General features: G+C 67.7%; 119 protein-coding genes (2 of these 119 only partly in view). 63 read left to right on the forward strand and 56 right to left on the reverse strand.

Annotated features, from left to right (window positions below; genetic code table 11):
• Both ACFWUU_RS23445 and glpX read right to left on the reverse strand, forming a co-directional pair.
• On the reverse strand, positions 1–133 hold the 5' portion of the coding sequence (locus tag ACFWUU_RS23445; protein ID WP_380178133.1) for a carbohydrate kinase. It extends 818 nt beyond the left edge of the window; only the first 133 of its 951 coding nucleotides appear in the window; it begins with the start codon at positions 131–133; its stop codon lies beyond the left edge, outside the window.
• The gene (gene glpX / locus ACFWUU_RS23450; RefSeq protein WP_380178135.1) at positions 130–1,164 is read right to left on the reverse strand and encodes a class II fructose-bisphosphatase; all 1,035 of its coding nucleotides are present in this window, start codon (positions 1,162–1,164) and stop codon (positions 130–132) included. The genes ACFWUU_RS23445 and glpX overlap by 4 nt, the downstream gene beginning before the upstream one ends.
• 69 nt (positions 1,165–1,233) lie before the next feature.
• Here glpX and ACFWUU_RS23455 point away from each other — a divergent pair, with 69 nt between their 5' ends.
• Both ACFWUU_RS23455 and ACFWUU_RS23460 read left to right on the forward strand, forming a co-directional pair.
• Positions 1,234–1,848, forward strand: coding sequence for a DUF4245 domain-containing protein (locus ACFWUU_RS23455; RefSeq protein WP_380178137.1), 615 nt, complete (start codon positions 1,234–1,236; stop codon positions 1,846–1,848).
• Positions 1,849–2,013: 165 nt separating this feature from the next.
• Complete coding sequence (locus ACFWUU_RS23460; protein ID WP_380178139.1) at positions 2,014–2,670, forward strand: NTP transferase domain-containing protein; 657 nt, start codon at positions 2,014–2,016, stop codon at positions 2,668–2,670.
• Position 2,671: 1 nt separating this feature from the next.
• Here ACFWUU_RS23460 and ACFWUU_RS23465 read toward each other — a convergent pair whose 3' ends face one another.
• Both ACFWUU_RS23465 and ACFWUU_RS23470 read right to left on the reverse strand, forming a co-directional pair.
• Positions 2,672–2,992: a DMT family transporter gene (locus tag ACFWUU_RS23465; protein ID WP_380178141.1), complete on the reverse strand. Its 321-nt coding sequence runs from the start codon at positions 2,990–2,992 to the stop codon at positions 2,672–2,674.
• Positions 2,992–3,597 carry a flavodoxin family protein gene (locus ACFWUU_RS23470; RefSeq protein ID WP_380178143.1) on the reverse strand — a complete coding sequence of 202 codons (606 nt, stop codon included), beginning with the start codon at positions 3,595–3,597 and terminating at the stop codon, positions 2,992–2,994. Before ACFWUU_RS23470 ends, ACFWUU_RS23465 begins: the two co-directional genes overlap by 1 nt.
• 40 nt (positions 3,598–3,637) lie before the next feature.
• On the opposite strand from ACFWUU_RS23470, the gene ACFWUU_RS23475 reads away from it, so the two are divergent.
• Positions 3,638–4,291: a TetR/AcrR family transcriptional regulator gene (locus ACFWUU_RS23475; RefSeq protein WP_380178145.1), complete on the forward strand. Its 654-nt coding sequence runs from the start codon at positions 3,638–3,640 to the stop codon at positions 4,289–4,291.
• A gap of 6 nt (positions 4,292–4,297) precedes the next feature.
• Here the strand turns inward: ACFWUU_RS23475 and ACFWUU_RS23480 are convergent, their stop codons facing one another.
• Both ACFWUU_RS23480 and xseA read right to left on the reverse strand, forming a co-directional pair.
• Positions 4,298–4,513 carry an exodeoxyribonuclease VII small subunit gene (locus ACFWUU_RS23480; RefSeq protein ID WP_137258383.1) on the reverse strand — a complete coding sequence of 72 codons (216 nt, stop codon included), beginning with the start codon at positions 4,511–4,513 and terminating at the stop codon, positions 4,298–4,300.
• The gene (gene xseA, locus ACFWUU_RS23485) at positions 4,510–5,724 is read right to left on the reverse strand and encodes an exodeoxyribonuclease VII large subunit (RefSeq protein ID WP_380178147.1); all 1,215 of its coding nucleotides are present in this window, start codon (positions 5,722–5,724) and stop codon (positions 4,510–4,512) included. Before xseA ends, ACFWUU_RS23480 begins: the two co-directional genes overlap by 4 nt.
• A gap of 46 nt (positions 5,725–5,770) precedes the next feature.
• On the opposite strand from xseA, the gene ACFWUU_RS23490 reads away from it, so the two are divergent.
• From ACFWUU_RS23490 to ACFWUU_RS23500, 3 genes are all read left to right on the forward strand, one after another.
• Positions 5,771–5,971 (forward strand): hypothetical protein, encoded by a 201-nt coding sequence (locus tag ACFWUU_RS23490; RefSeq protein WP_380178149.1) that lies wholly within the window; start codon positions 5,771–5,773, stop codon positions 5,969–5,971.
• Positions 5,964–6,122: a hypothetical protein gene (locus ACFWUU_RS23495; RefSeq protein WP_380178151.1), complete on the forward strand. Its 159-nt coding sequence runs from the start codon at positions 5,964–5,966 to the stop codon at positions 6,120–6,122. Before ACFWUU_RS23490 ends, ACFWUU_RS23495 begins: the two co-directional genes overlap by 8 nt.
• A gap of 117 nt (positions 6,123–6,239) precedes the next feature.
• Positions 6,240–7,280 carry a 4-hydroxy-3-methylbut-2-enyl diphosphate reductase gene (locus ACFWUU_RS23500; RefSeq protein ID WP_380178153.1) on the forward strand — a complete coding sequence of 347 codons (1,041 nt, stop codon included), beginning with the start codon at positions 6,240–6,242 and terminating at the stop codon, positions 7,278–7,280.
• On the opposite strand, the gene ACFWUU_RS23505 is transcribed toward ACFWUU_RS23500, so the two are convergent.
• The 3 genes from ACFWUU_RS23505 to ACFWUU_RS23515 form a co-directional block, all read right to left on the reverse strand.
• Positions 7,273–7,911, reverse strand: a complete 639-nt coding sequence (locus ACFWUU_RS23505; protein WP_380178155.1) for a hypothetical protein — start codon at positions 7,909–7,911, stop codon at positions 7,273–7,275. The genes ACFWUU_RS23500 and ACFWUU_RS23505 overlap by 8 nt on opposite strands.
• A gap of 3 nt (positions 7,912–7,914) precedes the next feature.
• Positions 7,915–8,433: a SigE family RNA polymerase sigma factor gene (locus tag ACFWUU_RS23510; protein ID WP_380178157.1), complete on the reverse strand. Its 519-nt coding sequence runs from the start codon at positions 8,431–8,433 to the stop codon at positions 7,915–7,917.
• A 93-nt stretch (positions 8,434–8,526) separates the two neighbouring features.
• Complete coding sequence (locus ACFWUU_RS23515; RefSeq protein WP_137258377.1) at positions 8,527–8,925, reverse strand: helix-turn-helix domain-containing protein; 399 nt, start codon at positions 8,923–8,925, stop codon at positions 8,527–8,529.
• Between the two features lie 75 nt (positions 8,926–9,000).
• On the opposite strand from ACFWUU_RS23515, the gene ACFWUU_RS23520 reads away from it, so the two are divergent.
• Positions 9,001–9,609, forward strand: coding sequence for an NAD(P)-dependent oxidoreductase (locus ACFWUU_RS23520; RefSeq protein WP_380178159.1), 609 nt, complete (start codon positions 9,001–9,003; stop codon positions 9,607–9,609).
• Here ACFWUU_RS23520 and ACFWUU_RS23525 read toward each other — a convergent pair.
• From ACFWUU_RS23525 to ACFWUU_RS23565, 9 genes are all read right to left on the reverse strand, one after another.
• A complete protein-coding gene (locus ACFWUU_RS23525; protein ID WP_380178161.1) occupies positions 9,593–10,708 on the reverse strand; it encodes an SRPBCC family protein in 1,116 nt (371 codons plus the stop codon). The two genes, ACFWUU_RS23520 and ACFWUU_RS23525, sit on opposite strands and share 17 nt — an antisense overlap.
• A 7-nt stretch (positions 10,709–10,715) precedes the next feature.
• Positions 10,716–11,165, reverse strand: coding sequence for an SRPBCC domain-containing protein (locus ACFWUU_RS23530; protein WP_380178162.1), 450 nt, complete (start codon positions 11,163–11,165; stop codon positions 10,716–10,718).
• Entirely contained in the window at positions 11,162–11,500 is a 339-nt protein-coding gene (locus ACFWUU_RS23535) for an ArsR/SmtB family transcription factor (RefSeq protein ID WP_380178164.1), read from the reverse strand. The genes ACFWUU_RS23530 and ACFWUU_RS23535 overlap by 4 nt, the downstream gene beginning before the upstream one ends.
• A gap of 40 nt (positions 11,501–11,540) precedes the next feature.
• The gene (locus ACFWUU_RS23540; protein WP_380178166.1) at positions 11,541–12,713 is read right to left on the reverse strand and encodes a glycoside hydrolase family 64 protein; all 1,173 of its coding nucleotides are present in this window, start codon (positions 12,711–12,713) and stop codon (positions 11,541–11,543) included.
• A 123-nt stretch (positions 12,714–12,836) separates the two neighbouring features.
• Positions 12,837–13,376 carry a DinB family protein gene (locus ACFWUU_RS23545; RefSeq protein WP_380178168.1) on the reverse strand — a complete coding sequence of 180 codons (540 nt, stop codon included), beginning with the start codon at positions 13,374–13,376 and terminating at the stop codon, positions 12,837–12,839.
• A 45-nt stretch (positions 13,377–13,421) separates the two neighbouring features.
• Complete coding sequence (locus ACFWUU_RS23550) at positions 13,422–14,591, reverse strand: DNA recombination protein RmuC (protein ID WP_380178170.1); 1,170 nt, start codon at positions 14,589–14,591, stop codon at positions 13,422–13,424.
• A 40-nt stretch (positions 14,592–14,631) separates the two neighbouring features.
• Entirely contained in the window at positions 14,632–15,630 is a 999-nt protein-coding gene (locus tag ACFWUU_RS23555; RefSeq protein WP_380178172.1) for a methyltransferase, read from the reverse strand.
• A gap of 23 nt (positions 15,631–15,653) precedes the next feature.
• On the reverse strand, positions 15,654–16,427 hold the full coding sequence (locus ACFWUU_RS23560) for a polysaccharide deacetylase family protein (protein WP_380178174.1): 774 nt from the start codon (positions 16,425–16,427) through the stop codon (positions 15,654–15,656).
• A gap of 80 nt (positions 16,428–16,507) precedes the next feature.
• Positions 16,508–17,374: a DUF817 domain-containing protein gene (locus ACFWUU_RS23565; protein WP_380178176.1), complete on the reverse strand. Its 867-nt coding sequence runs from the start codon at positions 17,372–17,374 to the stop codon at positions 16,508–16,510.
• Positions 17,375–17,440: 66 nt separating this feature from the next.
• Between ACFWUU_RS23565 and ACFWUU_RS23570 the strand changes: the two genes are divergently transcribed.
• Genes ACFWUU_RS23570 through ACFWUU_RS23590 form a run of 5 tightly spaced genes read left to right on the forward strand, consistent with a single transcriptional unit; the run spans position 17,441 to position 20,389 of the window.
• The gene (locus ACFWUU_RS23570; RefSeq protein WP_380178179.1) at positions 17,441–17,971 is read left to right on the forward strand and encodes a GNAT family N-acetyltransferase; all 531 of its coding nucleotides are present in this window, start codon (positions 17,441–17,443) and stop codon (positions 17,969–17,971) included.
• Between the two features lie 43 nt (positions 17,972–18,014).
• Positions 18,015–19,091 carry a redox-regulated ATPase YchF gene (gene ychF / locus ACFWUU_RS23575; protein WP_380178182.1) on the forward strand — a complete coding sequence of 359 codons (1,077 nt, stop codon included), beginning with the start codon at positions 18,015–18,017 and terminating at the stop codon, positions 19,089–19,091.
• 11 nt (positions 19,092–19,102) lie between these two features.
• Positions 19,103–19,372: a hypothetical protein gene (locus tag ACFWUU_RS23580; protein WP_380178184.1), complete on the forward strand. Its 270-nt coding sequence runs from the start codon at positions 19,103–19,105 to the stop codon at positions 19,370–19,372.
• A 26-nt stretch (positions 19,373–19,398) separates the two neighbouring features.
• Positions 19,399–19,695 carry a putative quinol monooxygenase gene (locus tag ACFWUU_RS23585; protein WP_202877975.1) on the forward strand — a complete coding sequence of 99 codons (297 nt, stop codon included), beginning with the start codon at positions 19,399–19,401 and terminating at the stop codon, positions 19,693–19,695.
• A 4-nt stretch (positions 19,696–19,699) separates the two neighbouring features.
• Positions 19,700–20,389: a DNA-3-methyladenine glycosylase family protein gene (locus ACFWUU_RS23590; protein ID WP_380178186.1), complete on the forward strand. Its 690-nt coding sequence runs from the start codon at positions 19,700–19,702 to the stop codon at positions 20,387–20,389.
• A gap of 2 nt (positions 20,390–20,391) precedes the next feature.
• On the opposite strand, the gene ACFWUU_RS23595 is transcribed toward ACFWUU_RS23590, so the two are convergent.
• Positions 20,392–21,318: a helix-turn-helix transcriptional regulator gene (locus ACFWUU_RS23595; RefSeq protein ID WP_380178202.1), complete on the reverse strand. Its 927-nt coding sequence runs from the start codon at positions 21,316–21,318 to the stop codon at positions 20,392–20,394.
• Between the two features lie 62 nt (positions 21,319–21,380).
• Between ACFWUU_RS23595 and ACFWUU_RS23600 the strand changes: the two genes are divergently transcribed.
• From ACFWUU_RS23600 to ACFWUU_RS23615, 4 genes are read left to right on the forward strand one after another with little or no spacing between them, the layout of a single operon-like run.
• Entirely contained in the window at positions 21,381–22,349 is a 969-nt protein-coding gene (locus tag ACFWUU_RS23600) for an ATP-binding cassette domain-containing protein (protein WP_380178204.1), read from the forward strand.
• On the forward strand, positions 22,346–23,095 hold the full coding sequence (locus tag ACFWUU_RS23605; RefSeq protein WP_380178208.1) for an ABC-2 family transporter protein: 750 nt from the start codon (positions 22,346–22,348) through the stop codon (positions 23,093–23,095). The genes ACFWUU_RS23600 and ACFWUU_RS23605 overlap by 4 nt, the downstream gene beginning before the upstream one ends.
• Complete coding sequence (locus ACFWUU_RS23610) at positions 23,092–23,871, forward strand: ABC transporter permease (RefSeq protein WP_380178211.1); 780 nt, start codon at positions 23,092–23,094, stop codon at positions 23,869–23,871. The genes ACFWUU_RS23605 and ACFWUU_RS23610 overlap by 4 nt, the downstream gene beginning before the upstream one ends.
• 43 nt (positions 23,872–23,914) lie before the next feature.
• Positions 23,915–24,640 carry a class I SAM-dependent methyltransferase gene (locus tag ACFWUU_RS23615; protein ID WP_380178213.1) on the forward strand — a complete coding sequence of 242 codons (726 nt, stop codon included), beginning with the start codon at positions 23,915–23,917 and terminating at the stop codon, positions 24,638–24,640.
• On the opposite strand, the gene ACFWUU_RS23620 is transcribed toward ACFWUU_RS23615, so the two are convergent.
• The 3 genes from ACFWUU_RS23620 to ACFWUU_RS23630 are packed head-to-tail and all read right to left on the reverse strand — an operon-like array spanning position 24,627 to position 26,901.
• Positions 24,627–25,505, reverse strand: a complete 879-nt coding sequence (locus tag ACFWUU_RS23620) for an aminoglycoside phosphotransferase family protein (RefSeq protein ID WP_380179055.1) — start codon at positions 25,503–25,505, stop codon at positions 24,627–24,629. The genes ACFWUU_RS23615 and ACFWUU_RS23620 overlap by 14 nt on opposite strands.
• Positions 25,506–25,538: 33 nt before the next feature.
• Complete coding sequence (locus ACFWUU_RS23625; protein WP_380178216.1) at positions 25,539–26,216, reverse strand: hypothetical protein; 678 nt, start codon at positions 26,214–26,216, stop codon at positions 25,539–25,541.
• A gap of 34 nt (positions 26,217–26,250) precedes the next feature.
• On the reverse strand, positions 26,251–26,901 hold the full coding sequence (locus tag ACFWUU_RS23630) for a LysE family translocator (protein WP_380178219.1): 651 nt from the start codon (positions 26,899–26,901) through the stop codon (positions 26,251–26,253).
• A gap of 159 nt (positions 26,902–27,060) precedes the next feature.
• Between ACFWUU_RS23630 and ACFWUU_RS23635 the strand changes: the two genes are divergently transcribed.
• The 8 genes from ACFWUU_RS23635 to ACFWUU_RS23670 all read left to right on the forward strand — a co-directional run bounded on the left by ACFWUU_RS23635 (position 27,061) and on the right by ACFWUU_RS23670 (position 33,551).
• Positions 27,061–27,237 (forward strand): DUF5302 domain-containing protein, encoded by a 177-nt coding sequence (locus ACFWUU_RS23635; RefSeq protein ID WP_165546335.1) that lies wholly within the window; start codon positions 27,061–27,063, stop codon positions 27,235–27,237.
• A 104-nt stretch (positions 27,238–27,341) separates the two neighbouring features.
• Positions 27,342–28,043 (forward strand): GntR family transcriptional regulator, encoded by a 702-nt coding sequence (locus ACFWUU_RS23640; protein ID WP_380178230.1) that lies wholly within the window; start codon positions 27,342–27,344, stop codon positions 28,041–28,043.
• Between the two features lie 96 nt (positions 28,044–28,139).
• Entirely contained in the window at positions 28,140–29,225 is a 1,086-nt protein-coding gene (locus tag ACFWUU_RS23645; RefSeq protein WP_380178235.1) for a TIGR03364 family FAD-dependent oxidoreductase, read from the forward strand.
• Entirely contained in the window at positions 29,222–29,899 is a 678-nt protein-coding gene (locus tag ACFWUU_RS23650) for a phosphonatase-like hydrolase (RefSeq protein ID WP_380178238.1), read from the forward strand. Before ACFWUU_RS23645 ends, ACFWUU_RS23650 begins: the two co-directional genes overlap by 4 nt.
• On the forward strand, positions 29,896–30,921 hold the full coding sequence (locus tag ACFWUU_RS23655) for a 2-aminoethylphosphonate ABC transporter substrate-binding protein (RefSeq protein ID WP_380178245.1): 1,026 nt from the start codon (positions 29,896–29,898) through the stop codon (positions 30,919–30,921). The genes ACFWUU_RS23650 and ACFWUU_RS23655 overlap by 4 nt, the downstream gene beginning before the upstream one ends.
• Positions 30,918–31,961, forward strand: coding sequence for an ABC transporter ATP-binding protein (locus ACFWUU_RS23660; protein ID WP_380178253.1), 1,044 nt, complete (start codon positions 30,918–30,920; stop codon positions 31,959–31,961). The genes ACFWUU_RS23655 and ACFWUU_RS23660 overlap by 4 nt, the downstream gene beginning before the upstream one ends.
• Positions 31,961–32,776: a 2-aminoethylphosphonate ABC transporter permease subunit gene (locus ACFWUU_RS23665; protein ID WP_380178255.1), complete on the forward strand. Its 816-nt coding sequence runs from the start codon at positions 31,961–31,963 to the stop codon at positions 32,774–32,776. Before ACFWUU_RS23660 ends, ACFWUU_RS23665 begins: the two co-directional genes overlap by 1 nt.
• Positions 32,760–33,551 carry an ABC transporter permease gene (locus ACFWUU_RS23670; RefSeq protein WP_380178261.1) on the forward strand — a complete coding sequence of 264 codons (792 nt, stop codon included), beginning with the start codon at positions 32,760–32,762 and terminating at the stop codon, positions 33,549–33,551. The genes ACFWUU_RS23665 and ACFWUU_RS23670 overlap by 17 nt, the downstream gene beginning before the upstream one ends.
• Here ACFWUU_RS23670 and ACFWUU_RS23675 read toward each other — a convergent pair.
• From ACFWUU_RS23675 to ACFWUU_RS23685, 3 genes are read right to left on the reverse strand one after another with little or no spacing between them, the layout of a single operon-like run.
• Positions 33,511–33,960, reverse strand: coding sequence for an SRPBCC domain-containing protein (locus tag ACFWUU_RS23675; RefSeq protein ID WP_380178264.1), 450 nt, complete (start codon positions 33,958–33,960; stop codon positions 33,511–33,513). The two genes, ACFWUU_RS23670 and ACFWUU_RS23675, sit on opposite strands and share 41 nt — an antisense overlap.
• The gene (locus ACFWUU_RS23680) at positions 33,950–34,267 is read right to left on the reverse strand and encodes a helix-turn-helix transcriptional regulator (protein WP_137258349.1); all 318 of its coding nucleotides are present in this window, start codon (positions 34,265–34,267) and stop codon (positions 33,950–33,952) included. The genes ACFWUU_RS23675 and ACFWUU_RS23680 overlap by 11 nt, the downstream gene beginning before the upstream one ends.
• Positions 34,268–34,300: 33 nt before the next feature.
• Complete coding sequence (locus ACFWUU_RS23685) at positions 34,301–35,365, reverse strand: class I SAM-dependent methyltransferase (RefSeq protein ID WP_380178284.1); 1,065 nt, start codon at positions 35,363–35,365, stop codon at positions 34,301–34,303.
• 94 nt (positions 35,366–35,459) lie between these two features.
• Here ACFWUU_RS23685 and ACFWUU_RS23690 point away from each other — a divergent pair, with 94 nt between their 5' ends.
• From ACFWUU_RS23690 to ACFWUU_RS23705, 4 genes are all read left to right on the forward strand, one after another.
• Complete coding sequence (locus ACFWUU_RS23690; RefSeq protein ID WP_380178286.1) at positions 35,460–38,144, forward strand: helix-turn-helix transcriptional regulator; 2,685 nt, start codon at positions 35,460–35,462, stop codon at positions 38,142–38,144.
• Between the two features lie 10 nt (positions 38,145–38,154).
• Positions 38,155–39,333, forward strand: coding sequence for a cytochrome P450 (locus tag ACFWUU_RS23695; RefSeq protein WP_137258346.1), 1,179 nt, complete (start codon positions 38,155–38,157; stop codon positions 39,331–39,333).
• An 89-nt stretch (positions 39,334–39,422) separates the two neighbouring features.
• Positions 39,423–40,052: a DedA family protein gene (locus ACFWUU_RS23700; RefSeq protein ID WP_380178288.1), complete on the forward strand. Its 630-nt coding sequence runs from the start codon at positions 39,423–39,425 to the stop codon at positions 40,050–40,052.
• Between the two features lie 90 nt (positions 40,053–40,142).
• Positions 40,143–41,318, forward strand: a complete 1,176-nt coding sequence (locus ACFWUU_RS23705) for a hypothetical protein (protein ID WP_380178290.1) — start codon at positions 40,143–40,145, stop codon at positions 41,316–41,318.
• Here ACFWUU_RS23705 and ACFWUU_RS23710 read toward each other — a convergent pair.
• Positions 41,313–42,137 (reverse strand): acyltransferase domain-containing protein, encoded by an 825-nt coding sequence (locus tag ACFWUU_RS23710; protein ID WP_380178292.1) that lies wholly within the window; start codon positions 42,135–42,137, stop codon positions 41,313–41,315. The two genes, ACFWUU_RS23705 and ACFWUU_RS23710, sit on opposite strands and share 6 nt — an antisense overlap.
• A 49-nt stretch (positions 42,138–42,186) precedes the next feature.
• Here ACFWUU_RS23710 and ACFWUU_RS23715 point away from each other — a divergent pair, with 49 nt between their 5' ends.
• Both ACFWUU_RS23715 and ACFWUU_RS23720 read left to right on the forward strand, forming a co-directional pair.
• Complete coding sequence (locus ACFWUU_RS23715) at positions 42,187–43,005, forward strand: AraC family transcriptional regulator (protein ID WP_380178294.1); 819 nt, start codon at positions 42,187–42,189, stop codon at positions 43,003–43,005.
• A gap of 25 nt (positions 43,006–43,030) precedes the next feature.
• A complete protein-coding gene (locus ACFWUU_RS23720) occupies positions 43,031–43,396 on the forward strand; it encodes a VOC family protein (RefSeq protein WP_380178296.1) in 366 nt (121 codons plus the stop codon).
• Here ACFWUU_RS23720 and ACFWUU_RS23725 read toward each other — a convergent pair.
• From ACFWUU_RS23725 to ACFWUU_RS23770, 10 genes are all read right to left on the reverse strand, one after another.
• The gene (locus ACFWUU_RS23725) at positions 43,369–44,418 is read right to left on the reverse strand and encodes a WD40/YVTN/BNR-like repeat-containing protein (protein ID WP_380178298.1); all 1,050 of its coding nucleotides are present in this window, start codon (positions 44,416–44,418) and stop codon (positions 43,369–43,371) included. The two genes, ACFWUU_RS23720 and ACFWUU_RS23725, sit on opposite strands and share 28 nt — an antisense overlap.
• Positions 44,419–44,494: 76 nt before the next feature.
• Positions 44,495–44,782, reverse strand: a complete 288-nt coding sequence (locus ACFWUU_RS23730; protein ID WP_130440185.1) for a 4a-hydroxytetrahydrobiopterin dehydratase — start codon at positions 44,780–44,782, stop codon at positions 44,495–44,497.
• 36 nt (positions 44,783–44,818) lie between these two features.
• Complete coding sequence (locus tag ACFWUU_RS23735) at positions 44,819–46,159, reverse strand: hypothetical protein (RefSeq protein WP_380178300.1); 1,341 nt, start codon at positions 46,157–46,159, stop codon at positions 44,819–44,821.
• A 30-nt stretch (positions 46,160–46,189) separates the two neighbouring features.
• On the reverse strand, positions 46,190–47,575 hold the full coding sequence (locus ACFWUU_RS23740) for an MFS transporter (RefSeq protein WP_380178302.1): 1,386 nt from the start codon (positions 47,573–47,575) through the stop codon (positions 46,190–46,192).
• Between the two features lie 29 nt (positions 47,576–47,604).
• Positions 47,605–49,578, reverse strand: a complete 1,974-nt coding sequence (locus ACFWUU_RS23745; protein ID WP_380178304.1) for an ABC1 kinase family protein — start codon at positions 49,576–49,578, stop codon at positions 47,605–47,607.
• Positions 49,579–49,684: 106 nt separating this feature from the next.
• Positions 49,685–50,437, reverse strand: coding sequence for a succinate dehydrogenase/fumarate reductase iron-sulfur subunit (locus ACFWUU_RS23750; RefSeq protein ID WP_137258336.1), 753 nt, complete (start codon positions 50,435–50,437; stop codon positions 49,685–49,687).
• Positions 50,427–52,307: a fumarate reductase/succinate dehydrogenase flavoprotein subunit gene (locus tag ACFWUU_RS23755; protein WP_380178306.1), complete on the reverse strand. Its 1,881-nt coding sequence runs from the start codon at positions 52,305–52,307 to the stop codon at positions 50,427–50,429. The genes ACFWUU_RS23750 and ACFWUU_RS23755 overlap by 11 nt, the downstream gene beginning before the upstream one ends.
• Before the next feature lie 22 nt (positions 52,308–52,329).
• Positions 52,330–53,130 carry a hypothetical protein gene (locus tag ACFWUU_RS23760; RefSeq protein WP_380178308.1) on the reverse strand — a complete coding sequence of 267 codons (801 nt, stop codon included), beginning with the start codon at positions 53,128–53,130 and terminating at the stop codon, positions 52,330–52,332.
• Positions 53,130–53,423, reverse strand: coding sequence for a hypothetical protein (locus ACFWUU_RS23765; protein WP_137258333.1), 294 nt, complete (start codon positions 53,421–53,423; stop codon positions 53,130–53,132). Before ACFWUU_RS23765 ends, ACFWUU_RS23760 begins: the two co-directional genes overlap by 1 nt.
• 102 nt (positions 53,424–53,525) lie before the next feature.
• Entirely contained in the window at positions 53,526–54,152 is a 627-nt protein-coding gene (locus ACFWUU_RS23770; RefSeq protein ID WP_380178311.1) for a hypothetical protein, read from the reverse strand.
• Positions 54,153–54,201: 49 nt separating this feature from the next.
• Here ACFWUU_RS23770 and ACFWUU_RS23775 point away from each other — a divergent pair, with 49 nt between their 5' ends.
• The 5 genes from ACFWUU_RS23775 to ACFWUU_RS23795 all read left to right on the forward strand — a co-directional run bounded on the left by ACFWUU_RS23775 (position 54,202) and on the right by ACFWUU_RS23795 (position 58,447).
• Positions 54,202–54,564: a (deoxy)nucleoside triphosphate pyrophosphohydrolase gene (locus ACFWUU_RS23775; RefSeq protein WP_380178313.1), complete on the forward strand. Its 363-nt coding sequence runs from the start codon at positions 54,202–54,204 to the stop codon at positions 54,562–54,564.
• Positions 54,565–54,704: 140 nt separating this feature from the next.
• On the forward strand, positions 54,705–55,001 hold the full coding sequence (locus ACFWUU_RS23780; RefSeq protein WP_137258330.1) for a LuxR C-terminal-related transcriptional regulator: 297 nt from the start codon (positions 54,705–54,707) through the stop codon (positions 54,999–55,001).
• Between the two features lie 46 nt (positions 55,002–55,047).
• Entirely contained in the window at positions 55,048–55,959 is a 912-nt protein-coding gene (mshB, locus tag ACFWUU_RS23785) for an N-acetyl-1-D-myo-inositol-2-amino-2-deoxy-alpha-D-glucopyranoside deacetylase (RefSeq protein ID WP_380178315.1), read from the forward strand.
• Positions 55,960–56,044: 85 nt separating this feature from the next.
• Positions 56,045–56,563: a flavin reductase family protein gene (locus tag ACFWUU_RS23790; protein ID WP_233715102.1), complete on the forward strand. Its 519-nt coding sequence runs from the start codon at positions 56,045–56,047 to the stop codon at positions 56,561–56,563.
• Between the two features lie 111 nt (positions 56,564–56,674).
• Positions 56,675–58,447, forward strand: coding sequence for a VanW family protein (locus tag ACFWUU_RS23795; RefSeq protein WP_380178317.1), 1,773 nt, complete (start codon positions 56,675–56,677; stop codon positions 58,445–58,447).
• On the opposite strand, the gene ACFWUU_RS23800 is transcribed toward ACFWUU_RS23795, so the two are convergent.
• Entirely contained in the window at positions 58,444–58,881 is a 438-nt protein-coding gene (locus ACFWUU_RS23800; protein ID WP_380178319.1) for a type II toxin-antitoxin system PemK/MazF family toxin, read from the reverse strand. The genes ACFWUU_RS23795 and ACFWUU_RS23800 overlap by 4 nt on opposite strands.
• 55 nt (positions 58,882–58,936) lie before the next feature.
• Here ACFWUU_RS23800 and ACFWUU_RS23805 point away from each other — a divergent pair, with 55 nt between their 5' ends.
• Entirely contained in the window at positions 58,937–60,307 is a 1,371-nt protein-coding gene (locus tag ACFWUU_RS23805; protein ID WP_380178321.1) for an MFS transporter, read from the forward strand.
• Here ACFWUU_RS23805 and ACFWUU_RS23810 read toward each other — a convergent pair.
• A complete protein-coding gene (locus tag ACFWUU_RS23810) occupies positions 60,289–61,215 on the reverse strand; it encodes a GNAT family N-acetyltransferase (RefSeq protein WP_380178323.1) in 927 nt (308 codons plus the stop codon). The two genes, ACFWUU_RS23805 and ACFWUU_RS23810, sit on opposite strands and share 19 nt — an antisense overlap.
• A 117-nt stretch (positions 61,216–61,332) precedes the next feature.
• On the opposite strand from ACFWUU_RS23810, the gene fdxA reads away from it, so the two are divergent.
• Positions 61,333–61,659 carry a ferredoxin gene (gene fdxA, locus ACFWUU_RS23815; RefSeq protein ID WP_012923087.1) on the forward strand — a complete coding sequence of 109 codons (327 nt, stop codon included), beginning with the start codon at positions 61,333–61,335 and terminating at the stop codon, positions 61,657–61,659.
• Between the two features lie 45 nt (positions 61,660–61,704).
• Here the strand turns inward: fdxA and ACFWUU_RS23820 are convergent, their stop codons facing one another.
• Both ACFWUU_RS23820 and dapD read right to left on the reverse strand, forming a co-directional pair.
• Positions 61,705–62,682: a hypothetical protein gene (locus ACFWUU_RS23820; RefSeq protein WP_137258324.1), complete on the reverse strand. Its 978-nt coding sequence runs from the start codon at positions 62,680–62,682 to the stop codon at positions 61,705–61,707.
• Between the two features lie 107 nt (positions 62,683–62,789).
• The gene (gene dapD / locus ACFWUU_RS23825; protein WP_380178325.1) at positions 62,790–63,728 is read right to left on the reverse strand and encodes a 2,3,4,5-tetrahydropyridine-2,6-dicarboxylate N-succinyltransferase; all 939 of its coding nucleotides are present in this window, start codon (positions 63,726–63,728) and stop codon (positions 62,790–62,792) included.
• A 77-nt stretch (positions 63,729–63,805) separates the two neighbouring features.
• Here dapD and ACFWUU_RS23830 point away from each other — a divergent pair, with 77 nt between their 5' ends.
• From ACFWUU_RS23830 to ACFWUU_RS23840, 3 genes are read left to right on the forward strand one after another with little or no spacing between them, the layout of a single operon-like run.
• Positions 63,806–64,630 (forward strand): phosphotransferase family protein, encoded by an 825-nt coding sequence (locus tag ACFWUU_RS23830; RefSeq protein ID WP_380178327.1) that lies wholly within the window; start codon positions 63,806–63,808, stop codon positions 64,628–64,630.
• Positions 64,627–65,286, forward strand: coding sequence for an NAD-dependent dehydratase (locus ACFWUU_RS23835; protein ID WP_380178329.1), 660 nt, complete (start codon positions 64,627–64,629; stop codon positions 65,284–65,286). The genes ACFWUU_RS23830 and ACFWUU_RS23835 overlap by 4 nt, the downstream gene beginning before the upstream one ends.
• Positions 65,283–65,519: a hypothetical protein gene (locus ACFWUU_RS23840; RefSeq protein WP_380178331.1), complete on the forward strand. Its 237-nt coding sequence runs from the start codon at positions 65,283–65,285 to the stop codon at positions 65,517–65,519. The genes ACFWUU_RS23835 and ACFWUU_RS23840 overlap by 4 nt, the downstream gene beginning before the upstream one ends.
• A 252-nt stretch (positions 65,520–65,771) precedes the next feature.
• Here ACFWUU_RS23840 and ACFWUU_RS23845 read toward each other — a convergent pair whose 3' ends face one another.
• Positions 65,772–66,050, reverse strand: a complete 279-nt coding sequence (locus ACFWUU_RS23845; protein ID WP_380178333.1) for a hypothetical protein — start codon at positions 66,048–66,050, stop codon at positions 65,772–65,774.
• Between the two features lie 56 nt (positions 66,051–66,106).
• On the opposite strand from ACFWUU_RS23845, the gene ACFWUU_RS23850 reads away from it, so the two are divergent.
• Both ACFWUU_RS23850 and ACFWUU_RS23855 read left to right on the forward strand, forming a co-directional pair.
• Positions 66,107–66,346: a hypothetical protein gene (locus tag ACFWUU_RS23850; RefSeq protein WP_380178335.1), complete on the forward strand. Its 240-nt coding sequence runs from the start codon at positions 66,107–66,109 to the stop codon at positions 66,344–66,346.
• Positions 66,347–66,518: 172 nt separating this feature from the next.
• The gene (locus ACFWUU_RS23855; RefSeq protein WP_380178337.1) at positions 66,519–69,593 is read left to right on the forward strand and encodes a GH92 family glycosyl hydrolase; all 3,075 of its coding nucleotides are present in this window, start codon (positions 66,519–66,521) and stop codon (positions 69,591–69,593) included.
• Positions 69,594–70,161: 568 nt separating this feature from the next.
• Here ACFWUU_RS23855 and ACFWUU_RS23860 read toward each other — a convergent pair.
• Positions 70,162–70,452, reverse strand: coding sequence for a hypothetical protein (locus tag ACFWUU_RS23860; protein WP_380178339.1), 291 nt, complete (start codon positions 70,450–70,452; stop codon positions 70,162–70,164).
• A gap of 140 nt (positions 70,453–70,592) precedes the next feature.
• Between ACFWUU_RS23860 and ACFWUU_RS23865 the strand changes: the two genes are divergently transcribed.
• Complete coding sequence (locus tag ACFWUU_RS23865) at positions 70,593–70,919, forward strand: hypothetical protein (protein WP_380178341.1); 327 nt, start codon at positions 70,593–70,595, stop codon at positions 70,917–70,919.
• 25 nt (positions 70,920–70,944) lie between these two features.
• Here ACFWUU_RS23865 and ACFWUU_RS23870 read toward each other — a convergent pair whose 3' ends face one another.
• On the reverse strand, positions 70,945–71,175 hold the full coding sequence (locus ACFWUU_RS23870) for a hypothetical protein (protein ID WP_380178343.1): 231 nt from the start codon (positions 71,173–71,175) through the stop codon (positions 70,945–70,947).
• A gap of 76 nt (positions 71,176–71,251) precedes the next feature.
• On the opposite strand from ACFWUU_RS23870, the gene ACFWUU_RS23875 reads away from it, so the two are divergent.
• The 5 genes from ACFWUU_RS23875 to ACFWUU_RS23895 all read left to right on the forward strand — a co-directional run bounded on the left by ACFWUU_RS23875 (position 71,252) and on the right by ACFWUU_RS23895 (position 82,968).
• A complete protein-coding gene (locus tag ACFWUU_RS23875) occupies positions 71,252–71,593 on the forward strand; it encodes a hypothetical protein (protein WP_380178345.1) in 342 nt (113 codons plus the stop codon).
• A gap of 45 nt (positions 71,594–71,638) precedes the next feature.
• Positions 71,639–72,040 carry an SMI1/KNR4 family protein gene (locus ACFWUU_RS23880; RefSeq protein ID WP_380179057.1) on the forward strand — a complete coding sequence of 134 codons (402 nt, stop codon included), beginning with the start codon at positions 71,639–71,641 and terminating at the stop codon, positions 72,038–72,040.
• A 365-nt stretch (positions 72,041–72,405) separates the two neighbouring features.
• Entirely contained in the window at positions 72,406–82,143 is a 9,738-nt protein-coding gene (locus ACFWUU_RS23885) for a polymorphic toxin-type HINT domain-containing protein (RefSeq protein ID WP_380178347.1), read from the forward strand.
• Positions 82,140–82,355 carry a DUF2283 domain-containing protein gene (locus ACFWUU_RS23890; RefSeq protein ID WP_380178349.1) on the forward strand — a complete coding sequence of 72 codons (216 nt, stop codon included), beginning with the start codon at positions 82,140–82,142 and terminating at the stop codon, positions 82,353–82,355. Before ACFWUU_RS23885 ends, ACFWUU_RS23890 begins: the two co-directional genes overlap by 4 nt.
• A gap of 451 nt (positions 82,356–82,806) precedes the next feature.
• The gene (locus tag ACFWUU_RS23895) at positions 82,807–82,968 is read left to right on the forward strand and encodes a hypothetical protein (protein WP_380178351.1); all 162 of its coding nucleotides are present in this window, start codon (positions 82,807–82,809) and stop codon (positions 82,966–82,968) included.
• Between the two features lie 398 nt (positions 82,969–83,366).
• Here the strand turns inward: ACFWUU_RS23895 and ACFWUU_RS23900 are convergent, their stop codons facing one another.
• The 3 genes from ACFWUU_RS23900 to ACFWUU_RS23910 all read right to left on the reverse strand — a co-directional run bounded on the left by ACFWUU_RS23900 (position 83,367) and on the right by ACFWUU_RS23910 (position 86,023).
• Entirely contained in the window at positions 83,367–84,365 is a 999-nt protein-coding gene (locus tag ACFWUU_RS23900) for a LacI family DNA-binding transcriptional regulator (protein ID WP_371404498.1), read from the reverse strand.
• A 69-nt stretch (positions 84,366–84,434) separates the two neighbouring features.
• Complete coding sequence (locus ACFWUU_RS23905) at positions 84,435–85,364, reverse strand: ribokinase (protein WP_380178354.1); 930 nt, start codon at positions 85,362–85,364, stop codon at positions 84,435–84,437.
• A complete protein-coding gene (locus ACFWUU_RS23910) occupies positions 85,361–86,023 on the reverse strand; it encodes an SIS domain-containing protein (protein ID WP_380178356.1) in 663 nt (220 codons plus the stop codon). Before ACFWUU_RS23910 ends, ACFWUU_RS23905 begins: the two co-directional genes overlap by 4 nt.
• A gap of 249 nt (positions 86,024–86,272) precedes the next feature.
• On the opposite strand from ACFWUU_RS23910, the gene ACFWUU_RS23915 reads away from it, so the two are divergent.
• From ACFWUU_RS23915 to ACFWUU_RS23930, 4 genes are all read left to right on the forward strand, one after another.
• Positions 86,273–87,634, forward strand: coding sequence for an ABC transporter substrate-binding protein (locus tag ACFWUU_RS23915; protein ID WP_380178358.1), 1,362 nt, complete (start codon positions 86,273–86,275; stop codon positions 87,632–87,634).
• Positions 87,635–87,699: 65 nt separating this feature from the next.
• A complete protein-coding gene (locus ACFWUU_RS23920) occupies positions 87,700–88,587 on the forward strand; it encodes a carbohydrate ABC transporter permease (RefSeq protein ID WP_380178360.1) in 888 nt (295 codons plus the stop codon).
• The gene (locus tag ACFWUU_RS23925; protein ID WP_137258312.1) at positions 88,577–89,374 is read left to right on the forward strand and encodes a carbohydrate ABC transporter permease; all 798 of its coding nucleotides are present in this window, start codon (positions 88,577–88,579) and stop codon (positions 89,372–89,374) included. Before ACFWUU_RS23920 ends, ACFWUU_RS23925 begins: the two co-directional genes overlap by 11 nt.
• Positions 89,375–89,384: 10 nt before the next feature.
• Positions 89,385–91,415: a DUF4185 domain-containing protein gene (locus ACFWUU_RS23930; protein WP_380178362.1), complete on the forward strand. Its 2,031-nt coding sequence runs from the start codon at positions 89,385–89,387 to the stop codon at positions 91,413–91,415.
• A 1-nt stretch (position 91,416) separates the two neighbouring features.
• Here the strand turns inward: ACFWUU_RS23930 and ACFWUU_RS23935 are convergent, their stop codons facing one another.
• Both ACFWUU_RS23935 and ACFWUU_RS23940 read right to left on the reverse strand, forming a co-directional pair.
• On the reverse strand, positions 91,417–92,082 hold the full coding sequence (locus ACFWUU_RS23935; RefSeq protein WP_380178364.1) for a maleylpyruvate isomerase family mycothiol-dependent enzyme: 666 nt from the start codon (positions 92,080–92,082) through the stop codon (positions 91,417–91,419).
• Positions 92,073–92,723 carry a pyridoxal 5'-phosphate synthase gene (locus tag ACFWUU_RS23940; protein WP_380178366.1) on the reverse strand — a complete coding sequence of 217 codons (651 nt, stop codon included), beginning with the start codon at positions 92,721–92,723 and terminating at the stop codon, positions 92,073–92,075. The genes ACFWUU_RS23935 and ACFWUU_RS23940 overlap by 10 nt, the downstream gene beginning before the upstream one ends.
• Before the next feature lie 63 nt (positions 92,724–92,786).
• On the opposite strand from ACFWUU_RS23940, the gene ACFWUU_RS23945 reads away from it, so the two are divergent.
• Genes ACFWUU_RS23945 through ACFWUU_RS23975 form a run of 7 tightly spaced genes read left to right on the forward strand, consistent with a single transcriptional unit; the run spans position 92,787 to position 98,281 of the window.
• The gene (locus tag ACFWUU_RS23945) at positions 92,787–93,362 is read left to right on the forward strand and encodes a CGNR zinc finger domain-containing protein (RefSeq protein ID WP_380178368.1); all 576 of its coding nucleotides are present in this window, start codon (positions 92,787–92,789) and stop codon (positions 93,360–93,362) included.
• 10 nt (positions 93,363–93,372) lie between these two features.
• Positions 93,373–94,059, forward strand: coding sequence for a VOC family protein (locus ACFWUU_RS23950; RefSeq protein ID WP_380178370.1), 687 nt, complete (start codon positions 93,373–93,375; stop codon positions 94,057–94,059).
• Complete coding sequence (dapE, locus tag ACFWUU_RS23955) at positions 94,056–95,123, forward strand: succinyl-diaminopimelate desuccinylase (RefSeq protein ID WP_380178372.1); 1,068 nt, start codon at positions 94,056–94,058, stop codon at positions 95,121–95,123. The genes ACFWUU_RS23950 and dapE overlap by 4 nt, the downstream gene beginning before the upstream one ends.
• A 37-nt stretch (positions 95,124–95,160) precedes the next feature.
• Complete coding sequence (locus ACFWUU_RS23960; protein ID WP_380178374.1) at positions 95,161–96,009, forward strand: TIGR00730 family Rossman fold protein; 849 nt, start codon at positions 95,161–95,163, stop codon at positions 96,007–96,009.
• A gap of 54 nt (positions 96,010–96,063) precedes the next feature.
• Complete coding sequence (locus ACFWUU_RS23965; protein WP_380179059.1) at positions 96,064–97,284, forward strand: DivIVA domain-containing protein; 1,221 nt, start codon at positions 96,064–96,066, stop codon at positions 97,282–97,284.
• Positions 97,284–97,724: an SRPBCC family protein gene (locus ACFWUU_RS23970; protein WP_380178376.1), complete on the forward strand. Its 441-nt coding sequence runs from the start codon at positions 97,284–97,286 to the stop codon at positions 97,722–97,724. Before ACFWUU_RS23965 ends, ACFWUU_RS23970 begins: the two co-directional genes overlap by 1 nt.
• The gene (locus ACFWUU_RS23975) at positions 97,721–98,281 is read left to right on the forward strand and encodes a DNA-3-methyladenine glycosylase I (protein WP_380178378.1); all 561 of its coding nucleotides are present in this window, start codon (positions 97,721–97,723) and stop codon (positions 98,279–98,281) included. Before ACFWUU_RS23970 ends, ACFWUU_RS23975 begins: the two co-directional genes overlap by 4 nt.
• Before the next feature lie 191 nt (positions 98,282–98,472).
• Here ACFWUU_RS23975 and ACFWUU_RS23980 read toward each other — a convergent pair whose 3' ends face one another.
• Genes ACFWUU_RS23980 through ACFWUU_RS23990 form a run of 3 tightly spaced genes read right to left on the reverse strand, consistent with a single transcriptional unit; the run spans position 98,473 to position 102,268 of the window.
• Positions 98,473–100,581 carry an alpha/beta hydrolase-fold protein gene (locus tag ACFWUU_RS23980; protein WP_380178380.1) on the reverse strand — a complete coding sequence of 703 codons (2,109 nt, stop codon included), beginning with the start codon at positions 100,579–100,581 and terminating at the stop codon, positions 98,473–98,475.
• A 44-nt stretch (positions 100,582–100,625) separates the two neighbouring features.
• Positions 100,626–101,417 (reverse strand): enoyl-CoA hydratase/isomerase family protein, encoded by a 792-nt coding sequence (locus tag ACFWUU_RS23985; RefSeq protein WP_380178382.1) that lies wholly within the window; start codon positions 101,415–101,417, stop codon positions 100,626–100,628.
• A gap of 32 nt (positions 101,418–101,449) precedes the next feature.
• Positions 101,450–102,268, reverse strand: a complete 819-nt coding sequence (locus ACFWUU_RS23990) for a PaaX family transcriptional regulator C-terminal domain-containing protein (protein WP_137258298.1) — start codon at positions 102,266–102,268, stop codon at positions 101,450–101,452.
• A gap of 166 nt (positions 102,269–102,434) precedes the next feature.
• On the opposite strand from ACFWUU_RS23990, the gene ACFWUU_RS23995 reads away from it, so the two are divergent.
• Together ACFWUU_RS23995 and ACFWUU_RS24000 are read left to right on the forward strand one after the other, a co-directional pair.
• Positions 102,435–102,602 carry a DUF3117 domain-containing protein gene (locus tag ACFWUU_RS23995; RefSeq protein ID WP_012923066.1) on the forward strand — a complete coding sequence of 56 codons (168 nt, stop codon included), beginning with the start codon at positions 102,435–102,437 and terminating at the stop codon, positions 102,600–102,602.
• Between the two features lie 140 nt (positions 102,603–102,742).
• Positions 102,743–104,266, forward strand: coding sequence for a leucyl aminopeptidase family protein (locus tag ACFWUU_RS24000; protein ID WP_380178384.1), 1,524 nt, complete (start codon positions 102,743–102,745; stop codon positions 104,264–104,266).
• 1 nt (position 104,267) lies between these two features.
• Here the strand turns inward: ACFWUU_RS24000 and ACFWUU_RS24005 are convergent, their stop codons facing one another.
• Positions 104,268–105,125 (reverse strand): oxidoreductase, encoded by an 858-nt coding sequence (locus ACFWUU_RS24005; protein ID WP_380178386.1) that lies wholly within the window; start codon positions 105,123–105,125, stop codon positions 104,268–104,270.
• A gap of 103 nt (positions 105,126–105,228) precedes the next feature.
• Between ACFWUU_RS24005 and ACFWUU_RS24010 the strand changes: the two genes are divergently transcribed.
• Positions 105,229–106,074, forward strand: a complete 846-nt coding sequence (locus ACFWUU_RS24010; protein ID WP_380178388.1) for a helix-turn-helix transcriptional regulator — start codon at positions 105,229–105,231, stop codon at positions 106,072–106,074.
• Here the strand turns inward: ACFWUU_RS24010 and ACFWUU_RS24015 are convergent.
• Positions 106,071–106,553: a CGNR zinc finger domain-containing protein gene (locus ACFWUU_RS24015; RefSeq protein ID WP_233715096.1), complete on the reverse strand. Its 483-nt coding sequence runs from the start codon at positions 106,551–106,553 to the stop codon at positions 106,071–106,073. The two genes, ACFWUU_RS24010 and ACFWUU_RS24015, sit on opposite strands and share 4 nt — an antisense overlap.
• A gap of 64 nt (positions 106,554–106,617) precedes the next feature.
• On the opposite strand from ACFWUU_RS24015, the gene ACFWUU_RS24020 reads away from it, so the two are divergent.
• Positions 106,618–107,298 carry a hypothetical protein gene (locus tag ACFWUU_RS24020; RefSeq protein WP_380178390.1) on the forward strand — a complete coding sequence of 227 codons (681 nt, stop codon included), beginning with the start codon at positions 106,618–106,620 and terminating at the stop codon, positions 107,296–107,298.
• Here ACFWUU_RS24020 and ACFWUU_RS24025 read toward each other — a convergent pair.
• From ACFWUU_RS24025 to ACFWUU_RS24035, 3 genes are all read right to left on the reverse strand, one after another.
• Positions 107,282–108,517, reverse strand: a complete 1,236-nt coding sequence (locus tag ACFWUU_RS24025) for a hypothetical protein (protein WP_380178392.1) — start codon at positions 108,515–108,517, stop codon at positions 107,282–107,284. The two genes, ACFWUU_RS24020 and ACFWUU_RS24025, sit on opposite strands and share 17 nt — an antisense overlap.
• Before the next feature lie 69 nt (positions 108,518–108,586).
• A complete protein-coding gene (gene glgA, locus ACFWUU_RS24030) occupies positions 108,587–109,744 on the reverse strand; it encodes a glycogen synthase (RefSeq protein ID WP_380178394.1) in 1,158 nt (385 codons plus the stop codon).
• A gap of 18 nt (positions 109,745–109,762) precedes the next feature.
• Positions 109,763–109,864 carry the 3' end of a GNAT family N-acetyltransferase gene (locus ACFWUU_RS24035; protein ID WP_380178396.1) on the reverse strand. The gene runs 444 nt beyond the window's last position, so 102 of the gene's 546 nt are visible here — the last part of the coding sequence; the start codon falls outside the window, past its right edge; its stop codon occupies positions 109,763–109,765.

The following is a 109,864-nucleotide window of genomic DNA, read 5'->3' on the forward strand; positions in this document are numbered from 1 at the left end:
CGACGGCAACGTTCGCCGCGAACCCACCCGGGATCGCCTTGCCCTTCCCGTTCCCGTTGCGGGTGGTGGCTTTGGCCGCGGTACCGACGATGTCGACAAGAGCCTCGCCGATGACGAGGACGGGTGCGCTCATCGGGCGTGCTCGAAGTCGATGGCGGAGTACGCGCGCAGCTTGGACAACTGATGCTCGCTCTCGATGCTGCGGATCGTCCCGCTGCGCGATCGCATCACCAGGGAGTGGGTTCGCGCGGTCGACCGCCCGTACCGGACGCCGCGGAGCAGCTCGCCGTCGGTGATCCCGGTCGCGACGAAGAAGCAGTCGTCACCGCTGACCAGGTCGTCCGTGTTGAGCACGCGCTCCAGGTCATGGCCCGCGTCGAGCGCCTTCTGCCGCTCCTCGTCGTCGCGCGGCCAGAGCTTGCCCTGGATCTTCCCGCCGAGGCATTTCATCGCGCAGGCGGCGATGATGCCCTCCGGCGTACCGCCGATGCCGAGCAACATGTCCAGACCGGTGTCCGGCCGCGCTGCCTCGACCGCGCCGGCCACATCACCGTCGGAGATGAACTTGATCCGCGCACCGGTCGCCCGGATCTGCGTGGCCAGCTCGTCGTGCCGCGGCCGGTCGAGCAATACGACGGTGACGTCGTCGACCGTCGAGCCCTTCGCCTTCGCGACCCGGCGGATGTTCTCGGCGACCGGGAGCCGGATGTCGACCACCTCGGCCGCCTCCGGGCCGACGACGAGCTTCTCCATGTAGAAGACCGCGGACGGGTCGTACATCGAGTTCCGCGCCGAGACCGCCATCACCGCGATGCCGTTGTTCATGCCCTTCGCGACCAGCGTCGTACCGTCGACCGGGTCGACCGCGACGTCGCACTCGGGCCCGTCACCGCCGCCGACGTGCTCGCCGTTGAAGAGCATCGGGGCGTTGTCCTTCTCGCCCTCGCCGATTACCACCACGCCGTTCATCCCGACCGTGCCGATCAGCGTGCGCATCGCGTTCACCGCCGCGCCATCGGCGCCGTTCTTGTCACCGCGGCCGACCCAGCGCCCCGCCGCCATCGCCGCGGCCTCGGTGACCCGGACCAGTTCGAGGGCGAGGTTCCGGTCAGGCGCATGCGCGTCGACCTCCAGGTGGGCCGGTGGCGTGGTCGGGTCGCTCATGCCAACGGATCGTAGCCAACGAGCCTGGCCGCTGTTCGGGCGGATTGCGCCTCGCGAGACACTGTGCGTATGAGTTCGACAGGTCAGGGTGCGTCCAACGAGGCTGCGGCGCGGGAGCGGGCGCAGGTCCAGGCGGAGGCGAACGAGTACCGCCAGGCGTACCGACGGGACAAAGCGAAGTCGCAGACCGTCGGGAACATGGTGGCCGCGCTGGTCATCTGCCTGGTGGTGGTCGCGTTCCTGATCCTGGTCACCTGGCGGTCGAAGCCGGCCGAAACGCCCAAGGCGGTCGAGTACACGGCACAGCTGGAGGACGCCCGGGTGGCCGCGCCCTGGGTCCGCGGCCCGGAGCCGATGCCGGCCGGCTGGACCGCGACCAGCGAGGAATTCCGCAAGCCCGAGCAGGAGCCGATGACCTGGCACCTCGGCGTCGTCACCACCGAGAAGAAATACGTCGGGCTCGAGCAGTCCAATGTCACCGGCGGCAAATTCCAGGCCGAGAAACTCGGCCGGACCTCCGACGACGGTACGACGACGCTGGCCGGCGTCACCTGGCAGCGCAAGGTTCTGCTCGACCGCAAGGGCGAGAACGCGTTGGTGCTGGTCGGTAGCGGAGTCACCACGATCGTTACCGGAAATGCGGGTTATCCCGCACTTGAAGCGTTTGCTTCCGTCTTACGCTGACCAATTTCCGGGCATTTCCGACCACTTTCCGGACGGTCGTTGACACCTGCCCACGGCAGAGGGTTCGATCGAAGCTCGGCTTCTGACGCTCGGGGACTAGCGAGAGGGCCCGAGCAGCCATGCCCACCATGCTCACGCCGTCCCGGGCGGGGAGTTGATCCGGCGATGTTCGTGACCGGCCTCTTGCTGGGCGCAAACAGCTCACCGCATCTCGGCGCTCCCTGGCAATTGTTGGCGTACCAGGGCGGCACTCTGTTCGGTTCGTCGCTGGAGTCCGCACGGGAGTGCGGGTTCGACCAGTTGGTCGTGACGCTCGGCAGTGCGTCCGAGCAGATCCACGACCGGGTCGACCTGGACGGCGTCCGCGTGGTCGAGTCGCCGCACTCCGACACCGACAGTTCGTCGATCGTGCCGGCGCTCGACGCGGTCGATCGGCGCGCGGACGGCATCGTCGTACTGCTCGGCGATCAGCCGGGGATCACCTCGGCGGCCGTGTGGTCACTGGTCGCCGAGGCGGCGACACCGATCGGCGTCACCCGGTACGACGACGGCGAGAGCTACCCGTGCTGGTTCGGGCGGGAGCTGTTCGGCGAGCTCCGGGCCCTGCGCAGCGACTCCGACCTGTGGAACCCGATCCACAACGGCGCCCACCCGGTCACCAAGGTCGATGCCATCGGCAACATTCCGCCCCGGGCGACGACGTGGGCGTCGTACCACGGGATGCTGTCCGGCGGGACCACCGCCGCCGAGGAACTGCCGCTCGACACGCATCCGATCCCGGTGGCCACCCACCCGCGCCGCCGACGCCACGCCTCCAGCTGATCTACTCCGCTCCGGCGAGGCGGAGGCCGACGATGCCGGCGACGATCAGCGCGATGCAACCGATGCGCGCCGGGGTGGCGGGCTCGTTGAACAGGATGATCCCGAGCGTCACCACCCCGACCGATCCGAGCCCGGTCCAGATCGCGTACGCCGTACCGACCGGGAGCCGATCGAGCGTCTTCGCGAGCAGCACCACCGAGATCATGCCGAACACGAGGACGCCGACCGTCGGCCACAACCGGCTGAAGCCCTCGCTCGGCTTCAAGCTCAGCGCGAACGCGATCTCGAACGCAGCCGCGGCGAGCAACACAAGCCACGCCATCAGGCAGCCACTGCTCCTCTCAGGTGCCGGTGGGTCACCGTTGCGACACGGGTGCCGAGCGCGGCCGCCGTACGAAGGTCCGTGGCCGGCGGGGCCTTCTCGGCTGAGAGGTCCGCGTCGGACTGCGCCATCGCGCCCATCCAGCTGCCGAGGCGGTTGAGATCCTCGATGCTGGCCGTGCTCTCCGCCCAGCCCGGGTAGATGTCCAGTCCGACCCAGATCATCCCGTGTTGTGCCGCGAACACAGCCAGGTCGACCAGGCTGTTCAGCTTGTCGCCGGACATCGCCTTGGAGTTGGTGAACCCGGCGGCGATCTTGTCCCGCCAGCCGAGGTCGGCCGCCCAGATCCGGACACTCTCCTCGGCGAACTTCTTGAACACCCAACTCGGACTGCCCATGTACGTCGGTGCGCCGAAGATGATCGCGTCCGCGGCGGTCAGCCGCTCCCACACCTCCTCGCTCAGTTCGTCGAGCGGGACGAGCTCCGCGATGGTGCCCGGCACCGACGCGGCCCCCGCCGCTACCGCCTCGGCCTGCTTGGCGGTGTGTCCATATCCCGAGTGGTACGCAACGGCGACGGTCGCGGTGACGGGTGTCGTGCTCATGTACTTCCTCCTGAGGGCTTAGCGGACTACAGTCCGTCTCATGAATGACAGTACCGGACCGCAGTCCGCTTCACAACGGGGTCTGCCGGTGGTGGGTGAACCGCGCCCGGAACGCGCGGACGCCCGGCGCAATCGGCTGCGCGTGCTGGAGGCGGCCGACCGGCTGTTCACCGAGCACGGGGTGAAGAACGTCTCCCTCGACGCGATCGCCGCGGAGGCAGGCGTGGGAAAGGGCACGGTGTTCCGCCGCTTCGGCGACCGCGCCGGCCTGGCGGTAGCGCTCCTGGACGAACGCGAGCAAGAACTCCAGGCAAAGATCCTCACCGGCCCGCCCCCACTGGGCCCTGGCGCACCGCCGCTCACGCGCGTGCTGGCGTTCCTGGACGCCTATCTGGATCTCCTGGACCGCCACGTAGAACTCTTCATGGACAGCGAAAACGCCTCAGACGGCGCCCGCTACCGGATCGGCTCGTACCACCTCTGGCACCGCCACCTGTCCCACCTGATAGAAACCGCCCACCCCACCCTCGACGCCGACTACACCGCCCACGTCCTCCTGGCCCCCCTGGCCGCCGACCTCCACAACGCCCTCCGCACCCAAGGCTTCACCCTCGACCGCATGAAGTCCGGCCTGCGCGAGGTGGCAACCAGCGTGTTGAGAGTCGGCGAAGCCGTTGGTGACGGCAACGAGTAACGCGGGTTACTTGGGTTTTTCTTCGTGGGTGGTTTGGGCTTTGGTCAGGCGTTCGCGGGCGCCGTCGAGCCAGTGTTGGCAGGTGGTGGCCAGTTCTTCGCCGCGTTCCCAGAGGGCGAGGGATTCTTCGAGGGAGGTGCCGCCGGCTTCTAGTTTGCGGACTACCTCGACGAGTTCTTCGCGGGCCTGTTCGTAGGTCAGCTCGGGTCGGTCGGCGCTCACTTGTTCTCCTCGGACTTGACTTCGACCGCGAAGCGGCCGTCGGTGACGCGTGCCTGGAGCACGTCACCGGGCGCCACCTGCGCCACTTCCCGTACGGCGGTGCCATCCGCCAGCTGCAGCACGGAGTACCCGCGCTCCAGCGTCGCCTTCGGGGACAACGCCCGGACGCTGGCCAACCGGTGCGCGATGTCGTCGCTCGCGCGATCCAGCCGATGCGTCAGCGTACGGCGACTCCGCTCGATCAGCGCGGCGACCTCGTCGGAGCGTCGCTGCAGATCCGTCACAGGGGCTGCCAGCGACGGCCGCGAACGGATCGCCGCCAGTGCGTGCGTCTCGCGATCCAGCCACGACGTGATCGCCCGTAGCCCGCGCTCGCGCAGCAGGCGAACGCCGTCGAGCTCCTCGCGTACGTCGGGCACGATCCGCTTCGCCGCGTCGGTCGGCGTCGACGCGCGCAGATCCGCGACCAGGTCGAGCAGCGGCGAGTCCGGCTCGTGCCCGATCGCGCTCACCACCGGCGTACTCGTCTTCGAAACGGCCCGGATCAGGCCCTCGTCCGAGAACGGCAGCAGATCCTCGAGCGAGCCGCCGCCGCGTGCGATCACGATCACCTCGATCGAGTCGTCCGCGTCCAGCTTCCGCAGCGCGGTCATCACCTCGCCGGCCGCCGACGGCCCCTGCACCGACGCGTACTCGATCCGGAACGCGACCGCCGGCCAACGCCGCTTCGCGTTCTCGAGTACGTCGCGCTCGGCCGCCGAGTCGCGCCCGCAGATCAGGCCGATCGTGTGGGGGAGGAACGGCAGCTTCTTCTTCCGGTACGGCTCGAACAGCCCCTCGGCCCCGAGCAGCTGCTTCAGCCGCTCGATCCGGGCCAGCAGCTCGCCGATGCCGACATGGCGGATCTCGCTGACGGCGAGCGCCAGCGTGCCGCGGCGGGCGAAGAAGTTCGGCTTGGCGTGCACGAGCACCCGTGAGCCGTCGTGTACCTCGACTGTCTCGAAAACCCGTCGATTGCAGGTGAACCGGAGCGAGATATCCGCGTCCGTGTCCCGCAGCGTCCCGAAAACCGTCGTCGTACCGCGCCCGATCGAGACGTCCGTCAGCTGCCCCTCGACCCACACGGCGCCGAGCTGGTTGATCCAGCCGGCAATCCCGTTCGCAATCGTGCGAACGGCCGCGGGTGCTTCCGGCGACGTCTCCAAAGCCACGCCCCAGACCCTACGGCCCACCACCGACAAACCCTAACGTTGAGTAATGCGTCCCTTCTTGCTGTTGGATTTCGACGGCCCGCTCAACCCACACCAGGCCGACGGAATCCCACCCGGCTACCAACAGCACGAGATCGTCGAAGGCAAGAAGACGTGGCGCGTACTCCTCAATCCGCACCACGGAGCCGAGCTCAACAACCTGGCGAGCGCCTTCGGTGGGCGACCGTCCGTTTGTCTGGGTGGATGACGAGGCGAAAGAGACGGAGTTCACAGGTGAGCATCAGTTGGTGTATCCCGTGGATGCGCGCATCGGTCTGACCACAACGGATTTCGCCGCGATCCGGTCCTGGGCGGCCGGAAAATCCTTTGCGGACAAGGCGTTTCCCACGCATCCTTGACGTGCTGGTAACACCTCCCACGGGGGAGCCGTCCGGACAGGGCGGACGGCTCCTCGACTTCCGACGGTGCTGGCGGTCCGTTGTGCGGATCCGGCGGTGTTAACCCCGGCCCGTACCATGGGGATCGTGACTGCCCAGCCTGAGAAGATCGGTACGACGACCGCTGTGGAGACCAAGCGGGTGCTGCTTGCGGCGCCGCGGGGGTACTGCGCGGGCGTGGATCGGGCCGTGGTGGCGGTCGAGAAGGCGCTCGATCTGTACGGGCCGCCGGTGTACGTCCGCAAGGAGATCGTGCACAACAAGTACGTCGTCCAGACGCTTCAGAAGCGTGGCGCGATCTTCGTCGACGAGACCGTCGAGGTGCCGGAGGGGGAGACGGTCATCTTTTCCGCGCACGGCGTCGCCCCGATCGTGCACGAGGAGGCGGCCGCGCGGCAGTTGAAGACGATCGACGCGACCTGCCCGCTGGTGACCAAGGTCCACCACGAGGCGAAGCGGTTCGCCGCGACCGACTACGACATCCTGCTGATCGGCCACGAGGGCCACGAAGAGGTCATCGGCACGTCCGGCGAGGCCCCGGAGCACGTGCACCTCGTCGACGGGCCTGACGACGTACCCAACGTCACCGTCCGTGACCCCGAGAAGGTCGTCTGGCTGTCGCAGACCACGCTCTCCGTCGACGAGACGATGGAGACGGTACGCCGCCTGCGCGAGCGGTTCCCGAGCTTGCAGGACCCGCCGAGCGACGACATCTGCTACGCCACGCAGAACCGCCAGGCCGCGGTGAAGAAGCTTGCCCCGGAGGCCGACCTGATGATCGTCGTCGGCTCCCGCAACTCGTCGAACTCGGTCCGCCTGGTCGAGGTCGCCGTCGAGCACGGCGCCAAGGCCGGCTACCTGGTCGACTACGCCGACGAGATCGACGAGGCCTGGCTGGACGGCGTCGACTCTGTCGGCGTCAGCAGCGGGGCGAGCGTTCCCGAGGTGTTGGTCCGCGACGTACTGCGCTGGCTCGCCGAGCGCGGCTACGCCGACGTGCAGGAGATCACCACCGCGGAGGAGAGCCTCACCTTCGCCCTCCCCCGCGACCTCCGCACCGACCTGAAGGCCGCCGGCCTCCCCACCACCGGCACCTCAGACCACGCCTGGACTATCTGACCACCAGCTGCGTGGTCGCAGTGGTCGGGAACCAGCCCTTCGTGCCGCAATAGCGGATCGTGTAGGTGAACTTGTAGGTCCCCGGTTTCGTGTACACGTGCGTCTCCGGGATCACGTACGTCTCGGACCCGACCGTCAGTTTCTTCCGGGTGCAATCGATCGCGCCGCCGTCGGAGCCGCCCGGCATGCCCTCGCCGAAGCTGTAGTCCGTGCCCCCGGACAGGTTCATGAACGAGTCCTCGGGTAGCAGCGTGCCCTCGGGGATTGCCGTCGGGACGAATGCCTTGCCGGACAGCGCGACGGTCATCGTCACCGTTCGGCCCTTGATCGTGGGCTTCAGGGCGACCTTGATCGGTGGCGGTGGTTTCGGGGCGGCTGTTGGGGGACCCGTGATTGCTGACTTGGGGGCGCCTGGGGTGTTGGTGACGGGTGGGGCGCCGCCGATGTTCGTGACGTTGCCTAGGGCAAGGGTGATGGCGACGGCGCCGGCCGCGGCGACGGTGATCACCCCGGCGGTACGGCGTCGGCGTACCGTCCGGACGCGGGCGAACACGGCCTCGCTCGGTACGGCGGTCGGTGGCGGCGGGTCCGCGACGAGCTGCTCGAACCGGGTCTTCAGGTCTTCGGTCATGACTCAGCCCTCCTTCTGGGCAGGGGCGGAGACGGCGGCGACCAGGTGGTGCTCGCGGAGCTTGGCCAGTCCGCGGGACACGTTGCTCTTCACGGTGCCGAGCGAACAGCCCATGATCTGGGCGATCTCGGCCTCGGGCAGGTCCTCGAAGTACCGCAGGACCAGCGTCGCGCGAGTACGGCGGGGGAGCGTGGCGAGTGCCCGGAGCAACAGGTCGCGGTCGTCGACGACGCCGTACTCCGAGGGCGACTCGGGCTCGGGGAGATGCTCGGTCGGCGTCTCACCCTTCCATTTGCGCCGCCACCATTGGGTGCTGGTGTTGACCATGACTGTGCGGGTGTAGCTCTCCAGCGCGTTCCCGCTGCGCAAGGAGTTGCGGTGGAACCACACCTTGGTCAGTGAGGTCTGCACCAGGTCCTCGGCCAGATGCCACTCTCCGGTCAGCAGATACCCGAACCGCTGCAACGCCGTGAACCGTCCGTCCACGAAGTCCGCGAACTCCCGATCCCGTCCTGGATCCATCCCACACCCCTCGTCTCATCCCGGTCAGGAGTGTGATGAGGCAAGGGTTCCGAAAGGTTGAGCTGTAATCCGACGGAGCGGAGCTTGTGATGTTCAGACGGAGGCGTCGTACTGCGCCTGGGCCTCGGTGATGGCCGCCAGGTGGTCCTCGGCCCAGGTGCTGACCGCGGTGATGGGGGCGATCAGCGACTCGCCGAGCGGCGTGAGGGCGTAGACCACCCGCGGCGGCACCTCGGCGAAGACCTCGCGGGTGACCAGACCGTCCCGCTCGAGGCGGCGCAGGGTCTGGGTGAGCACCTTGGGCGCGACCGCGCCGATGCCGTCGCGCAGTTGGGTGAACCTCATCGGGCCGTGCTGCAGCCGCAGCACCGCCAGAACCGTCCACTTGTCGCCGATGCGATCGAGGACGAGGCGCGTCCCGCAGTTCGGATCGGAGAGGTTGCCGCCGGGCCTGGAGAGCTCGTCGAGGTCGTGTCTCCCATTAGTAACCACAAGGTACTTATAGCACGTTGAAGTAGCCAGTTACCAATAGATACCGTTGCGGCGATCGCAGACGAGAGGACAACGATGAAGATCGCGGTGTACGGAGCAAGTGGCATGGTCGGGAGCCGGGTTGCGGCCGAGGCGGTGAGCCGCGGTCACGAGGTCACCGGCGTCACCCGGTCCGGCGCTGAGCTGCCGGCCGACGTCCGGGCGGTGCAGGCGAACGCCGACGACATCGCGTCGGCCAAGGAACTGGCGGCCGAATCCGACGCGCTCGTCGCGGCGATCGGGCCGAGCCGGACCGGCGGCAACCACCAGGAGTACCTCGACGCGGTCGACAACCTGATCGCCGCGGTGCAGGGGACATCGACCCGGCTGATCGTGGTCGGCGGCGCCGGCAGCTTGGTTGTTAACGGCAACCGTGTGGTGGACGGTCCGGACTTCCCGGCCGAGCACAAGGGTGAGGCGCTGACGGTCTCGCAGGCGCTCGAGAACCTGCGCGCGAGCGACGCGAACTGGACGATGCTGTCCCCGGCGTTCGTGATCGCTCCGGGTGAGCGCACCGGCGTCTTCCGCCTGAGTCTGGACGAGCCGGTCGGTGACCACATCTCCGCCGAGGACTACGCAGTTGCCCTGATCAACGAGCTTGAGACCCCGGCGCACATCCAGAAGCGCTTCACGCTGGGGTACTGAGCGGTTTGCCGAGGTAGCCGCGGGCCAGCATCGTCACCCACTGGTAGACGGCGTCCTCCGCGGGGGCCAGCGGTCCCGGGCGGAAGTGCGGGGATTCGGCGCCGCGCTGGACCGATTCGCAGGCGGCCCAGTCCTCGCGGTTGGTGATGTCCCAGAACTCCACGGCGTACGACGGATCCTTCACCTCGGGGCGGAAGTACCACGAGCACTCGATCGCGGTCAGGCTCGGCGTACGTGGCTCCATGCGATGGGTCATCACGTAGTCGGGGTGCAGCGAGATCAGCAGGTTGGGGAACAGGCCGAGGTAGTTGACCCGCCGTGGATCGACGCCGTCGATCATGACGCCATGGGACCGGCCGTCGAGTGACATCGTCTCGGCGTCCGGTCGCAGGTCCATCAATCCGCCGACCCATGCGCCGGGCAGGTTCCAGTTGTCGCCCGACGAGGGTGGCGAGACCTTGCACAGTTCGGGATGGATCAGCGGGCAGTGGTAGCACTCGTGGTAGTTCTCCACGATCGTCTTCCAGTTCGACGCCACGTCGTAGGCGTGCCGGGCCTTCAGAACAAGGGTTTCCGGCGCGTACGGCGCGACCAGCTCGGTCAGCCCGCCGACGTGATCCGCGAACGACGTCGCCGTACCGGTCGAGTTCACGAACAGCCAGCCCTGCCATACCTCGGCCGGTAGCTCGACCAGACCATACGGTTTGGTATGGAAGGAGTCGCCCATCCGCGGAGCGTTCTTCACCGAGCCGTCGAGCTCGTACGACCACCCGTGGTACGGACACACGACGGCCCGTCGATCGCTGGTCTCGTCCCGCTCCAGCAACTCGTGGCCGCGATGCCGGCACGTGTTCGCGAACGCCCGCGGCCTCTCGCCGAACGTCACGATGGTCGCGATATCGCCGACCGTCACCTCGCGGTACGTCGTACCGTCGGCCAACTCGTCGACGCGGCCGAGGCAGGTCCACGTCCCGGCGAAGAAGTGCCGGCGTTCCCAGGCGAGTACGGCGGGATCGGTGTACGCCTCGCGCGGCAGCATGACCGATTCACCATGCGGCCGCAGCGAAGCCTCCAGAGCACGGGCGTCAAGCGGAGTCATGTGCCCACTATCGGGCGAACTCCACGTACTTGCCCAGCACGTAATCCCAGCCCGTGTCGTAGCCCACGCGAGCCCGGGCACCGTCGCCGCGACGTTCCCAGCCCGAGTGCACGAGTTGTACTTCGGTCCCGTCGCCGGTCGGCGTGAACGTGACGGTCACCTGACCGGCTTCGGCCGGTTCACCGCCCGGATGCCAGCTGAAGCCGACCGTGGTCGGCGGGTCCCAGTCCGACACCGTGCCCCAGGTCGCGAGCTCGCCCTCGGCGCCGTACTCGACGATGCGGCCGCCGACAGCGCCTTCCATCCGTACTTCGTTCGCCGCCGCCTCGCCGACCGAGTGGCTGAACAGCGGCCACCACGCCGACGTCTCCGCGGTGAATGCCTCGAACGCCCGCTCGACGCCGACCGGCACGACAACGGTCTTCACCAGCGGCGAGATGTCTTGCTCCACACTCATGTCCGTTCCTCCTCGATCCGCCTGACGTGGTCGGCGTACGCATCGAGTGCGTCGCCCCAGAATCGGTCGAGCCAGCTGCGCAGCTCGTCGAGACCGGACTGGTGGACCCGGTAGATGTTCCGGGTGCCGCGCGACTCGTGCTGCACCAGACCGACCGCCCCGAGCACCTTCAGGTGCTGCGAGATCGCGGGGCGGCTGACGGGCACGTGCTCGGCCAGAACACCGACCGAGCACGGCCCGCCGGTCCGCAGTGTCTCGAGGATCACCCGGCGCGTCGGGTCGCCGAGCGCATCCAGCACCGGGCCTGCCGCTTCGAGTGATCCGTAAGTTCCCACGAACGGTAAGTTGCCACTAACGAACTGAGGAGTCAAGCTCTCAGTTGAACGGATCGAGGATCAGGCCGGCCTGCTGCGGGTTGCCGTCGTGGACGAGCGCCTCGTGGTTGCCGACGTCGTCGAAGGCGAACCCGTACGCGCGGCCGTCGGCCATCTGGGCGTGGATGTTCTTCGAGTAGTGGTTGGTGACCGCATCGGCGTAGAAGTTCGAGTCGTTGGGGTCGGGCTGGTTCGGGTTCGACAGCAGCGTGGAGCGGTTGTAGCCCGCGCACAGGGTGCGGGAGATCGGCCCGCGGACCTGGTCGTTCGGTGCGTCGAGCAGGTTGAAGCAGCCGAACACGCTGGCCGAGTCAGGCTTTTGGAACGATGTGACGACCGCGCCGGAGCTGTTGGTGAAGTTCATGACGTTGCCGGACACGCGGCCGAAGTACTTGGTGTTGGGCTGGTCGCCGAACGGCGTGACCGTCAGCGTCTCCGAGCTGTACTTCGACCAGACCCGGTTGATGTAGTCGTCCATCGCGCTCGCCGGCAATGCGCCGGTCTCGACGCCGTACAGCGGGGAGAGTGCCCGGAGCTTCGACCCGTCAGGCGCGGTCTGGATCAAGCCGCCCCATCCTGCGGCGGAGAGTGCGTTGTAGACGGCGTTGTAGCCGCCGGCCTTGAGGTGGCCGGTCGTGTTGCCGTTGACGCTCACGGCGTACGGCGCGGAGAACATGTCGACCTGCGTGCTGTTGATCCACAGCCCGCCGTCGTTGAGCGTGTACTCCGACCAGCTGAACAAGATGTTCCGGTTGGGATCGCTCGGGTTCTGTACGGCGGGCTGCACCAGGCCGCCCGTCGTCAGTTTGAACACGAGCTTCTGGCCGTACGAGAAGTACACCCGGCCGGAGAACTTCGGCATCTGGATCGTCACGGACTGGCCGTTGCCCGGGCCCGCGATCGACGCGTCCGGCGCCGGGGTGGGTGGGTTGCCGCCGGCCGGCCAGGCGTGGAACGTGCCACTCGCATCGGCCCAGCCCTGTTGACCGGTCGCCAGGTTCGTGCCCAGGTTGTAGATGTAGACCGCGTCGCCGCGGCCCGAGTTGTTCGTGATCGTCAACGGGATCGTCGCCGGTACGGCGGCATCGGCCGGCCGGTCCGCGTGCGCCGACAGCACACCGGCCACGGTCGCGGCGGCCGCGACGACAGCCAGCATTCGTGTTCTGAACCGCATGGTTCCTCCTCACGTCGGCCCCCCGAGAGAGCGCTCTCATCGTGTCGTGAGGTGACCACCGACTGTCAACAGCCCACCACTGTCGGCTTTCCGACAGTGTGGGCTGCTGCGTCGACGCGTGGGCTAGGCCTCCGGGATGCCTTCGCCGGTGAGGCCGTCGATGGATTCCCGGATCAGGTCGGCGTGGCCGGTGTGGCGGGCGTACTCCTCGATCAGGTCGACCAGGATGTAGCGCAGGCTCGGCGACTCCCCACCGCGCCCGGTCCAGTGGGCCAGCTGGTCGACGCCGCCGTTGGCGAGCACCTCGGCGACCGCGGCACGGGAGCGCTCGACGGACGCCTCCCACAGCGCCATCAGGTCCTCGGGCGAGTCGTCGGCCGCGCTGTGCCATTCCCAGTCCGGGTCGGCGTCCCAGTCGACCGAGTCCCATGGCGCGCCAAGCTCTTTGCCGAGCAGTCGCCGGGTGAAGTACTCGTCCTCGACCAGCGCGAGGTGTTTGAGCAATCCGCCCAGCGTCACCGTCGACGGCGGGTGCTGCTTGTTCAGCCCGGCCGAGTCCAACCCGCCGCATTTCCAGGCGAAGGTACGGCGATTGCGCTCGAGTGCACCTACCAGCGTGTCGGCTTCGGTGCCGGCGACCGGCGGTCCGGTGAGGATGTCCATGGTGGGAGGCTATCCGCGGTTCCGGACGATCGCCGTCCGGAACATTTACCCGGCTTGAGTGGGCGGCCAATGTCTGGTGGGCTGCGGATCCTCGATCGCCAGGAACTCGGGCGCGGTGAGCGGCCGGACCGAGGCCTCGATCGACTCCATCGCGGTCAGCTCGGACTCGGTGACGTGCAGATCGCGAAGCTTTCGGGCGGTGATGAAGACCCGACGCTCGAACGAACCGACCGTACCGTTGTAGGCCTCGACCGCAGACGTCAGCGACCGACCGACCCGGCCCAGATGCTCGCCCATCGTGCTGAGCCGCTCGTACAGCTCCCGGCCGAGCTCGAACACCTGCTGAGCAGACTCGGTCAGCGCCGACTGATTCCACGCGTACGCCGCGGCTCGCAGCGTCGCGATCAGTGTCGTCGGCGTTGCCAGGATCACGCGGCGCTCAGCGGCGTACTCGAGCAGGGACGGCTCCGTGTCGAGAGCGGCGGAGAGGAACGACTCACCGGGCACGAACAGGATGACGAACTCGGGCGACGGTGACAGCCGCGTCCAGTACGCCTTCGACGACAGCTGATCGACATGCGTCCGCAGATGACGTGCGTGCGCGCGCAACCGATCCTCGCGGAACGCCTCGTCGTCGGACTCGCTCGCATCGAGGAACGCGGCCAGCGGCACCTTCGAGTCGACGACGATGTTCTTGCCCTCGGCAAGCCTCACGACCAGGTCAGGCCGCAGTACGCCGTCCTCGCCGAACGTCGTCGTCTGCTCGGTGAAGTCGCAGTGCGCGACCATGCCGGCCAGCTCGACGGTACGGCGCAGGTGCAGCTCGCCCCATCGGCCGCGGACCTGGGGTTTTCGCAGCGCAGTCGACAGCGACGCCGTCTCGCGACGTAATGCCTCGCCGCTCATCCGCACTTCATTGACCTGTTGATGCAGCTGGCTCTGCCAGGCGGCGCGGCCCTTCTCGAGCTGATTCAGCTGCGCGTGCAGGCGATCCAGCGCATCCTTGACGACGGCCTGCCCGCCCATCTGCTGGCCGACAGACGTCCGCTCCTGCGTCAGCTCGACCACACGATCCTCGGCCGCGTCGCGCTCAGCTGTGATCCGGGCGAGCTTGGCGCCATCGCGCCCGCGCACCCACAACACCCCGAAGGCAGCACCCAGCAGCAGCCCCACCGCGAGGAAGAGCAGCACCAACAACACCGTCGTACCGGACATGTCACTGATAGTGCCGAAGCCCACCGACAGTTTCTGCGAACTATGCCTGGTGCCGGGGTGTCGCCTCGATGATGAAGGCCAGGGTGGCCGTGGGCACGATGTCGGTGAGCTCGAGGTCGGCCGCGGCGAGGAGCGCCCGGTACTCGTCCGTCGTACGTTCGCGTCCGCCGGTCATGATCAGCATGTTGACGTCGGAGAACGCCGTCGCCACGGCGTCGGGGGAGCGGTCCAGTAATTGCTCGACCAGGAGCACGCGACCGTCGTCGGTCACGGCGCGACGGCAGGTGCGGAGGATCTCGATCGACTCGGTGTCGGCCCAGTCGTGGATCACCGACTTCAGGACCAGCAGGTCGCCCGACGGAACGCTGTCGAAGAAGTTGCCTCCGACGACTGTGCAGCGGTCTGCGACTCCGGCGAGCAGGTCGCCGGCACCTGCCACCACGTCGGGCTGATCGAACAACACTCCTTCGGCTGACGGATTGCCCTCGAGGATCGCAGCCAGCAACCGCCCGCGACCGCCGCCGATATCGACAACGGTGCGATGCCGGCTGAAGTCGTACGCCGCGGCGACTGCATCGGCTACCGCATCCGACCTGGAGGTCATCGCCGCGTCGAACGCCGCCTGCTCGTCCGGATGCTTGGCGCGGTACTCCCACACCGGCTCCCCGTGCACCGCCGTGAAGGCGGTCTCGCCGGTGCGCACGCTGTCTTCGAGCCCCGCGCACGCCGCCCAGTGCGACCCCGCGCCGATGAACCTGGCCCAGCCGGCGACGGAGCGCGGCGCGTCGACCCGCAGCGCTGCGCCGAGCTCGGTGTTCGCGAAACCGTCACTGTCGGCTGTGTAGAGGCCGAGTGCGGTGAGCGCGTGCATGAGCCGGCCCAGCGCCTGCTCGTCGGCGCCGGTGGCCGAGGCCAGCTCGGTCAGGCTCTTCGGGCCGGTCGCGATCAGGTCGCTGATGCCGAGCCGGGCAGCGACGTGGATCGCCTGTGTGACTTGGTAGCCCGCGGCCAGGCGCTGAAGCTGCTGAGAAGCATCCATGGCGCATTGTGCGCCGGTACAGGTCAGCAGTCCATGGCTGCGAACGAGTAGCCCTGGGCCTTCAGCAGCGCGAGGACCTTGTCGAGGGCCGCGACGGTCTGGGCGCGGTTACCGCCGCCGTCGTGCATCAGGATGACGTTGTGGTTGTGCGCGTGGGTCATGATGTTGTGCACGATCGCGTTCGTCCCGGGGCGGGCCCAGTCGCGCGGGTCGACGTCCCAGAGCACCTGGACCATGCCGGCCGCCCTGATGTCGGCGCGGACCCTCGGGTTCGTGGCGCCGTACGGCGGGCGGAAGCAGGTCGACTGCGGACCGTCGAAGATCTCGTGGTGCCGCTTCGCCGCCGACAGGATGGTCAGCTGCGGGTGCGTGATCGAGTGACTGCCGATCGTGTTGCCGGCGGCAAGCACCTGCTCGCGCAGACCGGGGTGCGCGGTCTGCATCGAGCCGAGCTCGAAGAACGTTGCGTGGGCGCCGTGCTTCGCGAGCACCTGCAGGACCTTCGGGGTCCAGACCGGGTCCGGTCCGTCGTCGAAGCTGAAGAACAGCACCTTTTTGTTGCCTGTGGCAATCGCTGCGGTCGGGTTCGGCGCCGGCTTGCGCGGTGTCGACGGCGGTGCGTTCAGTGTCGGGGTGTCGGTCGGTGTCGGCGACGGCGTGACGGACGTCGAGGTCTGCGTGGTCGCCGCGGCCGGCTTGGGCTGGCGTTGATGGCCGAGCGCCAGGACCAGGAGCGATCCGACGACGACGGCCAACGCGACACCGGTCGCGACGAAGGCGGCGAACTTACGCGACATGACAATGCTCCCCTTGCGGATCGGGCGGTTGTTCCCCAGCAACAGCTCCCCCTCAGGAGCCTCACACCCTTGAAGACGCCTTACCTGTCAGCATGGTTGGCGTCGTGATGTTGCGGTGCGATCTCGACTGTTGCAGCCGTGCCACGGTGGTACAGCCGGCCCTCGAGCGACTTCACGCTGGCGACCAGCACGAAGCTCATGCTGACCAGCAGCGACCACGCGCCGAACTTCGCGGGGTGTACGAGATGCCACACGTTGACCTGGTCCGGGTAGTTCCACGCGTCGAGGAACGTGCCCGCGTTCTCCGCGATCCACAAGAAGAATCCGATCAGCGCGAACGAGACCGCGAGCGGCATGCGATACCGGCGTACGCCGACGGTGAAGAAGACCCAGGTACGGCGCAGCACGATCAGCAGGCCGAGTGCGATCGGGATGCGCAGGTCGGGCAGCCACTGATGGGTGAAGAAGTTCGCGTAGATGAGGACCGCGAAGATCGTGGTCAGGAACGGGCGGTAGTTGCTGACCCGGAGGTCGAACCGTCGCCATGCCTGACACAGGTAGCTGCCGACCGCGGCGTACATGAATCCGGCGAACAGCGGTACGCCGGCGATCTTCGTCACCGCGTCGCCCGGGTACTGCCACGAGCCGACGCGGACCTTGAACAGCTCGAGCCCGAGGCCGACCAGATGGAACCCGAAGATCACCGCGACCTCGCGCCACGTCTCCAGGCGGATCACCCAGAACAGCAACGTCAGGCCGATGCAGTAGATCAGCAAGGCGTCGTACCGCGCGATCGGCAGGTCGACGTACTTCGAGATCGCCAGCCCCGCGAACAGGAACGCCGGGAACAGGCAGGACACCAGTTCCAGGCAGCCGAAGCGCAGGAATTGCAGGCAGGCGAACACGAAGCGTGAGGGAATCCCGATGCGATCCGTCCAAGTGGTCACAGACTGGAGACGTTGCTTGCGATCGCCTGGTTGGGACAAATAAGAACAGCCTTGGGAGGTGTCGCGATGGATCCGAAGGTTGTGTACGAGACCGACCGGCTCGTGGTGCGCGATTGGGTGGACACGGACGGGGACCGGGTGTTCGACATCTACCGGCGCTGGGAGGTCTCGCGCTGGCTGGGCGCTGCGCCGCGGGTGATGACGGACCGGGACGCGGCCGGCCGCACGATCCAGCGGTGGAACGAGCGCAACCGCGATACGACGTACGGCGTCTGGGCGGTCGAGGAGCGGCTGACCGGGACGGTCGCGGGGACTGTATTACTCGCGCCGCTGCCCGAGCCGTCGGACGGTAGCGCGAGCCGTGGGGAGGTCGAGGTCGGCTGGCATTTCCATCCGGACGCGTGGGGCCGCGGGCTGGCGACCGAGTCGGCGCGGGGCGCGATCTCGCACGGGTTCAAGGCGGGAGTGGGGGAGATCTACGCGGTGGTCAGGCCGGACAATGTGGCGTCGCTGGCCGTGTGTGGGCGGCTGGGGATGCGCTCGCTCGGCCGAGTGGATCGTTGGTACGGCGCCTCCCTGGAGGCCTACGTCACCTGACGGATTGGGGTACTTCGGTGTTCGCCGCGTAACCTTGACGCCCGTGGCACTCACCATCGGAATCGTCGGGCTCCCCAATGCGGGCAAGTCCACCCTGTTCAACGCGCTGACCAAGAACGACGTGCTCGCCGCGAACTACCCGTTCGCGACCATCGAGCCGAACGTCGGGGTGGTCGGCGTACCGGATGCACGGCTGGGCAAGCTGGCCGAGCTGTACTCGTCCGCGAAGGTGATTCCAGCCACCGTGCAGTTCGTCGACATCGCCGGCATCGTCCGCGGCGCGTCGGAGGGTGAGGGGCTGGGCAACAAGTTCCTCAGCCACATCCGCGAGTCGGACGCGATCTGCCAGGTCACCCGGGTGTTCCGCGACGACGACGTCACCCACGTCGACGGCAAGGTCTCGCCGTCGGACGACATCTCCACGATCCAGACCGAGCTGATCCTCGCCGACCTGCAGACCGTCGAGAAGGTGATCCCGCGGCTGGAGAAGGAGGCCCGGCTGAAGAAGGAGTCGGTCGCCGTACTGGACGCGGTCCGGGAGGCGCAGAAGTACCTCGAGGCCGGTACGCCGATCATCGCGACCGACGTGGACCGTGACGCGATCCGCGAACTGATGCTGATGACCGCCAAGCCGTACCTGTACGTCTTCAACTGTGACGCCGACGAGCTCGCCGACGAGTCGTTGAAGCAGCAGATGCGGGACCTGGTGGCGCCGGCCGAGGCGATCTTCCTCGACGCGAAGTTCGAGGCCGAGCTGGTCGAGCTCGGTGACGAGGACGAGGCGCGCGAGATGCTCTCCGAGATGGGCATCGAGGAGCCGGGTCTCGACGTACTGGCCCGCGTCGGCTTCGACACGCTGGGCCTGCAGACCTACCTGACGGCCGGCCCGAAGGAATCCCGGGCCTGGACCATCAAACGTGGCGCCACCGCGCCCGAGGCAGCCGGCGTCATCCACACCGACTTCCAGCGCGGCTTCATCAAGGCGGAGATCGTCTCGTACGACGACCTGATGGAAGCCGGCTCCATGAACGCGGCGCGCTCCGCCGGCAAGGTCCGCATGGAAGGCAAGGACTACATCATGCAGGACGGCGATGTCGTGGAGTTCCGCTTCAACGTGTAGGACTTACGGACATGGCAGACCTGCAGCAGTTCGAAGACGCCTACGACCGCGCCGAAGCGGCGTACGTCGATGCTTTGCGCGCGGACCTTCCTAGGGCGAAGCTGATGGATTTGGCAGGCGCGGTGGCGGCTGCCGCGGCCGAATTCAACACCGAGGCCTATCGCGCCTTCCACACCGCATCCGGAGATGACCGCGAAGAGCTGGACAGGTTGACCGACCTGACCGAAACCCTCGGTGAGCTCTGGACCGATATTCACACTGCCTACCAGGGCCTGTCCTGATCCTGCCAGTGAGAGAAGATCGAAGCGTGAGCCAACTGCAAGCCATTGCCCGCTACGACGTCCCTGCGGAGAATCACGATCGCGTGCTCGAGCTGCTGCGACAGCTCGCCGAGGCGAGCCGAGCGGAGCCGGGGAATCTCGCCTTCGACATCTTCGAAGACATCGACGACCCGACCCGGATCGTTCTGCTCGAACGCTATGTGTCGCGGGACGCGTTTGCTGCCCACCGCGAAACAGATCACTTCCGCGACCTGGTCCTCGGGCAGATCGTGCCGCTGCTGACCAGCCGCACAGTCGAGCAACTCGACGCCGAAGACCAGTGACCTGGTGGCGGCCTACCAGGCTTTGACCGAGTTGGAGCCGGCATTTCGCGTTCTCCTCGATCGGTATGGCGAGGTGGATCCGTTCGTCTGGCACGACGGAGGCCGCACCGGCACCAGCAACTTCGCCGCGATGGCGCTGCATATCACCGGCCAGCAGATCTCGACTCGCGTGGCGTTCACGGTCTTCGATCGGATCAGCACGCTCGTGGGCGGTACGCCGACCCCACAACGAATCGCGGCCGTCGAGTTCGACCGGCTCCGGGCGACTGGTCTGTCGAACGCGAAGACTCGTTACATCCAGTCGCTTGCCCGTGCGCAGCTGGACGGCGCGATCGACCTGGAGAACATGGATGACCTCAACGATGCCGCCGCTGTCGAACAGCTGATCGCACAGCCAGGCATCGGACGGTGGTCGGCCGAGATGTTTCTCATCCATCAGCTCCACCGCGCCGACGTTCTCCCAGCTGGAGACGTCGGCATCCGCCGGGGCATCCAGCTGCTGTGGCAGCTCGACCAACCGCCCACCATCCCGGACACCGTCGACCGCGCTCGCGCATGGTCCCCCTACCGCAGCTACGCGGCGGCGCTCCTATGGCGCTCGCTGGCCCCCGCAGACCAACTCGCCGACCCCAAAGAACGAGAAGTCGCCCGGCAAGAAGCCAATAACAGAGCCGGCGGTTCTCGGGAGGATTGAGGTCAGTGTGATTCGGCGATCTGCTGGGCTGCTTCGTGGATGAGGGTTATTAGTTCTGGGGGGTCCAGGACTATGGCGGCGCCGGCTTGGGCCAGTACCGCGGCTCGGGCTTCGTGGGGGTTCTCCAGGTCGGTGTGGATGATCCACCAGTTGTTGTCGGTGGGGAGCATTGGGGTGGTGGGGCGGAAGCGGTGTACGGCGTGGTCGCGGACTTTGAGGGTTATCGGGTAGGAGGGGCGGGAGGCCTGGAACTCTCGTTGGGATTGGGTCCAGTAGGTGGCCAGGTCGAACGTGGGGGGTCTGGTGAAAGGGATGGTGGTGAGGGTGGCTGAGGTGAGGCGGGAGAGGCGGTAGGTGCGGAGGCGGCCGTCGGTGCGAGCTGCTACGAGATACCAGGTACGTGCCTTGGCCACGAGACCTAAGGGATCGACTTCGAATGGTTCAGTGCCGTCTGCATAGGTGATCGCGAGCCGCATCTCCTCCCAGAGGGCTTCGCGGCAGAGGGTCAGCCAGCGGGGGGTTTCGCGGCGGTCGTCCCAGCCGGCGTGGTCGATGAGGAGGCGTTGGCGGGCGTACTCGGCTTCGCGGCGGGTGCCCTCGGGGAGGGAGGCGATCAGCTTGGTGACGGCCAGGTCGCTGGAGGCGTCGAGGCCCAAGTCGGCGAGCACATGTGCGGTGGCGCCTACGAAGACGGACATGACCTCGGACGGCGTGAGCCCGGTGAGGCGGGTGCGGTAGTCGGGGAGGAGGGCCCAGCCCCCGCGGCGGCCGCGGATCGAGTAGATCGGGACGCCGGCCAGGCTGAGGACCTCGAGGTCGCGCTGGATCGTGCGCGGTGAGATGTCGAGCGCCTCCGCCAGTTGCGCGACCGTCGTCTGGCCGCGGGTCTGCAGGTACAGCAGGAGCCGGAGGAGCCGTTCTGCGCGCATAGCTCGACTATCTCAGGAAAATAAGCCATGGATGGGCGTCTTTTCTTCCTACGGTCGCCCAGATGACTGCCGTCCAGGTCGAGAACCTCTCGATGTCGTACAAGGCCCCGGTCCGCAAGGGCGGCCTCCGGGCCGCGCTCGGCTCGCTGGTCAAACGCGAGTACAAAACCGTCCAAGCCCTCGATCAGGTCTCGTTCACGATCGCGCCGGGGCAGGTGTCCGGCTTCATCGGACCGAACGGCGCCGGCAAGACCACGACGATGAAGATTCTCTCCGGGATCCTGCACCCGACGAGCGGCGAAGTCCGCGTCCTCGACACGATCCCGTGGCAACGCCGCTCGACCTTCCTCAAGCGGATCGCGTTCGTCCGCGGCAGCCAGCCGGTCGGCGGATCGCAGGAGCTGACCGTGATGGACTCGCTCGAGTACCAGCGCCTGCTGTACGACGTCCCGCGCGCGACATTCCGCCGTACCCTCACCGACCTCGAAGCGCTTCTCGACCTCGAACCGCTGCTGGAACGACAACTCCGCGCCCTCAGCCTCGGCGAACGGATGCGGGTCGGCCTCGCGATGGCGCTGATCTACCGCCCTGAGGTGCTGTTCCTCGACGAGCCGACGATCGGCCTCGACGTCAGCGCCGCGAGCCAGATCCGCGAGTTCGTCTCGGAGTACGTCGAACAGACCGGGGCGACCATACTCCTGACCAGCCACTACATGGCCGACGTCGCGTCCCTCTGCCCCCGCCTGATCCTGATCGACCACGGCAAGGTCCAGTACGACGGCCCGCTCGCGGAGCTGTCCGCGCGACTGTCGCCGTACAAGCTGATCCGCGTCTCCACCCAAGGAGACCCGACCGCGTTCGGCGAGGTGATCGAGAAGGCCGACGGGCAATGGGTACTGCGGGTGCCGCGCGACGAGGTGGCGGCGACGACCGGACGGTTGCTGCAGGCAATGGAAGTCGTGGATCTCGCGGTGGAGGAGCCGCCGTTGGAGAAGGTCATCGACCAGGCGTACCGCGAGGGGCTGCGATGAGAACCGCGGTACTGCTTGGATTCCGGCTCCGCCAAGAGGTGCTGGAATGGTCCGGCGCGTGGTGGTTCCTCCTGACACTCGTCGTGCAGGCGGTCGTCGCGCCGTTGATCGGGCTGTTCGTGTGGTCGGCCGTCTACCCGGACGATCCGACCATCGCGCGGTACTACGTCGCGATCATCCTGGTGACGCTGATGACCGAGTCGTTCGAGCAGCACACGTTCTCCGAGCGGATCTACGACGGGACACTCAGCCACGAGTTGCTCCGCCCACAGCCGGTCGTGATCGGCGTCATCGGGATGAATCTCGCCATCCGCGCGTGGCTGACGTTGCTCGGGGCACCGATCGTGCTGCTGACCGGGATCGCGCTGCGGGTCGGCTTCGACTGGTCGGCGGTGTTGCGGAGTACGCCGTACATCCTGCTGGCCGCGGTCCTCGTGTTCCTGTGGACGTTCCTGCTCGCGCTGACCGCGTTCTGGACCGATCGCGTGCACGCGGTTGTGGGGTTCGGTAGCCAGTTGGTGTTCCTGTTCGGCGGTACGGCGGCGCCGATCGGACTGCTGCCGGATACGTGGCGCCGGATCGCGGAGGTGCTGCCGTTCTACGGGATGAACGGTCTGCCGGCCGAGATCGCCTCCCGGGGCAGCGGCTCAATGGTTTATCAACTGATCTGGGTGGTGGTGCTGGTGGCTGTCGTCGCGGTCGTTTGGCGGATCGGCGTACGGCGGTACACGGCGGTGGGATCGTGAAGCTGCTCCGGCTGGTAGGTGTGGGTTTCTCGATGGCGGTGCGGCGGAGCGTCGCGTTCCGGGTCAACCTGGTGTTCGACGTAGTCCTCGCGTTCACAGGCCTTGGTACGGCGGTGGCCGCCGTGCTGATCGTGTTCACGCGCGCGGACACGCTGGCCGGGTGGTCGAAGGCGGAGTTCCTGGTGCTGATCGGGACGTATCAGCTGATCACCGGGCTGCGCGGGACGTTCATCGATCCGAACCTGTCGTGGTTCCCAGAGACAGGCATCCGGAACGGGAAGCTCGACGTGTATTTGTTGCAGCCGGCATCGAGTCTGTTCCTGGCCAGCCTGTCGTTGTCGTCACCGCTCGCACTGATCCAGTTCGTACTGGGCATCGGAGTGCTGGGCTGGGGCATCGCCGGTCAGTCGCTGAGTGTCGCCGGGGTGGTCAGTTGGTTGGTGCTCGTCGCGGCGGGGCTCGTCGTCACATGGGCGCTGAGCGTCCTACTCGCCTGCCTGGCGTTCTGGGCTCCGAAGCTTCAGCTGGACGTGTTCTTCCACTCCGCTTGGCAGCTAGGTCGCTACCCCACGGACGTGTTCGCACGACCGATCCGCGTAGTCCTCACCTACGTGTTCCCGATGGCACTGATCGCCTCGGTCCCATCAGCCGCGTTCCTCCGCGGGCCGCAGGCCGGCGTACTGGTCGGCGGCGTCCTTGCAGCCGGCGTCGCGGCTGCGTTGGCCGTGCTCGCGTGGAGTGCAGGGTTGCGGCGTTACACCGGAGCGACGTCGTGAAATGCGGTCGCCGGGCCGGATGAGGTGGGTTAGCGTCGCGGGCATGGTTGATGCCTTGTTCGGGGTGCCTCGGTTGGTGGCGGTTTATGACTTGCTGGATGCGGGGCGGGGGGATCTGGAGCATTACGTCGCGATGGTGGGGGAGTTCGGGGCGCGGCAGGTGCTGGATGTGGGCTGTGGGACGGGGGAGCTGGCCTGCTGGCTGGCACGTATCGGGGTGGACGTTGTCGGGGTGGATCCGGCCGAGGCCTCGTTAGAGGTTGCTCGGGGCAAGGAGTTTGCCGATCGGGTGCGGTGGATCCACGGGGATGCGACGACGTTGCCGCCGTTGCAGGTGGATCTCGCGGTGATGACGGGGAACGTGGCGCAGGTGTTCCTGACTGATGAGGACTGGGCGGCGACGCTGAGCGGCGTACATGCGGCCTTGAAGCCTGATGGGCGGTTCGTGTTCGAGACGCGGGATCCGGCGCGGCGGCAGTGGGAGGAGTGGACGCGCGAGCCGACGCATCAGGTGCAGCCGGTGCCGAGCGGTGGGACGGTGGAGGTTTGGAGCGAGCTGGTCGATGTCGAGCTGCCGTACGTGACGTTCCGGGGTACGTACGTGTTCTCGTCCGATGGCGCTGTGTTCACGTCGGATTCGACGTTGCGGTTCCGGGGGCGGGATGAGGTCGAGGCGTCGCTGGCGGCGGCCGGGTTTGCGGTTGACGAAGTACGTGAGGCTCCGGATCGGCCGGGCAAAGAGTGGGTGTTCGTGACTAGGCGGCTTTGAGCAGCGCGGTCAGCGTGTGGTGGGCGGTGCGGGACATGACCGGGTTGGTCTCGACGTAGTACCAGAGGCAGCCGATCGCCTGCGCGAACGACCAGCCCATCCCGCGGCGCCACTCGGCGTCGTCGCTGCCGAGGGTCTTGCGGAAGGCCTCGCGTGCCGTGGGGTCGAGCAGGTTCCACGCGGGCTGGAGATCCATCGCGGGGTCGGAGACGGTGAACGTGCCGACGTCGATGACGCCTGCGAGCCGGCCGTCCTTGACGAGCAGGTTGCCGGGCATGAGGTCGCGATGGGTCCAGGCGTCGGGCTCGGTGCGTTCCGTCGTACGGAGGTCGGCCCACAGCCGGGCGAGTCCGTCGACGTCGATCATGCCGCGGCTGCGCTCCAGCCCGTCCGCGACGGACTCGTCCTGCGAGGTGAGTACGCCGCCGCGCCAGGCGCCGGTGAACACTCGCCCTTCGGTCGGCTCGGCGCGCAACGCCAGCACGAATCGCGCCAGATCCTCGGCGAACGCGGTCGATCCGGCGACGTCCGCGTCGTACGCGATCGTCCCGTCGATCCAGCTGTAAATACTCCAGGGCTGTGGATAGTCGAGGCCCGGCGCACCGATCGCGATCGGCTCCGGTGTCGGGTACGGCGAGATGCTCCGCAACCGCCGGGCTGCGTCGGCCTCGTCCTCGAGCTCAGCCCGCACCCCACCGGGCAGGATCGGGAATCGCGCCACGAGCTCGTTGCCGATCCGGAACAGCGCGTTGACCGTCCCGTGCGACGGCACCGGCCGGACCGCGAGCCCGCTCCACTCCGGGAACTGCGAGCGGACCAGTCCCTCGACCAGCTCGACCGTCACGTCCAGTTGACCCGCATGCATCACCACGCGCAGCAGTATCCGGGAGGCATCCGGCTACTGCACGTCAATTAGCAGAGCCGGGGCGACGCGCGCCGACCCGATGCCGCGGTCGGGTTTGCCCAACCGGTACCGAACCATGCCCTTCAATACGGTCCCGGATTCGGCCTGCCCGTCGACCAGTTCCTCGCCGGGGAACAGCGTGAACGTCCAGCGCTCGTTGTGCTCACAGTCGGGCGGCGTCGCCCCACACTGCAACACGCGAGCACCCCACAGCTGTCGAGTCATCCACTGCCGCGTGTCTTGTCCAAGTACGACGAAGTCGTCGGACGCGGTCACGTCGTTGTAGCTGCCGAGCGAAGGACCGTAGGACCCGATGACACTCACGACCAGCTGCCACGGCCGGGTCGCTGGCAGCGCGACGCCGGCGGGCAGACGCTTATCGAAGACATCACTGCCCCGCAGTTCGGTGGGGAGCGGCCGGCGGGTGTCGAGGAAGTGCGGGTCGGGCACGAGCAGTACGCCGTACTCGACCTCGTCGGCGAAGCGGGCGCCGGCGAAGTGCTTGGTGAGCGCGTTCGTCGCCTCTTCGGCCCGCTCCCAGGTCTCCGGCGAGAACTCCGCCAGCAGATAATCGCGAGTGATCTCGGGCAGACCACGCGAGCGGACGAGCGCGACGATCGGCTCGCACGCACTCCAGCCGGACGTGGTCAGACGATCGATCTGCGTGGTCATCCCGCCCGACGTTAGATGCCCCTACCGACAGTTCTCAGTGGGAGGCGAGCGGGCGGGCTCGGTCCGTGGCCAGGCGGACGGCGAAGACTGCGAGCGCGGTGCCCATGACATACCGGTGGATGCGCATCCAGGTCGGGCGCCGAGAGAGGAAGACCGCAACGGAGCCGGCGGTGATCACGAAGACTGCGTTCATGACGACACCGACCGTGAGCTGGGTGAGGCCGAGGACCAGGCTCTGCAGGCCGAGATGACCGCGGGACGGGTCGAGGAACTGAGGGAGCAGCGAGATGTAGAGGATCGCGATCTTCGGGTTGAGCAGGCAGGTGAGCAGGCCCATGCCGAACAGCTTGCGTGGGCGGTCGGGCGCGAGCTCCTGCGTGGCGAAGACCGACGTACCGCCGGGGCGGAGTGCGTTCCAGGCGAGCCAGAGCAGGTACGCCGCGCCGGCGAGCTTCAGCGTCACGTAGATCTCGGGGACGAGCGCGAACAGGGTCGCGAGGCCGGCGCTGGCCGCGAGCAGGTAGACGAGGAAGCCGATGCCGACGCCGGCCAGCGAGATCAGCCCGGCGCGACGGCCCTGGGCGATCGAGCGGGACACCAGATAGATCATGTTCGGCCCCGGCACGATGACCAGGCCGAGCTCGACCAGCGCGATCCCGAGCAGTGCCTCGTTGCTCACCAGCATTGCGTTTCCCTCCGACGGCGTACCAGGGAACTTAACAGCGCGGCCCGGATCGCAGCCGGGGTTTTCCACAGGTGAGATTGGTGGTATTCCAGTCGCGGTTCTCGTTCACCCTCGGTTAGCGTGGGGTGCGTACGCCTGACGGTTTGTGAAGGAGACGGTATGAGCGACAAGTCCAGCGAGCCGGCGGACGATCTGCAGAAGAAGTTCCGGGAAGCGCTCGAGAAGAAGAACGCCGGGAAGCACACGCATCCGGGATCCGGGGTGCGCGGGCAGGGCGTCGGCGACGCGCACAACGACAAGCAGAAGCGCCAGTTCAGGCGCAAGTCCGGCAGCTGAAGACCGCCACTGTCCATCCATCCGCATGAGCCTCGGGTTACCGCCCGGGGCTCGACCTTTGTCGGGCCCGGATGTGGAGCCTGGGCTCGACTAGAGTCGGTTGGGTGAGCGTTCCGCTGCATTTCGTGGTGAAGACCCGGCTGGTCGAGGTGGTCGAGGGTCTGGGCGAGGGTGCGGCGTTGCCGCCGGAGCGGGTGCTCGCGAAGGAGTTCGGGGTCTCCCGCTGGACGATGCGGCAGGCGATCCGTGAGCTGATCGCGGACGGGCGGCTGCGGGCGCGCCAGGGGCAGGGCACGTTCGTCGCGACACCGAAGCTGGTGCAGCCGCTCGCGCTGGTGAGTTACACGGAGGCGCTCCGCGCGCAGGGGCATACGCCGGGGCGTGAGGTGGTCGCGTTCGACGAGCTGGCCGCGGATGCAGAACTGGCTGAGAAGCTCGACATTGCCGAGGGTGAGCCGGTGCACCGGCTGGAGCGGGTGCTGTTCGCGGACGGGCAGCCGATCGGGCTCGAGACGACGTACCTCGCGGTCGAGCGTTTCCCGACGCTGAAGGAGGTACTGGACCCGACCGGCTCGCTCTACCGGTGCCTGACCGATCAGCTCGGGGTGCGCTTCGGCGAAGGCGAGGAACTGGTCGAGACCGTCATCGCGACCCCGCGCGAAGCTGAGCTGCTGAAAGCCACTCAGTCGCTCCCGATGCTCCTGCTCCACCGCACCAGCCGAGACGCCAGCGGCCGCCCCATCGAAGCCGTCCGCTCCCTCTACCGAGGCGACCGGGTCGGATTCCGCGCCACCCTCCGCCCCTGATCCAGCTGTTCGCCGCGGGTTCATCCTGCGGTCGATCCGTTCGCACGTCCTCTTCATTGGTCCGGACCAATCTTTGGTCGGACGAGAGGAGCGGGTGTGCGGGTGGTTGTGGTGGGTGGAGGTGTCCTGGGCACGTTCCACGCCTGGGAAGCGGTACGGCGGGGCCACGAGGTGGTCCAGGTCGAGCGCGAACTCGAGGCCCGTGGAGCCAGCGTCCGGAACTTCGGACTGGTCTGGGTCAGCGGGCGTGCTGACGGCGCCGAGGTCGAGTTGGCGCAGCGGGCGCGGGACCTGTGGGCGGAGCTGCCCGGGATCGGCGTACGGACGGTCGGTTCGCTGACGGTTTGCCGGAGCGACGCCGAGTTGGCGGTTGCCAAGGAGGCGGCCGCCCGGCCGGATGCGGCGGCGCGTGGGTTTCAGGTGCTCGACGCTGAGCAGACCCGGGAACGCAACCCGGCGTTGAAGGGCGACCTGCAAGGTGCGCTGTGGTGCGCGCGGGATGCGATCGTCGAGCCGCGTGAGGTGTTGCCGGCGCTGCGTACCGAGCTGACGAAATCGAACCGCTACCAGTTCCTCGGGGGACGGGAAGTGCGCAACGTGCAGGACGGCCGGATCGTCGACGACCACGGCGACACCCACTCGGGCGACCTCATTTTCCTCTGCACAGGCGCCTGGCACAGCGGGCTGATCCGCGAGCTCACCGACGACCTGCCCGTACGGCGGGTGCGCCTGCAGATGATGCAGACCGCGCCGCTCGACGACACGCTCACCACCGCCGTCGCGGACGGGGACAGCTTCCGGTACTACCCGGCGTACAAGGCCGATGACCTGCCGGCGCAGACCCCCATCGCCGCGGAGCACAAGATGCAGCTGCTGATGGTGCAACGCAACCACGGCGGGCTGACGATTGGCGACACCCACGAGTACGACGAGCCGTTCGCGTTCGACGTACGGAGTGAGCCCTACGACTACCTGCGGGACACGGTCGAGAGCATCCTCGGACGCGAGCTGCCCGCGATCACCCATCGATGGGCAGGCGTGTATTCGCAGGCGACGAGCGACGAGGTCGTCGTACGGCGGGAAGTTGCCGAGGGCGTGCATCTGGTGACCGGACCGGGTGGTCGCGGGATGACCATGTCGCCGGCGATCGCTGAGGCAACCTTCGAAGGGATCGGCGCATGATCCAGCTCGCAGTGCTCGACATGGCCGGTACGACGGTTGCCGACGACGGGCTCGTGGAGCAGGCGTTCACCGCGGCGATCGGTGCCCAGGGCATCGAGCCGGGCACACCGCAGTACGAGCGGATGATCGCGCATGTCCGCGCGACCATGGGTGAATCGAAGATCACCGTCTTCCGCGCGCTGCTCGAGCGCGAGGAAGCGGCGCAGGAGGCGAACCAGGCGTTCGAGGAGGCCTACAACCGCCTCATCGACGGGCTGAAGCCGATCGACGGCGCCGAGGACGCGATCCGGCAACTCAAGGACGCCGGCATCAAGGTCTGTCTGACCACCGGCTTCTCCGAGACCACCCAACACCGAATCCTGACCGCACTCGGCTGGCAGACGCTGGCCGATCTCACTCTCTGTCCGGCCCAGGCGGGCCGGGGCAGACCGTACCCGGACATGGTGCTCAAGGCGCTGCTCGAGCTGACGGCCGACAGCGTGGCGAACGTGGCCGTGGCCGGCGATACCGCCTACGACATGGCGACGGGGATCCGGGCCGGTGCCGGGATCGTGGCCGGCGTCCTGACAGGTGCCCACGGCAAGCAACAGCTGGATGCCGCGGGTGCGACGCATGTACTCGAGTCGGTCCGGGAACTGCCCGGCCTGCTCCTCGATCGAAGGCTGGAGAAGTGAAGGCACTCAAGACCCTGCTCGCCGCCACCCTGTTGCTCACGGCAACCGCTGCTTGCGGCGGGACCGGAGCCGCGTCCACCGGCGACGGCGCCAAGAAGACTGTCACCGTGTACACCGCCGACGGCCTGGCCGACTGGTACAAGACCCGGTTCGACGCGTTCACCCAGAAGACCGGGATCAAGGTCCAGACGGTCGAGGCCGGCTCCGGTGAGGTGGTGTCGCGGATGCAGAAGGAGAAGTCGAACCCGCAGGCCGACGTCGTCGTGACGCTACCGCCGTTCATCCAGAAGGCCTCCGCGGACGGTCTGCTGCAGAAGTACGACGTTCCGGGCGAGGATCATGTGAAGGGCGTGAAGGGTGACGACTACGTCACCGTCGTCGACAACTACCTGTGCTTCATCGCCAACCAGCAGGCCGGTACGCCGAAGACGTTCGACGACCTGCTCGACCCGAAGTTCAAGGGCAAGCTGCAGTATTCGACGCCGGGTCAGGCGGGTGACGGTACCGCCGTACTGCTCCTGCTCCAGCACCTGCTCGGCAAGCCGGGTGCGCTCGACTACCTGAAGAAGCTCGAGGCGAACAACGTCGGCCCGTCGGCGTCGACCGGCAAGCTGCAGCCGAAGGTCAGCAAGGGCGAGCTGCTGGTCGCGAACGGCGACGTACAGATGAATGCGGCGTCGATCGCCAACGACAAGTCGGCGTTCAGCATCTTCTTCCCGGCGGGTGCGGATGGGAAGAAGAGCACGCTGGCGCTGCCGTATGTGATGGGTCTCGGGGCTGGTGCGCCGAACGCGGACGGTGGGAAGCAGTTGATGGAGTACCTGCTGTCGACCGATGCGCAGGAGACGATCTCGAAGGACGCGTTCGGGGTGCCGGCGCGGGATGACGTGAAGCCGACCGATGCGAACTTCCAGACGGTCGAGAAGGTGACTTCCGGGGTCGAGGTCTGGCAGCCCGACTGGTCTGCCGTGCTGAGCGACCTGGACGCTGATGTGGCGGCGTACACGAAGGCTGTGGGATGACGGTTCAGCTCGAGGACGTCACGGTTCACTTCGGCCGGACGTGCGCGCTGGAAGGGTTCGACCTGAGCGTCGCGGCCGGTGAAACGGTCGCGTTGCTCGGGCCGTCCGGGTCGGGGAAGTCGACCGCGCTGAAGGCCGTGGCCGGGTTTGTGCGGCCGACGCGGGGGCGGATCCGGCTGGGTGGGAACGATGTGACCGATCTTCCGCCGGCGCGGCGGGGGATCGGGGTGGTGGTCCAGCAGTACGCGCTGTTCCCGCATCTGCGGGTGGCGGACAACGTGGCGTTCGGGTTGCGGGCGGCGCGTAAGCCGAGGGCGGAGGTGGCGCGGCGGGTCGGCGAGATGCTCGAGATGGTGGGGATGACGGAGTACGGGCGGCGCTTTCCGCGGGAGTTGTCCGGTGGGCAGCAGCAGCGGGTCGCGATTGCGCGGGCGCTGGCGATCAAGCCGTCGGTGTTGCTGCTGGACGAGCCGCTTGCGGCGCTCGACGCGCAGTTGCGTGCGGACATGCTCGGGGAGCTGCAGAAGTTGCGGCGTGAGGTGCCGGATATTGCGATCGTTTACGTCACCCACGACCAGTCGGAGGCGCTGGCGCTGGCGGACCGGATCGCGGTGATGCGCGATGCTCGACTTGTCGACATCGCGCCGGCTGCTGAGTTGTACGCCGCTCCGCCGTCGGCCTTCACCGCGTCGTTCCTCGGTGGGGCGAACCTGCTGCCGGTGTCGGTGGACGACGGTGCCGTGAAAGTCGCAGGCACCGTCATCCCAGGACTGAAACCAGCAGAAGGCAAGAGCCTCCTGTGCATCCGCCCCCACGCAATCCGCCTGGAGGCACCCGGCGCGGCGGGGTTGGTGGGGCGGGTTGTCGGGGCTCAGTGGCGGGGGGCTTCGAATCAGGTTACGTGTGTTGTTGATGGGCTGGCGGATGTGGTGGTGCGGGTGGATGTGCCGGCGGATCGGCGGGTGCCGGAGTTGGGGGCTGGTGTGGTGATGGTTCTGCCTGGTGAGGCGTGCAGTTTGGTGCCGGCGGGGGTGGGGTGATGGCTGTTGAGGCGTTGGGGGCGACGGTTGTTGTTGGGCGGCAGCGGCGGCGGGATGGCAAGTGGTTGTGGGTGTTGCCGCCGTTGGTGCTGATTGCGGTGCTGGTGGTCTATCCGTTGGTGCTGGTGGCGATCGAGTCGATTCCAGCCTGGGGTGACGTGGTTGGCTCGGCGGAGTTCCGGGATGCGTTGGTGCGGACGGTGCAGATCGCCGTGAGCTCGACGATCGGCTGTCTCATCGTCGGGACGTTCCTCGCGGTCGTCATCAGCTTCGTGCCGTTCCCGGGCGCGCGGGTGGTTGCCGGCCTCGTGGACACGATGCTCGCGTTGCCGTCGTTCCTGGTCGCGTTGTCGTTCACGTTCATCTACGGCACGACCGGCATCCTCCGCGCCGGCGGCTTCCTCACCTCGCCCTGGGCCGTCGTACTGGCCGAAGTCACCTTCTACACCCCGTTCGTCATGCGTCCGTTGCTAGCAGCAATGAGTCGGCTGCCGCGAGCACAGCTCGACGTCGCAGCCAGTCTCGGCGCCGGCCCCTGGCGCGTACTGCGACAAGTCGTCCTGCCCGAAGTACGCCCGGCACTCGTCGCAGGCGGCAGCCTCACGCTCCTGCTGACGCTGAACGAGTTCGGCATCGTCCTGTTCCTCGGCGCGAAAGGCACGACCACGTTGCCGATGCTCGTCCACACCAAGGGCATCGTCATGTTCGACTACCCGGGCGCCTGCGTAATCGCAGTCGTCCAGATCGCACTGTCGCTCGGCCTGTACGCCGTACTGCGGATGGCACTGGGAGGTCGTCGTGCTCGTCTGGACTAGGACCGGTAAGGCGATCGTCTGGACCGCGTTCGCAGTGGTGTTCGGGCTGCTTGTGCTGCTGCCGTTCCTCGTGGTGATCGCGGCCGCGTTCGCCGGCTCATGGAACGGCGTACTGCCATCAGACCCGACCGGCGATCACCTACGACAGGCATTGTCGGGTGACGAGCTCGCCTCGTTGTCGGTGAGCTTGCAGACCGCGTTCCTGGGCGGCTTGCTCGCCGTGGTCTTCGGGACCTGGGGAGCGATGGCGGCCCATGGCACCCGGTTCGCACGAGTTGCGGACGCCATGCATCACCTGCCGATCGCCGTACCGTCGGTGGTGGTCGGGCTCGGACTGCTGGTCGCGTTCTCCCGCCAACCAGTGCTGCTGAACGGCACCAAGTGGATCGTCGTGATCGCGCACCTCGTGCTGATGGTTGCCTTCAGCTACGGAACGGTTGCCGCGGCGCTGCAACGAGTCGATCCGTCGTACGCCGAGGTCGCCGCCTCGCTCGGTGCTTCGCCGGCCCGCGTGCTGTGGCGGGTGCGGCTGCCCATGCTGCTCCCCGCGATCTCCTCGGCGGCCGGACTGTCCGTCGCGTTGTCGATGGGTGAGGTCGGCGCCACGATCATGGTGTACCCGGCGTCGTGGCGGACGTTGCCGGTGAGCATCTTCGCGCTGACCGACCGCGGCCAGGCGTTCGTCGCCGCGGCCGAGGCCGTCGTGTTGCTTGCGACAACCGTCGTACTCGTCGTCATCCTCGATCGGCTGCGGGGTCGGGCTGTGGAGCGGTAACCGAATCGAGCAGGTCGGCCAGCCGGGTCAGCTCGGGATCCCAACCCAGCTGGTGGTTGGCGGCGTCCTCGGCGTCGGCGAAGCCGGTGTGGCTGAGCACCATCCGGGTGCCGTCGGCAACTTCTGTCAGCTCGACCTCGACCCGGGTCGGCTCGTCCTCGGTGCCGTCCCATTTCCAGCTGAACACCAGTCGGCTCGGCGGCTGCACCTCGAGGTAGCTGCCGCGCACCACGTGCGGCCCCATCTCGACGACATACTCGCCGCCGACCCGGACGTCGGCCTGCACCTTCAGGTCGAGCTTGGGGTTCGGGCAGTACCACCGGGCCAGCAGCTCGGCGCGCGTCCAGGCGTCGTACACCCGTCCGATCGTTGCCGGAAGCACCCTTTCGATCCGGATCTCAGCGTCCATCGTCGTCCCCTCGCAAGAGTTCTTCCAGCCGGTCCACGGTGCTGTTCCAGTACGTCGTGAGGTCGCCGAGCCACTGCTCCACCTCGGAGAGCGCCTCCGGCCGGAGCGTGCACACCACCGTCCGCCCGACCCGCCGCCGGCGCACCAGACCCGCGTCCACCAGCACGCCGACGTGCTTGGTGATCGCGGGTGGGGTGATCCGGTGCGGCTCGGCGAGCTCGCCCATCGTCGCGTCGCCCCGACTCAACCGGCTCACGATCGCCAGCCGGGTCGGGTCCGCGAGCGCTCCGAACGTCCTCGTCAGCACCTGCAACACTTCACCAGGTGGTGAAGTAATCTGTCAAGGGCGCACCTCGTACACCAGGTTGAACGGCGTCTGCGCGACCGTCCGGAACCGGCCGAACCCGGCCGCCTTCGTCACGTCCTGGATCCGCGCCGGACCGGCCTGCGTGCCGAGCGCGAGTCCGACCGGCTGGGACAGCGACGCCGGCGTGCACAGCAGCGTCGAGAAGCCGTAGTACGCCCGCCCGACCGGGTTGAGGTTGTCCTCGACGCGATCGCCGGCCATCGGCTCGACCAGCATCCAGGTGCCGTCGGGCGCCAGCGCCTCGCGTACGTGCCGGGCCGCGCCCACCGGATCGCCCATGTCGTGCAGCGCGTCGAACGTCGTCACCAGGTCGAACCCGGACCCGCTGAAGCTGTCGGCCGGCGAGACCTCGAACGACACCCGATCGCCGACTCCCGCCTCCGCCGCACGCAGCCGGGCCGTCTCGATCGACGCCTGGTGGTAGTCCGAGCCGATGAACGTCGACCGCGGGAACGCCTCCGCCATCAGGATGGTCGACGAGCCGTGCCCGCAGCCGATGTCGGCGACTGTGGCGCCGCGCTGCAGCTTCTCCACCACGCCGTCGAGCGCAGGGAGCCAGTTCGGCAGCAGATTCGCGTTGTACGACGGCCGGAAGAACCGCTCGCACCCGACATGCACGTCCGACGTGTGCTCGTGCCAGCCGACTCCGGCACCACTGCGCGCCGCCTCGATCGTCTCTGTCGTGTGCTGCAGCGTGCCGAGCGCGATCTGGAAGAAGCCGGGCAGGTACGCCGGGCTGCTCGGATCGGTCATCGCCACGGCGTGCTCTGGTGGCAACGTGTAGCGACCGGTGCTCGCGTCGTACTCGACGATCCCGCCTGCGGCTTGGGCGTTCAGCCACTCGCGCGTGTAGTGCTCGTCGGTGCTGGTCCGCTCGGCGAGCTCGGACGGTGTGGCCGGCCCTTGATCGGCAAGTGCCTGGTAGTAGCCGAGTCGGTCGCCCATCACGACCAGCCCCGCGTTCAGCGTCGCCCCCACCTCGTCCACAGCCTTGAACACGAAGCCCATCAGCTTGTCGGCGTCGATTGCAACAGTCATTTGCTTTGCCCCCTAATGGTTTGCGTACGCCGAAACCTAGGCAGCGTGGACGGACCATCGCATCAGGTGGGCCCCCTGGTGCACACTGCGAGACATGCTCATCGGGCGGGACGCGGAGCGCCGGGTGGTCGAGCAGCTGGTCGCGGGGGCGCGGGTCGGAGCGGCTGGGGTGCTGCTCGTCACCGGTGAGCCGGGCATCGGCAAAACCAGCCTGCTCGACGAAGCTGCCGCGCTGGCCGGTGGACTCCGGATCCTGCGAGCCCGTGGCGCCGAAGCCGAACGCGAGGTCCCATTCGCGGCGCTACTCCAGCTACTGCGACCGGCCCTGTCCAGCCTCGACCGCATCCCCGTCCCACAGCAGTCCGCGCTCGCATCGGCCCTGGCCCTGAGACCCGCGACCCCAGCGGACCGCTTCGCAGTCGGCGCCGCCACCCTCAGCCTCATCTGCCGGTACGCCGAAGAAGCCCCACTCGCACTCATCATCGACGACGCCCACCTGCTCGACCGCCCGTCTGCAGAAGCACTGTTGTTCGCCGCACGACGCCTGGTGGCCGATCCGATCGTCATGCTGATCGCAGCCCGCGCCCACGAGCCGCACCCACTAGAGGCCGATCTCCCACGGCTGCAGCTGGATGGCATCACCCTCGAGGCCGCCCAGCAGCTCGTGCAGCACCTGCCAGGCGATCTGGTCGAGCAGCTCTACCAAACCGTGGCAGGCAACCCGCTGGCCCTCCTGGAGCTCGCAGACGACCCGGACCGCCTGCACCGTACGCCGCCCGGCGTTCCGCTCCCGGTGCCGACGATGCTCGCAGAAGCCTTTGTCAGCAGGGCAAACCGACTCACCCCGGCCGCTCGCACCGCACTGCTCGTTTCGGCGATCGACGACTGCGAACTCGGTGCCGTGGCACGCGCCTGCGCCGAGCTGGGCGTTGACGTTGCAGTGCTCGAAGAAGCCGAGGCGGCCGGGCTGGTCGCGATCCGCGACGGTGAGGTCGTCTGGCGGCACCCGCTGGTCCGCTCCGCGATCTATACGAGTGCCGATCCGGCAGAACGACGTACTGCGCATCGCGCGGTGGCTCGTACTACGCCCGACGAGGACCGGCGGGCGTGGCACCTGTCCGAGGCTGTCCTCGGCGCTGACGACGAGGTCGCGGCCGGACTGGTCGTCGCGGCCGAGCACGCCGCTGCTCGCGGGGCGCATGCGGTCGCGGCGACGGCGTACGAGCGTGCTGGGCGACTGAGTCAGGGGGTGCAGGACCGCGCGCTGAGGTTGGTGGACGCTGGGGAGGCGGCGTGGTCGGCTGGACTCGCGGAGCGCGCAGAGGCGTTGCTTGCCGACGCGCTAATGCTCCAGCCGCCGCTGTCGGTGAAGCTCCGGGCGCAGGAGATTCGTGGGGACATCGAGGTGAAGTGTGGCTCGCCACGCCGGGCTCTCGACATCCTCGTTGCAGCGGCCGCGGAGTGCACCGACCCGGAAGTCGCCACCGGACTGCTCGCTGACGCGGTCGGAGCGTGCTTCCGGCTGTGTGATGCGGCGGCCGGCCTGGGGGTCGCACACGAGCTGGATCGCCTCCGTCCAGCGCTCGAGCGGCCTGGTCCACGGATCATGGGCATGCTGGCGAGCGGTGTGGCGAAGGTGCTCGCCGGGGACGGCGGGATGGATCAGATCCGTGCGGCGATCGGCCTGGAGCCGTCGGACGAGTTGGACCGTGACCGTCGCCGCCAGGTCTGGATGGTGCTGGCCGCGCTGTTCCTGCGGGAGACCGGCACCGGCCGGGAGATGCTGCAGCAGGCGATGCTCGAACGGCGTGAGCAGGTCGCTCTCGGGACGCTGCCCGGCCTCCTGTTCGTGCTGGCCCGTGACGACGCGACGACAGATCGCTGGGCCGATGCGGAGACGTCGTACGACGAGGGCATCCGGCTGTCCCGTGAGACCGGTCAGACGACCGAGCTGGCGATGAACCTGGCCGGCATGGCGTGGCTGTGGTCGCACGAGGGCAGAGCGGAGTGCCAGGAGCTCGCTGCGGAGTGCCTGCGGATCTGTGCCGAGCAGGAGATCCACCTCGGGACGCTGTGGTCCTTGTTCGCGCTGGGCGACCTGGAGCTCGGGCGTGGCGATCCGGCGGCGGCTCTGCCGCAGTACGAGCGGCTGGTCGACGTACTGGCCGAGTATGGGTTGAAGGATCCGGACCTGTCGCCGGCGCCGGAGCTGGTCGAGGTCTACCTGCGGCTGGGGCGTGTCGACGATGCGAAGCGGGTCGCGGACGAGCACTCCACGCTGGCTGAGGCTAAGGGCCAGCCGTGGTCGCTGGCGCGGGCAGCGCGGGCGCGTGGTGTGGCTGGTGACAGCGAGGAGGACTTCCTCCTGGCGCTCAGTCGCCACGAGGTGACGCTGGACGCGTTCGAGCTGGCCAGGACGCGTCTGGCGTACGGCGCGTGGCTGCGGCGGGTACGGCGGCGTGTCGACGCGCGCACGCAGCTCCGACTCGCTGTGGAGGGCTTTGACACCCTCGGCGCGCTCGGCTGGGCCGACCAGGCCGCAGCGGAGCTCAAGGCGACCGGTGAGACCGCGCGGCGTCGAGTGCCGAGCACAGCTGACGAATTGACTCCCCAAGAGCGGCAGATCGCCGTACTGCTCGCAGACGGTCACAGCATCCGCGAGGCCGCCGCCCGGCTCTTCCTGAGCCCGAAGACCGTCGAGTACCACCTGCGCAAGGTCTACACGAAGCTGGGCATCCACTCCCGTACGGAGCTCGCTGAGCACCTGGGTCGAACGTAGGCTGGCTCGCATGAGGCAGCCGTTCACGGAGACCAGCGGAATCGCCCGGCATTGGGGCTTCGAGGATCTAGCGGCCAAGGGACCCGTTCAGCGGCTCACGCTGTTCACCGGCGTCCCGGTCTGCCTGATCACCGGGTACGCCGAGACGCGCGAACTGCTCGCTCATCCGGACGTGGTCCGCTCGCCGCTCGACGGGCCGCACCGCGACACGATGATGGACGACCTGATCAACCGCACCGAGCGCCACATGCTCGGCGCGAACCCGCCTGATCACACCCGGCTGCGCAAACTCGTCACGGCCGCGTTCACCCGCCGCCGGATCGACGCCCTCGAGCCGCGGATCCGCGAGATCGCGACCGGTCTCCTCGACCAGATGGCTGCGGGGGACCGCGTCGATCTGGTCAACGCGTACAGCTATCCGCTGCCGATCACGGTGATCTGCGAGCTGATCGGCATCCCGCCAGTCCGCCGTGAGGACTTCCGCCAGTGGTCCTCGGTGTTCGTGAACGCGACCATGCACACCGCCGAGGAGTACATCGAGGCGACCACGCTGATGCTGGACTTCGTGCACGAACTGATCGTGCAGAAGCAGCAGGCGCCGACCGACGACCTGCTGTCGGGCCTGATCGCGGCCCGCGACGGCGGCGACCGGCTGAGCGAGGACGAGCTGACCTCGATGATCTTCCTGCTGCTCGCGGCCGGCCACGAGACCACAGTCAGCCTGATCACGAACGGCGTACACGCCCTGCTCCGGCACCCTGACCAGCTGGAACTGCTGAAGGCCGAGCCGGACCGGCTGCCCGCGGCTGTCGAGGAACTGCTCAGGTACGACGGCCCGCTGCAGGCCGCGATCCCGTACATCGCGCAGGCGCCGATCGACATCGCCGGGAGCCGGATCGAGGCCGGCGAGGTGATCGTGTTCGCGCTGCTGCCGGCGAACCGCGACCCGCGGAAGGTCGAGCGGCCGGACGAGCTGGACATCACCCGACCGGACTCCGCGCACCTCGCCTTCGGGCACGGGATCCATCACTGCCTCGGCGCGCCGCTGGCCCGGCTCGAGGGCCGGATCGCGCTCGGAATGCTGTTCGAGCGCTTCCCCGACCTCCGCCTGGCCGAGCCGGAGCGGGACCCGGTCCGCACGCCCGGCCTGCTGATGAACGCGATCCGCGAACTGCCCGTACAACTCTGACCACAGCCCGGCGTCATGCCCTGAACATCGGGTGAAATCACAACCGTGGGATTGCGGCGATGTTGGCGCGAGGTGGCATCCTTGCCCAGGTGACAGAGTTGATGGAGGTCGCGCGCCACCTGCTCGGCATTGCGATGGCCTCGCATTGGCTGCTGCTCATCTTGTTCATCGCCGCGACGGTGGACGCGGTGTTCCCGGTCGTGCCGAGCGAGGGCATGGTCATCACCGCCGGCATGGCCGCGGCCGCCGGCCACCAGAACCTGCTGCTGGTCATCGCGGTCGCGATGGTCGGCTCGGTCATCGGCGAGTCCATGTGCTACTTCATGGGCCGTGGTTCCGGACCGGCGCTGCATCGCTGGATGAAGCGCCAGGAGCGCCGCCAGCAGCTCTACGACAAGGTGTCCGGCGCGCTGCATTCCCGCGGCGGGCTGATCCTGATGACGGTCCGCTACATCCCCGGCGCGCGGATGGTCGCCACGCTGACGGCGGGCGCGACGCGGTACTCGTTCAAGAAGTTCATCGTGTTCACGTTCTTCGGCGTGACGATCGCCTACACGTACGTCGCGCTGCTCGGCTACCTGGGCGGCGACGCGTTCGCGCACGACCAGTTGAAGGGGCTCGCGTTCAGCCTCGGCCTGGCCGGGGCGATCGGGCTGGTCATCGAGACGTCCCGCCGGATCGCGGTCAAGCGCCGCGCGGCGAAGATCACGAGCGCCTAACGATCGACCCCTGGGTTTCCGCCCAGGCGCGTGTCCCGGACCAACCTTCGGCGGTGCGCATGCGTCAGTAGAGGCGTGGTGAGGCCTGGGGTGAACCTCGTGGGCGCCGCGCTCGTTGTCGCGGCAGTCCTGGCCGGCTGCGCCGACGTACCCCTCGAAGGAGCGTCGTCTCCTGGTACGACGCCCTCGCACAAGCCGAGGCCCACCGCAAAGCCGACCGCGAAACCCACGCCGACACCCACACCGTCAGCGACGCCGACCCCGAAGCCGAGCTCCACGCCGACCTCGAAGCTCCCCGCCGCGGCCCCCGTCCTGCGGTCGTTCCCGGGACGCCTGCCGACCGGCAAGCCGCCACTCTTCGTGGTCGTCTCCTTCGACGGCGCCGGCGACCTCGCACTCTGGGCCCGCTGGCGCGCCGTCGCCAAGCAGGTCAACGCGCGGATGACGTTCTTCCTCTCCGGCCCGTACCTGTACCCGGGCGACCACCGCACCGACTACAAGCCGCCGTACCACCAGCCCGGCGCCTCCGACATCGGCTGGGGCGACGCCGCCACCGTGCTCGGCCGCACGAAGGTACTGCGGGAGGCGATCGCCGAGGGCCACGAGATCGGCACCCACGCGAACGGTCACTTCTGCGGCAAGACCGGCATCGGCCGCTGGACCACCTCGCAGTGGACCGCCGAGCTGGGCGCGTTCGACCGGATGGTGCGGACCGGGCCGACGCTGGCCGCGGGTAAGACCGTCGAGCCGCCGTTCGACCCGTCGACGGTCAAGGGCATGCGGACACCGTGCCTGGAGGGCAACCGGCCCGCGTACCGGCAGGCGATGGTGCAGCGCGGCATGCTGTACGACGCGTCCGCGCCCGGGTACATCAGCTGGCCGAAGAAGCAGAACGGGCTGTGGGACTTCCCGCTCGAGTCGGTGACCCTGGCCGGTACCAGCAAGAAGACGCTGACGATGGACTACAACCTGTGGTTCGCCCAGACGCAGGCGCGGAAGGCTCCGCTCGCCCAGGCGCCCGCGCTGAAAGCACAGGTGCTTGCGACGTACCGGCAGGCGCTGGCGAAGTCCCGGGCGAGTGGCAACCCGCCGCTGTTCCTCGGCAACCACTTCAACCGCTGGAACAACAGCGTGTACTCCGATGCGTTGACGGACTTCGTCAAACAGACCTGCACTCAGCCCGACGTGCGCTGCGTGTCCAACATGGAGCTGGCGAGCTGGCTGGCGAAGTACGGCGTACCTAGCGGTCAGAACCGCCCGTCATAGCCTCAGGTAGCCGAACGCGCTCTGCCAGGTGCCGCCGTCCTTGATGCGGCTGACCACGAGCCGCTGCAGCCGGGTGTCCTGCGGGAGCTCGTCCAGGTGGTCGGTGCCGTGGGTGCGGAAGGTGAAGAAGATCGCGCTGTCCTGGCTGTCGGTCGGCGTCCCGTACGGCGTGAAGCGGCGGCCGAACTTCACCATGTTCGAGTCCTGCGGCAGGTTGTCGAGCAGGTACGGGTCGATCAACCAGGACCACAGGGTCAGGGTGTTCACCGGGTGGTCCGGGAAGTAGCGCGGGAAGAAGTCGCGGGCCTGCGCGAGGCTGTCGTCGACCAACTCCGGCGTCAGCGGACCGGTCTCCGGGATGTGCGCGCCGATGACCCACTCGCCCGGCTCGACGCCGGGGACGGGCTCGTCGGGCGTGAGCTGGTAGAGCATGTACTGCAGCCGGCCGAGCGCATAGATCTGGCCGTTCCAGAAGTGCCGCAACCACCAGTGCGTCTCGAGGCCGTAGTCGCCGTGGGTACGGCGGTTCACCTTGAGCTGCTGTCCGAGGTCGGCGAGCGAGGCCCAGCTGATCTCGTCCGGGATGCCCCGCTCGGCGTGGAACCGGCGGATGTCCGGCACGGTCTCGAGGAAGGCCTGGACCGAGTTGCGCGGGTCCTCCGGCATCCGGAAGGCCGGCTCGCTGCCGAGCTTCCCGACTCCGGCGCGGATCTGGTCAGCGAGGTCTTTGACCGCTGCCTGGTCCGGGGAGAATGCCTCGGCGGCGTCCCGGTCGATGTCGGCAAAACCCAGCAGGCGGTACTCGTCGGCAGTCGTCACTTCTCAACGGTAACCGATGTAAACGGGCCAGAGACTTACGATTCGCGTCGTGGGCTACCAGCGCTTCCCGGCACCCGACGTTCTGACCGATGTGATCGACCACGTGTGGCTGGTCGACTCCGCACCGCTGCCGTCGCTACGGCAGGAGATCCTGATCCCGAACGGCCGCCCCGGCCTCGCGATCGCGCTCGCCGACCCCGGCACCCGGCACGATCCGGTGACCGGGGCCGAGTGGCCGAACGCGGCGTCGGTCTTCGGCATCATGACCCGGCCGCAGGTGATCGCCCAGGTCGGTACGTCGAGCTACGCCGGCGTCGAGTTCACGCCGTGGGGGCTCGCAGCGCTCGGCCTCCCCGCGCTGGTCGACGAGGTGCGGGGGTTGGCGGACTGGGTCGGTCCGGACACCGCGGCCGGGTTGGTGGCGGAGTTGCGGTCGGAGCCCTTCGGGTCGGCGCGGGCCGAGCGGCTGGCAGGCTTCCTCGCGGCTCGGACGGCGGCTACAGCCGTCCCGCCGATCGTCGCCGAGGCGGTCCGAGCCATCGACGAGTTGCGCGGCCAGGTCGCCGTCGCCGACGTCGTACGGCGGTGCGGGACGTCGTACAGCACGTTGTACCGGGTGTTCCGGAAGTACGTCGGGATCGGGCCGAAGCAGTACGCCGAGATCATCCGCTACTACCACTTCGTCGGCGGGCTCCTCGGCGGCCCGGCGGATGCGGCCGCGACGTTGTCGGCGCTGCACGGGTACTACGACCAGGCGCACGCGGCGCGCGACTTCAAGCGGTACACCGGTGTCAGCGCGACGTCGTTCCTCGCCGTGCAGAACGGGATCGCGGCGCTGATGCACGGAAGATCCGTCCAAGACGGATGAGCGACCGACCGGCAGGATCAGGGCCATGGGACGCATCATTCATGTCGAGATCGTTGCCGACGACCACAATCGGGCCGCGGAGTTCTACAGCAAGGTGTTCGGCTGGCAGGTGACGCCGGTGCCGGTGCCGGACGGCTACCTGCTCGCGGAGACCGGGCCGGGAGAGGGCATCGACGGCGCAATCATGAGCAGTCGGTACCAGTCGCAGCCGACCATCGCCTGGATCGAGGTCGACGACCTCGAGGCGACGCTGGAGGCCGCCCGAGGGGCAGGCGGCACTCCGACCGGCGACATCCAGGAGCTACCGGGCATCGGCCGCCTCACCTACCTCCGCGACACCGAAGGAGTACTGATCGGCCTCCGTCAACGCTCCTCGGCGAGGCCCAAGTAAAGGATCTTGGGGTTGGAGGGGTTGAAGGCCAGGGACGGGATGCCGTCGTTGCGGTTGTGCTGCTTCGACAGGTCGCCGGTGGACGGGCGGAAGCGGTAGAGGTCAGCGCCGAAGTTGGCGAACGACGTGCCGTAGCTGAAGTAGATGAGGTCGGGGTCGACGGGGCTGGCCCACATCTTGTTGCCGTTGATCAGGTCGGCTCGGCTCTGATCCAGGACCTCGTGGAACTTCTGGCCGCCGTCGGTCGACTCCCAGATGAAGCGGGTCGCCCGGTCCCGGTCGTACCCCTCCATCCATACCTTCGACGGGTCGGCCGGCGAGATGGTCAGGCTGAAGGCGTTCACCCGCTCCACCGCCCGCGACCGGATCCAGCTGCGGCCGCCGTCGTACGTGACATAGACCCCGTCCGACATCACACCGAGGACGACGTGATCCGGGTTCCGCGGGTCCACGACGGCGTCGTACACGAAGAGATCGCGAGCAGGCAGTACGCCGGTGCGCTGCCACGTCACGCCGTCGTCCGAGGAGTCGTACAGCTGCCCGTCACCAGCAACGACACGCAGCCGACCGGCCCGCGCGTCCAGTGCAGCCAGACCGCCTCCCTCGACCGGCCCGAGCACACTGGTCACCCGAGAGCCGTGCACGCGATGGATGGGCTGGTCGTTGACGCTGTAGATGTACGCCGAGTCGCCCGGCCCGGGCTGCACGTCGTACGTGCTGAGGTCGTCGGGCGCCTTGTCGAGCAACTGCCAGCTGCAGCCGGCGTCGCTCGAGCGCTGGATGGACTGCTTGCCGATGGTGATCAGCGTGTTGGGCTCTTCGAGGGTGGCGACCTTCGCGTACGTGACGGCGCGCAGCTTGCCGGTCGTCGGCGCCAGCGTCTCCCCGTCGGACTCGGTGATCGTCACCGAGCCGTCGCCGTACACGGTGTCGCAGTGCGGAGCGTTCCAGAACCAGCCGGGGTCCGCCTGGGACGGGACCAGTGCAAGCAGGACGGTGAGAGCACTACCTAGGGCGGTCATGCCTTAGATTCAAGGCGTTTCCGGGCATGCCGGACCAGCGCTTGTCCTGGCGGACAAGCGTCATGACGGGAACAAGTCAGCCGGCGGCGGTGTCGATGTGTCGCGCCAGCACCAGGTCGTCGTCGGTGATTCCACCGGCGTCGTGGGTGGTGACCCGGAACGTGATCGTGGTGTAGCGGATGTCGATGTCCGGGTGGTGGTTCATCGACTCTGCCAGCTGCGCGACGGTCGCCACCAGCCGGATGCCGTCCAGGAAGGCAGGCGCCTTGACCTCGCGGACCAGTTCCTTGTCCACGACCTTCCACTGCGGCAGGTGGTCGCGGATCGCCAGATCGATCTGGTCGTCGGTCAAGAGCTCAGCCATGCGCTCACTCTAGCCCTGCCCGAGTACCGCCAACGCTCAACTGCCGGAGTTCTTGAGGCGCTCGTCCAGGAGTTGGTAGACCATCGGCGGTCGACCGACCTTGCGCGCCGCTCGGGTTGCAGGCATCGGCCAGGCCAGCCCGCTGTCGACCAGGCCGCGCAAGGTACGCCGGGCGGTCCGCAGCGTGACGCCGAGGATGCCCGCCACCTGCTCCGCATCCACCAGCCGCGCCTCGTCGCCGGTTTCGTCGAGGCTCTGGACCAGCATCCGCAACGTCTCCAGGTCACGCGTCTCGTCCGCCACCGGCGCGGCCGTCGCCTCGGCATCGGACTCGGCCGGCAGCTTGAGCACCAGGTCGTCCGACCCGACCAGGTACGCCAGGTCGCCGGTGTCCGCGGCCGCCATCGCCACCGCGCGGTACGCGTTGTTCTCCGCCTCCAGCGTGGACCGGCCGAGGCCGATGCCCACCTGCAGGTCCAGGTTGAGCGTCTCGCGGACCCGGGCCAGGAACGGCGCGGTCTCGAGGTCGCCGGTGATCGTCCGCAGTGAGCCGAGCGTGGTGATCACCAGGAAGCTGGTCTGGTCGTGGGGCAACACGATCGCGTCCATGCGGCGGGCGTCGTGCAGCAGCTCGTGGTGCAGCGACAGCTTCAGCTCCTGGTACCAGTACTGCGCCGGGCTGGTCCGTGTCGGCAACGCCGAGTCCGGCACCTGGGCAATGACGATGGCGATCCGCGACCTGGACAGCCGAGCGCCGCTGCCGGTGAGGATCGCCGCCCGCAGCGTCTCCCGGAGCGTCTGCGTCGACGGCCGCATCAGCACGGTCGGTACGCCGTCCGCCTCGAGCGACTCCGCCACGCCGGCGATCGTCGTCACCGCGCCGACGGTCCGGCCGGCCTTGAAGAGCTTGCTGTGGAACGCCAGGTAGTCCGCCGGCTCGAGCTCCTCCTGGTACGGCTGCACGCGGACGGCCTGAACCGGCAGGGACACCTCGGCGTAGCAGTCCTCGACGTCCTGCTCCGTCACGGAGTCCACGCTGATCCGTGTCGGATCAAAGGCCGACGTCGCCCGAACCAAGGCCGCGTGCAGTGCGGCACTGCCGGGCGGTACGAACACCGCCGGGACGGACAGGTCGCCCTTGGCCATCGTGAGGTCGTACGGGAGCGGTCCGGCGAACAGCAGTACGTCGACGCGCTCCATCACCTGCCGCGCCAGCTGCGGCGCCTCGCTCTCGTGCCGGTACACCGCAGGCTCGACGCGCAGTCCCGGCGTGCTGCTCTGGCGCGCGACCGAGACCATCCGGCGGACGAAAGACTCTCCGCCGATCAGACCGACCGCGACCTCCTCGTAGCGACTGCCGGTGCCCTGAACCGCCATGACCGCACTGTAACCGCTGGACTCAGGAGCTCAGGCCCGGCGGCACCGCGGCGCTGCCAGGAAGCCCAGCAGCGCCAGTACGCCGCCTGCCGTAACGATCGAGCCGAAGACCCACGGGCGCGGGTTGTCGGAGTTGAAGGCCAAGAGCGTCCCGCTGATCGCCAGTCCGGTCGCGATGCTCATCGTCGCGGCCATCTGTCCGGCGCTGCTGTTGCGGCCGGAGTTGCTGTGGTCGGACAGGTCCAGAGTGAGGACGGACAGGCTGGACGAGCTCAGCCCCATGCCGATGCCTGCGAACCCCCAGCCGATCAGACCGATCCAGGTAGTCCCGTTCGTCCATGCCAGCAACGAGGTGACGAGCAGTCCGATCGCCATGAAGGCCAGCCCGGTTCGCAGTACGGTGACTCGCTCGATCCCGTGCTCCCGGCCCTGCAGCCACGAGCCGAACGCCCAGCACACTCCGGTGATCGACAACGTCACGCCGGCCTTGGACGGGCTGAAGTGGTGCTCCAGCGTCAGCAACAACGGGAGGTACGCGCCGGACACGGCGAAGGCAGCACCGCCCAGTGCGCGTACTGCGACCACCGCCGGGAAGCCACGTCGGGCAACGAACATGCCCGCGGGCATCACGCGTACGGCGGCCCGCGCGAGTACCGCGAGCGCCACGACGACCGCCGTACCGCTGATGATCGGGTGGGCCTCCAGGTGGTCGCCGGCCAGCGTCATCGAGAACAGCGCGACCGACGCTGCGAGGGCCCACGGGAGTGCGGCTCGCCAGGCCTCGAGCTCGGCGATGTCGTCCGCGGTCCGTTCTGGCGCGGTCGCGGTCGCCGACTGACGCATCGCCGGTCCGAGCAGCAGCCAGCTGGGGACGAGTAGGACGATCGCGCCGAGGAAGACCCAGCGCCAGCCGAACTGCTCGGTCACCACGCCGGTCAGCACCGGTCCGAGGACGGACGGCAGGATCCACATCGCGGCGAACAACGAGAACATCCGGGGCCGCAGTACGGCGGGAAGCGCGCGGGCCACGAGCACCACCAACGACACGTCGAGCAGTCCCTCAGCCAGACCGCTCAGCAGCCGGCCGGCGACGACCATCGGCATCGCGGTCGCGGTCCCGACCAGCAATTGAGCGAGGGCGAACGAGATCGCACCCGCGCGCAGGGTCGGGATCGGGCCGCGGCGGTCGGACCAGAGGCCGGCGATCGCGAGCGAGATCAGGTAGCTCGCGTTCGGCGCCGCGTTCGCGAGACCGAAGCTGCCGAGCGCGTCGAACTCGCGGACCATCGTCGGCAGCGCCGTACCGACCGCGCGGTTCTCGAAGGCGCCAAGGGTGACCAGCCCGATCACCCCGAGCACCAAGGGCAGGTGTTGGCCGGTGAACAGCCTGGGGCGGGACTCAGTGGTGGTGGACATGAAGGATATGGTCGAAGTTCAAGTTAGGTTTAAGTCAAGTGGCGTGGCAGGCGGAAGATCAGCACCAGGACGCGGAGCACGAGCACCGCGCAGATCACCAGCAGGTTGTAGCCGATCAGTTGGTAGAGCGTCATCGACGTCGTGACCTGCGGTCCGCCCGGCGTACCGAGCAGCAGCACGGCCATCAGACCGGCGGTCGCGCCGAGGATCGCCAGCAGGGCTTGGTGAAGCAGACCGGTGACGTGCCGGCGGTCGCGTTCGTCGGCGAGCAGTCTGACGTTCACGCCGAGCCGCCCGCTCTCCGCGGCGGCCGCGATCCGGTCGATCCGTCGCGGCAGCCGTCGCAACATCGGCAGCAACGAAGCCAGCTCCTCGGTCGCCGTACGGCGTAATGCGTCCGGCGCAAGGCGATCCGTGACATGGGCCGCGGCGAACTGGCGCGACGCGGCAACCAAGTCGAACCCGGGGGAGATCCGCGAGATCGTGCCCTCGATCGTCGCCAGCGCACGGAACACGGCGGCCACCTCGGGCGGTACGCCGAGATCGTGCGACGTGATGATCTTGAACAGGTCGTTGAACATGGCCGGTCCGAGCGTGACCCCGGCCGCGAGGTGCCGGGTCATGAACTGTCCGACGGCACGCTCCAGCGCACGCTCGTCGATGACGTCGGGGCGGTAGACGATCTCCAGGAGTGCATCGGTCGCGGAGACCGGGTCGCCGTGATCGATCGCCAGCAGGAAACGCTGCAACGCGTCGCGGGTAGCGGGATCGAGGCGGCCGACCGAGCCGAGGTCGAGCATGCCGATCCGGCCGTCGGCGAGCAGCAGGAAGTTGCCCGGGTGCGGGTCGGCGTGGAAGACGCCGTCGATCGCGACCTGGCCGAGCAGACACTCGAACAGCGAACGGCCGAGGCGGACCGGATCGAGGCCGCGATCCGCGATCGCCTGCCGGGCGTTGCCGAGACCGATACCGTCGAGGCGCTCCATCGTCAGGACGCGGCGGGTCGACTGGTCCGGATACAGCTGCGGTACGACGAGATCGTTGCTGGAAGCAATGGAACGGCCGGCCGCGACCGTGGTCATGTTGCCGGCCTCGACGGTGAAGTCGAGCTCCTCCCGCATCGCGTCCGCGAATCCGTCGGCGAGCGCGCGAACACCCATCGAGCGGCCCCAGTCGGTGTTCCGTTCGAGCAGCCGGGCGAGACGGCGGACGATGTCGAGATCCCGGTCGACGATGCCCGCGATACCGGGGCGCTGGACCTTGACGACGACCCGAGGGCCGTCGGGCAGGCGGGCGGCGTACACCTGAGCGACCGAGGCGGCGGCCAGCGGTTCGCTGTCGAAGTCGGCGTAAAGCTGATGGGGTGGGCCGCCGAGCTCCTCGGCCAGGACCTGCTCGATCTCCGGCCAGGGCGCGGGGGAGACCTGGTCCTGCAGCCGACTGAGCTCGGTGGCGACCGTGCCCGGGATGATGTCGCTGCGAGTCGACAGGACCTGGCCGAGCTTCACGAACGTGACGCCGGCCTCATCGAGCGCGAGCCGCAGCGAACGGGCCAGGTCGGCCTGGCCTGCGGCGTTCTCCCGGCCGGGGCGTCGGCGGCCGCGGAGGTACGGTCCGAGGCCGTGCTTGATCGCGATCCGGAGGATCTGCAGGTACCGCCGGGTGCGGGCGATCCGGCCGCTCACGTCCCGGCGCAGATCGCGGGCCCGAGGCAACGATCCGGTCGGTACCAACGCTTCGGCCAGGACCAGGAACACCAGCCCGGCGAGCATGGAGAACAGCGTCGTCAGCACCAGGAACGCGATCGCCGCACCGTTCGACCCGGTGTACGGCGGCTTGCCGACCAGCGCGTTCGCGATCGGGCTGAACAGACTCAGCGTGATCGCGGCGGCCAGCACCATGCGCACCACCCCGAACCGCACGCCCAGCAACCGCTGCGCGACCGGCACGAAGATCACCAGGAACACACCCAGGCTGAACAACCCCGCGACCACAACGTCCATGCCCGGAACGATAGGGGCCGGACCAGGGCGCTGGGCTCCCCCACACGGGGGAAAACAGCAGGACCCTGGAACCAGGGTCGGTTCCAGGGTCCTCGGGCTGACTACCTCAGGCCGGGCGGCGGCGAATCTTGTTGCCGAGCCAGACGATCGGGTCGTACTTGCGGTCGGCGACGCGCTCCTTCATCGGGATCAGCGCGTTGTCGGTGATCTTGATGTGCTCGGGGCACACCTCGGTGCAGCACTTGGTGATGTTGCAGAAGCCCAGCCCGTGCTGGTCCTGGGCCGCGTGCTGCCGGTCGGCGGCGTCGAGCGGGTGCATGTCCAGCTCGGCCACCCGCATCAGGAACCGGGGACCGGAGAACGACTCCTTGTTCTCCTCGTGGTCCCGGATCACGTGGCAGGTGTCCTGGCACAGGAAGCACTCGATGCACTTGCGGAACTCCTGCGAGCGCTCCACATCGACCTGCTGCATCCGGTACTCGCCCGGCTTCAGGTCCGCCGGCGGCTTGAAGGCCGGGACCTCGCGCGCCTTCTGGTAGTTGAACGAGACGTCGGTGACCAGGTCCCGGATCACCGGGAACGTGCGCATCGGCGTGACCGTGACGACCTCGTCCTCGGCGAACGTGTTCATCCGGCACATGCACATCAGCTTCGGCATGCCGTTGATCTCGGCGCTGCAGGAGCCGCACTTGCCGGCCTTGCAGTTCCACCGGACCGCCATGTCCGGCGTCTGGGTCGCCTGCAGCCGGTGGATGACGTCGAGGACGACCTCGCCCTCGTTCACCTCGACCTCGTAGTCCTTGAGCTCACCGCCTTCAGAGTCACCCCGCCAGACGCGGAATTTTCCCTTATAGCTCACTCAGCAACTCCTCTTCGGTCAGGTACTTCTTCAGCTCGTCGACCTCGAACAGGCCCAGCAGGTCCTCGCGCATCGGGATCTGCTGCTCCTCGGTCACGTTCACACGGCCCTCGGCGTCGAGCTTGCAGACCAGCAGCTTCTTGCGCCACTCCGGCGACATCTCCGGGAAGTCGTCGCGGGTGTGACCGCCGCGCGACTCCTGCCGCAGCAGCGCCGCACCGGCCACGCACTCGGACACGGTCAGCATGTTCCGCAGGTCCAGCGCCAGGTGCCAGCCCGGGTTGAACTGGCGGTGACCCTCCACCGTCATCTTCGCGATCCGGCCGCGGAACTCGGCCAGCCGGCCGAGCGCGCGCTCCATCTCCTCTTCCTTGCGGATGATGCCGACCAGGTCGTTCATCGACTGCTGCAGGTCCTGGTGGATCGAGTACGGGTTCTCGCCGCCCTCGAGCTCGAACGGCGCCAGCGCCTCGGTCGCCGCCGTGTCCACATCGGCCTCGTCGATCTTCGGCCGCTCCTGCAGACCGTCGACGTACGTCGCAGCGCCCATGCCGGCCCGCCGCCCGAACACGAGCAGGTCGGACAGCGAGTTGCCGCCGAGCCGGTTCGAGCCGTGCATGCCGCCCGCAACCTCACCGGCCGCGAACAGACCCGGCACCGTCGACGACGCGGTGTCCGGGTCGACCTCGACGCCGCCCATCACGTAGTGACAGGTCGGACCGACCTCCATCGGCTCCTTGGTGATGTCGACGTCCGCCAGCTCCTTGAACTGGTGATGCATCGACGGCAGCCGCCGGGTGATCTCCTCGGCCGGCAGCCGGGTCGACACGTCCAGGAACACGCCGCCGTGCGGCGTACCCCGGCCGGCCTTGACCTCGGAGTTGATCGCCCGCGCGACCTCGTCCCGCGGCAGCAGCTCCGGTGGGCGCCGGTTGTTGTCGGCGTCCTTGTACCAGCGGTCGGCCTCTTCCTCGTTGTCCGCGTACTGCGCCCGGAACACGTCCGGCACGTAGTCGAACATGAACCGCTTGCCCTCGGAGTTCTTCAGTACGCCGCCGTCGCCGCGGACCGACTCCGTGACCAGGATCCCCTTCACCGACGGCGGCCAGACCATGCCGGTCGGGTGGAACTGGATGAACTCCATGTTGATCAGCGTCGCGCCGGCCCGCATCGCCAGCGCGTGCCCGTCACCGGTGTACTCCCAGGAGTTCGAGGTGACCTTGAAGGACTTGCCGACACCACCGGTCGCCAGGACGACGGCAGGTGCGTCGAACAGGATGAACCGGCCGGACTCACGCCAGTACCCGAAGGCACCGGAGATCGCCTCGCCGTCCTTCATCAGCTCGGTGATCGTGCACTCGGCGTACACCTTGAGGTTGGCCTCGTAGTCGCCGGTGGCCTCGAAGTCCTCCTGCTGCAGCGAGACGATCTTCTGCTGCAGGGTGCGGATCAGCTCCAGGCCGGTGCGGTCGCCGACGTGCGCGAGCCGCGGGTAGGTGTGGCCGCCGAAGTTGCGCTGGCTGATCCGGCCGTCGGGCGTGCGGTCGAACAGCGCGCCGTACGTCTCCAGCTCCCAGACCCGGTCGGGAGCCTCCTGCGCGTGCAGCTCGGCCATCCGCCAGTTGTTCAGGAACTTCCCGCCGCGCATCGTGTCGCGGTAGTGGACCTGCCAGTTGTCGTTGGAGTTCGCGTTGCCCATCGCGGCCGCGCAACCGCCCTCGGCCATCACCGTGTGTGCCTTGCCGAACAGCGACTTGCAGATGATCGCGGTCTTCTTGCCCTGCTCACGGGCCTCGATCGCCGCGCGCAGGCCGGCGCCGCCGGCCCCGATCACGACGACGTCGTAGGAGTGTCGTTCCAGCTCAGTCATAAGTCTTCTTCAGATCCCGGGGTCAGTTGATGATGCGCAGGTCGGAGAACCATCCGGCCGAGAGGGCCATGATGTAGAAGTCGGTGAGGATCACGGTGAACAGCGACGTCATCGCGAAGGTGCCGTGCTTCGGGTTCAGCTTGGACACGAAGGTCCAGTACCGGTAGCGCAACGGGTGCTTGGAGAAGTTCTTCAGCCGGCCGCCGACGATGTGCCGGCAGGCGTGGCAGGACAGCGTGTACAGCCACAGCGCCACCAGGTTGATCCAGATGATCACCGTGCCGAGGCCGATGCCGAAGCCGCCGTCCTTGCCGTGGAAGGCCTGGATGCCGTCGTAGACGTTCAGCAGACCGAAGACCAGCGCGCCGTAGAAGAAGTAGCGGTGCAGGTTCAGCGCGACCAGCGGGAACTTCCGCTCACCGGTGTAGTTCTTGTGCGGCTCGGGCACCGCGCACGCGGCCGGCGCGAAGAACAGCGACCGGTAGCCCGCCTTGCGGTAGTAGTAGCAGGTGCCGCGGAAGCCGGCCAGGATCACGAACGTGATCAGGCTGAACGGCAGGAACCGCGGGAAGTTGCCGAACCAGGTGCCGAGGTGGCTGGAGCCTTCGACACAGCTGCTGGTGACACAGGGCGAGTACAGCGGTGTCAGGTAGTGGAACTCACCGACCCAGTACCACTTGTTCATGAAGATCCGGATCGTCGCGTAGACGATGAAGAACAGCAGGATCACGCCGATCCGCAACGGCGCGAGCCACCATCGATCCGATCTCGCGGTCTTGAGGCCGATCTGTGCGCGGCCGGGGCTGCTTACTCCGGTGGCCATCAGGGAGCGTGCCTGTCAGGCGCGCCGAAGCCTTCATGCTCCGCGTCTGTCCACATGGACGCGTCATACTCCACGTCGGGAATCTCCTCGAGTTCCTCCGGAACGGGTCCGGGCCTGTGCCTGGGGTCGGGCGGGCCGAGCTCTGCGAGATCGTCGCTCAGCCGGGCCACGTCGGACACCAGGCGGCGAATGCCGAGGGTGTCACCGTACTCCTGGCTGAGTTTGCCGACGGCAGCGTGTAGCCCTTCGAGTGCGCGAGCGACCGCGGCAACGCCGCTGTTGCCTTCAGCCATGCCGACTCCAGTGATGGTTATGTTGCTGTCAGTATGGGCACACTTTGCCCCCGCCGAGCGCCCATTGGAAGACCCCTCGGCACGGCGTGTTTCCGGTTAGGGTTACCTCAGTTGCGACCGTGCCGACGGGTGGAGTAATGGAGCGAATCCGGCCTTCAGCACAAGAAGATTCGCCGGTGGAGTCAGCGTCTCGACCTGCTGCAGACCGGGCGGTCTCAGCGCCTCGCCGTACCCCTCCCAGGACCACGGCAGCACCTGCTGCTCGAGCACCAACGCCGGTCTCCCGTCGAACCGCACCATCGCGCCGTCCGGCAGGTCGGCGAGGTCCTGGACGGTCGTCCGCTGTCGTCGGGTCCGCGACTCGACCCGCTGGCTGTGCAGTACTGCGTCCATCTCGGCGGCTCGCGGGCGCTCGGCCTGACCTTGGGCCCACGCCCCGGCGTACAGCAGGAAATCCCTGCGTCGGCAGTAATGACACGGGCGATGGCCGGCCGCCAGCGCGACGGCCTCGTCGAAGAAGAACAGCGCCGTCCAGCGTCCGGGCGGCATCGGATCGCGCCGGATCCCCTTCCAGTCAAGGACGCAGCAGATCCACGCCTTCGAGCGCCAGCGGGTCGTGCCCAGGCGGCGGTCGGGCGAGTGCAGGCTGCCGCGGTTGCCCATCAGCAGACCGCGGCCGGGGTCGGCGACGATCTCCTGGGTGGGCAGAACCCTGTTCTGCAACGGCATACCGGCATCATGTCGGACGCGGCGGACAGTTTCTGGCAGAGTCGCGACAATGCAGACAGTTGTTGGAGTCGCCGTCGTACGCGACGGCCTGGTGCTGGCGGCGTACCGGCCCGATGGCGGCTGGGAGTTCCCGGGCGGCAAGGTCGAGCCGGGGGAGACCGACGAGCAGGCCGCGGTCCGGGAGATCAGCGAGGAGCTCGACCTGGAGATCAAGGTCGGCGACTCGCTCGGGCCGGGCGTGGACATCTCGGCGGACTATCGCCTGCACGTCTATCTGGCCACGGCCGTCGCCGGAGATCCGGTACTGCGGGAGCACTCCGAACTGCGGTGGTTCGCGCCGGCCGAGCTCGACGAGAACGACTGGCTGGAGCCCGATCGCCCGTTCGTACGGGCCTTGCGCAAGCAGTTGTGAGTGGCGGAACTCACACTGCACCCCGCCAGCAGAAGGTGACGCACCGGAACTGTATGGGTGGTTTGTATGGGTTGTACCTGGTGAGTGGTCTGACCCGGAGACGAGAATCCTGCCCTGAGACTTCTGGGGAGGAGTGAGGTATGTCGGTGTTTCCGGCAGTTCCCGTGGTGCGAAGAGAAGACTTCGCGCCGGAGATCGTCTGCGAGGTGTACGAGCTCGGGTCGCACCGGCGGAGCCCTGCGGCGGTCAAGGAGCTGACCAGCCGGCAGGTCACGATCGGCCGGATGATGTCCACCGGCGCGAAGGATGCCGCCATCGCGCGGGAGCTGGGCCTGTCGTTGCGGACGGTACGCGCGGAGATCGGCGCGTTGATCGCGGGACTCGGCGCCAAGTCGCGGTTCCAGGCCGGGTGCCTGCTGGTCCGCCGCTTCGGCTGAGCGGAACTGAACGGAAACTGTCCGGCGGCCGACGTAGGCTTTCGGCATGGTTGAGCTTGCTGAGCGCCGGCTGATGCTGGTGCACGCCCACCCGGACGACGAAACCATCAACAACGGTGCCACGATGGCGCGCTACGTGGCTGAGGGCGCCCACGTCACGCTGATCACCTGCACCCTCGGTGAGGAGGGTGAGGTCCTCGTCCCCGAGCTCGCCCACCTGGCCTCCGACCAGGACGACGCGCTCGGCGAGCACCGGATCGGTGAGCTCGCCAACGCGATGGCCGAGCTCGGTGTCACCGACCATCGCTTCCTCGGCGGCGCGGGCAAGTACCGCGACACCGGGATGATCTACAACGACGAGGGCAACGCCGACGTCCCGCACGAGACCCGCAAGGACAGCTTCTGGCAGGCCGACCTGGTCACCGCGGCGAACGATCTGGTCCCGATCATCCGCGAGCTCCGGCCGCAGGTCCTGGTCACCTACGACCAGTGGGGCAACTACGGCCACCCCGATCACATCAAGGCCCACCGCGTCGCGACGTACGCCGCCGACCTCGCCGCCGCCCGGTCGTACCGCGAGGACCTCGGCCCGGCCTGGGACATCCCGAAGATCTACTGGACGGCGATGGCCGAGTCCCGGATGCGGTCGCAGCTCCGGATGCTGCGCGACGCCGGCGACGAGACCACGTTCGAGGGCCTGGACCCCGACGGCCCGATGCCGCCGATGATCACCCCCGACCGCCTGATCGACTGTGTGATCGACGGCGAGCAGTTCGTCGACCGCAAGATGAGCGCGATGAAGGCGCACGCCACCCAGATCACCGTCGACGGCCCGTTCTTCGCCCTGTCGAACAACCTCGGCAACCAGATCTGGGGCTCCGAGCCGTACCGGCTGGTCAAGGGCACCGCGGCACCCGGCCCGGACGGCGTCGAGCACGACCTGTTCGCGGGCCTGTAGACGTATTGCGGGTCCGACCTGTGAGGTGACCGTTCCCACACGCTCGGTTGAGGCATCAACCTTCCGGCAGGCATAACCTGCAGTGGTGTCCTCATCCGAGCCCAGTGGGAGCGTCCCGCCTGCGGAGTTCCGTACTGCGCTCGGGCGGTTCGCGTCGGGGATCACGATCATGAGCACGCTGCAGGACGGCGTCGCGCATGCCATGACCGCGAACGCGTTCACCTCGGTGTCGCTCGATCCGCCGTTGGTGCTCGTCTGCGTGGACAAGGGTGTGCGGATGCATGCCGCCGTACTCGATTGCGGGTATTGGGCGGCGTCGGTGCTGTCCGGTGCGCAGCGGGAGATCGCGGAGCGGTTCGCGCGGTCCGGCCGGGATCTGTACAGCCAGTTCGACGGCATCGCGACGACGGCCGGCCCGAAGACGGGCTGCCCGGTCGTCGACGGCTCGCTGTCGTGGCTCGAGTGCCGCACCTGGGCGACGTACGACGGGGGCGACCACACGATCGTCGTGGGTGAGGTGCTGAGCCTCGGCACCGGCGAACCGGCCGACCCGAGCGCGCTGATCTACCACTCCAGTCACTACCGGAATCTCCCGGGAAACTGAGCGTTACCGCGGGGCAACCAGGGGCTGCCCCGGCGGTCGGAGGACCCTCTCGCGTCCCGTAAGATGTGCGCTTGTGCCTTGACCACGGCTCGAGCAGGAGGACTCTGTCCGGTGGGGAGAAAGCAGCTCGCGGGGATCATTGCCGCCGCGGGGCTCGGTGTGCTCGTCGTGGGGTACGGGGCGGCGTTCGCGTTCGCCGGAGACAAGATTCCCGGTGACACGACCGTGCTCGGGATCCCGATCGGCGGTCTCTCCAAGGACGCCGCGAAGACCAAGCTCGAGACCGGTCTGAAGGACCGGATCGCGGCTCCGATCGCGCTGAAGGCGGGCGAGTCGAAGTTCACGGTCGCCCCGGCTGACGCCGGCCTGACGGTCGATGTGGACGCCACCGTCGACGCCGCGGGAGCGGGCCGCAGCCTGTCCCCGGCCCGGATCTGGCACGCGCTCACCGGTGGGGACGCGGTCGCGCCGGTCGTCGAGAAGGACGACGCGAGGCTCAAGGCTGCCATCGACAAGCTTTCCGCGCAGGTCAACCGGCCGGCCACCGAAGGCACGATCACGTTCAAGGGCACCGAGCCGGTCACGCATCAGCCGGCACCTGGACTGCAGCTGGACGCCGCGAAGGCGCCGGCGGCCGTGGTCGCGGCGTACCCCTCGAACGGCGATCCGAAGGACCTGCCGGTCGGCGTGACCCAGCCGAAGGCCGGGACCGACGCGATCAAGAAGGCGCTCACGGACTTCGCCGAGCCGGCCATGTCCGGCCCGGTCCGGCTGACCGTCGGCTCCAAGTCGGTCGAGCTGCAGCCGGCCGAGATCGCGCCGGCGCTGACGCTGACCGCACAAGAAGGCCAGGTCATCCCGTCCCTGCGGACGAAGCTGCTGGAGCCGTTGTTCCAGCAGCGCTTCAAGACCCTCGAGACGCTGCCGAAGGACGCGACGGTGCAGATCGTCGGCGCCGGGCCGAAGGTGGTCCCGGCGATCGACGGCATGGTCGTTGACCGGACCAAGGTCGGCGCGGCGATCCTGGCGATCCTGCCGAAGCCGACCGGCGAGCGGCGGGCCGCCGTACCGCTGACGCCGACCAAGGCGACGTTCACCACCGAGCAGGCAACGGCGCTCGGGATCACCCAGAAGATGGGCGAGTTCCAGACCCAGTTCCCGCACGCGCCGTACCGCAACACCAACATCGGCACGGCCGCACGGAAGATCAACGGGACGCTGCTGAAGCCGAACGAGACCTTCAGCCTGAACAAGATCGTCGGCGAGCGGACCAAGGAGAACGGGTTCACCGAGGGCTACATCATCAGCGGCGGGAAGTTCGAGAAGGACCTCGGCGGCGGCGTCTCGCAGTCCGCGACGACGACGTTCAACGCGGCCTTCTTCGCCGGGCTGAAGGTGCTCGAGCACAAGGCGCACAGCGTCTACATCTCGCGCTACCCGGTCGGCCGGGAGGCGACCGTCGCGTGGCCGAACGTCGACCTGAAGTTCCTGAACGACTCGGGCCACGGGATCCTGGTTCAGACGATCTTCAAGCCGTCCACCCCGGGGAACTCGGGCAGCATCCGGGTGATCATCTGGGGTACGAAGGTCTGGGACATCACCGCGGGCCAGTCGGCGAAGTCGAACTTCCGCCAGCCGGTCGTCCAGTACAACCCCGCGGCCGGGTGCGAGGCGCAGGCGCCGACCGCCGGCTTCGACATCACGATCTTCCGGTACTTCGCGAAGAACGGCGCTCGGGTCAAGACCGAGCAGTTCACCACGAAGTACAACGCCGCCAACGACATCCGCTGCGGGCCGAAGCCGGGCACCATCCCGACCCCGCCTCCCGGCGGCACCACCACGCCACCGGGCCGCGTCAAGCCACCGACGAAGCCGGCCAGCTAGCTCCGGTGGAGCTGGTGAAGTTCGGCCGCCACCTGGTTGAACAGCTCTTCGTCGATCACGGCGCCTTCGCGGCGTACCTGCTGCGGGTCGATGCGTAGCACCCGGTCGAGGCGGATCTCGCTCGGCCGGTGCTCCTTGTCCCAGGCCCCGCTGCCGATGTCCATCCACACCCGGCCCCAGCGCGCCTCGTCGGCGGCGTCGCGGTCGTGGTCCTTGCTGGTCAGGATGAGCGCCAGCAGGTAGACGCCGTCCGAGCCGACCACCAGCACGGGCCGGTCCTTGCCCCGGTGGTGGTCCTCCTCGAACGGCACCCAAGTCCAGACGATCTCGCCCGGGTCGGCCACCCCGTCGTCCGGGTGCGGCTTGTACTCGACATGCACGGTCCCCTCGAAGTCCCCGGGGTACTCCGGACGCTCCACCACGTGATCCGCCATGGCACCCGAGCCTAATGCCCCTCACATCACGGCGGTCTCACACCGTTCCATCGACGTGCACATCACTCAGACACGAAATCGGGGCGCGATCCTCGCTGTCCTGCTCACCGGCCAGTTCATGGCCAATATCGACACCGCGGTCGCGAACGTTGCCGGCCCGTCGATCGGCGCCGATCTGCACGCCTCCGAGGGTGCGGTCGGCCTGGTCGTCTCCGGGTACGTCGTCGCGTTCGCCGTACTGCTGATCACCGGTGCGCGGCTCGGCTCGTCGCTCGGGTACCGGCGTACGTTCCTGCTCGGTCTGACCGTCTTCACCGCGGCGTCTGCCTTGTGCGGCCTCGCTCCCGGCATCACGTTGCTGGTCGTCGCTCGCTTCGTCCAGGGCGCTGGTGCGGCGCTGATGGTGCCGCAGGTGCTCAGCGGCATCCAGTTGCACTTCCAGGGCCGTGACCGGCTCAAGGCGCTCGGGTACTTCTCGATCGCGCTGTCCGGCGGCGCAGTGGCCGGTCAGCTGCTGGGCGGTGTGTTGATCGCTGCAGACCTCTTCGGCACCGGCTGGCGACCGATCTTCCTGGTCAACGTGCCCATCGGTATCGCACTGGCTGTGGCGGGTCGTCGCCTGCTGCCTGTCGATTCTGTCGGGCACCGCGACCGCCTGGACCTGACCGGCGTACTCGCCTTGTCCACAACGGTTCTACTGGTCATCGTGCCGCTCCTGCTCGGCTCCGAACGCGGCTGGCCCACCTGGTCCTGGCTCTGCCTCCTGCTCAGCCTGCCCGCGTTGGCGCTCTTCGAGTACGGCGAACGTCGTACGGCGGCACGTGGTGGCCGCCCGCTCGTAGCGCGCCAGGTCTTGGCCGACCGCTCGGTCCGCGCCGGTCTGCTCGCCCACGGGTGCACCAGCGGCACGTACTTCGCTCTGCTCTTCGTACTCGCCCTTTACCTCCAGGGCGGGCTGCACAAGGGACCGGCGTACTCAGGCTTTGCCATGGTCGTCTGGGTAGCTGCGTTCGGTCTGGCCGGCCCGATCCTGCCCAAGCTGCGTAGGGGAGTGCGGTGGATGCCGGTTATCGGCTGCCTGGTCCTGACTGCCGGCTACGTGGCCGTGCTGGCCTATCTGCTCCTGGGCGGCCATACCGGCGCGTTGCTGTTCGCGCTGCTCGGCATTGGCGGGCTGGGGCTCGGTATCAGTGCCAACACCCTCATCGGTGCGGTCACGTCGCGCATGTCCTCGGAGTACGCCGCTGACCTGTCCGGAGTGGTCGCCACGAACGCACAGCTATCTGGAGCGCTCGGCGTCGCGTTGGCCGGCTCGACCTACGCTGCGCTCGCTGCAGACCCCAGCCGCGCGCTGGAGGTGGTGGTGGCGGGTTTCGTCGTACTGACGCTCATCGGGGCCGCTGCGGCTCACCGACTGGTCAGATAGCGATACCGGTACGCCTCCCGGTACCCGAGCCGCGTGTACGTCGCCATGGCGGCGGCATTCTCGAGCAGCACCTCGAGATAGGTACGCCGCCCGCCGTGCGGCCCCGCCCACCGCGCCAGGCCCTGCACGATCGCCGTACCGAGCCCTCGGCGCCGATAGCCGGAGCAGACCCGGATCGCGTCCACACCGAGCCAGTGGCCGGTCATGGACCCCCGCCCGACCGCTACGACCTGCCCGTCCAGGCTGACCGACGCGAACACCGCCTTGGCGGCGCCTTCAAGCACTTGCGGGGCTACAACCGGCACCGGGCCGTCGAAGGCAGTTGCGTACCAGGCGTCGTTCGGCCGGTCGGCCACCTGCACGTCGTAGGCAGGTGTGGCGTTCACGTGGTCCAGCGTCGTGTGCATGACGAGGACGTCGGACTGCTCCGGGCGCGCATCGACCCACCCGCAGGCACGGATCTGCTCGTCCTGGGGACTACCTAGGCGGATCTGGGCCTGTGCGGGCAGATTGCGCTCGGCATAGAAGTCGATGGCCTGCTGGAGGGCGTCCGGGACCGGCATACCGGGGTCGCCGGCGGGCAGGAGCGAGTTGCCGCGGCCGGTCCAGCCTGCGGATGCCCGCAGCAACCAGTGGCCGACGTACGCCGTCTCAGCCGCCGGGCGACCCAGCGCCGCGGTCAGGAACAGCTGGTCGACGTCCACCGGGCGCAGTGGCATCTCGGGGATCGTCTTGGCCGCCGTCACGTCCGCGGTCGGGATCTCGTGCACGGTGCCGTCCGCGTGCCGGACAGCCAGGATCTGGGGGGCTCCGGCCTGCAGTACGCCGATCAGGTCGGTCAGACCGCCCGGTATCCAGTGCCGGACGACGACACGGTGGCCGATATCACGGGCGCCGAGGCCTGACACGATCCGGACTCCTGGCAAAGTGGGCGAAGTACTACCGTGATACTAGAGACACGAGCATCACCGCATCGCAGCACCCCGAATCCCACGCTGCGCTTGCCTGCCATAGGAGGAGTAGCAGTGACCTACGTCATCGCGCAGCCGTGTGTTGACCTGAAGGACCTCGCCTGTGTCGAGGAGTGCCCCGTCGACTGCATCTACGAGGGCAACCGGATGCTGTACATCCACCCCGACGAGTGCGTCGACTGCGGAGCTTGCGAGCCAGTCTGCCCGGTAGAAGCGATCTACTACGAGGACGACACCCCGGAGCAGTGGAAGGACTACTACACCGCGAACGTCGACTTCTTCAACGACCTCGGTTCGCCCGGCGGTGCGTCCAAGCTGGGCAAGATCGACAAGGACCACCCGTTCATCGCCGCGCTGCCGCCGCAGGAGCACGACGAGTAAGCAGCTGATCACGGAAATGGGACGCCCCGAGCGGGCGTCCCATTTCTATTGGTCCAGCACGTCCACGTGGACGTGGTCCAGGTGGCGGAGGATCTTGGGGTCTCCGGAGCGCTCCGGCGGCGTGTAGTCCCGCCAGCCGCTGTCGGACCGCCCGCCGGCCGTCCAGATCTTGTCGCTGAAGATGACCGTCTTGATCTTCAGCAGGTCGGCGCGCGCCACCAGGTACTGCGCGATCGCCCACCCCTTCGTCGTGTGCGCGGTCGAGATCGGCCGGACGAACACGTCCACCGCCCGCCCGTCGTAGTGCGCCGACCCCTCCATATGCCCGGTCGACACCCCACCAGCGGCGTACCCACCGGTCGACAGCGTCCCGAACGTCCGGATCAGGTCCTTCCGTACGGCGTCCGCCCGCGGCGTCAGCCCATTGGGCCCGATCTTCTCGACCGGGACCGAGTCGGTGTTCACGGTGCAGCTGAACACGCTCTTCGACTGCCCGGTCAGCGCCGACGCCAGCACACGCGCGTCCGCCTCGTGATCGGCGTACGCCGTCGGGAACGCGCTGCGTTGCACCTTGTCCGCGGCGACCGTGATCGCGAGCGTCTGGTAGTTCTTGATCTTCACCAGCGCGTCGTAGAACTTCCCGGTCGCGTAGTACGGGTCCTGCACCTGCTTCGCCGTACCCCAGCCCTGTGACGGCCGCTGCTGGAACAGCCCGAGCGAGTCCCGGTCGCCGTGCGCCAGGTTGCGCAGGTCGGACTCCTGGTACGCCGTCGCGAGCGCGATCGTCGCCGCGCGGGCCGGCAGCCCACGCCGTACGGCGGTGCCCGCGATGATCGCCGCCGCCTCGGCCTGCTCGAAGTCGAGTACGACCATCTGCCCGTTCACCGTCGCTGTGCACTGCTCGCGCGGCGGCAGGAGGTTGCCGACCTGCTTGCCGCCGAGCCAGGCGATACCGACGCCGACCGCGAGGCTGAGCACGCCAATGGCACCCACGGCCACGAGGGCACCACGCTTCACCGGCATACCGCTCCCAACGTCCGAGGGCGGGGGACAGGTTCCAGTTCGCCCATCACGAACTGATTGACGTGTGCATCCTCACGTTGGTTGGCAAAGTCATACTTTCGTACAGGTCAGGCGTTGGCGTGCAGCGCCTCGTTGAGCGTGATGCCCTGGCCCTTGCGCGGCCGGGCCTCGACCGCGCCGGTGACCGAGTTGCGGATGAAGAGCAGACCGGGCTGACCGGACAGCTCCCGGGCCTTCACCGTGGTGCCGTCCGGGAGGGTGATCTTGGTGCCGGCGGTCACGTACAGGCCCGCCTCGACCACGCAGTCGTCGCCGAGCGAGATGCCGGTCCCGCCGTTCGCGCCGAGCAGGCACCGCTTGCCGATCGAGATGACCTGCTTGCCGCCGCCGGACAGCGTGCCCATGATCGACGCGCCCGCGCCGATGTCGCTGCCGTCGTCGACCACGACACCGGCCACGATCCGGCCCTCGACCATCGACGTACCGAGCGTGCCGGCGTTGAAGTTCACGAAGCCCTCGTGCATGACCGTGGTGCCCTCGGCGAGGTGCGCACCCAGCCGGACCCGGTCCGCGTCACCGATCCGGACACCGGACGGTACGACGTAGTCCGTCATCCGCGGGAACTTGTCGACGCTGGTGACGCCGAGGTGCTGCCCCGCGGCACGGGCCCGGAGACGGACGTTCTCGATCTCGTCGACCGGGACCGGGCCGAGGGACGTCCACGCGTTGTTGGGGAGGGCGGCGAAGATGCCGTCCAGGTTCACGCCGTGCGGGCGGACCAGGCGGTGGCTGAGCAGGTGCAGGCGCAGGTACGCGTCCGCAGTACCGGTCGGGGCGTCGTCCAGCACGATCTGGGTCGCCACCACCTCACGCCGTACCTGCCGCAGGTCGTCGTGGCCCTCGGCGGCGATCAGCTCGGCCGGCGCCTTGGTGTCCTCCGGCCGCGCCCCGAGCGCAGGCGCCGGGTACCAGACGTCCAGGACGTCTCCAGCATTCGTCACGGTCGCAAGGCCGAAGCCCCAGGCATGCACGGCAGTCTCGGTCATGGCTACACCCTAATTCGGCGGCGATCCGGCGCGTGGCGTGGTCTACTCTTCGGATGCTTCCCGCCTGGCTTGAGGTTATGTCGGATCCGGTTCTCGAGGCTACGAAGGCTCCTGGGGTCGGCGCGTTGAGCGGGGAGTTGTTGCGGCAGTGGGGGTCGTCCGAGGTGTGGCGGTTGTCGTACGGGCTTCGCAGCGTGATCGTGAAGCGGGGGACTGACGGGCAGGCCGACGAGGCGGCGGCGTACGAGCGTTTCGTCGTACCGCTCGAGTTGCCGGCGCCCGCGTTGCTGCATCGGCATCGGTCGCCGGAAGCGGGCGTGCTGGTGCTGGCGGACGTCGGGCGGGTGACGTTGGAGCAGGAGCCGAGTGCGGACGGGTTTCTGGCCGCTGCTGAGTTGGCGGCGACGATCCGGTCGAGGGAGGTGCCTGGGCGCAGCGAGTTCCCGCCGGAGCGGGTGAAGGAGATGGCGGACCGGATCGGGCGCATCGACTTCGACCTCAGCCCGCTGACCGAGGCGCTGGCCGCGCTGCATCGCGACGTACCTGTGGGGGTTGTGCATGGTGACTTCGTGCCGAAGAACCTGGTCACCGACGGCGTGCGCTGGACCGCGATCGACTGGCCGGGCGCGTACCTGGCGCCGCACCTCAGCGACCTCTACACACTCCTCCGCGACGCCGAGTCCCTCGGTCACGACCGCGCCCCGATAGTTGCCCGCTACATCGATGCCGCAGGCACCAATCCTGCTGTGGTCGAACGCCAGTTGTTGGTGGGTGGGTGCTGCTTCTACCTGATCGCGTTGAACTTCATCGTCGAGGAAGGCCTGCGAACGATCCCGGAGTCGTCGGGCTGGATCGACGGTCTGCTCCGCGAACTCGCGGACGTCGTCGGAACCTTGTCGTGAAACTCCTGGTCCTGGGCGGTACGAAGAACCTCGGCCGCCATGTCGTCGAAGCAGCGCTTGCCTCCGGCCACGATGTCACGCTCTTCAATCGCGGTCAGACGAATCCGTCATTGTTTCCTGGTGTTCGCCGTCTCGTCGGCGAGCGCGCGGCGCCCGACGCGTTGGCATCGGGCGAGTGGGACGGCGTGATCGACATGTCCGGCTTCCTCGTCCAGGACGTCTCGCTGAGCGCTTCGGTCTTGCGCGACCGATGCGGCTTCTACACCTACATGTCGTCGATCGCGGTCTACGCCAGCAAGGTGATCCCCGGCATGACGGAGTACGCACCGCTGCTGCCCTGGCCGGACGGCGCCCCCGAGGACCACTTCACGATGGACCTCTACGGCCCGTCCAAGGTCCGCAACGAATCGTTGCTAACAGCCACCTTCGGCGCCCGAACCGCCGCCGTACGCTCCGGCTTCGTAGTCGGCCCCCACAACCCCGACTTCGGCAACTGGGGCTGGGCCCTGGCCCACAACCAGCCCCTGGAATGCGCCGCCCGCCCCGACCAGCCCATCCAATACATCGACGCCCGAGACCTAGCCGCCTTCCTCCTCCACCTCACAGTCGAGCACCTACCCGGCCCTACAACGCCGTCGGCCCCACCCACACGATGACGGACCTAGCCAACGCCTGGCGCTCCGCCGTACCCACCCCTCCACCCGTCGACTGGCACCCCACCGAAGACCGCTTCCACCTCCCCCACAACGGCACCAACGACGGCACCTTCCAACTCGACAACACCCGAGCCCTGACCGCCGGCTTGCGCCTGCGCCCACCCGAAGAGTCCGCCCGCGACTACGTCACCTGGATCCGCAAGGGGAACACCCCACCCGATCCGCCCCATTGATCGGGGCATCCTGGGGTATCCCGGGGCAGATATCCACAGACGCAGGTCGAAGCCCTCTGCGACGGTTCGTTGGCACCTAAGGTGTCGCTCCATGTACTTCGAACGGCCGCTGGTGCGTGCCTACGTGGACGAGACCGGCGACCGTGGTCTTCGTCCAGATCGTCGCGGTACTTCGGCATGGTGGCCGTGGTCGTCGCCGACGAGGACGACCCGGGTCTGAGGCGCGCAATCGCTGAGTGCCGTCGGCGGCTGTCAGTTCCCGCAGGCAAGCCTTTGCACTGGACCGGGCACGTGAAGCGCTACCCACGCAGACAGTTCGTCGCAGCGCAGCTCGCTGCGGTGCCGGGCATTGTCTTGAACATCGTGCTGATCGAGAAGGCCGCCGTCGCCGACGGCATCTCGGACCAAGTTGCCTTCTACAACTTCGTCGCCGGGCGAGTCCTCGAACAGGTCCTGGACACTGCCGACGACTGGCCCGGAGGTCGGCGGGACGTCGTGATCACCTTCGGTCACGTGCGTGGCTTCAAGCACGACGAGACCCTGGCCTGGTTCGAGAAACTGCGAGCGAGCGACTCGGCCGAGTCTCCTTGGGACCTGCTGCAGGCAGGCCAACGTTCCTGGGACCGGGCCAGCTCGACGGTCTGCAGGCGGCGGATCAGTACTGCGGCATGCTGCGCGCCGCCCTGGAGGCGGACGAGTTCGGCGGTTTCGAAGCGCACCACCTGCTGGCGGTCCGGCCGCAGATCCGCTACCCCGGCGGGTTCGAAGGGATCGTGCTGCCGGGCACGATGCCGGCGTACCCGTGGTGGCCGGAGGATGGGTTCTGAAAGAGAGACGAGGCCTTCGATGGTCCGGAGCGCCGCACCTGACAGGCGGGTCTGACAGCAGACCTGGCGTTCTCTCCGCGGCCATCGAAGGCCTCGTGATGGTCAGTTTAGCAGTCCGTCCACGATGGAAACGTTCCTCCCGCGGCGGCGCACTGATACGTAACATTGCGCCGTGATCATTGAGACCGGTGGTGGACCAGGTGGACCGACCAGCCCGCGGGCTGGGTTCAGCAGCGTGGAGGGGACCCGGTATTCGGGGACTTCTGGTGGGCGGCAGGAGATTGGGCTGCCGGGGGCCGGGGGAGTGGTCGCGGGTGGGGATCGGTTGCGGTACAAGATCTATCCGGTGCTTGATGCGGGGCTGACGTACGCCGCGACGTACGCGGCCGTGGAGCTCGTTTTCGCGGACGGGACTCGGTCTTTCGGTGTGGACCAGTACGGGAAGCCGGCTGATGCGGCCGGGCAGGGGGCGGCGAAGATCCTGTACGCCGATCAGTGGAACGACGTGCAAGTTGATCTGACTGCTTTTGAGGGGAAGACGGTCGCCGACGTCCTGCTCGTGGTGGATGCACCCGGGGCGGGGGAGTTCGAGGGGTGGATCGACGACGTCGAGATCGGGCCGGCTGGTGCGGAGCCGGACGGGTCGGATCTCGCGGCGTACGTCGACACCCGTCGCGGGACGAACGCCAGCCACGACTTCTCCCGCGGCAACACCCTTCCGATCACCGCCTGGCCGAACGGGTTCAACTTCCTGACCCCGGTGACCAACGCGTCGACGTACCGCTGGCCGTACGAGTACCACCGCGCCAACAACGCGGACAACCGCCCCGAGCTGCAGGGCCTCACGTTCTCGCACCAGCCGAGTCCGTGGATGGGCGACCGCGATCAGCTCACGATCATGCCGGTCGCGGCCGCCGAGCCGCTAGGCGATCCGGCCGAGCGCGCGGTCGCGTTCAGCCATGACGACGAGGTCGCGCGGCCCGATCTCTACGCGGTCGCGCTCGCGAACGGCGTACGCGCAGAGCTCGCCCCGACCGACCACGGCGCGATCTTCCGTTTCACGTTCCCGGCCGACGCGGACGGGCGGCATCTGGTCTTCGACACGATCGACGAGAACGGTGCTTTCTCGTACGACGGGACCGCGGTCACCGGCTGGGTCGAGAACGGCGCGGAGACCGGGCGGACGCGGATGTTCTGCTACGGCACGTTCTCTGTCGCACCGATCGGTTTCGGCGAGGCGTCCGGCGGGCGGGAGAACGCGCGGGCGGCGAGCTTCGACGTACCTGAGGTGACGTTGCGGATGGCAACGTCCTTCATCGGGGTCGAGCAGGCGCGGCACAATCTCTCGCTCGAGCTCGGCGGGAGCTTTGAGGAAATCCAGGCGGCGGCCAACGCTGCTTGGAATGAACGGCTCGCGGTAATGCGGCCCGAGGGGGCGACGCCGCCGCAGCTGCGGACTGTTTACGGCAATCTCTACCGGCTCAACCTCTACCCGAACTCGCACTTCGAGAACGCGGGGACAGCCTCGGAGCCGTCGTACGTGTATGCCAGCCCGGTGCTGCCTGTGGACGGTGAGGCGACCGACAGCTTGACCAACGCGGTCGTGAAGACCGGCAAGATGTATGTGAACAGTGGGTTCTGGGACACGTATCGGACCGCGTGGCCGGCGTACGCGTTCTTCTATCCGGCGTTGACCGCGGAGCTGATCGACGGGTTCGTGCAGCAGTACCGCGACGGCGGGTGGATCGCGCGGTGGTCCTCGCCCGGGTACGCCGACTGCATGACCGGGACCAGCTCGGACGTGTCGTTCGCCGACGCCTACCTCAAGGGTGTCGAGCTGGTCGACCCGTTGGCGACGTACGACGCCGGGCTCCGCAACGCGACCGTCGCGCCGGAGGCGACCGAGGTCGGGCGGAAGGGCGTGGAGACCGGGTTCTTCGCCGGGTACGTGAGCACCGACACCGAGGAGAGCGTGTCGTGGTCGCTCGAGGCATATCTGAACGACTTCGGGCTGGCGTCGATGGCGTTGCAGTTGTCTGAGGTGTTTCCTGATCGGCGTTCGCAGTTGTTGGAGGAAGCGGAGTACCTGCGCCGGCGGTCGTTGAACTACGTCCTGCTCTTCGACCCTGCGGTGAACTTCTTCCAAGGCCGCCTGGGGGACGGGAACTTCGCCAAGTCGCCTGCCGACTTCGATCCCGAGGAGTGGGGCGGCGACTTCACCGAGACCGACGGCTGGAACTTCGCCTTCCACGTCGCCCACGACCCGCGCGGCCTCGCCAACCTGTACGGCGGCCGTCGCGGTCTCGAGGCCAAACTCGACGGGTTCTTCTCCACTCCCGAGCTGGCCACCAAGAAGGGCACGTACTCGATCGTCATCCACGAGATGCTCGAGGCGCAGGCCGTCCGGATGGGCCAGTTCGGCTTCAGCAACCAGCCTGCCCACCACATCGCCTGGATGTACAACTACGCCGGCGCCCCGCACAAGACCCAAGCCATCGTCCGCGAGGTCCTGGACCGGTTGTACATCGGCGAGCAGATCGGCCAGGGCTACCCCGGCGACGAGGACAACGGCGAGATGTCCGCGTGGTACCTCTTCGCCGCCCTGGGTCTCTATCCGCTCCGCGTAGGCGCCCCCGACTACGCCATCGGCTCTCCACTCTTCCCGCGTGTCGTGGTCAACCCGCTCGGCGGCCGACCCTTGACCGTCACCGCCTCCGGCGTCGAAAAGCCTTACGTCCAAGACGTCCTGGTCGACGGCAAACCGTTGCCAACCGCATCCATCACCGCCGCCGAACTGGCCGCAGCCGAGCACCTGGACTTCACCCTCGGCGCCACCCCGTCGGACTGGGCCACCCTGGACTCCCCACCGGCCCTAACCCTCGACGACGCCATCCCCACCCCACTCACCGACCTGATCCCCCGCGACCCCAACAACCCCCTCTTCGACGACACCTCCACCACCGAGACCGTCATCGACCTCACCGCCACCTGGTCCCTCCCAGCCCCGGCGACCCCCACCATGTACACCCTCACCTCACCCCACACAGGCCCCGCTCCAACCGCCTGGCGCCTGGAGGCCTCCCTAGACGGCACCACCTGGACCGTCCTAGACACCCGCACCAACCAATCCTTCCCCTGGCCCCGTCAAACCCGCCCCTTCACGATCCCCACCCCCACCCCCCACCAGCACTACCGCCTAACCTTCCCCACCCCCACAACCCTCACCCAAATAGAACTCCTGAGCTAGCCCGCCAAAGGACACCGCTCCGCGGCGGCTGTCTTATCGGCCGGCTCCGCCGGCGCGCGGACTGCATCGACACGTCCGCGCGGTCCGCGCGCTCAACTGTTGCGAGCTGCAGGTCGGCCGCGGGCTCGCCGGCGGACTCCGACCGGACGAAGGGACACCGCTTCGCGGCGGCTGTCTCATTGGCCGGCTTCGCCGGCGCGCAGACCGCATCGACACGTCCACGCGGTCCCGCGCTCAACTGCCCTGAGACGCGAATCCGACACGTCTCCGGCGCAGCTGTCTTTCACCCCAGATAGATCGGCCCGGCGACTGCGAAGGACGGGCCTTCGGCGGCCACGGAGCCCGGACCCGCACAGCTCCGCCCCACAAACCGGCGAGAGCCGCTCCGCCACCTCACCAGGCAACCCAGCCGCCGCCCAACCTTCGCGGCCCCAACCCTGCCAACCACCAGCCAAACCAACACCCACCACCCTTATCCGAGAGCCTTCTCCGACTCATCCCGACGGGGCCCAAGGGTTACCAGCCGCGAACGCAGCATCCAGAGGCTGACCACAGTCATGACTAAGGTTCATCCGTGAACAGCGAACGCCGAGACCAACTCCTGGCCGCGGTCGAACACCCTGAAGGCCGCGATCGTCTCCGAGCTGTCGTGAAGCGCATGCTCGATGAGGGCACCAGCGACACTGTCCTCCTGGAGGGCTTGGAGCAGATCCGAGCCCTGGTCTCGCCCGCCGACGAGGACAAGATCCTCGATGTCATGGACCTCCTCGTCGGCTGGTGCGCTCCACAGTTCCGGCTGACAACCACGCTGGCAGTTGACCAGTCTCGTCTCGTAGGGAGCCGACTTACCGGGGTGCACTACGACCTTCTCTCAATTGGGACGCCGAACCACTGGCCGGCTCCGCTGGTGATGAGGTGGCGATGGCAGTCCTGTTGAGATTCGACAGGATGGGAGTCGTACTTCGATGGGAGCTGCGCCCTCCGATCGAGCGTCTCGTGATGCGGAGCTATGCAGAGGACGATCCCGGTCCGCTCAAGCGTCGGCTCGACGTATCTCGGCGGTGGTCAGCTTTTCTCGGCGCCCAGGTTGTCGGCATCTACTGGACCGAACAGGAAACGACCGACGGGTTTCAGCCTTGGGCGGTGACGCTCGATTTCGAAGGCGTTGGCGAATTGGTGATCGCGCTCGGTGAACTGGTGGACGGCGTCCCGACGTACCTCCCGGACTCGCTGATCGTCACCGCCTCACAAGACGTTGCCCGTTCCTACAAACCACCCGCATCACCGACGCCGGCCTGGACGAACCCCGGAGGTCCGGATGTCTGATCAACAGAGTCCTCTGGATGCCGGATCACCGACCCCAACCGCAATGACGATCCAAGATCTCCTCGGCGTGGCTCCAGGCCTCCGCGAGCATGCCGTGCTTCCGGAGCTGGATCCCTTGTCCCAGGACGATGCGCTTCAAGAGGCGCAGGTTCTTGATATGCGCTTCGACGTCCTCTCGGGAATCGCCGGAGTCCTGTTCGAGCTCCGGCAGGCGCTCCAACTTCAGCAGGCGAACACGGGCGTTCTGGTGGCCCACGGAGTACGTGACGGCAAGGTCCGAACACACTCACCCTCAGACCCCTGACTCTCTGAACTCCCGGAGGATGCCAGCCTTGGACACGGATGAGGACTTCGTGCGCCTGGCCGAAGCACTTCGAAGCAGAGTCCGGATGTATGTGCCCGACGATCGGTTCACGACGCTGGTCGCGTTCGTCGACGGCGTCAACACAGGAACCGACGGGCGTCTGCTTCGCGGTTTCAACGAGTGGCTTCAGCAGAGCCTGCTCGGGCATGTGACGAACCTCCATTGGTCCGCCGTGATTAGATCTCATGTTCTGGGTGTCGATCTTGGCGAGCGAACGGACGGAACGGTCAACGCGAACTTCGATCGTGACGCATCTCAGCAATTGAGTGCGTCCCTACTCGAGTTCCTTCGTCACCGCTCAGAGAACTGACGAGCCGAAGGCGGGTTGCCGTGGGAACGGATCCTCTTGGAGAAGGTGCGTGCCGGCGAGGCGAGCGTGGGAACCCGCGCGTCGGGGGAGTTGATTGACAGCGCTGAGGCGGCACTGGGACAACTCCCGACCGACTACAAGACCTTCCTCCGGAAGTTCGGCTACGCCTCGATCGGCCCGGACGAGATCTGCGGTCTCGGTCAAGGCATCCCCCGCTATCTCGATGTCGTCGAGCTGAGTCTGGCCGAGAGGCATGACTCCGCCGGCCTCCCTCCAGACGGCGTCGTGCTCTTCAACGACGGCGGTGGAAATCTGGCTTTCCTGAAGGCTTCGGAGAGCGATCCGTCACCGGTGTACTCCTGGTTCCACGAAGATCCGGGAGCTATCCAGATCGACTCCCCGAGCTTCTTCACCTGGCTGCTCGCCAAGTTGGCAACCACGCGCTGAGAAGCGGCATGAGCTACTCCGTCATCGGAGAGGTTGCCGACCATGTGAACGATCTCCCACCCAACTGGAGAGTGGTGATGTTCCGACTGTGGTTCTCGTATCGCCGCAGTTGCTTGGCGGGAGAGCACTGGCGCAACGGGCAGTTCGCTGCGCCGCCGGAGGCGGACAAGACAGCCGCCGCGGAGCGGTGTCCGATCTGGGGAGTCTGACGGGTACGGGGGCGTTACAGGTTTTCGGGAAGTTGCAGGTTGCTGCAGATTTGTGGCTGGGATGCATTGGGGGCTGATACTTTCCCGTTCGGCGCTGGTGGGGTCGGGGGACCCCAGGGTCCTGTTGCAGGTCGTCCACGCCCAGGGGGATCGGTCATGGCCGTGTCCAGGTTGTCTTCTCGTGCTCGTCGTCGTCGGGTTCGCATCGCGAAGTTGGCGGCGATCTTCGTTGTGTTGGCAGTGCCGTTGGCTGGTGTTGGGCCGGGGTTGCCGGTCGCTCCTGCGGCTGCTGCGGGTACGCCGCCACCGGTGCCGCCGGCTGCGATGTCGGGCAAGGGGGAGGCCAAGGCTCCGGCGCAGCGGGTCGGCGCCGGGAAGCTGCCTGCGCCGCTGCCACCGCGGCTGAACAAGGTGCAGCCTCCGTCGCTGCGGGACATGTTCCCGGTCACCGCCGCGAAGCCGGTGAATGCCGCGACGAAGCAGCCGGCGCCGGAACCGGTCAAGCCCGTGCCGTCGACGTCGACCGCGGTGAAGGGGTTCGACAAGCAGACGAGTCGTGAGCTGCCGGAGAAGCGGGACCGGTTCTCGCAGACGTTCGAGAACGCGGATGGCACCGAGACCAGCATGCTGTCGCCGGCGCCGTTGAACTTCCAGAAGCCGGATGGCTCGTGGGCGGAGATCGACGCGAACCTGCAGCCGCGGGACGGTGGCGGATGGGAGACGATCTCGACGGAGATTTACTCCTGGATCGCGGCTCAGGCCAACGCTGACCCGGTGGCCGAAGTCCAGCTGGGTGACGGCCACAATGTCGCCTGGGGCCTCGCAGGAGCGGCTGGTGTCAATGGTCAGGCGTCGGGCAGTTCGGTGACCTTCGCCGATGCCCTGATGAGTACTGATCTGCAGCTGGACTCGCAGCCGCGAGGCATCAAGGAGACGCTCGTCCTCAAGTCGGCGACCGCCCCACGATCGTTCGTTTTCCCCCTGAACCTGAGCGACAATCTGACGGCATCGTTGGTGGGTCGCGACGTTGTGCTGACTGACGAGCACGGCACCGAGCGCGCTCGGATCCCGGCTGCCTCGATGGAGGACTCGAACACGGTCGAGGTACGGGCGACCTCGAGCGCCGTCACATACGAGCTGGTGATGGTCGACGGTCGGCAGGCCCTCCAGGTGACCGCGGACAGCGTGTGGCTGGACGACCCGGCGCGCGTGTTCCCGGTGCGGATCGACCCGACCGTCATTCCGACTGACCGAGTGACCCCGAACTACGCGGTCAGCGCGGGTGTGAACGGTTCGGTCAGCGGTGCCAGCGACCTGCAGGTCGGCTGCCGGCCGGCGGCGGGTACGACGAACTGTTCGTCGACGTCGGGCTGGAACGCGTACACGTCGCTGCTGTCCTTCCCGAGCCTGGTGGACGCGTTCCGGTACGACACGATCGTTGCGGCGCAGCTCGAGGTGTACAACTACCAGGCTGACACGTGTTCGTCGCGTGGGCTGGATGTGTACGGCGTCATGGAGGGCTGGCAGTCGACGCCGTTGCCGAACTTGAAGTATCCGGGTCCGCAGTCGACGCCGTCAGTGGTCGCATCGAAGAGTTTCTCGCGCGGCTATGTCTCAGGCACGACGGGCACGACGGCTTGCCAGCCGATGTATGACGCGCTCCCGTTCAACTCAGCCGGTGTGTCCTGGCTGCAGAGCCTGGTGGATGGGAATCGGTCGAACTTCGGGTTCGCGCTGTTCGCGGACCAGCGTGCGGATCGGTACTCGTGGAAGAAGCTCGCCGGCATCAGCACCGCGAACCCGCCGAAGCTGGCGGTCACGCACTCGCCGTACCACGCGGCGTACGCCTTCCGGGCGCAGAACCCGGCGGACTATGTCACGCAGGACAAGGCGGGCAAGTTCCCGATGACGATCACGAACCTGGGCGGGTTTACGTGGCTGCCGGGCAACGACTACATGAGCTACCGGATCTACAAGGACAAGCAGTTGCAGAACTGGGCAGTGCTGACAACTCCGGTGACGACGTCGGTGCCGCACGGCGGGAAGATCAATCTGGATGTCGCGGTCGGCGCCTTGCCTGGAACTGCCGACGGTGTCGAGTATCAGATCGAGTTCTCGATGGTGCATCGAGATACGACGGTCAATCGCTGGTATACCGACTGGGGTGTCATACCGGCGCCGCGGCTGATCACGATCCAGAACGTTCCGCCTGTGGTGGATCTGGCCAATGTGTGGCCGTTGAACGGCGCTCAGGCGAACACGTTGACGCCGCAGGTGTGGGCCGCGGGCATCGATCCGGATGCGCCGCCGAGCACGTTGAAGTACAGCTTCCGGGTGTGTGAGGTCGTTGACGACAACCCGCTGGTGGGGTGCTTCTTCAGCGGTGACTACACGTCGTCGAAGACGTGGGTGGTGCCAGCAGGGAAGCTGAACTGGAACCGTGAATACCAGTGGCAGATCTATGTCGAGGACAACGACGGGCAGCACACGATCGGCACGCCGATCACGATGTTCACCGATGTCCCACAGCCCTCGATCACCTCGCATCTCGCGAACAATGACGGCAAGTCGCAGGACAAGCCGTACGACCCCGCGGTCGGCAACTACACCGCGTCTGCGCTCGACATCGTCGTGCCGGTTGCCGGTCCGGAGTTGAATGTCGCTCGGACGTACAACAGTCTCGATCCGCGGCGGGACGGTCTGTTCGGCGCCGGGTGGACCAGTCGCTACGACATGCGGTTGATCATCGAGAACGACGGCAGTGCGTTGGTGACGTATCCGGACGGCCGGCAGGTGCGGTTCGGGGCGAATGCGGACGGGACTTTCGCGGCGCCGCGCGGTGCGAAGTCGGTGCTGACGGCAACCTCTGCGACGGGACCGTGGACGCTGCAGATCGCGCCAGGCACGACGTACGAGTTCGCCCAAGGCACTGGCAAGCTGAGCAAGATCCGCAGCACTCAGGGCCAGCCATTGGTCTTGGCCTACCGCACGGACGGGACGCTGGAGTCCGCGGCGAGCCTGAACGGCGCCGGCCGGAAGCTGACCTTCACATGGACTGCGGACAACAAACACGTCGCGTCGGTCAGCACGCAACCGGTCAACGGCACCCCATTGACCTGGACCTATGAGTACTCCAACGACGTGCTGACGAAGTCGTGCAACGCCGACCAGAAGTGCACGACGTACGGCTCGGCGCAAGGCTCGCACTATCGCAGTGCGGTTCTCGACAGCAAGCCGGATGGCTACTTCCGGATGTCGGACGACGGCAGCGACAACGACGCGACCAACGAGATCGACATCGCGCAGCGCGACGCCTTCGGCACCTACGCCAATGTCCAGTACAACCAGAGCAGCCCGTTGGCGGGCGTCGGCGACGTGGACAAGTCGGTGTCGTTCACCGGCAACTCCTGGGTCTCCCTGGCGAACGGTCTGGCGACCCGCAGTCGCGACGAAGCGATTGAGATGTGGTTCAAGACCAGCGGTGCGACCGCACAGCCCCTGCTCGGCTATCAGAAGGAAAGGCTGGGTAGTACGACGACCGGCGGTATGCCGGTGCTGTACGTCGGTACCGACGGCAAGCTTCACGGCCAGTTCTGGCAAGGTACGGCGGCACCGATGACGTCGTCGACCGCCGTGAACGACAACCAGTGGCACCACGTGGTACTGAGCTCGATGGGAACGCGGCAGTCGCTGTACCTGGACGGCGTCGCGATCGACACGATCACCCAGAGCGTGGTCGACCACTCGCAGTTCGCGGTCAATGAGATCGGTGCCGCGGTCGCGGCCGCTCCGAGCGCATGGCCGTCGTACGGGACGCAGGCCTTGCGGTACTTCACCGGGTCGATTGACGAGGTCGCGCTGTACTCGCACCCGCTGACCACCAGGGACGTCGTCGCGCACTATCAGCAGGGCCGCAACGCCGCGGATCAGCTGTCGTCGATCACGTCGGCGGCCGGCCGGACGACGGCCGAGGTCGAGTACAACCCGGCCAGCGACCGGGTCCAGAGGTATGTCGACGAGAACGGTGGCGCTTGGACGATCGGCACGCCGGAGACGTTCCTCCGCTGGACGCACGACTATGCCGGCTTCCGAGTCGTCCATGTGAAAGATCCCAACAACAAGGACTACGTCTACGAGTACGACATGCTTGGGGGCTGGCTGACGCGCACCGGCCGGCCGCTGGGCGAGGATACGGCGCCGCCTCCTACGGCAGGCACAACACAGGACTGGGCCAGCGAGGCCGGGTATGCGATCCGCACCTACACCCATGACAAGACGGGCCAGCTGACGAAGGTCACCAGCGAAGTGGGTGGCGAGGTCAGCATGACGTACGACGATCGCGGCAACGTGACGTCGACCAAGACCTGCCGTGGCGCGGGTGGCACCGACTGCCACACGGCGTACAGCACGTACTTCGCGAACACCGCCTGGCCGCCGTTGGATCCGCGGTGGGACAAGCTCTGGGAGACCCGTGACGGGCGTTCCTCGGGGCCGACCGACAACACCTACAAGGTCAACCGGAACCTGACTGTCTCCGGGGACGTGGCGTCGGAGTTCAGCCCCGACGGTGGGTTGAAGACCTACTCCTACACCGACGGTCAGCAGACCGGTCCCGACGGGAAGCCGATGCCGCCAGGTCTGCTGAAGACCGAGTCGGTGAAGGTGAACGCGTCGACGACAGCCGTGACGCAGTACCTGTACGACCAGGACGGCGAGCTCGTGCAGACGACGGCGCCATCCGGTCTGGTGACGAAGTACACCTACGACGAGATCGGTCGGAAGAAGACCGAGACACAGATCTCGGACACGTATCCGAGTGGCGTGACGACATCGTACGACTACGACAACATGTCGCGGGTCACGGCGGTGACCGGTCCGGTGACGACCGATGCGGTGACAGGGGAGCAACACCAGCAGAAGGCTGAGTTGGAGTACGACCCCGACGGCAACGTGACCAAGACGACGGCGCGGGATCTGAAGACGTCGGACGAGCCGCGGGTCACGACGATGACCTACGACGACCGGAACCGGCTGGCTTCGACGATCGATGCTGATGGCAAGGAGTCTCAGCAGGGGTACGACGATGCCGGCAACCGGACGTGGTCGGAAGATGCGAACGGCAACCGGTTCGAGTACAAGTACTCGGATCTGAACATGCTGACCGAGGTCTGGGACATGAACCTCCCGGCCGATCCGGACAACCCGCCGACCGACGGGCCACGCGAGGGCATCGACTATGCGGTCCGGTCCAAGACGCAGTACGACGTCGCCGGACGCAAGCGCGCCGAGACCGATGCCATGGGCCGGCTCGTGACGTATGACTACAACCTCGACGACACGCTCAAGACCAAGAAGCTTGAAGGCTTCCACAATCCTGATGGTTCGACGCGGCCATATGTTCTGGAGGACGACACCTACGACGGGGCCGGCAACCGAACCACGGCAGTCACCGACAACGGCAAGACCACCACGGCGTACACGCTCGATTCCGTGGGACGAGTCCTGACCGAGACCCTCGATCCTGCGGGGTTGAAGCGGAAGACAACCTACGCCCACGATCTGGCCGGCAACGTGACGAGCGAGCAGAACACCGGCGACTGGTCGAATGCCACGATCGCAGGGCCGACCTCGATGACCGACGCAACCAGTTACGTGTTCGACGCGACGGGGCGGCGTGTGTCGCAGACCGTCGACAACAGTTCGGGTGCGATGACCACCTCGTGGACGTATGACCAGCGGGGGCTGGCGACGTCGATGACGACGCCGCGCGGCAACGCGAGTGGGGCGGTCAAGGCCGACTTCACCACGACGTACCTGAACGACGAAATCGGGCGGTTGATCAAGACGGTCGCGCCGAAGGTGAAGGCTGAGCACGATGGTGGTGCGCCGGCCGATGTGCAGCCGACGGCGATGGTCGGGTACGGCGCGTTCGGTCAGGCGACCTCGTCGAAGGATGCGCTCGGCAACGTCTCGAAGTCGACGTTCGACAAGCTCGGGCGGACGGTCGAGGTGAGTGCGCCGTCGTACACGCCGCCGAGTGGCAGCGCGTTGACGCCGAAAACGAGCTTCACCTACGACGCGGTCGGGAACCTGCTGCAGCAGATCGACGAGCGCGGCAACGCGACCAAGTTCACCTACGACCACCTGAACCAGCAGGTGCAGGTCGACGGCCCGGGCACGACGAACGACGAACGGGCCGTCACCAAGATCACCTACACCCCGAACGGTGACGTCGAGTCGACGACCGACCCGCTGGGCGCGGTGAAGAAGTACACGTACGACGATCTCGATCGGGTCGTGACGTCGACCGATGTCGAGCGAAAGCCGACCGCGGGGAACTTCGTCACCCGGTTGACCTACGACGACATGGACAAGGTCACGAGCGCGCAGTCGCCATCTGGCGCGGTTGCATTGAGCAGCTACGACTCGCTCGGTCAGCTGACGCAGTCCACCGATCCGAACAACGTGATCACCAAACTGGGCTACGACTACGCCGGCCGGCAGGTGGTTTCGACCGACGGGATGAGCCGGAGCAGCGTCGCGGCGTACGACAAGGCCGGGCAACTGATCTCTTCGAAGACGCTGAACGCGTCGAACGTCGCACTCGGGACGACGTCGCTCGGGTATGACCTGGACGGCGACCTGGTCTCGTCGACGCCTGCGTCGGGGAACCGCGCATCGACGTACACCTATGACGCGCTCGGCAGGCTGATCACGCAGGTGGATCCGGTGTCGGCGACCGACCAGGTCAGCGTTTCTTACGGCTACGACGCGGCGGGCAACCGGACGCGCTACACCGATGGTCGCGGCAACTCGACCACGTACACGGTCAACGTTCTGGGGCTGCCGGAGAAGGTCATAGAGCCGTCGACGACGGCTCACCCGGCGCTGACGGATCGGACCTGGACCGCGTCGTACGACGCTGCCGGGAATGCCGTGTCACTTCTGTCGCCGGGTGGGGTGCAGCGGACCCGCACGTTCGACGCGGCCGGGCGTCTTCAGACCGAAACGGGTGCCAATGCTGAGGCGCCGACCACAACCCGCAACCTGACCTACGACCTCGACGGGCGGCTCGCGACCTCGAGCGCGCTCGACGGCGTCAACACCTACAGCTACAACGACCGCGGCATGCTGCTGCGCGCAGACGGCCCGTCCGGCACCTCGACGCAGGGTTATGACCCGGACGGTCAGTTGACCCAGCGGATCGACGCTGCTGGGACGGCCGACTTCACCTACACGAACGGCCGCCCCACGACCGTGACGGACCCGGTCACTCGTGTCCTGCAGACCCTCGGTTACAACGCCGCGGGTCAACTCGCATCGATCGATTACGGCTCTTCACGGGTCCGCACGATCGGGTACGACGGCTACGGCCGGATGAACTCCGACGTACTGAAGGCCGGTACGACGCCTGGCAGCACGGTGTCGTCGATCACCTACGGGTACGACGCCGACAACAACATCACGTCGAAGAACACCACCGGCGTCGCGGGCGCCGGCAACAACACCTACGCCTACGACCAACTCGGTCGACTGACCTCCTGGACGAAGGGAACAACCACCACCGCCTACGGGTGGGACGCCGACTCCAACCGCACCAAGGCGGGGAGCAAGCTCGCGTCGTACGACGAACGCAACCGGCTGCTGGACGACGGCACCTCCACCTACACCTACTCGCCACGCGGAGCCCTGCTCACGCAGACAACCGGTACGACGACCGAGGCATTCAGCTTCGACGCGTTCGACCGGATGATCACCCGCTCCGACCGCGACTTCACCTACGACGCCCTCGACCGCCCAGTCGAGGCCGGCACCGCCCGGATGCGCTACGACGGCTTCAGCGACGAGGTCGTCTCCGACGGCACCCAGTTCTTCGGCCGCTCAGCCTCCGACGGCCTCCTGTCAGTCGGTTACGACACGACCAAACGTCTAGTCCTGGCCGACCGCCACGGCGACGTCTTCGCCGGCTTCGACCCCACCGACACCACCCTGTCCGCCGGCCTCCCCGACTCCCGCACCTACGACCCCTTCGGCAACTCCACCGCCGCCACCGGCCTCAAGTACCGAGTCGGCTACCAAGGCGACTGGACCGACCCCCGCTCCGGCGACATCAACGAAGGAGCCCGCTGGTACAACCCAGGCACCGGCACCTTCAACTCCCAAGACACAGTCAACTACGCCGCCGGCACGTCTAGCGCGGTCCTCAACCTCTACGCCTACGTCAGCGGCAACCCCCTCACGTTCAACGACCTCGACGGCCACAAAGCCGTCGATCCTGAACTCGATCACGGCTGCCGCTACACAGTTCCCGATTGGCACAATCCGAACGATGACGTGCGACCCATCAGGATCTGTCCGGACCCGCCCAAGCCACCGCCACCACCTCCGCCGCCATCGGGCGACTGCCACACGACACACAACTGCCCGGTCAAGAAGTGCCCGCCGCACACCAGCGGCAAGGACTGCCAGCCAACCGACGGAGGATGCAAGGGCAACTGCGGCGGATGCAAGACGAACTGCGACCCGCCATGCAAGGCGCATCGCTGCGATCCCAAGCCACCGCCCCCTCCGGTCTGCGATGCAGCCTGCAAGAAACGAAAAGAAGCCGAGCAGAAGCGTAAAGACCTCGAGCAAGAGGCCAAAACAGTAGTTCAACCCCCACCCGGGGACCCAACCTGCGCCAGCGGCAACCCACTCTGCCCAGGCGACCCATCCCAGCCGGCAACCGTCGTCACCTCCGGCGGCGACCTAACCGACGAGACCACCGCCTGGTCCAACCAGCAGTACCAAACCGCCCTCAACCAGTACGGCTCCGTCGTTCAGAACGTCGCGTCTACGGATAGTTACAACTGGTTCAACATGGGCATGACGGACGATCCGTCGCTAGGGAAGAAGATCAATCAGTGGTTCGGAGGCGGCAAGTCGATCCAGCAAAAGGTCGGCGACGAAGTCTTCGTCGACCCCCTGGTTGAGACAGGCAAGGCATGTGCGGCGGTAGTCAATACGGAGGGCGACTACTCATCGAACTTGCAGAACTGCAAGGCAGGCCTTGCACTGACGGCCCTAGGCTTCTCGGGCGGTGGCGAAGTCGTCGGCATCGGCGTCAGAACCGCCGAGGGGTTCGCAACAGCCCGAGTTGAAGCCTCGGCGGCAGGGACTCTCTTCGATGGGGCGGCTGGGACTGCGGTCACCGGCTGCCGGACGAACAGCTTCACCGGCGACACTCCCGTACTCATGGCCGACGGCACCACGAAGACGATCAAGGAGGTCAAGCTCGACGATCGCGTCATGGCTATGGACCCTGTCACCGGCGAGCGTGGCCCCCGGAAGGTGATCGACCTCATCCGTCACGATGGGCCACACACGATGGTCACCGTCAGACTTGCCGATGGTACCGGGATCGACGCGACCGATCACCATCCGTTTTGGGTTGTGAACCGCAGCGAGTGGGTAGATGCAATCGATCTGCATTCCGGTGACCAGGTCCTAGCCGCAGATGGTCGCCCCACCCTGGTTGTTTGGGTCGACTCCAAGATCGCGAACATCAAGGCGTATAACCTCACAATCGACGGTCTACACACCTATTTCGTCGGTGTCCGTGCCGTACTGGTCCACAATGCCGGGTGTGTAAGTCTCGCGGAGGCTTTAGCAACGAAGCACGGTCAGGAGCGCCTAGCTCAGCGTGGCTTTGACTCTGTCGATATTGCCATCGCGAAGTCGAGCAATCTGGCCTATGAGCAGGCCGACGGTGCGATGGCACACGTGGCGCAGCTGGGCGATCGGTACAATGTGGTGGTGGTTGGTGAAGGTGGCGTCGTCACGGGCATGAAGGGCCTGACCGAGAAGCAGCTCGGCAACCTGGCTCGGAACTACGGATGGTCGGGGTATCCGTGAGGCTGACTTACGACCCGGACGCGGACGCGGCGTATGTGTATCTCGTCGACGTGATTGGCCCAGGGGAGGTGACACGGACCGTCCCGTCGATGCTGGAGCTGGACAACGCCTTCATTGCCTTCGACCTCAACTCCGATGGGAAGATCGTCGGTTTCGAAATCCTGGGTGCGAGTCGTGTGCTTCCACCCGACACGTTGCGAACCGCCGACTGACAACGCTGACCGACCTGCATTGTCCGGGGGGCGGTGGTGTCTTGACGGGGTGTATCGAGTCGATGGATGGCGCCAATCTAGGTCTTCCCTTCGGATGCGGACGGCGCTTGCCGTCGAGGCCGGCCGATGATCAGGTAGATATGCACCTGATCATCGGTTCGCGACGTAGGCGGTGTTCGCTGATAGGGCAACGTTGCATCCGATGGACATCGCCTGCGCGGTTTCATCGATTGGCGTCAGCAGTGGTTCCTGAGCTGCCGGACGTAGTTCCATCACATCGCTGTAATCAGATTCCACGTTCTCGGTGTCGAGTTGGGCGGCGCGGACATCGGGCCGGCGCGAACTTCGACCGCATCGCGGGTGCTGACACGACAGCTACTTGAGCACCTTCAGCAACTCGCCAGCGCTGGCACAGCGAGATACCACCAGATCGCTCGGCGGTTCGAGGGACGTGACTCGCATCGAGTTGGCTCACAATCTGAGCTCCGCCAGTTCGACGCATGGGTGTAAGGCGCTCCGCAAGAGCGCGTTCGTCGAGGCGGGACTCGAACGGGTGGCGATGTCGGACGGGATCCGGCGCTGCTCGTTGGCCGGCAAGTTGCGACTGCAATGAGATTCAAGAGCGGAATGCTCCCAGCCGTCTCCCGGTCGGGATGTCATTTCGTCGCGGTTCCCGAGATGACGCGGAGCGGTGTCGGATCTGGGGTCGTCACATCCAGACACTTGCCGGCCGCGGGGATCCGCCCGGTGGTGCTGTCTCGTGCGCGCCGAAGGCGTGCCGGGCGGATCGGGTTGCTTCGGGCGAGGGCGTTGCCGCATGAGTCCGGTTCCGCGCGCCGCCGGAGGCGGCCAATGAGGCAGCCGCCGCGTAGCGGTGTCAGATGTCGGTTCTCCCGGCGGGTCCGTAGTTGCTTGGCGGGAGGGCATTGCCGCAAGGGACGGCTCCGCTCGCCGCCGGAGGCGGCCAGAAGAACATTCGCCGCGTAGCGGTGTCCTTTGGCGGGTGGCCCGCTACTTCTTCGGGGCGGAGGTGGCTCGGATGTGGAGTTCGGTGCGGAGGGTGACGGTGGAGGGTGGGCGGCCGGGGGAGGTGGTGCGGTCTTTGAGGAGCATGCCGGCGGTTCGGCCCAGTTCGTAGGTGGGTTGGGCGACGGTGGTGAGGCTGGGGACGACGAGGTCGGCCCAGGGGATGTCGTCGAAGCCGACGACGGCGATGTCGTCAGGGGCTCGGAGGCCCTTGCGGGCCAGGCATTCGAGGGCGCCGACGGTCATCAGGTTGTTGGTGGCGAACAACGCCTCAGGCGGATCGGCCAGCTCGAGCAGGCTTTCCATTGCGGCGTACCCGCCGGCCTCGCGGAAGTCGGCGTGTCGCACGAGATCCTTGTCATAGCGGATCCCACCAGCACGCAACGCCGACCGATATCCACCGAGACGATCCATCGCCGTCGACACCTTGCGCGGGCCGGTGATGCACGCGATCCGCCGATACCCGCCGTCGATCAAGTGTTTGACGCCCTCAAAGGCGCCATGCTCGTTGTCGACCAGTACCGTGTCCGCCTCGACGCCCTCCACCCGACGGTCGATCATCACCAGCGGGATCTTCGCGTCGGCAAGCAGCTGCACACCCTCCGCAGTAGACGTCGGCGAGATCACCACCCCGGCCATCTGATCGGTCAGTACGGCGGACGCGTACGCCGCCTCCTTGGCCGGATCCTCGTCGGAGTTGCACAGTACGACGTGGTACCCCTCCGTCTGCGCCACATCCTCCAGCCCGCGCACGAGCGACGTGAAGAACGGGTTCTCGATGTCGGAGATGACGACGGCCCACAGGTTCGTGGAGGACTTACGGAGGTTACGAGCGACGCCGTTCGGGCGGTAGCCGAGTTCCGCGACGGCGGCGCGGACCTTCTCGGACAGCTCCGGGTCCACGTTGCGCCGGCCGCTCAGGACCCGCGACACCGTCGCCGGAGACACCCCCGACCTACGCGCGACGTCGTAGATCGTCGTCATACCCGCTCCCCGCTGGAGATCCGATGGTCGTCTGGATCGCACTCTAACCCCGATCCCGAGCAAAGGATCTCATGACGCGATGGAGTCCAGCAGGGCTAGGGCAGCAGCCCGGGCGGGGGCAGAATCGGCCGCGCCGTTGACGGTCGTCGAGAGCGCACCAGCGGCGTTCGCCAGGCGTACGGCGTCCACCAGCCCGGCCCCGTCCGCGAGGGAAGCGGCCAACGAGCCGCAGAACGCATCGCCCGCGCCGACCGTGTCGACGGTCGCGACCTCGAAAGGATCGACACGTTCCTCGAAGCCGGCGGACCGGTCCAGAACGAAAGCACCCCGCGAACCCAGCGTGACCACACATGCACGCAGGTCCCAGTCCTCGGCGAGTTTGCGAGCGACCATCGGCACGCCCGAGTCGTCGCAGTCCAGCCCGGTGAGGGCCGCCGCCTCGACCTCGTTCGGCACCAGGATGTCGACGTACGCCGCCAGCGACTGATCGACCGGGCCGACCGGCGCGGGGGTCAGGATCGTGGTGACGCCCGCGGTCGAGGCGAGCCGGAGGGCGGCGTGGCTCGCCTCGACCGGGAGCTCGAGCTGGACGCTGAGCACCTTGCTGGAAACAAGCACCTCGGCCGCGGCCTCGACGTCAGCAGCGGTGATCGCCGCGTTCGCGCGGGACACGATGATGATCGAGTTCCCGCCGTCCGGCAGCACCAGCGGCAGGCCAACACCGGTGCCCAGCGACGGATGCCGCACGACCCACGAGGTGTCGACGCCGTTCGACGAGAGCAGTTCGAGAAACTCCTCACCGTACCGGTCCTCGCCGATGGTTCCGACGATCGCCGTACGCGCGCCCATCCGCGCCGCCGCGATCGCCTGGTTCACCCCCTTGCCGCCGAGGAACTCCGCGAACCCGGTCCCGTGCAACGTCTCACCCGGCAACGGCCGCCGCTCCGCCGACGCAACCAGATCCTTCATGAACGATCCCAGCACACAGACATCGTTCATGCCTGGTCCTCGGCCAGACGCTTGCCCAAGGCACCAGACGGATGGAACTGCGCGAAGTCGTGATGACTGAACGACCGCAGTACGACGAGCGCACACGCCAACGCATCGCCCATCGCCAACGAGGCCGTCGTCGACGCGGTCGGTGCCAAGTTCAACGGATCCGCCTCGCGCAGCACCATCGTGTCGAGCGTGTACGTCGCCAACCGCGCCAGTGTGGACTGCTCTTGCCCTGTCATCGCGATCACCGGGATCTCCCGCTCCCGCAGCATCCGGGCGAACGCGCACACCTCGGCCGTCTCGCCGGACGCGGACAACGCGAGCACGAGATCGCGCCGAGTCACGGCACCCGAGTCGCCGTGCAACGCATCGCCGGAGTGGATGAACGTGGCCGGCGTACCTGTGCTCGCCAGCGTGGCGGCAATCTTCCGACCGACCAGACCGGACTTCCCGAGACCGGTCACCACCAGGTGACCCTCGCACTGGGCGACCGCGAGCAGCACCTCCAGGAAGACTCCGTCCAGGCGGTCCGCGAGTGCCGACACAGCCGCGGCCTCGGTCTCGATGGCGTCGCGCGCCGCCTGTAATCCCCGGGCGACCAGGTCCCTGGACAGCTCGTCGGCCGTGCGGTGGGCGGACGCACGGTTCGGCACAACTGGCATCCCAGCGCCTCTCATCTCAGAAATCGATTTCCGCAGATTAGGCAGCGAGCTCGGCCAGTGTCAACGGCTGCACCGAGGTCGAAACCCTTGCCCACACGCAGGAATCGATGGAGGTTGACCACATCGTCACCCAGTCGGCTCTTGACCGGCCAGGCCGCCGATCGTAGATTGCGAGAAATCGATTGCCCCTGGGCCGCCCCCACCAGTCGCCCGAGTCCCCGCCCGAAACACACCACCCTGGAGCACCTGATGGCCGCAACACCCTTCCCTGCCAGGCAGCTCAGTCGCCGGTCCGTCCTGCGCGGCGGTCTGGGCGCGTTCGCCGCGACCGCTGCCGGCGTACCGCTGCTGTCCGCGTGCGGCAGTAACGACTCCGGCGGCAACGCCAAGGAGATGTCGTTCTGGAACTTCTACGGTCCGTCGGACGACCAAGGACCGCAGAGCAAGTGGTTCGTCGACACCGTCGCCGAGTGGAACAAGAACAACGACGTCAAGGTCAAGTTGCGCTACATCCCGGGCAAGGACTACCTGAACGGGACCACGCTGCAGACCGCGTTCCAGTCGGGGCAAGGCCCGGACATCTTCCTGATCAGCCCCGGCGACTTCCTCCGCTACTACAACGGCGGCGTACTGCAGGATCTCGGGTCCGCGTTGCCGGACGAGTCCAAGAAGGACTACCTGCCCGGACTGCTCGAGGCCCGCAGCGTCGACGGCAAGGTCTACGGCCTGCCGATGGAGATCGAGCCGCTCGCGATGTACTACAGCGAAGCCGCGTTCGAGTCGGCCGGCCTGTCCGAGGCCGATCTGCCGAAGACCTGGGACCAGACCATCGCGGTCGCGCAGAAGCTGACCAACAGCAAGCGGTACGGCGTGATGTTCGAGACGCTCCCGGGCTACTACCAGAACTTCACCTGGTACCCGTTCATGTGGCAGGGCGACGGCAACGCGATCAAGGACGGCAAGTCCGCGTTCGACTCGCCGGCCGCCGTACAGGCACTGAAGTTCTGGGGCGACACGATCAAGAACAAGGTTGCCCCGCGCAAGGCCCTCGGCGACGGCGGCGGCGACGTGGTCTCGAACCTCGGCTCCGGCGCGGCCGCGATGCAGCAGAGCGGGATCTGGGCCGTCGCGGACATGCGGACCAAGGCGAAGACCTTCAAGTACGGGATCATTCCGCTGCCCACTCCGGATGGCGGCTCGGCGGCCACCGATCTCGGCGGGTGGGCGTTCGTCGCGAACTCGAAGGGCAAGAACCCGGAGGCCGCGGCCAAGTTCATCGCCTGGGCGCTCGGCTCGACCGACGCCGCCGGTGTCGAGCGTCAGCGGCAGTGGAACACCGTGGTCAAGACCAACCTGCCCCCGCGCAAGTCGGTGCAGCAGGCCGCGGACGCGAAGGGTGCGTTCGCCGATGGTGCGCTGAAGAAGTTCGTCAGCGAGATCGCGCCGACCGGCAAGCCCGAGCCGCGGTTCCCACCGGAGGTGTACCAGCCGATCGCCGACGCGATCCAGGCCTGCCAGCTGAACGCGGCCGATCCGGCCAAGGCGGCGGCCGACGCGGCGGAGAAGATCGACACGTTCCTGAAGACCTACCAGGGCGCGCCGATCAGCTGATGGTCACGACAACAGCCCCTCCCTCCAAGCCGCTGGTGAAAGCTTCGGGGAAACCCAAGACGGGTATGACGCGGAAACGGCGCGAGGCGTTGGCGGCGTACGCCTTCCTCGCGCCGGACACGATCGGTCTGCTGATCTTCGTCGCGATCCCGATGGTGCTCGCCTTCGGTGTCGCGTTCTTCAAGGTCGATGGCTTCGGCAACTATCAGTACGTCGGCCTGGCCAACTACAAGCTGATGGCCGGGGACGATCAACTCTGGGCCTCGCTGAAGGTCACCGCGATCTACGTGGTCACGTTCGTGCCGATCGCGTTCGTGGTGAGCTTCGCGCTGGCGATGCTGGTCCGCAACCTCTTCAAGGGCATCGGCTGGGTCCGCTCGGCGTTCTTCCTGCCGAACGTCGTCAGCCTGGTCGTGGTCGGCCTGATCTGGCAGTTCCTTCTGGTCGACAAGCGCGGCGCGCTCTCCAAGCTCCTGGCGCCGCTCGGCCTCGGCGATGTGTCCTTCCTCGGTACGCCGTCCCTTGCGCTGGGCACCTATGTGGTGATCAGTGTCTGGTTCCTGATGGGATACCAGATGCTGGTGTTCCTGGCCGGGCTGAAGGACGTGCCGAAGGAGCTCGAGGACGCCGCGCAGATCGACGGTGCGGGCTCCTGGCAACGATTCCGGTACGTGATCTGGCCGCTGCTCCGGCCGACCAGCTTCTTCGTCGTGGTCAACTCGACGATCGGCGCAGTCACCGGTCTGCAGGCGTTCGACCTGGTCTTCGTACTGACCAAGGGCGGGCCGGCCCGCGCGACCAGCACGGTCGTGCTCTACATCTACGAGCAGGCCTTCACCTTCAACAACATGGGGTACGCCGCGGCGCTGACCACCGTGGTCGTGGCGATCCTCGTCGTCTGCACCGGCCTGATGTTCGGCGTCACCCGAGGAGGTCGCTTCGATGAGGATTAGGTTCTTCCCGATCCTGGCGCACGTGCTGGCGATCATCGCGGTCGCCCCGTTGTTGTGGATCCTGATCAGCGCATTGAAGCCGGCCGAGGACGTGTTCAACTTCGGGTGGCCGTCGACGTGGACGCTGGACAACCTGCAGTACGTGCTGCTGAAGATCCCGATGCCGCGGTTCATGCTGAACTCCGCGATCGTGTCGGTCACGGTCACCGTGGTCGCGCTGTTCTTCCACAGCATGGCGGCGTACGCGCTGGCGCGGCTGCGGTTCCCGGGGCGGGGGATCATCTTCTCCGGGATCATGTCGACGCTGCTCGTGTCGTTGCCGGTGATACTAGTTCCATTGTTTCTAGTGGCAAAGCAACTAGGTCTGCTGGACAGTTATGCCGGGTTGATCGTGCCGAGCATCTTCCATGCGTTCGGAATCTTCCTGCTCCGGCAGTACTACCTGAACATCCCGCGGGAGCTTGAGGAAGCGGCCGACCTCGACGGCTGCGGCTACTGGCGGCGGTACTGGAGCGTCATCCTGCCGCTCAGCCGGCCGGTACTCGCGTCGCTGTCGGTGCTGTTCTTCCTGGCCAACTGGAACGCGTTCCTCTGGCCGCTCACCATCACCCGGAACCCGGACCTGCGGGTGATCCAGCTCGGCGTCTCCGGCATGCAGGGGCAGTACGCCTCGGCCTGGAACCTCATTCTCGCGGCCGCGGTGATCGCGGCCATTCCCACGGTCGTTGTGTTCGTCGCGGGCCAGCGCCGCCTGGTCGACGCGATGAAGACGACCGGCCTCAAGTGAAAGGCACCTCATGAAGCGTGGGGCTTTGCTCGCTGTGCTGCCACTGGTCTTCGGCACCGCGTCGCTCTTGAGTCAGGACTCCAAACCGGTCCCTGTTGCGTCGACGACGGTCGGCACGGCGCAGGTGGAGTCGAAGGGCATGCCCAGCAACAGCGACGGCGACCTGTGGCCGTCCTGCTGGGCCGGCAACGACAAGCTGTACGCCGCCAATGGTGACGGCAAGGGTTTCAGTACCGACGGGGACTTCGCCGATATCGCGGTCAGTGAGATCAACGGCACGCCGGGAAACTTGTCCGGGGCAACGATCTCGAAGGGCGACCAGGTCGGCTCGGTCTGGAGCGGCGCCGGGTACAACCGGAAGCCGACCGGGATGGTGTGCGTCGGGGACACGTTGTATCTCGCGGTCCAGGACCTCGCGCTCGACTTCAACGACGTACCGGCTGCGACGATCCTGAAGTCGACGGACCACGGGAAGACGTGGACCTGGGACAAGCAGAGGCCGATGTTCTCCGACCATGTCTTCACGACGATCTGGTTCGCGGACTTCGGTAAGGGTGGTGCGCTCGCACCCGACGGTTACGTCTATGCCTATGGCCTCGACGGCAACTGGCGGGACTCGTTCGACGACACGGTCGCCGATCCGCAGAGCGTGTTCCTCGCAAGGGTGCCCAAGAACAAGGTGCAGGACCGCGGTGCGTGGAAGTTCTACACCGGCGCCGGCTGGTCGTCGAAGATCGCCGACCGCAAGCCGGTGCTGACCGACACGCGGCGGCTCTACGCGCAGACGTACGGGACGAATGCGTCGAACCTGAGCGTGATCAGCCAGGGCGGCGTCACCTACCTCGCCAAGCAGAAGAGGTACGTCTACACGTCCTGGACGGAGTACACGTTCGAGTTCTACGAGTCGCCGACGCCGTGGGGTCCGTGGAAACACTTCATGAGCAAGGACTTCGGCGGCTACCCGTGGTCGACGTCGAAGTACGGCGGGTACGGCGTGACGATCCCGTCGAAGTTCGTCCAGCCCGACGGCAACACCATGTACATCCAGGCGAACGTCTGCCCGTGCGGCGGCGGTGGGATCGGTACGTCGGTCTACAACTTCAACCTGCGCAAACTCGTCCTGACGCCGTCGTCGACCGCGCCCGCCGACAACCTGCCAGGAGCTGACAATCTCGCTGTACCGACGATGGGTGCAGTAGCCATCTCCAAGTCGACACAGTCCGGAAGCCTCGCGCTGATGAACGACGGTGCGAAGACCGGCAGCGAGTCCGACTTCGACGACGAGGTGAAGGGCGCGTCGTGGTGGGGTTACGAGTGGCCGTCGCGGCACAAGGTCAACAACGTCGAGTTCACGTCGGGCGCGGTGTCGGCGGAGGGCGGGTACTTCACCGGCCGGCCGCGGGTGCAGGTGAAGCGGGACGGCGAGTGGGTCGAGGTCGGGGCGCAGACGGTGTCCCCGGCGTACCCGGGCGACGCGTCGGCCGGAGCGAACACGACGTACACCATCACGTTCCCGGTGCAGGAGACCGATGGCGTGCGGGTGATCGGATTGCCTGGCGGGACGCGCTCCTACACGACGGTGTCCGAGCTGGCGGTCCGATACGTCTCCCAGTTGGCGGACGGTGGCTTCGAAGGCACCGGCGGCGGCAAGCCCGCGTGGCTGTTCGAGGGTACGGCGGCCAACGGCGTCGACCGCGGCCTCGGCTTCGCACACTCGGGCGCCAACAACGGCTGGATCCGCTGTACCTGCACGGGTTTCAGCGACCTGTACCAAACGGTCCCGGTCACACCCGGCGCGACTTACACCTTCGGCGCCTGGATCAACGCCTCCGCCAACCTCCCCGCCGACCAGGGCCGCTTCGGCGTCCGCGCCGGCACCACAGACCTGGCCAGTACGACGTTCGGCGCCGGCACGGGCTACGTCCACCACGAGGTGACGGTCAAGGTCCCCGCCAACACCCACGAACTAACCGTCTACGCCGGCTTCACCGGCCCCAACCTCGACACCTGGATCCAGGTCGACGACTTCACCGTCAGCTGATTCACGGCCAGGGGAGGAGATCCGGAGCGGGGCCGGTGATCGGGCCGGGGGTGGGGCGGCCGGCGTACCAGGCGGTTAGGTCTGTCAGGGCGCCGGTCAGCTTCACCTCTGCGCCGGTGCCGTTTTCCCAGGTGGTGGTTTGGGACTCGAGGATGAGGTGGGTGTTGTCGGGGGTGCGGGGGCGGAGGAAGTCCAGGAGGTGGAGGCAGAAGTCCTCGGACCAGGTGGCGGGAGTGACGCCCAGATTGAGGTCCGAGGTGTGGATGGTGAGTTCTCGCCAGGTGGCTTGGAGGCCGGCGGAGAGGTTGCTGTTGCGGTGGAGGATCGGGAGGGGCCAGTCGGTGGGGCTGACCTTGTCCCAGGAGGCGAGCAGCGTGGTGACGGCCTGGGTGAGGTGGGTGCGGAGGTCGGCGGCGGAGCGGTCGGCGCCGGCTTCGATCGCGGCGTCGCGGGCCGGGCGGCCGCCGTCGTACACCTCGATGAGCCGGCCGGCGAGGGCCTCGTCGACCTGACGGGTCATCGCCTCGGAGAAGTTCGCGATGTGCGTGATGACGTGACCGCGGGACCAGCCGGGGAGGTTCGAATTGCCGCGTGCGGCGGCGTCGTCCAGGTCCGCGACGAGCGCGAGCAGTTGATCGGCGGTGGCGCGTACTTCGTTCAGGGCCACAACAGCTCCTTTGTCCATTCGTCTTTCAGCCGGTACCGCAGGCGGGTGTGCCGGCGATCCGGATCGGCCTGCCAGAACTCGACCTCTTCCGCACGCAACGTGTACAGCGTCCAGTTCGGCGCAACCAGGCCGGGGTCGGCGGCGATCCGCTCAGCCTGCTCCTTCACCGCCACGTCGATATCGGCGGGATCCGCGAGTACGGCGCTCTGCCTGCCGACCAGCGCCTCCGCGCGCGCTGCCTCCGGCCTGCGCAGGAAGTCGTCAGCCGACTCACCCGCCTCCGCGGCCGCGACCGTGCCGAGGATGCGGACCTGCCGTCCCAGCGGGATCCAGTAGAACGTGAGAGCGGCGTACGGCGAGGTCGCCAGCTCGTCGCCCTTGCGGCTGGTCGACGTCGACGCGAACTGCCAGCCGTCGTCGGTCACGTTCTTGAGGATCAGGACGCGTCCGTTCGGCCGGCCGTCGGCGCGGACCGTGGACAGGGTCATCGCGCACGGCTCGGGCGCCTGCGCGTCGATCGCGGTCAGCAGCCAGTCGACGAACAGCTCGTGCGGCGTCTCGGGAGCAAGTGCGGGATCCCAGGCGGGTGGGGTGCCGGTCAGCGTCGGTACGGCGCGCAGCCGGGTGCGGAGGTCGGTCACGCTTCGAGACCCTAGGCGATGTATTCACATGGCAGCAACGGAATATCCCATTAGAATCGCCGGATGAGCACGCTGGCCTTCGCCCTCGCCGCGACCATCAAGCACGACGGCCACGGCGGCGTTGCGGACCTCCTCGCGACACCTGCGGAGGCGGTCGTGTGGCTGGAGCAGCACCAGGACCAGTTCGCGGGGGTTCTGGGCCGGCCACTCGAGGTCGGGGGTGCGGAGGCGCACGAAGAGCTTGTGCGGATTCGGCGGGCGGTGCGGGCGTTGTTTGCTCGGGCGGTTGCGCCCGGGGCGCCCAGCCGGGCTGATGCTCATCGGTTGATGGATGCGGACGCGGCGCTGCAGATGATCAACCAGGCTGCGGGGCTTCTGGGGACCCAGAAGCTGGTGTGGGAGGAAGGTGCGGAGCCGACGGTCGAGTGGGCTGGAGGAACCGCCGATCTGGCGGGTGCCGTGGGGCGATCGGCGATCGAGTTCTTGACCGGGCCGGATCGGGGGCGGTTGCGGGCGTGTCCCGCTGCTCGGTGCGTCAAGTACTTCCTGCAGGAGGATCCGCGGCAGCTGTGGTGTTCGGCGTCCTGCGGTAACCGGGAGCGGGTGAACCGTCACTACCGGAAGCGGCACTCCGGATAGCCTGTCGGGCATGACCATCGCGCGTTTCAAGGACTTGTGTGTCGACGTCTCGTCGCCGAGTGAGATGGCCGCGTTCTGGGGGCGGGTGATCGGCCTGACCGCGCCCGCCGACAACCCGAACGTGCTGGTCGGTGACGCCCCGGAGAAGACGATCTGGATGTGCAAGGTCCCGGAGACGAAGACGGTCAAGAACCGGGTCCACCTCGACGTGATCACCGGCGCGATCGAGCGCCTGGAGCGGGAGGGCGCGAAGGTCCTGACGCCGGAGTCCGAGGAACAGCCGTGGACGGTGATGACGGATCCCGAGGGCGGGGAGTTCTGCGGATTCGTTCGCGAGACGGTTCCGGCGTACCGGCTGATGGAGTTGATCGTCGACTCGGCCGAGCCGGAGAAGCAGGCGCGCTGGTGGGCGGACGTGGTCGGTGGCGACTTCATGAGTCGACCGGGTACGCCGTACTTCTGGCTCGAGAACGTGCCCGGCCTGCCGTTCCGGTACTGGGTCTTCGTGCCGGTACCCGAGCCCAAGACCGTGAAGAACCGCGTGCACTGGGACGTCACCGCGCCCGCGCTGCAGCCGGTGCTCGACGCGGGTGCGACACTGCTGCGGCCCAAGGACGACGAGATCGGCTGGCACGTCTGCGCCGACCCCGAGGGCAACGAGTTCTGCGTGTTCCTGCCGCCGAAGGAGTCCGAATGACCAAGCTCGATCTCACCGCATCCGGTCCGGATCTGACCGAGGCCCTGGTGAACGTCTCGTCGGTCAGTGGGACCGAGGAGAAGCTTGCGGACAAGGTCGAGAAGGCGCTCTCGGCGTACGGGCATCTGAAGGTGTTCCGGCACGGGAACACCGTGGTCGCGCGGACTGATCTCGGCCGGGACGAGCGGGTCGTGATCGCCGGGCACCTCGACACCGTCCCGCTCAACGACAACCTCCCGGCCCGCCGCGCCGACGGCCTGATCCACGGGCTCGGCGCCTGCGACATGAAGGGCGGTGTCGCGGTCGCGCTCCGGCTCGCGGCGAGCCTGGACGAGCCGAACCGGGACGTCACCTACGTCTTCTACGACTGCGAAGAGATCGAGGCCGAGCGCAACGGCCTGTTCAAGCTGACCCGGTCGAACCCGGAGCTGCTCGAGGGCGTGTTCGCGGTCGTGATGGAGCCGTCGAACGCCGTCGTCGAGGCCGGCTGCCAGGGCACGATGCGGATCGAGGTCACCACCCACGGCGAGCGCGCGCACTCGGCCCGGTCGTGGATGGGGTCGAACGCGATCCACGCCGCGGGCGAGGTGCTCGCGCGGCTGACGGCGTACGAACCGCGCCGGGTGCCGATCGACGGGCTCGAGTACCGCGAGGGGCTGAACGCGGTCGCGATCACGGGTGGCGTCGCCGGCAACGTCGTACCGGATCTGTGCACGGTGACGATCAACTACCGCTTCGCGCCCAACCGGTCCGAGGCGGAGGCCGAGGCGCACCTGCGCGAGGTGTTCGAGGGGTACGACGTCGTCGTGAGGGACTCGGCCCCGGGCGGGCTGCCGGGGCTGGAGCGGCCCGCCGCGGCGGCGTTCCTGCAGGTCGTCGGGGGAGAGCCGCAGCCGAAGTTCGGGTGGACGGACGTGGCGCGGTTCACGCTGCTCGGCGTACCGGCGGTGAACTACGGGCCGGGTGACCCGCTCTACGCGCACAAGCAGGACGAATTCGTGCCCGAGGCCGAGATCGAGCTGTGTGAACAGCGGTTGAGGAGTTGGTTGACGGGCCGCGCCTGAGCCGTCGGCGTTACCGGTCAGGCCATAATCTGGACGTATGTCAGAACCATCGATCCACCCCGACCGTCCCGTCGGCCAGCAGCAGCGCGGGCCGATCGTGATGCGGCGCAAGCAGGTGCAGCACTCCACCTCCGAGCAGCGGCTGCTGGACAGCCGCGGACCGTCGGACTGGGTGCACACCGACCCGTGGCGGGTGCTGCGGATCCAGTCGGAGTTCATCGAGGGGTTCGGCATGCTGGCCGAGCTCGGTGCGGCGATCAGCGTGTTCGGTTCGGCGCGGACCAAGCCGGACGACCCGATGTATGCCGCCGCCGAGGAGTGCGGGCGGAAGCTCGTCGTGGCCGGGTACGCCGTCATCACCGGCGGCGGACCGGGCGTGATGGAGGCCGCGAACAAGGGGGCGTCCGAGGCCGGCGGCGTGTCGGTCGGGCTCGGCATCGAGCTGCCCTTCGAGAACGGGCTGAACGAGTGGGTCGATATCGGAATGAACTTCCGGTACTTCTTCACCCGCAAGACGATGTTCGTGAAGTACGCCCAGGGGTTCGTGGTGATGCCGGGCGGGTTCGGCACGCTGGACGAGCTGTTCGAGGCGCTCACGCTGGCGCAGACGCGGAAGGTCACGTCGTTCCCGGTCGTGCTGTTCGGTACGGCGTACTGGGGCGGGCTGGTCGACTGGCTGCGGAACACGATGCTCGAGGACGGGAAGATCTCGGCCGCCGATCTGGACATGTTCACGGTCACCGACGACGTGGACGAGGCGATCAGCTACATCATGAAGGCGGGCGAGCTCGCCGACGCCGCGGCCCAGGAAGCCGCCGAGGTGGCTGCGGAGGACGTCGACAGCACCTCCGCGAAGGCGCGCCGGCTGGGGTCCGACGGGAGCTGAAATCCCGGGTGATGGTTCGGTTGACTCGGACGGCATGGCACGATCGGACCCGTGATGTGGTTCTTCGGGCTGATCGTCGTGGTGTTGATCGGGGCTGTCGCGGTAGTGGCCTCGGGTCGTTGGGGTGCCATGAGCACGGCGTACGACGACCGGCCCGACATGACCGTGCCCGCACGGCAGGCGCTGACGTCGACGGATATCGAGTCGGCGCGGTTCGCGGTCGGGGTCCGCGGCTACCGGATGGACGAGGTCGACACGCTGCTCGAACGGGTCGCGAAAGAGGTCGCTGAGCGGGACCGCCGGATCGCGGACCTGGAGCGGGCGGTGGCGCCGATCGTGGATGCGCCGGAGGGCGCGGGGTTCACGTCCAAGTCGCGGTACGACGCGTCCGAGTTCGAGGACACCGGGCCGCATCAGCCGATCATGGTCGGCGGGGACTTCCCGGCCGGTGAGCCGTCGAAGGACGAGCCGAAGGACTCGACTGCCGAAGTGCCGCAGGTCGCTGTTCCGGCGGCTCCTGCCGAGCCGGAGACTGAGTCTGCGGTGGCGGACGATGACGAGCCGGAGACGTCCGAGCTGCCGCGGACGAGGCATGAAGCGGCCGCCGACGAGTACGAACGGCTCCAGGCCGAGGCCCGAGCCGTCCTGGAAGCCCAGTCCCAGCCGGTCACTCCACGCCGGACGCCCGCTACGCCTCAGTTCCCCCAGCAGCCGGAGGAGCAGCAGCCGGAAGCCGCCGTCCAGCAGTCACCCGAGCAGGCGCCGCCCGCCGGCGCGCAGGACTCAGCACAGCAGCAGTCGCAGCAGCAGCAATCGCCCCAGCAGTCGGCTGACCTGCAGTCAGCCGACGCGCAGCCGGTGTCGGCCGAGCAGGCCGCTCCGACGCAGCACTGGACGCAGTTGCCGCCGCATGAATCGGCTGACGTGGAGCACGAGCCGGCGGCGCCCGCACAGCACTGGACGCAGCAGGAGCAGTACGTCGTCCGGGAGCAGCAGGCACCACCCGCTCAGCAGCAGCCCGCCGCTCAGCAGCAGGCCCAGCAGCAGGCGCCCGCTCCGCAGGAGCAGTTCGACTCGCGGCAGTCCTCGCAGCAGCAGCAGTCCGCGCAGCAGCAGTCCGCGCAGCAGTCCGGCCCGCAGCAGTCCGCGCATCCGCAGTCCGGCCCGCAGCAGTCCGGCCCGCAGCAGGGTGGGCAGCAGGGTGAGGGGGAGGGGTGGCAGTTCTGGCCGCCGGCGGATCAAGAAGGGGAAGGCGCTTATCAGCGGCCGAGCTGATGAACGGGACGGGGAGTTGTCACGCGGAGGCGTCGGTCGTGCTGGGGCTGTCGCCGGAGGCCGCCTGGGACGTCGTGATGGACTGGGACCGGCAGTCGCGCTGGATGTTGCTGACCCGCGTCTGGGGCACTGAGAACGACGGCATCGGTGTCGGCGGCGGGGTCGCCGCGCGGACTTCTGTCGGTGGCATCGGGTTCACTGACGACATGGTCATCACACACTGGGATCCGCCGCGCGAGTGCACGGTGAAGCATCTCGGCAAGATCGTGCGCGGCACCGGCACGTTCACGATCGCGCCCGTCTCGACCGGCAGCGTCTTCACCTGGGAAGAGGACGTCGACCCGCCGCTCGGCCGCCTCGGCTGGATCGTGGCGCGTCCGGCCTTCGAGCTGATGATGCGGGTCTCCCTCCACCGCCTGACCCGCGAGGTCGGCGCATGACCGTGATCGGCCCGGACGGGCAGCCGCGCTGCGGTTGGGCGACCTCCGCACCGGAGTACATCGAGTATCACGACAACGAGTGGGGCAAGGAGATCCGCACCGATGTCGGCCTGTTCGAGCGGATGACGCTCGAAGGGTTCCAGTCCGGGCTGTCGTGGATCACGATCCTCCGCAAGCGGGAGAACTTCCGTACTGCGTTCGCGCACTTCGACCCGGAGGCGATCGCGAAGTACGACCAGGCCGACTTCGACCGGCTGATGGCCGATCCCGGCATCGTCCGCAACCGGCTCAAGGTCAACGCGACGATCAACAACGCCCGTGCGCTGCTGGAGCTGGACGACGGCGAGTTCACCGAGCTGCTCTGGTCGTTCCAGCCGGCCAAGCACAAGGCACCCAGGACGTTCGCCGACGTACCGGCCACCACACCCGAGTCCGTGGCGATGTCGAAGGCCCTGAAGAAGAAGGGTTTCGTCTTCGTCGGACCCACCACGGCGTACGCGTTGATGCAGGCCACCGGCATCGTGAACGACCACTTGAAGACCTGTATAGCCCGGTAAATCTCGTGCACGTGCAGCTGCCTTCTGCATCTGCAAAAGGCTCTTTGGCGAAACGCAAACACAAACGGCTGAACGAGTTGTGCACCGGGCACTGAACGTGATGAGGTGTTCAACGGGCTCCCCGACTGTCAGGTGGTTGTCCGGCCGTGACTCGCCCGGCCGGAACGCGGTCTGGGAGCCCACCAAACGTTCTACGGCAGGTTGTTCGAGCCGTCTGAAGTGAAGGCTGTCCGGAACACATCCGTTCCGGTCAGCCCACTCAGTTGGGTGCCCGTCGGTGTCGCGATGAGGTAGAGATTCGCCTCGGCGAAGGCGTCTGCCGCGTCGTCGTCCGCAGTGCCGAACTGGCGTGTCCAACTGCGTGTGCGCTCAGGCGAGTACTTCGTCAGCACGCCGTCGAACTTGCCGAGCGGCGTCTCCAACGCGCCGTCGGTGAAGCCTGCGACATAGAGGTTGCCGGCGGGGTCGACTGCCACAGCGGCGGCCTTGTCGTTGGTGGACGTGCCGAGCTGGTCGCGCCAGGTCAGGTTGCCGTCGGAATCGGCGCGGGCGACCAGGAAATCCTTGTCGCCGTTGAGCGTTCCGGCGAAGTCGCCTGCCGTGTAGCCGGCGAGATACACCCCACCGGCAGGGTCCGCGGCCAGCGCCCACACCTCGTCCGCTGCAGACGTGCCGACCTGCTTCACCCACATCGGAGTGCCGTCCGCCGAATAGCGGGCGAGCAGACCGTCCACACCGTCATCGCCGGCGATCATTCCACCCAGATACACCGAACCGTCGGAGACAGCGACCGCCATCCCCTTGTCCTCGCCCGCTCCTCCGGTCTGCCGCAACCACACCAGCCGCCCGTCACCGTCAAGCCGAGCGACGAACACATCCTTGTCGCCCTGGTTCGTCCCGTCCAACGCGCCCTTCGTGTAGCCGCCGACATAGACATCGGTCCCGGACACATTCACCGAGTAGCTGCGATCCGCCACCCCCGGTACGCCGAACTGCGTCAGCCACCGCCGATTCCCGTCGGCGTCGTACTGCGCCACAAACCCATCGTCCGTGGCGTTTCCGGCATGCTTGCCGTCCAGATCGCCGTTCGTGTATCCCGTCACCACAACGCGCCCGTCCGCGTCGACGGCAACGCCGTACGCGCGTTCCGTGCCACTCGTCCCGAGCGACCGCGTCCACTCCCGCGAGCCGTCCGCCCGGTACTTGACCAGCGCGACGTCCGTCCCGCCCGCGTACGGCTGCCCGTCCAGCGCGCCCGCCGCCACCGCCTGATAAACGTTGCCTGCGGCATCAGTTGCGATCCCGCCGGCGCGATCGTCGCCCGCCGTACCGGTGATCGCGGCCTGCATCGGGATAGCCGGCGGCTTGCCGATGTACTGGAAGATGTACTTCGCGCCTTCGGCGAACGTCGGCCCCCACACGTCCCAGTCGTGCCCGCCGTTGACGACGCGGAACTCCGACGTCAGGTCCGGCACCCGGGACGCCTGGTTGAACACGACATGGGCCTCGAAGTCGAGGTCGTGGGTCGCGTCGATCGGCTTCGGGTTCTTGTACTCGTCGTCGCCGACCGCGATGTACAGGTGCGCCTTCAGCCCGGTCGCCGAGAACGACTTCAGCGTCGCCGGCCAGTTCAGCTTCAGGTACGTCGACTCGACGAACGGATCCTTACCCTTGCCGAAGGCACCGAAATCGCGGGTGCTCGAATCGGCCGGCGGCAACGGGAAGTACACCGCCGGGCTCAACGCGATCGCCGCACCGAAGACCTCGGGATGCGCCAGCGAGTACCGCAGCGCGCCCGCGCCGCCCATCGAGTAGCCGGCGATCGCCCGCCCGCTCCGGTCCGCGATCGTCCGGTACGTCGCGTCGATCTTCGGCACGAAATCCCGGAAGAACGCCGTCTCCACCGGCCGCCCCGGATCGGCGCCCTTGTACGCCGAGTCGACGTACCAGCTCGCCCGGCTGCTCCACGGCGCGTCGGGCATGATCGCGATCGTCGGCGGGATCTCACCGGTCCCGATCAACTCGTCGAGCCGGCTCTTCACCTGCGTCCAGGCGCTCATCGAGTCCCCGCGCCCGTGCAGCAGGTAGACGACCGGGTACCGGCGGGTGGACGCGTCGTACCCGGCCGGCAGGTAGACGTTGTAGTTGATGTCCTCGCCGAGCGTTGCGGACCGCGCGGCGGCGGACTTGATCACCCCTGGCTCAGCAGCAGGCGCAGCAGGCGCGGCGTTGGACCCAGGCACGACGAAGCTCCCGATCAGCGTGGCGGCGGTCAGGGCAGGCAGCAGCAGTTTCCTCACAGCTCAGGTTGTAATCGCTTACGTAAACGATTACAAGACCCTGCTCACCGGCCGTTGAAGGTGGGCTTCTCCTTCGCGACGAACGACGCGACCGCGTTGTGGTGGTCCTCGGTCCCGCCGGTCAGCTGCATCTGACCCGCTTCGAACGCCAGCGACTCGGCCAGCGTGTGTGTGGCCGAGTAGTTCACCGACTGACGGACGGCGCCGTAGGCAACCGTCGGGCCCTTGGCGAGCTTCCCGGCGAGCTCGGCGACCGTGGTTTCCAACTCGGCCGCTGGGACGACCGAGGTCGCCAGGCCGAGGTCAAGCGACTCGGCCGCGGGGATGGTGCGCGGGAAGTACAGCAGCTCCAGAGCCTTCGCCCGCCCGATGAGCCGGGGGAGCGTCCAGGAGATGCCCGTGTCGCAGGACAGCGCGATGCCGGTGAAGGCGAGGTTGAACCCCGCGGTGTCGGCCACGACGCGGAAGTCGCAGGCGAACGCCATCGACGCGCCGGCGCCGGCCGCCACCCCGTTGACCGCCGCGATCACCGGCTTCGGCATCTCGGTGAGGGCGAGCGCGATCGGTGCATAGTGGTCCGGCACGGTGCTCCACAGCGCGGCCTCGTCGTTGGCCTGCAGCAGCCCGATGTGCTCCTTCAGGTCCTGTCCGACGCAGAACGCCCGCCCGGTCCCGGTTAGTACGACGACACGTACGGCGGGGTCCTCGGCGGCGGTCTGGATGGTGTCCCGGAGCAGGACCTTCGTCGGCGTGTCGAGCGAGTTCATCGCGTCCGGCCGGTTCAGGGTGATGGTGGCCACGCCGTCCGAGACGGCGTACACAACGGAGTCACTCATCGTGGTCAGCTCCTTGACTGTCGGTGAAAATTTCAGTGCAGTGTCAGGCAGTTGTCGACGAAACGCCCGGCCGCGGGGCCCAGTCGTTCGGCGTGGAAATCGAAGAACTCGGCCGCCCTGGTGCCCGCCCAGTCATCGGGCAGCAGCTCGTCCGGCAGCCCCGGGTCGCGGAACAGGAACTTGCGCCACTCGTGCACGAGCTCCGACCGTACGGCGAAGGCCTGCTCGTCACCCCCGCCGTCACCGGCCTCGTCGACCAGTGACTTCGCCTCGATCAGCCAGGCGTCGTACGACGCGCCGAGCTCGTCCAGTTTCCAGACCCGCCGGGCGAACTCCACGGCGCCGTCGTCGACCGGCGCGCGGAACCGGTCCGCGGCGATCCCTTCCATGCCGAGAATCTGGTCGACCTCGGTGTCGTTGCGCAGCCCGACCCAGGCGCCGTCGGACAGCGGAGCCCAACCCAGGAAGGCGAGTTGGCTCGCCAGTTGCTCGCGGCGACGCGCGTTCGGCACCTCGCGCAGGATGCCCAGATGCCAGTGCCGGTCCCAGTCGCCCGGCCCCTCGGAACCGGTGACCACCGGCGTGCCGTCCGGGGCGGTCCGGTAGATCCGGGCGGCGGCGTCGTCGAGCCGGCGACGCGCCCGGGACGTCAACGCGTACCCGGGTTGTCCTTCGATCCGGACCGGCTCCAGCCAGCCCTGCCGGACCATCCGCGACACGGCGGTCCGCACCGCCGGCGGATGGACGCCGAGCGGCGCGAGCAGCTGGACCAGGGCCGCGACCGGGGCGCGCGCGCCACGCGCGCGCAGGTGGTCGCCGTACAGGTCGAAGAGGGCTGAACGGGCGTGCACAAGACTCGAGTCTGCCGTATGGTGCACGGCTCTGGCCTGGGATCGGGAATAATGGGGTCTGATACACACTGCGATACGCGCCGACGGCGCATCACCGCAACGGCGCCGGCGACGGTTCCCCGCGCGGTGTCGTCGCTCAACACCGACACTGGGAAGGGGTGCGCGCATGGCGGCGATGAAGCCGCGGACGGGCGATGGTCCGCTCGAGGTCACCAAGGAGGGCCGCGGGATCGTGATGCGGGTTCCGCTCGAGGGCGGCGGCCGGCTCGTCGTCGAGCTCAACGCGGACGAAGCGACCGAGCTCGGGAACGCGCTCAAGGCTGTCGTCGGCTGACCAGGTTCTCCCCGGGGTGCCGGGACATGGCCTCGCACTCCTCTGACAATCCTGCGACCCCGGTGGGTGCTGTTTCCGGCACCGGCCGGGGTCGTTACGGTTGCACCCTATTGTGATCAAACTTCAGTGAGGTCCTCCTAGTGGCTCGCCGCAGCAGCAGTTCGTCCCCCTTTCCCAGCCTCCCGGGCGTCGCCTGGCAGCCCGGTCTGCCGGTGCACGGTTCCCCGACCTGGGTGATCGTCGTCGGTGACGAGAGCGGTCTGCCGGCCGCCGCGAAGGAGGCCGGCGAGCGACTCGGCGTCGACCTCGACCGATTGCTCGAAGTACAGCAGGAGACCGGCTTCAGCCCGTCCGCCGGCGCGGTCGCGGCGTACCCGCTGCTGGCCGGCGAGGTGGCCGAGATCGTGCTGGTCGGCGCCGGCGACGGCAGCGCGAAGGACCTGCGACACGCCGGTGCGGCGGTCGCCCGGTTCGGTCGCGGCAAGGACGAGCTCACCACGGTCGTTGCCGAGGGCATCGATGACGCGGCGCTGCAGGCGTTCGCCGAGGGCGTCGTTCTCGGCTCGTTCTCGTACACCCAGAAGACGGTCGACCCGGGCAAGCCCGCGGTCGGCAAGGTCACGCTGACCGACGGTACGCCGGAAGCCCGCCAGCCGGTCGTCGACCGCGGCGTCGTCGTCGGCCGGACCGGTTGGCTCGCGCGGCAGCTCGCGATCACGCCGTCCAACGAGAAGGACCCGGCGTGGATGGCAGCGCGGGCGATCGAGGTGGCCGGAGCGACCGGCCTCGAGGTGGAGGTCTGGGACGAGAAGCGACTTGCCGAGGAAGGCTTCGGCGGCATCCTCGCGGTCGGTCAGGGCTCCACCCGGCCGCCGCGGTTCATCCGCCTCGACTACGTGCCCGACGGTGCGACCAAGAAGACGCCGTACGTCGTACTGGTCGGCAAGGGCATCACGTACGACACCGGCGGCCTGTCGCTGAAGCCGCGCGAGGGCATGGTGTCGATGAAGCGCGACATGACCGGCGGCGGCTCGGTGATCGCGACGATGTCGGCGCTGCGCGAGCTCGGCGCGAACGTCCGGGTGACCGGGCTCGTCTGCTCCGCGGAGAACATGCCGTCCGGTTCGTCGTACCGTCCGGACGACGTGATCCGCCACTACGGCGGCCGGACCACCGAGGTGAAGAACACCGACGCCGAGGGCCGGCTGGTGATGGCCGACGGTCTCGCCTACGCCGTCAAGGAGCTGAAGCCGGATGTGCTGGTCGACGTCGCCACGCTGACCGGCGCGATCAAGGTATCGCTCGGCGCGATGCTGTACGGCGGGATGTTCTCGACCGACGACGCGCTGGCGGACAACCTCGCCGACGCCGGCCGGATCTCCGGCGAAGAGCTCTGGCGGATGCCGCTGCCGGCGGAGTACGAGGACCTGATCTCCACCCCGATCGCCGACTCGGTGAACAGCTCGAAGGGGCCGGGCTCGATCACCGCAGCCCTGTTCCTGAAGGCGTTCGCGGGTGACATCCCGTGGGCGCACCTCGACCTCTCGTCGATCGCCGAGTCCCCGGCCGACCGGTTCGAGTACTCCGTCGGCGCGACCGGCGCGGGCGCCCGCCTGCTGACGACCTGGCTGACCGGCGACCAGCCGACCGCTGGGATCGGCTGAGCTAGCTCCGGCCGATGGCGTCGAGTTCCGCGACGGCGTCGGCCGGCAGGGTCAGGTCGCGGGCCGCGATGTTCTCGCGCAGGTGGTCGAGTGACGACGTACCGGGGATGACGACGCTGGTCGACGAGCGCTGCAGCAGCCACGCGAGAGCGACCTGCTGCGGCGTCGCGCGCAACCGCGAGGCGACCTTCGCGAGGGTCTCGGACTGGAGCGGCGTGAAACCGCCCAGCGGGAAGAACGAGGCGAACGCGATGGTGTGTTCGGCCGTGTAGTCGACCACGTCGTCGTCATCGCGGCGGACCAGGTTGTACAGGTTCTGAACCGTGACGATCGGCGCGATCGCCTGGGCCTCGCGGATCTGGGTTACCGTGACGCCGCTCAGCCCGAGGTGCTTGATCAGGCCTTCCTGCTGCAGTTCGACCAGAGCTGTGAACGCCTTCGCGATCGACTCCTCGCTGCCGCCGTCGTGGGCGGGCGTGCGGAGGTTGACCACATCGAGTACGTCGAGGCCCAGGTGCTCGAGGTTCTCGTGGACCTGCGCCTTCAGGTCGTCCGGTTCCTGGGTGATGTTCCACGAGCCGTCGTCGCCGCGCCGGGCGCCGACCTTGGTCACCAGGTGCAGGCCGGCCGGGTACGGATACAGCGCCTCCTTGATCAGCTCGTTCACGACGACCGGGCCGTAGAAGTCGCTGGTGTCGATGTGCGTAGCGCCGAGGTCGACCGCTTCCCGCAGTACGGCGATGGCCTGGTCGCGATCCTTCGGCGGCCCGAAGACGCCCGGGCCAGCGAGCTGCATGGCGCCGTACCCCATCCGGGTGATGGTGAGGTCGTCGGCGAGGGTGATGGTTGAGTTGGTCATGTCCCTACTGTTGCCCGGCGCATCTAGAACAGGGAGTGCCCCGCTGTTCCTGGTAGTGACAGGACCCAGGCACGCGAGTGGGGTCCGGTCTACCGTGGGAGTCATGGAGAGTACGAACGCGCTGGGCGACTACCTCCGGGCGAGGCGCGAGCAGGTCAAGCCCGAGGATGTCGGCATCCGGAGCATCGGTCTGCGCCGCGTGCCCGGGCTGCGGCGCGAGGAGGTCGCGATGCTGGCCGGCATCAGCTCGGACTACTACCTCCGGCTGGAGCAGGGCCGCGACCGCAACCCGTCGACGCAGGTCCTCGATGCGCTCGCCGAGGTACTGCGGCTGGACGCCGACGCGACCGCCTACCTGCGCGGTCTCGCCCAGGAACGGCCGGCTCCACGACGAACCGGTGAGACGGTCCCGGACAGCATCATCGAGTTGATCGACGGCCTGCCGAACCACCCAGCGTACGTGCAGAACAAGTACACGGACTGCCTCGCGGTCAACCCGCTCTGCGCCGCGCTCTCCCCGAACTACGTCGTCGGCGTGAACCTGCTGTCCGCGGTCCTGCTCGACCCTCGCGAGCGTGAGCTGCGCCGCGACTGGGACGACCTGACCGAGGAAGGTGTCGCGATCCTCCGCACCGAACTCGGCCCGAACGTCAACGACCCGCGGCTGAAGGAACTGGTCGGCGACCTGTCCGTGCGCAGCGAACGCTTCCGGCAACTGTGGGCACGGCACGACGTCCGACCGCGCAAGGGCCGGCTCAGCCAGCTGACTCATCCCGAGGTCGGCGACCTCGATCTCCGCTCCGACAAGCTGACGATCGGCGGGACCGACGGCATGACCCTGGTGGTCTTCCACGCCGTACCGGGATCGCGCGATGTCGAGTCGCTGGCTCTGCTCGGCAGCCTCATCGCCCCCAACCACGAGCTGCCACAGCCCAGCCCGAAGGACTAAGAGCCCTTCCGGGCCCGGTACGCCGCAACCGTCGTACGGCTCGCGCACGCGTTGGAGCAGAACCGGCGCGTCCGGTTCCGCGACTGGTCCACGAAGTAGTTGCCGCATCCGGCCGCTGCGCAGCGCCCGAGCGTCACCGACGGATCCCCGGCCGCGATCAGGGCGAGCTTGGCGGCGATCAGTTGGCCGACCCAACGCTTGGCGGGAGTCCCGTTGCGGCCGAAGTGGACGTGCCAGCCGAGACCGTCGTGGTCGGACAGGTGCATGTCCGGCGGGTACTCCCGCAGCAGCCGATGTACGGCGTCGGGCGCGTCGCCGTCGACCGTCTGCGCCAGCGCCGTACGCACGAGGTCCGGCAGGTCGCTGAAATCCCCGTCGGCCGGCGGAGCGATCTCGTGCTCGGCGAAGAACGCGGCGACCAGCTCACCGTCCTGATCGAGCGTGCCGGTGTTGGCCAGCTCAACGGCCAGCCGCGTCACGTTGCCAATGTAGTCACCGTATTCCACTTGACCACCTACATCGTCGGAATCTAGCGTAGGCGTCATGATAGCTGATGACACCTACACAGCTCGCCGCCTGTTCGTGCTGGGGGAGTGGGATGCCGCGCTCGCCGTACTGGGCCCGGACGGCGATCCCGAGCTGCGGGCCGAGATCGCGGTTGACGGCTGGTTCTTCCGGATCGAGGGGCACGACGAGGCCGAGAAGGCGGTCGCGGCGCTCGATCCCGCGTCGTGGACCGCGCAGTTGCTCACCGGACGGCTCGCCTACAGCCGGCTGCTGTTCCAGCGCGATCCCCGGCCCGACGACCGCGCTGTGTCCGAGGCGGCGTACCGCGCGGCGACACAGAGCGGCGACGAGTTGCAGCGCGGCTGGGCGGAGTACCACTGGGGTGTCTTGCTCGACAACATCGACGAGGACTCGGCCGGCGCCGTTGCGCGGTACGAGACGGCGCTCGAGATCGCGACGAAGTACGGCGACGGCTTCTTCGAGTCCTACATCATCCGGCACCTCGCGCACCTGAAGGAGCCGGCCGAGGGGATCGCGATGCTGCGTCGCTCCCTCCACCTGCGCGCCGCGCTCGGTGCCCGCCCGCAGACCGTCGCCGCGCAGGCCGCTCTCGCAAACGACCTGCCCGATGACGATCCCGAGCGCGCCGAGCTCATCCGGATCTACCGTCCGGCCACGGACGAACTACGCATCGGCTGGCTCAAGCCCACCGGCTGAACGCGCGGATGATCCTCGGGTACGCCGCGTACGCCGTACCGGTGTGATCGACGGGACCCATGCTGTGGACGGTCACGTCGGCGCCGTGGGCTCGCAGTGAAGCGGCGCATGCGTCGGCGTTGGCGGCCACCACGTCGGTGTCCTTCGTGCCGCTGTAGAGGTGCACCGGCACCCGCGGCGTCCAGTCGCAGACCTGGTCGGCCGCACGAAGAGCCCGGAGCAGCCGGCCGGTCGGGTGCTGCAGCTGCTTGATGAACGCCGGCGTGAACAGCTTCTCCGGCGAGTCCGGGAGCGCGGCAACGATCTCCTCATCGGAGTGCGTGCCGTCGAAGAGGCCCTCGACTGTCGCGGCGTACGGCGCCCGGAACACCTCGCGCGGATCGTCGTACAGTCCGACGGTCCGGTTCCACGCGGTCACGAGGTAGCCGAGGTAGAACGTCGCTGTCGGCGGCAGGACGCCGCCGGTGAAGACCGCCGGGAGCTCGCTGCCGAGCAGGTCGTACGGTCCCGCGACGGCCTGGATCGCGCCGAGGCGGAACGAGCCGAACTCACCGCGGCTCAGCGCGTGGCCGAGCGCGACCGACGCACGGCCGCCCTGCGAGAAGCCCGTGAGCAGCACGTCCCGCTTCAGTGCGACGCCGTGCTTGGCCGCGAAGGTCCGTGCGGCGAGCAACAAATCGCCCGATGAGCTCGTTTCGGTCTTGGTGTCGACGTACGGCGGCTTGCCCGGCCCGAGCCCGAGACCGAGGTAGTCCGGAGCAACGCCGACCAGCCCTTGCCCCGCGAACAGAGCCGTGACGAGGCGATCGGTCGAGGTGTCGTCCACTGACGCAGCAGCGGCCTTCGTGGGATTGGTCCCGTGCAGGTACTCCGCGACGGTCAGCGCACCCCGACGTCCGTCCGGCAGTACGACGATGCCGCTCGCGGTCGTCGGCCGCCCGTTGTGGTCGATCGTCCGATAGATCAAGCGGTACGCCGTGACGCCGTACGTCGCAGCTGGTGTGCCAGGAAAGTCGGCAGACGCGGCGTTCAGTTGAGCCGCAGTCAGCTGCGCGACCGGGACCGCCGAGACCAGCGAACCACGAGGAGCGTGGACGCTGGAGACGGCAGCTTCGGACAGCGTCGGCTGACTGACGGCGCCGAACGCCGACAACGGGAACGTGAGCAGAGCAGCGGTCGCCAGCGTCGCGGCGACGGTCTTTGTCAGGCGAGAAGTCATACCTCAACCCAACTCCCGCCGCGGCAGCCGAAGAATGGTGCGGAGCCCCGTACCGGGGTGGGGTTTCTCCTACCCGAGCAGGCTCGTGTACAGCTGCACGGTCCGGTCCGCGACGGCGTCCCAGCCGAACTGCGACACCGCCCGCTCCCGGCCGGCCTTACCCATCTCGTCCGCGCGCGCCGGGTTGTCGACGAGCGCGTTGATCCCGTCGGCGAGGCCGCGTTCGAAGGCGTCGGTGTCGTTCTCGTCGTACGGGACCAGCGTGCCGGTCACGCCGTCGTCGACGACCTCGGGGATGCCGCCGACCGCGCTCGCGACCACGGCGGTCTCGCAGGCCATCGCCTCCAGGTTCACGATGCCGAGCGGCTCGTAGATGGACGGGCAGCAGAAGGCGAGGGCATGCGTCAGGACCTGCCGGACCTCTTCACGCGGCAGCATCTCCGAGACCACGAACACGCCGTCCCGGGCCAGCTTGAGGTCGTCGATCAGCGCGTCGGTCTCCGCCTTCAGCTCGACCGTGTCGGCAGCGCCCGCCAGCAGGACGAGCTGCACGGACGGGTCGAGGCGCGGGCCGGCGCGGAGCAGGTGCGGCACGCCCTTCTGCCGGGTGATCCGGCCGACGAACGTCACGTACGGACGGTTCAGGTCGACACCCAGTCGCTCGAGGACATGCGTCGACGGGTCCGGGTGGTAGAAGTCGGCGTCGATCCCGTTCGAGATCACGTGCACCTTCGCCGGGTCGATCGACGGGTAGCAGTCGAGGACGTCGTCCCGCATCCCGCGGCTCACCGCGACGACCGCGTCGGCCGCCTCGTACGCCGTCTTCTCGGCCCAGCTCGACAGCCGGTACCCGCCGCCGAGCTGCTCGGCCTTCCACGGGCGACGCGGCTCGAGCGAGTGCGCGGTCACCACATGCGGTACGCCGTACAGCAGCTTGGCCCAGTGGCCGGCCATGTTCGCGTACCAGGTGTGGGAGTGCACGAGCCGGGCGTCGCCGACCGCGGCCGTCATCGTGAGGTCCGTGGACAGGATGCGCAGCGCCGCGTTCGCGCCCGGCATCCGCGGGTCGTCCTCGGAATGCGCGGTCGCGCCCGGCCTGGGCTCGCCCATGCACTGCACGTCCACGTCGATCAGCCGGCGGAGCTCGCGGACCAGGAAGTCAACGTGCACCCCCGCCCCGCCGTACACGTCCGGTGGGTACTCACGCGTCAGGATGGCGACCTTCATGCGCCCGACGATAGGTCATCAATCGAGGTGTGTCGGCACCCAGAACCGCAGCTTTCCGTGTCGTTCGTCTTCCAATTCGCCGCCGGCCGCCTCGATCACCTTGCGCGAGCCGACGTTGCC

This window comes from Kribbella sp. NPDC058693 (genome assembly GCF_042715335.1).
Lineage (GTDB): Bacteria > Actinomycetota > Actinomycetes > Propionibacteriales > Kribbellaceae > Kribbella > Kribbella jiaozuonensis.

Bases quoted from the DNA above. Each gene is read 5' to 3' on its own strand.
- ACFWUU_RS23910 (WP_380178356.1), bottom strand. From the start codon at position 86,023: ATGCCAGTTGTGCCGAACCGTGCGTCCGCCCACCGCACGGCCGACGAG.
- ACFWUU_RS23470 (WP_380178143.1), bottom strand. From the start codon at position 3,597: ATGAGCACGACACCCGTCACCGCGACCGTCGCCGTTGCGTACCACTCG.
- ACFWUU_RS23820 (WP_137258324.1), bottom strand. From the start codon at position 62,682: ATGCCGGTGAAGCGTGGTGCCCTCGTGGCCGTGGGTGCCATTGGCGTG.
- ACFWUU_RS23995 (WP_012923066.1), top strand. From the start codon at position 102,435: ATGGCGGCGATGAAGCCGCGGACGGGCGATGGTCCGCTCGAGGTCACC.
- glgA (WP_380178394.1), bottom strand. From the start codon at position 109,744: ATGAAGGTCGCCATCCTGACGCGTGAGTACCCACCGGACGTGTACGGC.
- ACFWUU_RS23650 (WP_380178238.1), top strand. From the start codon at position 29,222: ATGATCCAGCTCGCAGTGCTCGACATGGCCGGTACGACGGTTGCCGAC.
- ACFWUU_RS23920 (WP_380178360.1), top strand. From the start codon at position 87,700: ATGACGCGGAAACGGCGCGAGGCGTTGGCGGCGTACGCCTTCCTCGCG.
- ACFWUU_RS23475 (WP_380178145.1), top strand. From the start codon at position 3,638: ATGAATGACAGTACCGGACCGCAGTCCGCTTCACAACGGGGTCTGCCG.
- ACFWUU_RS23970 (WP_380178376.1), top strand. From the start codon at position 97,284: ATGAACGGGACGGGGAGTTGTCACGCGGAGGCGTCGGTCGTGCTGGGG.
- glpX (WP_380178135.1), bottom strand. From the start codon at position 1,164: ATGAGCGACCCGACCACGCCACCGGCCCACCTGGAGGTCGACGCGCAT.
- ACFWUU_RS23660 (WP_380178253.1), top strand. From the start codon at position 30,918: ATGACGGTTCAGCTCGAGGACGTCACGGTTCACTTCGGCCGGACGTGC.
- ACFWUU_RS23985 (WP_380178382.1), bottom strand. From the start codon at position 101,417: ATGAGTGACTCCGTTGTGTACGCCGTCTCGGACGGCGTGGCCACCATC.
- ACFWUU_RS23600 (WP_380178204.1), top strand. From the start codon at position 21,381: ATGACTGCCGTCCAGGTCGAGAACCTCTCGATGTCGTACAAGGCCCCG.
- ACFWUU_RS23775 (WP_380178313.1), top strand. From the start codon at position 54,202: ATGCAGACAGTTGTTGGAGTCGCCGTCGTACGCGACGGCCTGGTGCTG.
- ACFWUU_RS23905 (WP_380178354.1), bottom strand. From the start codon at position 85,364: ATGAACGATGTCTGTGTGCTGGGATCGTTCATGAAGGATCTGGTTGCG.
- ACFWUU_RS23490 (WP_380178149.1), top strand. From the start codon at position 5,771: ATGCGTCCCTTCTTGCTGTTGGATTTCGACGGCCCGCTCAACCCACAC.
- ACFWUU_RS23950 (WP_380178370.1), top strand. From the start codon at position 93,373: ATGACCATCGCGCGTTTCAAGGACTTGTGTGTCGACGTCTCGTCGCCG.
- ACFWUU_RS23595 (WP_380178202.1), bottom strand. From the start codon at position 21,318: ATGCGCGCAGAACGGCTCCTCCGGCTCCTGCTGTACCTGCAGACCCGC.
- ACFWUU_RS23665 (WP_380178255.1), top strand. From the start codon at position 31,961: ATGGCTGTTGAGGCGTTGGGGGCGACGGTTGTTGTTGGGCGGCAGCGG.
- ACFWUU_RS23840 (WP_380178331.1), top strand. From the start codon at position 65,283: ATGACGGACCTAGCCAACGCCTGGCGCTCCGCCGTACCCACCCCTCCA.
- ACFWUU_RS23830 (WP_380178327.1), top strand. From the start codon at position 63,806: ATGTCGGATCCGGTTCTCGAGGCTACGAAGGCTCCTGGGGTCGGCGCG.
- ACFWUU_RS24020 (WP_380178390.1), top strand. From the start codon at position 106,618: ATGATAGCTGATGACACCTACACAGCTCGCCGCCTGTTCGTGCTGGGG.
- ACFWUU_RS23570 (WP_380178179.1), top strand. From the start codon at position 17,441: ATGGATCCGAAGGTTGTGTACGAGACCGACCGGCTCGTGGTGCGCGAT.
- mshB (WP_380178315.1), top strand. From the start codon at position 55,048: ATGGTTGAGCTTGCTGAGCGCCGGCTGATGCTGGTGCACGCCCACCCG.
- dapD (WP_380178325.1), bottom strand. From the start codon at position 63,728: ATGACCGAGACTGCCGTGCATGCCTGGGGCTTCGGCCTTGCGACCGTG.
- ACFWUU_RS23730 (WP_130440185.1), bottom strand. From the start codon at position 44,782: ATGGCTGAGCTCTTGACCGACGACCAGATCGATCTGGCGATCCGCGAC.
- ACFWUU_RS23635 (WP_165546335.1), top strand. From the start codon at position 27,061: ATGAGCGACAAGTCCAGCGAGCCGGCGGACGATCTGCAGAAGAAGTTC.
- ACFWUU_RS23625 (WP_380178216.1), bottom strand. From the start codon at position 26,216: ATGACCACGCAGATCGATCGTCTGACCACGTCCGGCTGGAGTGCGTGC.
- ACFWUU_RS23605 (WP_380178208.1), top strand. From the start codon at position 22,346: ATGAGAACCGCGGTACTGCTTGGATTCCGGCTCCGCCAAGAGGTGCTG.
- ACFWUU_RS23725 (WP_380178298.1), bottom strand. From the start codon at position 44,418: ATGACCGCCCTAGGTAGTGCTCTCACCGTCCTGCTTGCACTGGTCCCG.
- ACFWUU_RS23740 (WP_380178302.1), bottom strand. From the start codon at position 47,575: ATGTCCACCACCACTGAGTCCCGCCCCAGGCTGTTCACCGGCCAACAC.
- ACFWUU_RS24005 (WP_380178386.1), bottom strand. From the start codon at position 105,125: ATGACCAACTCAACCATCACCCTCGCCGACGACCTCACCATCACCCGG.
- ACFWUU_RS23925 (WP_137258312.1), top strand. From the start codon at position 88,577: ATGAGGATTAGGTTCTTCCCGATCCTGGCGCACGTGCTGGCGATCATC.
- ACFWUU_RS23525 (WP_380178161.1), bottom strand. From the start codon at position 10,708: ATGACTCCGCTTGACGCCCGTGCTCTGGAGGCTTCGCTGCGGCCGCAT.
- ACFWUU_RS23460 (WP_380178139.1), top strand. From the start codon at position 2,014: ATGTTCGTGACCGGCCTCTTGCTGGGCGCAAACAGCTCACCGCATCTC.
- ACFWUU_RS23465 (WP_380178141.1), bottom strand. From the start codon at position 2,992: ATGGCGTGGCTTGTGTTGCTCGCCGCGGCTGCGTTCGAGATCGCGTTC.
- ACFWUU_RS23695 (WP_137258346.1), top strand. From the start codon at position 38,155: ATGAGGCAGCCGTTCACGGAGACCAGCGGAATCGCCCGGCATTGGGGC.
- ACFWUU_RS23455 (WP_380178137.1), top strand. From the start codon at position 1,234: ATGAGTTCGACAGGTCAGGGTGCGTCCAACGAGGCTGCGGCGCGGGAG.
- ACFWUU_RS23930 (WP_380178362.1), top strand. From the start codon at position 89,385: ATGAAGCGTGGGGCTTTGCTCGCTGTGCTGCCACTGGTCTTCGGCACC.
- ACFWUU_RS23720 (WP_380178296.1), top strand. From the start codon at position 43,031: ATGGGACGCATCATTCATGTCGAGATCGTTGCCGACGACCACAATCGG.
- ACFWUU_RS23500 (WP_380178153.1), top strand. From the start codon at position 6,240: ATGGGGATCGTGACTGCCCAGCCTGAGAAGATCGGTACGACGACCGCT.
- ACFWUU_RS23945 (WP_380178368.1), top strand. From the start codon at position 92,787: ATGAGCACGCTGGCCTTCGCCCTCGCCGCGACCATCAAGCACGACGGC.
- ACFWUU_RS23685 (WP_380178284.1), bottom strand. From the start codon at position 35,365: ATGACTGTTGCAATCGACGCCGACAAGCTGATGGGCTTCGTGTTCAAG.
- ACFWUU_RS23615 (WP_380178213.1), top strand. From the start codon at position 23,915: ATGGTTGATGCCTTGTTCGGGGTGCCTCGGTTGGTGGCGGTTTATGAC.
- ACFWUU_RS23505 (WP_380178155.1), bottom strand. From the start codon at position 7,911: ATGACCGAAGACCTGAAGACCCGGTTCGAGCAGCTCGTCGCGGACCCG.
- ACFWUU_RS23630 (WP_380178219.1), bottom strand. From the start codon at position 26,901: ATGCTGGTGAGCAACGAGGCACTGCTCGGGATCGCGCTGGTCGAGCTC.
- ACFWUU_RS23765 (WP_137258333.1), bottom strand. From the start codon at position 53,423: ATGGCTGAAGGCAACAGCGGCGTTGCCGCGGTCGCTCGCGCACTCGAA.
- ACFWUU_RS23530 (WP_380178162.1), bottom strand. From the start codon at position 11,165: ATGAGTGTGGAGCAAGACATCTCGCCGCTGGTGAAGACCGTTGTCGTG.
- ACFWUU_RS23800 (WP_380178319.1), bottom strand. From the start codon at position 58,881: ATGGCGGATCACGTGGTGGAGCGTCCGGAGTACCCCGGGGACTTCGAG.
- ACFWUU_RS23545 (WP_380178168.1), bottom strand. From the start codon at position 13,376: ATGGACATCCTCACCGGACCGCCGGTCGCCGGCACCGAAGCCGACACG.
- ACFWUU_RS23780 (WP_137258330.1), top strand. From the start codon at position 54,705: ATGTCGGTGTTTCCGGCAGTTCCCGTGGTGCGAAGAGAAGACTTCGCG.
- ACFWUU_RS23760 (WP_380178308.1), bottom strand. From the start codon at position 53,130: ATGGCCACCGGAGTAAGCAGCCCCGGCCGCGCACAGATCGGCCTCAAG.
- ACFWUU_RS23555 (WP_380178172.1), bottom strand. From the start codon at position 15,630: ATGGATGCTTCTCAGCAGCTTCAGCGCCTGGCCGCGGGCTACCAAGTC.
- ACFWUU_RS24010 (WP_380178388.1), top strand. From the start codon at position 105,229: ATGGAGAGTACGAACGCGCTGGGCGACTACCTCCGGGCGAGGCGCGAG.
- ACFWUU_RS23550 (WP_380178170.1), bottom strand. From the start codon at position 14,591: ATGTCCGGTACGACGGTGTTGTTGGTGCTGCTCTTCCTCGCGGTGGGG.
- ACFWUU_RS23975 (WP_380178378.1), top strand. From the start codon at position 97,721: ATGACCGTGATCGGCCCGGACGGGCAGCCGCGCTGCGGTTGGGCGACC.
- ACFWUU_RS23675 (WP_380178264.1), bottom strand. From the start codon at position 33,960: ATGGACGCTGAGATCCGGATCGAAAGGGTGCTTCCGGCAACGATCGGA.
- ACFWUU_RS23560 (WP_380178174.1), bottom strand. From the start codon at position 16,427: ATGTCGCGTAAGTTCGCCGCCTTCGTCGCGACCGGTGTCGCGTTGGCC.
- ACFWUU_RS23510 (WP_380178157.1), bottom strand. From the start codon at position 8,433: ATGGATCCAGGACGGGATCGGGAGTTCGCGGACTTCGTGGACGGACGG.
- ACFWUU_RS23965 (WP_380179059.1), top strand. From the start codon at position 96,064: ATGTGGTTCTTCGGGCTGATCGTCGTGGTGTTGATCGGGGCTGTCGCG.
- ACFWUU_RS23865 (WP_380178341.1), top strand. From the start codon at position 70,593: ATGCGGAGCTATGCAGAGGACGATCCCGGTCCGCTCAAGCGTCGGCTC.
- dapE (WP_380178372.1), top strand. From the start codon at position 94,056: ATGACCAAGCTCGATCTCACCGCATCCGGTCCGGATCTGACCGAGGCC.
- ACFWUU_RS23960 (WP_380178374.1), top strand. From the start codon at position 95,161: ATGTCAGAACCATCGATCCACCCCGACCGTCCCGTCGGCCAGCAGCAG.
- ACFWUU_RS23620 (WP_380179055.1), bottom strand. From the start codon at position 25,505: ATGCATGCGGGTCAACTGGACGTGACGGTCGAGCTGGTCGAGGGACTG.
- ACFWUU_RS23580 (WP_380178184.1), top strand. From the start codon at position 19,103: ATGGCAGACCTGCAGCAGTTCGAAGACGCCTACGACCGCGCCGAAGCG.
- ACFWUU_RS23540 (WP_380178166.1), bottom strand. From the start codon at position 12,713: ATGCGGTTCAGAACACGAATGCTGGCTGTCGTCGCGGCCGCCGCGACC.
- ACFWUU_RS23690 (WP_380178286.1), top strand. From the start codon at position 35,460: ATGCTCATCGGGCGGGACGCGGAGCGCCGGGTGGTCGAGCAGCTGGTC.
- ACFWUU_RS23755 (WP_380178306.1), bottom strand. From the start codon at position 52,307: ATGACTGAGCTGGAACGACACTCCTACGACGTCGTCGTGATCGGGGCC.
- ACFWUU_RS23885 (WP_380178347.1), top strand. From the start codon at position 72,406: ATGGCCGTGTCCAGGTTGTCTTCTCGTGCTCGTCGTCGTCGGGTTCGC.
- ACFWUU_RS23735 (WP_380178300.1), bottom strand. From the start codon at position 46,159: ATGGCGGTTCAGGGCACCGGCAGTCGCTACGAGGAGGTCGCGGTCGGT.
- ACFWUU_RS23900 (WP_371404498.1), bottom strand. From the start codon at position 84,365: ATGACGACGATCTACGACGTCGCGCGTAGGTCGGGGGTGTCTCCGGCG.
- ACFWUU_RS23915 (WP_380178358.1), top strand. From the start codon at position 86,273: ATGGCCGCAACACCCTTCCCTGCCAGGCAGCTCAGTCGCCGGTCCGTC.
- ACFWUU_RS23745 (WP_380178304.1), bottom strand. From the start codon at position 49,578: ATGGACGTTGTGGTCGCGGGGTTGTTCAGCCTGGGTGTGTTCCTGGTG.
- ACFWUU_RS23520 (WP_380178159.1), top strand. From the start codon at position 9,001: ATGAAGATCGCGGTGTACGGAGCAAGTGGCATGGTCGGGAGCCGGGTT.
- ACFWUU_RS23770 (WP_380178311.1), bottom strand. From the start codon at position 54,152: ATGCCGTTGCAGAACAGGGTTCTGCCCACCCAGGAGATCGTCGCCGAC.
- ACFWUU_RS24025 (WP_380178392.1), bottom strand. From the start codon at position 108,517: ATGACTTCTCGCCTGACAAAGACCGTCGCCGCGACGCTGGCGACCGCT.